Below are 111,769 nucleotides of genomic sequence, written 5' to 3'. Positions count from 1 at the left end.
CGGAGGGAGCCGGCACGTCCGGGGTGGCGCCGAGCAGGAAGGCGCACTCGGGGGTCGCCTCCAGCAGCTCGTCGAGCGCGGCACCGCCGAACTCCAGGTCGTCGACGACGACGACCGCGCCGATGTCACGGACGTGGGTGAGCAGTTCCTCCCGGCCCGGGCGGCGCAGGGGTGCGCTGTACACCGCGTGGAACAGGTCGTACAGCAGGTCGCCGGAGGTGCGCCCGAAGCCGTTGAGGCGGACGACGCCGTCGGGGGCGAGGTCGGAGCAGTCCTCGGCGACCAGGTCGAGGAGACGGGTGCGGCCGGAGCCGGCCGGGCCGGTGAGGCGGGTGGAACGGCCGCGGGCGAGCAGGCGCACCAGGCGCTCGCGTTCGTCCTGGCGGGCCAGCAGCGGCAGGGCGGGCTGCGCGGGGCCGGGCGGGACGGGCGGGCGAGCCGCGCGATCGGCCTCGGCGCGCTCGGCCGCGCCGAGCTTCACGGGCCGGGCGGGCAGCTCGGCGGGCGGGCAGGCTTCTATCTCGCTGCCGTCGACGGGGTTGACGGTCAGCAGGAAGTCGCCGGAGGCGAGCTGCACCGTGCGGGCGAGCGCCGGCGCGTGCTGCCCGAAGTCGGGTGCGAGGGATTCCCTGGGAGGGCGCTGGCGCGGCGCAGGGCCGTCACCGTCGTGGCCGTACTCCTCGGGTCCCTGGTGGTTAGGGTCCATAGGTCAAGCCCCCCAAAAGCGTGTGTGTGCTTGGAAAAGCCCCTCCCGGCCTTGCTGCACACCGCGCTGTCGCTTCTGGTCCGGTCCCGCTCGAAGGGTGTCAAGGCAGCGGGCAGCCGAACCCTAAACCTTCGCACAGTATCTACGACAGTCCGGGGTACCGCGCCGTCCGTAACGTCACGGTCTCGTGAGGATTGTGCGCGTCGCACGATGCGACGACGTGCGTCCGGGTCTCCCCGGTCGCCCGGCTCACACGCGTACGAGGCGTCACACGCGGGGAAGGGTCTCCACCCCGATGCCCCCCTCGATCGCCAGAATCCGGTGCAGGCGGGTGGCCACCAGCAGGCGCTGCATCTGCGGCGGTACTCCGCGCAGCACCAGGCGCCGGCCGCAGCGGCCGGCCCGTCGGTGGGCCCCCATGATCACGCCCAGTCCGGTGGCGTCCCAGGAGTCCAGTTCGGACAGGTCCAGCACGAGGTCTCCGACGCCGTCGTCGACGGCCGAGTGCAGGACCGTACGGGCGTCCGCCGCGCTCCGGACGTCGAGGCGGCCCCCGACGACCAGCTCGGCGTGGTCGCCCCTGATGTGCATATGCGCTCCCCGTGCGTGCGAATCGTGCTCCGCGTTCTGGATGTGGGTGATGCAACCTCTGACTGTGTGGAGGAGCCAGAGGTTGCTTCTTGTAAGCGAACCGATACCGAATTCACCCTGGGGTGTGATGGGCCCCGGGGCATGTGCGGTTTCAGTGCTTGTAGAAGCCCTGCCCGCTCTTGCGTCCGATGTCACCGGCGTCAACCATCCGGCGCATCGATTCGGGAGCCGCGAACTTCTCGTCCTGGGACTCGGTGTAGATGTTGTTCGTGGCGTGCAGCAGGATGTCGACGCCCGTCAGGTCCGCCGTCGCCAGCGGGCCCATGGCGTGACCGAAGCCCAGCTTGCAGGCCAGGTCGATGTCCTCGGCGCTCGCCACGCCCGACTCCTGAAGCTTCGCCGCCTCGACGACCAGGGCGCAGATGAGACGGGTCGTCACGAAGCCGGCGACGTCACGGTTGACGACGATGCAGGTCTTGCCGGCCGACTCGGCGAACTCGCGGGCCGTGGCGAGGGTTTCGTCGCTGGTCTTGTAGCCGCGGACCAGTTCGCACAGCTGCATCATCGGCACCGGTGAGAAGAAGTGCGTGCCGACGACCCGCTCCGGGCGCTCCGTCGCCGCCGCGATCTTGGTGATCGGGATGGCGGAGGTGTTGGAGGCGAGGATCGCCTCGTCCTTCACGATCTTGTCGAGCGCCCGGAAGATCTCGTGCTTGACCTCGAGCTTCTCGAAGACGGCCTCGACGACCACGTCCGCGTCGGCCGCGGCGTCCAGGTCGGTGGTCGCGGTGATGCGGGCCAGGGCGGCGTCGGCGTCGTGCGCCTCGAGCTTGCCCTTGGCGACGAACTTGTCGTACGACGCCTTGATGCCGTCGGTGCCCCGCGTCAGAGCCTCGTCGGTGACGTCACGCAGGACCACCTCCCAGCCCGCCTGTGCGGAGACCTGGGCGATGCCGGATCCCATGAGGCCGGCTCCGATGACGGCGAGCTTCCGTGCCACTGTGCGACTCCCCTGACGCGCTGCTTATGTCTGCCTCTCGGGCGGACACTAGCGCTCGTGAGGGGCTGTGTGACCGGTAAGTAATGCGCGTCACGTCTCACATGACGGACATCACACCGGCGTGGGTCATGCGGTGCCTCGTACGGCGTAGTTGAGCACCTTCTCGCTCAACAGCCCCTCGATGTCGTCGAGGAGCACGAGCATCTCGCGGGACACTTCGTCCGGGTTGCGCCCCTCGGCCATCTCGCGGCCGATCGCGACGAAGGCCGTGCCGTGGACCCAGCAGATCTGACCGGCGATCAGCCTGGGCAGCGGGTCGGCGTCCCCGGCATCCGTCTCCTCGCGGAGGGTCGCCTCCAGGTTGTCCTGGACCTCCTGCTGGATGCGCCACAGCCGGGAGCGCAGCGGCGGCGCCTCCTCGATGCAGCGCATGAAACGGTCGTAGCCCTCGACGAGGCCCATCCGGGGCGAGACGGCCTCGATCTCGGCGCGCAGCTCGCGCAGCACCGCCCGCGCCGCCGACTCCCCCGCGTCCCGGCCCCGCACCCAGCGCGAGAGCCGGTCGACGACCCCCTCGGAGCGGTCGAAGAAGAGGTCCTCCTTGGCCGGGAAGTAGTTGTAGACGGTGTTCACGGAGACGTCGGCCGCCTCCGCCACGTCCGCGATGGTCACCGTCACGAACCCGCGCTCCAGGAAGAGCCCGGTGGCGATGTCCGAGATGCGCTGCCTGGTCTCGCGCTTCTTCCGTTCCCTGAGCCCCTCAGCCATGTCCGAATCCTAGCTTCCTTGGGCCCGCTGAAAATTTGGGGTCATTGCAAACTTTAAGAGACTCTGTTTTCCTGGGCGCATGACCATCATCAGTACGGCCGGACTGGCCCGTACCTTCCTGACCAGGAGCGGCCCCGTGGAGGCCGTGCGCTCCATCGACCTGACCGTCCGCGAGGGCGAGATCCTCGGCTTCCTCGGCCCGAACGGGGCCGGCAAGACGACGACCCTGCGCATGCTGACGACCCTGCTGGAGCCCACCGGCGGTGCCGCCACCGTCGCCGGGTGCGACCTGGCGACCGACGCGGCCGGGGTGCGCCGGGCCTGCGGCTACGTGGCGCAGTCGGGCGGGGTCGATCCGCAGATCAGCGTGCGGGAGGAGCTGGTCACCCAGGGGCGTCTGTACCGGCTGACCAGGGCACAGGCCGCCGAGCGCGCCGGTGAACTGGCCCGCGACCTGGACCTCACCGAGCTCCTCGACCGCAAGTGCGGCGCGCTCTCCGGCGGGCAGCGGCGGCGGCTGGACATCGCGATGGCACTCACCCACCGCCCGAAGGTGCTGTTCCTGGACGAGCCGACGACCGGTCTCGACCCCGGCAGCCGTGCCGACCTGTGGGACCTGGTGCGCCGGCTGCGCGACGAGCACGGCACGACGGTGTTCCTGACCACGCACTACCTCGACGAGGCCGACGCCCTCTCCGACCGGCTGGTCGTCGTCGACCGCGGCGTGGTCGCCGCCGAGGGCACCCCGAGTGCGCTGAAGCTCCGCCACGGCGGCTCGCTCGACGCCTCGCTCCAGGACACGTTCCTCGCCATCACCGGCCGCAGCGCCGCGCCGGCCGGCCAGACCCCCGTCGCCGTCTAGGACGCAGAGGACTCCCGATGCTGTTGCACGACACCGCCCTCGTCTACGGGCGCTACCTCCGGCAATCCCTCCGCTCGCGCTTCGCGCTGCTCTTCGGCGTGCTCATGCCGCTGCTGTACCTGCTGTTCTTCGGCCCTCTGCTCACCGATCTGCCGCTCGGCGGGGGAGGCAGCTCCTGGCAGGTGCTCGTCCCCGGGCTGCTGCTCCAACTCGGCCTGTTCGGCGCGTCCTTCGCGGGGTTCTCGATCATCATCGAGAAGGGTCACGGAGTGGTCGAGCGCATGCGCGTCACCCCGGTCAGCCGGCTGGCCCTGCTGCTCGGCCGGGTGCTGCGCGACGCCACGGTGTTCGTCTTCCAGGCCGTGCTGCTGGTGCTGGCGGCGGTGGTGATGGGCCTGCGGGCACCACTCGCCGGCGTCCTGATCGGCTTCGCCTTCGTCGCGCTGCTCACGGTCTCGCTGGCCGCTCTGTCGTACGCGCTGGCGATGAGGATGGACACCCCGCAGAGCTTCGGCCCGGCGATCAACGCGCTGACCATGCCGTCCATGCTGCTGTCCGGCCTGATGCTGCCGATGACGCTCGGCCCGGCCTGGCTGGACGCCCTGTCGCACCTCATGCCGTTCCGCTATCTGGTGGACGCGGTGCGGGACGCCTACGTCGGCAGCTACGCGACACCCCACATGCTCTACGGCGCGCTGGTGGCCGCCTGCTTCACGGCGCTGTCCGTGACAGTGGGCACACGCGTGTTCCGAACGGCCTGAGCATTACTACGCTGACGACATGGTCAATCTGACGCGCATCTACACCAGGACCGGCGACCAGGGCACCACCGCCCTCGGCGACATGAGCCGGGTCGCCAAGACCGACCTGCGGATCTCCGCGTACGCCGACGCCAACGAGGCGAACGCGGCGATCGGCACGGCGATCGCGCTGGGCGGCCTGGAGGCGGAGGTCGTCACGGTCCTCACCCGCGTGCAGAACGACCTGTTCGACGTGGGTGCGGACCTGTCGACACCGGTGGTGGAGAACCCGGAGTTCCCGCCGCTGCGGGTCGAGCAGTTCTACATCGACCGGCTCGAGGCGGACTGCGACCACTTCAACGGGCAGCTGGAGAAGCTCCGCTCCTTCATCCTCCCGGGCGGCACCCCCGGCGCGGCGCTGCTCCACCAGGCCTGCACCGTCGTACGCCGGGCGGAGCGCTCGACGTGGTCCGCCCTGGAGGTTCACGCCGAGACGATGAACCCGCTGACGGCCACCTACCTCAACCGCCTCTCCGACCTCCTGTTCATCCTCGCGAGGACGGCGAACAAGGAGGCCGGAGACGTGCTGTGGGTACCGGGCGGGGAGCGTTAGTTCTTGCTGCGCGCCTCCTGCCACAGGCCGGAGGCGACCAGCACGCCGCCGACGCACATCATCACGACGCCGACCTTCGTGAGGGTGACGACGGGGACCTCCACGTCGCCGGTGAACAGCCACAGCCCGAGGCCGGTCACGAAGGTGACGATCCCCTCCACCAGATTCCCGCGGGCCTTGCTCATCGCTGCACCCCCTCCTTCTCCAGCCGCACCTCCGGCTCCCCCGCGGGAGCGCGCCGCGGCCAGATCGCATAGCTCAGCGCGATCAGGCCGTGGATCCCGGCCGTGCGCCAGGCCACCCAGCGCCAGCTCTCCAGGGAGGTGACACGGCTCGGGTCGTCGACGTACCAGATGGCGAGCTGGAGCAGCACGGTCGCGACGACGGCGGCCGTCAGCGTCCCCAGCCACACCTTGCCCTCGTGACGCGCCCGGGCCATGCCGTAGCGCGGCGGTTTCGGCGGGGGCGGGGCGCCGCCCAGCCGGTGGGCCGCGTGGCCGTCGAGCCACTTCACGGTGCGGTGGCCGTGCCCGACGGTGTAGCCGATGTACAGCGCGGCCAGGCCGTGCGTCCAGTTCGGCTCCGCGCCGTTCTTCAGGTCCAGCGCGGTGGCGACCAGCAGGACGACCTCCAGCAGCGGCTCGCACAGCAGCAGCGCCAGTCCCGTGCGCGGCATGCGCAGCAGGTAGCGGACGCACAGCCCGGCCGCCAGCAGTACCCAGAAGCCGATCTCACAGGCGGCGATCAAGGCGACGATCACGGTTCGCTCCTCTCGGTCACCCTCCCAGGCTCCCGGTCGGTGCGGACCGAATCGTCGTCGCGACTGACGAACCCGCGGTACATCGAAAGATGCAGTCCGGGACCCTACGCGCGGATCAGGCGCGGGGCCGGGCGGCCGTGTTGGATGGTGCCATGGCCGTCCGACTCCCCCGCCCCCGCCGCTTCGACGTCTGCGTCGCGGCGGGCAGTCTGCTCGGCGGGCTGCTGCTGTGGGGCCTCGGCCTGGCCACCCGTCCGCACACCGAGCCGTACGTGCTGCTGCCGGGACGCTGGCCGGTGCTGCTGCCGCTCCTCGTCATGGCGGGCTGCGAGCTGCTGCGCCGGACCGCCCCGCGCACCGCCCTGCTGATCGGCACGGCCGCGATCGTCCTGGACCTCGTCACCCAGGGGAACCTGGTCACGGTCCTGATGTACACCGACCTCATGTACGCGGCCGTCCTGTACGGTCCGCCCGCCTCCGCCCACCGCATCCCGCGGATCACCGGGCTGCTGTCGGTGGCCGGGAGCGTGGTGCCGTTCGCGGTCTGGCGGGAGCCCGAGGCGCTGCTGATCGGTGTGGTCACCGGCGTCGTGGCCTTCGCGCCCGCGGCCACCGGCCTGATCGTGCGCAACCACCGCGACGCCGCCGAGGCGGCCCGGCTGCGCGCCGAGCAGACCGCGCTGCTCGCTGAGATGGACCGCACCCAGGCCGTCACCGCCGAACGCGCCCGGATGGCCCGTGAACTGCACGACATGGTCGCCAACCATCTCTCCGCGATCGCCATCCACTCCACGGCCGCGCTCTCCCTGGACGACCCGAAGACCTCCCAGGAGGCGCTGGTGGTCATCCGTGAGAACAGCGTGGAGGGGCTCTCGGAGATGCGGCGGCTGATCGGCCTCCTGCGCGACTCCAGCGGGGACGTGGAGCCGGCCGCGGCCCCCACCCTCGACGGACTCGGCGCACTGGTCGAAGGTGCCCGCACCAACGGACTCGACGTCACGTTCGACGCCGCTCACGGCACGGTCCCCACGCCCGTCGAACTCGCCGCCTACCGCATCGTCCAGGAGTCGCTCACCAACGCCCTCAAGCACGCCGGGCCCGGCCGCGTCTCCGTGTCCCTCGCCCAGCCCGACGGCCTGCTGACCGTCGCGGTGACCAGTCCGTACGGTGACCGGGACGGGCCGAGCGCCCCTGGCTCGGGCGCCGGTCTGGTCGGCATGCGGGAACGCGCCGCGCTGCTCGACGGCACGTTCGAGGCCGGTCCCGAGGACTCGCCGGACGGCAAGATCTGGGTCGTGCGCGCGACCTTGCCCGTCACCGAAGGAGAACCCGAATGATCCGCGTCCTGGTCGCCGAGGACCAGTCCGCCGTCCGCGCCGGCCTGGTCCTCATCCTGCGCAGCGCACCCGACATCGAGGTGGTCGGCGAGGCTGCGGACGGCGAGCAGGCGGTGGCGCTGGCCCGCGAGCTGCGGCCGGACCTGGTGCTGATGGATGTTCAGATGCCGCGCTTGGACGGGGTGTCGGCGACCCGGCGGGTGGTCACGGAGGGGCTCGCCGACGTGCTCGTGCTCACCACCTTCGACCTCGACGAGTACGTGTTCGGCGCGCTGCGCGCGGGCGCGTCCGGCTTCCTGCTGAAGAACACCGAGGCGAGGGAGCTGCTGGAGGCGGTACGGACGGTCGCTCGCGGGGAGGGGCTGATCGCCCCGGCGGTGACCCGGCGGCTGATCGCGGAGTTCGCCGCGAAGCCCGCGCGGGAACCCGCGGCCGATCCGGCGGTGCTCGACCAGCTGACCCGGCGGGAGCGCGAGGTGCTGGCCTGCCTCGGCGCGGGCCTGTCCAACGCGGGCATCGCCGAGCGGCTCGACATGGCCGAGGCGACCGTGAAGACCCATGTCAGCAGGCTGCTGGGAAAGCTCGGACTGCGGAGCCGGGTGCAAGCCGCTGTGCTGGCCCAGGAGTTGGGTATCTGAGCACAGTCGGGCGAGTGGTGGTCCAGACCTATTGACCGGTGGTCCAGACCTTTCTATTCTCACCGCACCATGTGTGGCGTGAGGCTCAGTCACGCCCCCCACAACTCCATCAAGGAGGCGCAGCATGCGCTTCAGACACAGAGCCGCGGCAGGGTTCGCGACCCTGTTGCTCCCGCTGGCCGGCCTCGTCGGCCTGGCGAGCCCGGCCCAGGCCGCGACGTCCGCCACCGCCACCTACGCCAAGACCCAGGACTGGGGCTCCGGCTTCGAGGGCAAGTGGACGGTGAAGAACACCGGCACCACCGCCATCAGCTCCTGGACCGTCGAGTGGGACTTCCCCTCCGGCACCTCCGTCACCTCGTCCTGGGACGCCGACGTCACCTCCTCCGGCACCCACTGGACGGCGAAGAACAAGTCCTGGAACGGCACCCTCGCCCCCGGCGCCGCCGTCTCCTTCGGCTTCAACGGCAGCGGCTCCGGCTCCCCCGCGAACTGCAAGCTCAACGGCGGCGGTTGCGACGGCGGCACCACGGAACCCGGCGACAGCGCGCCGAGCGCCCCCGGCACCCCCACCGCCTCCGGCATCACCGACACCTCGGTGAAGCTGTCCTGGTCCGCCGCCACCGACGACAAGGGCGTCAAGAACTACGACGTCCTGCGCGACGGCACCAAGGTCGCCACCGTGACGGGCACGTCGTACACCAGCACCGGCCTCACCGCCGGCACCGACTACTCCTACTCCGTCCAGGCCCGTGACACCGCCGACCAGACCGGTCCCGTCAGCGGCGCCGTCCGGGTCCGCACCACCGGCGGCACCACCGACCCGCCCACCGGCGACAAGGTCAAGCTCGGCTACTTCACCGAGTGGGGCGTCTACGGCCGCAACTACCACGTCAAGAACCTGGTGACCTCGGGCTCGGCGTCGAAGATCACCCACATCAACTACGCCTTCGGCAACGTCAAGAACGGCCAGTGCACCGTCGACGACACCTACGCTGCCTACGACAAGGCGTACACCGCCGACCAGTCCGTCAGCGGCACCGCCGACACCTGGGACCAGCCGCTGCGCGGCAACTTCAACCAGCTGCGCCAGCTGAAGGCCAAGTACCCGCACATCAAGGTGCTGTACTCGTTCGGCGGCTGGACCTACTCCGGCGGCTTCGGCCAGGCCGCGCAGAACGCGGCCGCGTTCGCCAAGTCCTGCAAGGCCGTCGTGGAGGACCCCCGCTGGGCCGACGTCTTCGACGGCATCGACATCGACTGGGAGTACCCGAACGCCTGCGGCCTGACCTGCGACACCTCGGGTCCGGCGGCGTTCAGGAACCTCTCCCAGGCACTGCGTGCCGAGTTCGGCCCGGACTACCTGGTCACCGCGGCCATCACCGCCGACGGCTCCTCCGGCGGCAAGATCGACGCGGCCGACTACGGCGGCGCCGCCCAGTACCTCGACTGGTACAACGTGATGACGTACGACTACTTCGGCGCCTTCGACAAGGACGGCCCGACCGCCCCGCACTCCCCGCTCACCTCGTACCCGGGGATCCCGCAGGCGGGCTTCAACTCGGCCGACGCGATCGCCAAGCTGAAGGCGAAGGGCGTCCCGGCCAAGAAGCTGCTGCTCGGCATCGGCTTCTACGGCCGCGGCTGGACCGGCGTCACCCAGTCCGCCCCGGGCGGCTCGGCCACCGGCGCGGCTCCGGGCACGTACGAGGCGGGCATCGAGGACTACAAGGTCCTGAAGAACTCCTGCCCCGCCACCGGCACCGTCGCCGGCACGGCGTACGCCCACTGCGGCAGCAACTGGTGGTCCTATGACACTCCGGCCACCATCGGCTCGAAGATGGCGTGGGCGAAGAACCAGGGGCTCGGCGGCGCGTTCTTCTGGGAGTTCAGCGGTGACACCGCCAACGGAGAGCTGGCCACGGCCATCGACAGCGGCCTGAAGTAGGCCGGGTTCAAAGCGAAGTTCGAAGGGTCATAGACCCTAGGCGACATTGACGCGCTGACCGGGCGGGGCTGCCTCCAGCCACGCGAGGAAACCGGTCAGCGCGTCTTCGCTCATCGCGAGCTCGAGACGCGTGCCCCGGTGCAGACACGCCAGGATCACATGGTCGGAGAGCAGCGCCAGCTCCTCCTCGCCCTCCGGGACCCGGCGGCCGGCGACCTCGATCGCGGAACGCTCCAGGACACGGCGCGGACGCGGCGAGTACGAGAAGACGCGGTACCACTCGACGCGGTCCCCGTTGTAGCGGGCCACCCCGTACGCCCAGCCCTTACCGCTCCGGTCGCCCTCCTCCGGGGTGTCCCAGCGCAGGCTGGCGTCGAAGGTGCCGCCCGAGCGCTGGATCAGCCGGCGGCGCAGACCGAAGACGAACAGGCCCACCACCACGAGGGCCACCACGATTCCGCACACAGTCAGAGCGAGGACCATCGACACCGACCTCCTCGTCTCCTAGGTAACGGAACGTAAAAATCACCCACATCCGCCTCAGCCGCGGCTGGGTCCGGATCTCTCCGGTACCCAGCCGCGGCTGAGTGACGTCATCACACGGCGGACGGGGTCAGCGCGCCGCCGTGGCAGCCCGCAGACGGACGTCCGCGCGGCGCTGGGCCTCCGCGTCGTCCTCCGCCTTCGCGCGCTCGAGCTCCTGCTCGGCACGCTGGACATCGATCTCGTCCGACAGCTCGGCGACTTCCGCCAGCAGCGAGAGCTTGTCGTCCGCGAACGAGATGAATCCGCCGTGGACCGCGGCGACGACCGTCCCGCCCTCACGCGTACGGATGGTCACCGGGCCCGACTCCAGCACACCGAGCAGCGGCTGGTGACCGGGCATGACGCCGATGTCGCCGGACGTGGTGCGCGCGACGACCAGGGTGGCCTGGCCGGACCAGACCTCACGGTCGGCCGCGACCAGCGCGACGTGCAGCTCAGCAGCCAAGGGTGGCTCCTCGGGTCACCACCCGGCGGGAGTGCCGGGTGTTGGTTACAAGTCTAGTAGGCGTGAATGAGGGGGCGGGACGAACCCCGCCCCCTCATGACTCGAGCACTGCCCGGGTCAGGAGACGCCCAGCTCCTTCGCATTGTTCTTCAGGTCCTCGAGACCACCGCACATGAAGAACGCCTGCTCCGGGAAGTGGTCGTACTCGCCGTCGCAGATCGCGTTGAACGCGGCGATCGACTCGTCCAGCGGCACGTCCGAACCGTCCACGCCGGTGAACTGCTTGGCGGCGTGGGTGTTCTGGGACAGGAAGCGCTCCACGCGACGGGCACGGTGGACGACGAGCTTGTCCTCCTCGCCGAGCTCGTCGATACCGAGGATCGCGATGATGTCCTGCAGGTCCTTGTACTTCTGCAGGATGTTCTTCACGCGCATCGCGGCGTTGTAGTGATCCGCCGAGATGTACCGCGGGTCGAGGATCCGGGACGTCGAGTCCAGCGGGTCCACGGCCGGGTAGATGCCCTTCTCGGAGATCGGACGGGACAGAACCGTCGTCGCGTCGAGGTGGGCGAAGGTGGTGGCCGGGGCCGGGTCGGTCAGGTCGTCCGCGGGGACGTAGATCGCCTGCATCGAGGTGATCGAGTGACCACGGGTCGAGGTGATGCGCTCCTGGAGGGTGCCCATCTCGTCGGCCAGGTTCGGCTGGTAGCCCACCGCGGAGGGCATACGGCCGAGCAGGGTCGACACCTCGGAACCGGCCTGGGTGAAGCGGAAGATGTTGTCGATGAAGAACAGCACGTCCTGCTTCTGGACGTCACGGAAGTACTCCGCCATCGTCAGGCCGGCCAGGGCCACACGCAGACGGGTGCCCGGGGGCTCGTCCATCTGGCCGAAGACCAGCGCGGTCTTGTCCAGAACGCCGGACTCTTCCATCTCCGCGATGAGGTCGTTGCCCTCACGGGTGCGCTCACCGACGCCCGCGAAGACGGAGACGCCCTCGTGGAGGTTGGCGACACGCATGATCATTTCCTGGATCAGCACGGTCTTGCCGACACCGGCACCACCGAACAGGCCGATCTTGCCGCCCTTGACGTACGGGGTGAGCAGGTCGACGACCTTCAGGCCCGTCTCGAACATCTCGGTCTTCGACTCGAGCTGGTCGAACGCGGGGGCCTTGCGGTGGATGGACCAACGCTCGCCCTCGTGGACCTCGTCGCTGTTCAGCACCTCACCGAGGGTGTTGAACACCTTGCCCTTGGTGAAGTCGCCGACCGGGACGGTGATGCCCGCGCCGGTGTTGGTCACCGGGGCCTGGCGGACCAGGCCGTCGGTGGGCTGCATGGAGATCGCGCGGACCAGGCCGTCACCCAGGTGCTGGGCGACCTCCAGGGTCAGCGTCTTCTTCTCGCCCGCCAGCGCCGGGTCTGCGACCTCGACGTGCAGGGCGTTGTAGATCTCCGGCATCGCGTCGACGGGGAACTCCACGTCGACGACCGGGCCGATGACCCGCGCGACGCGGCCCGTCGCCGTGGCCGTCTCAACAGTGGTGGTCATTTATCGGTCACTCCCCGCGGTCGCGTCGGCCAGGGCACTCGCGCCACCGACGATCTCGCTGATTTCCTGGGTGATTTCGGCCTGGCGGGCCTGGTTGGCAAGCCGGGTGAGCGTCTCGATGAGCTCTCCGGCGTTGTCGGTGGCCGACTTCATCGCGCGCCGCGTGGCGGCGTGCTTGGAGGCGGCCGACTGGAGCAGCGCGTTGTAGATACGGCTCTCGACGTAGCGCGGCAGCAGGGCGTCGAGGACGTCCTCCGCCGAGGGCTCGAAGTCGAACAGCGGGAGGATCTCGCCCTTGGCGGGCTTGTCCTCCTCAGCGACCTCGTCGAGGCTGAGCGGCAGCAGCCGGGCCTCGATCGCCGTCTGCGTCATCATCGACACGAACTCGGTGTAGACGATGTGGAGCTCGTCCACGCCGCCCTCGGCCGTCTCCGTCTCGATCGCCTCGATCAGCGGGGCCGCGACCTTCTTGGCGTCCGCGTACGACGGCTCATCGGTGAAGCCCGTGAACGTCTCCGCGATCTTGCGCTCGCGGAAGTTGTAGTGGGCGACACCGCGGCGGCCGACGATGTAGCTGACGACCTCCTTGCCCTCGGCCTCGAGCTTCGCCGTGAGCTTCTCCGCCGCCTTGATGGCGTTGGAGTTGAAGGCGCCGGCCAGACCGCGGTCGCTCGTGAGGAGCAGGACCGCGGCGCGGGTCGGGTTCTCGGGCTCAGTCGTCAGCGGGTGCTTGGTGTTGGATCCGCCGGCGACCGCCGTGACCGCCCGGGTGAGCTCGGTCGCGTACGGCGTGGAGGCCGCCACCTTGCGCTGCGCCTTGACGACGCGCGAGGCGGCGATCATCTCCATCGCCTTGGTGATCTTCTTGGTCGCGGTGACGGATCGGATGCGACGCTTGTAGACCCGGAGCTGGGCTCCCATGAGTCAGGTCCCTTCCGTCGTCACTTGCCGGCAGCCGGGGTGTCCTCGCCGAGCAGCTTGCCGTCGGAGGTCTCGAACTGCTTCTTGAACTCCGCGATGGCCTCGGCGACAGCCTGAAGGGTGTCGTCGGACATCTTGCCGCCCTCACGGATGGAGGTCATCAGACCCTGCTCCTTGCGGTGCAGGTAGTCCAGCAGCTCCTTCTCGAAGCGGCGGATGTCGGCGACGGGAACGTCGTCCATCTTGCCGGTGGTGCCGGCCCAGACGGAGACGACCTGGTCCTCGGTGGCCATCGGCTGGTACTGCGCCTGCTTCAGCAGCTCGACCATGCGCTGGCCGCGCTCCAGCTGCGCCTTGGACGCGGCGTCCAGGTCGGAACCGAAGGCGGCGAACGCCTCCAGCTCACGGAACTGGGCGAGGTCCACGCGCAGACGGCCGGAAACCTGCTTCATCGCCTTGTGCTGGGCGGAACCACCGACGCGGGAGACGGAGATACCGACGTTCAGCGCGGGGCGCTGACCGGCGTTGAACAGGTCCGACTCCAGGAAGCACTGGCCGTCGGTGATGGAGATGACGTTGGTCGGGATGAACGCCGAGACGTCGTTGGCCTTCGTCTCGACGATCGGCAGACCGGTCATCGAACCGGCGCCCATCTCGTCGGAGAGCTTCGCGCAGCGCTCCAGCAGACGGGAGTGCAGGTAGAAGACGTCACCCGGGTAGGCCTCACGGCCCGGCGGGCGGCGCAGCAGCAGCGACACGGCACGGTAGGCGTCGGCCTGCTTCGACAGGTCGTCGAAGATGATCAGGACGTGCTTGCCCTGGTACATCCAGTGCTGGCCGATGGCCGAACCGGTGTACGGCGCCAGGTACTTGAAGCCGGCCGGGTCGGACGCCGGGGCGGCGACGATGGTCGTGTACTCCAGCGCGCCGGCCTCCTCCAGAGCGCCGCGCACACCGGCGATCGTGGAGCCCTTCTGGCCGATGGCGACGTAGATACAGCGGACCTGCTTGTTCGGGTCGCCGGTACGCCAGTTGTCGCGCTGGTTGATGATGGTGTCGACGGCCAGGGCGGTCTTGCCGGTCTGGCGGTCACCGATGATCAGCTGACGCTGGCCACGGCCGACCGGGGTCATCGCGTCGACGGCCTTGTAGCCCGTCTCCATCGGCTCGTGCACCGACTTACGGACCATGACGCCCGGGGCCTGCAGCTCCAGGGCGCGACGGTCTTCGGTCTCGATCTCGCCGAGGCCGTCGATCGGGTTGCCGAGGGGGTCCACCACGCGGCCGAGGTAGCCCTCGCCCACCGCTACGGACAGCACCTCACCGGTGCGCTGCACCGGCTGGCCCTCCTCGACGCCGCTGAACTCACCGAGGACGACGCAGCCGATCTCGCGCTCCTCGAGGTTGAGGGCGAGGCCGAGGCTGCCGTCCTCGAACTTCAGCAGCTCGTTGGCCATGACCGAGGGCAGACCCTCGACCTTCGCGATACCGTCGCCGGCGAAGGTGACCGTACCGACCTCCTCGCGCGAGGCCGCGTCCGGCTTGTACGCCTGGACGAAGTTCTCCAGCGCGTCCCGGATCTCCTCCGGCCGGATCGTGAGCTCCGCCATCTGGGTTCCCTGCTCTCCTTGTTGGGCCCGAAGTTTCACTTTGGGGGTCTGGGGGCGACCCCCAGGATTCTTCTGCACGGCCCAACCAGGGCCGTCGTAAGTACGTACTGCCTATTGAGTTGCTGCTCAGCCGGCGAGCCGGCGGCTCGCGTCCTCGATACGGTCCGCGAGGGAGCCGTTGATGACCTCGTCGCCGACCTGCACCCGGATTCCGCCGAGGACCTCGGGGTCCACGTCCAGGTTGAGGTGCATCTTGCGGCCGTAGAGCTTCGCGAGGGCGGCGCCCAGGCGCTGCTTCTGCGGTTCGCTCAGCGGCACCGCCGAGGTGACGATGGCCACCATGCGGTCCCGGCGGTCGGCGGCGAGCTTGGACAGGGACTCGAGTCCCGACTCCAGGCTACGTCCCCGCGGCGCGGTCACAAGGCGCGTCACCAGACGCTCAGTGGTCGACTGCGCCCGGCCGCCGAGCAGGCTGCGCAGCAGCGCGCCCTTGGCCGAGGTGGTGGCCTTGCGGTCGGTCAGCGCGGCCCGAAGCTCGGTGCTGCCGGAGACGATCCGGCCGAACCGGAACAGCTCGTCCTCGACATCGTCGAGCTTGCCGGCCTGCTGCGCGGCGGTGAGGTCGGCGGTGTCGGCCAGCACCTCCAGCGCGTCCACCAGGTCGCGCGACTGCGACCAGCGGGAGCGCACCATGCCGGCCACCAGGTCGGCGGCCGGGCCGCTGACCTGGGTGCCGAGCAGGCGCTGGGCCAGTTCGGCCTTGGCCTCCGCGGCCTGTGCCGGGTCGGTGAGGACCCGACGCAGCGACACCTCACGGTGGAGCAGCGCGGTGACGGCGGCCAGCTCGTCGGCGAGCGAGCCCGCGTTCACGGACGTCGAGTCCGTCAGCGCGTCGAGACGCTCACGTGCGGCTGCCAGGGCCTCGCGGCTCGCTCCGTTCATCGTCCGGCCTCGGCCTTCTCCTCGAGCTCGTCGAGGAACCGGTCGATCACGCGGCTCTGGCGGGCGTGGTCCTCGAGGGACTCCCCGACGAGCTTGCCGGCCAGGTCGGTGGCGAGCTTGCCGACGTCCTGGCGCAGCGCGGAGGCGGCGGCCTTGCGGTCGGCCTCGATCTGGGAGTGACCGGCGGCGACGATCTCCTCGCGCTGACGCTGGCCCTCGGCCCGCATCTCGGCGATGAGCGTGGCACCCTGCTCCTGCGCCTCCTGGCGCAGGCGCGCGGCCTCGTGCCGGGCCTCGGCGAGCTGTGCCTTGTACTGCTCAAGGACGCTCTGGGCCTCGACCTTCATGGTCTCGGCCTCTTCGATACCGCCTTCGATCGCCGCGCGGCGCTCCTCCAGAACCTTGTTGATGTTCGGAAGCAGCTTCTTCCAGAAGAAGAAGAACACGATGGCGAAGGCGATGGTGCCGATGAGCAGCTCGGGGCCCGGAGGAACGAGCGGGTTCTGCTCTTCCTCGGCCGCCAGCTGCACCAGGTTGGCGATCACATCAGTGCCTTTCGTCGATGCGTGTCAGTAAGCGGTGATTACTTACCGAACACGAACGGCATAACGATGCCGATGAGGGCGAGCGCCTCACAGAACGCGAAGCCCAGGATCTGGTTGGCACGGATCAGGCCGGCGGCCTCGGGCTGGCGGGCCAGGGCCTGGGTGCCGTTGCCGAAGATGATGCCGACGCCGATGCCGGGGCCGATGGCGGAGAGGCCGTAGCCGATGGAGCCGAGCGAACCGGAGACAGCGGCAAGGGTCTCAGTGGCAGCCATGCTGAATCTTCCTTCTCTTTCACGGACCGGCGGGGGTTGGCCACCGGACGTTCTTGGGATTTGCGGGGGCGGGAGGGGCTCAGTGGTGCTCGGCCAGAGCGCCCTGGATGTACGTGCAGGCGAGGAGTACGAAGACGTACGCCTGGACGGCCTGCACGAAAAGCTCGAAGAGGATCATGACCATGGTCATCACGAACGAGATACCGGCCGCCGGGATCATCCAGCTGTTCAGCAGGTACCAGGAGGCGACCGTGAACATGACGAGCATCAGGTGGCCGGCGAACATGTTCGCGAACAGTCGCACCGCGTGCGTGAAGGGCCGGACGAGCAGGTTCGAGAAGAACTCGATGACCATCACGAGCGGCAGCACCGGGCCGAGCGACTTGTCGTAGCCGGTGATGTTCTTGAAGAACCCGACGAAGCCGTGCCGCTTGAAGGTCAGCGAGACCCAGGTCACGTAGACGATCGCGGCGAGGACCGCCGGGAACGCGATGATCGACGACACCGGGAACTGCGCGAGCGGGATCACGGACCAGATGTTCATGATCCAGATGAAGAAGAAGAGCGAGACCATCAAGGGGACGTACTTCTCGCCCTCCTTCTTTCCGAGGGTCTCGTAGACGATGCCGCGGCGGACGAAGTCGTAACCGGCTTCACCCACCATCTGCAGTTTGCCCGGCACCACCTTGGCCTTGCCGAAGGCCGCATAGAAGAAGCCGATGACGAGGATGGTGGTGATGAGGGCAAGCAGCATCACCTTGTTGAACTCGAACCCTCCAACCGTGGCAATCGGCTTGAAGAGGAACGAGTGCAGGCCCGGTGCCGGAAAACCACACCCGTCGGACATGATCCGACAGCTCCAGTCAAAGGCGAGCTGGGTCTGGTCAGCACTCACCGCGGGCTCCTTCGGCGTGACGCATAGGTACGGCAACCTCGTTGTGTCGGCGCGGCGCGCAGCCGCGGATCGGCACCGGACTGGTGTTACGGATGTGAGGGCGGCTGGGGGGCATCGAGCCTCGCGTTCGAGCAGGCGTCAGCTCAGATGCCCGCGCCCGCGATGCCGCAGTTGGCACCGGACGATAGCAGGAGTTCTCACCGGCCTTTATCGCGCCCCTACCCGTCACGACGACGACCCGGTCTTCTCGGGCTTCTCGCTCTTCTCGGAGTCCGGGTCGATGTAGAAGATCTTGGCCTTCATATGCGCACGAGCCTGCGCGGCCATCCACACGACGGTCGCGATGACGAGCCCGAGGGCGAACGTCTTCGCGTTGAAGAGAGAGGTGTCCTTGAAGAGGGCGACGAAGATCAGGAGAAGCAGCAGCTGGGCGACATAGAGCATCAGCCCCATGGCCTGGAACAACTGCGGGAGCGTTTTTGCCGTCCACTGGAGAACGTAGAGGCCGATTCCCATGAAGAGGATGGCCAGCACCGTGCCGACGCCCGCTCCGATGGCTCCCTTGCCTCCGGCCACCACGCCACTGACGGCGACCACGACCACACCGGCAGCGGCTGTGGGCACAGCGCACTGCAAGAGGTTCCGGGCGTCATTGGACGGCATGGCGGCAACTCCGCTTTCGCAGGGGGCAGGGGTGTCGTCATGGACGAGCGTAGTCCCGGGCTGAGTGGAGTCCTCACACCAATGGACCGTCGCACTGCGGTCCTTCGGCTCTATCCGGGGGGTTCTCGTGAACCGTATCACAAACTATTTGATGCAGTCTTTACCTGAAGGTGTGCGGACTGTCACACATGAGAGTGAAGCTGCGCGTCTGAGCGTGAAGGCCGCCGACATGTCTGGTATTGGGCGCTTCGCACCCCCATAGCGGCCCCACGACTTGGTAATGCTCTAGTCAGATTCTTACCTTGTCCCCGCCTTGCGCCGGTCGGCGAGACGCGAACGGGGGCCGATGGCCGTCGCCCCGTTGACACCGGCGACCCCGGACACCACGGGGGTGCGGCTCTCGGACCCGGCGGCCGCGGGCTCGTCCTCAGCGGACGCCGGCGTCGAGGCCTCGGGCGCCAGGGCCGCGACCGAACCGCGCCGCCGGTAGCGCGGCGGCACGAAGCTCTCCATCCAACGCGGGGCACGCGGCGTGAAGCGCGGCAGCAGAAGCAGCAGGAGACCGATCGCGCTGAGGAAGACGACGCCGAGCACGATCCACATGGACGCCGAGTTGACCGAGTAGGCGAGCGCGCCGAAGGCGATCAGCGCCGACCAGAAGTACATGATCAGCACCGCGCGGCTGTGCGAGTGGCCGATCTCCAGCAGCCGGTGGTGCAGGTGGCCGCGGTCGGCGGCGAACGGCGACTGGCCGCGCCAGGTGCGCCGCACGATCGCCAGGATCAGGTCGGCCGCCGGCACCGCGATGATCGTCAGCGGCAGCAGCAGCGGGATGTAGACGGGGACCGTCTGGTGCACGGCCTCCTTCTCGGACCCCACGTACAGGTTGAGGGCGTCCGGGTCGACCTGCCCCGTGACGGAGATCGCGCCGGCGGCCAGGACCAGGCCGATCAGCATCGAACCCGAGTCGCCCATGAAGATGCGCGCCGGGTGCATGTTGTGCGGCAGGAAGCCCAGGCACATGCCCATCAGGATCGCCGAGAAGAGGGTGGCCGGGGCGGCGGCCTCGATGCCGTACGAGTACCAGATGCGGTAGGCGTACAGGAAGAACGCCGTGGCCGCGATGCAGACCATGCCCGCCGCGAGGCCGTCCAGGCCGTCGACGAAGTTGACCGCGTTGATGGTGATGACGACCAGCGCCACCGTCAGCAGGGTGCCCTGCCACTGGGTGAGCGCGACCGAGCCGACACCCGGGATCGGCAGCCACAGGATCGTCAGACCCTGCACCACCATCACGCCGGCGGCGATCATCTGGCCGCCCAGCTTGATCAGGGCGTCGATCTCGAACTTGTCGTCCAGCACGCCGATCAGCCAGATCAGGGCCGCCCCGGACAGCAGCGCCCGGGGTTCGTTCGACGTCTCGAAGACCTGGTTGAGGTTCGTCAGGTGGTCGGCGACCAGCAGGCCCGCGCACAGGCCGAAGAACATCGCGATACCGCCGAGGCGCGGAGTGGGCTCCCGGTGCACGTCACGTGCCCGGATCTCCGGCATCGCCCCGGCCACGATCGCGAACTTCCGTACCGGCCCTGTCAGCAGATACGTCACCGCGGCCGTGATGCAGAGCGTCAGGAGGTATTCACGCACGGGCTTCCCCACAGGTCTCGCTGGCCATCACAGCCCCACACCCTAGCGATGCGCGCATATGAGTGGGGACTTCCGGGTAGCGACGATGGTTGCACGAGTGGCTGTGCACCCTGGTGCGTCTACCCCGGCTCAGGCGGGATACGGCGGAAATCCACCGGCCAGCTCCCGCACATCTTCACGGGCTCTCGAGGTCTCCGTCACGCCCCCGAGCACCCCGGTGATCAGCTCGGCGATCCGGGCCATCTCCGCCTCGCCCATGCCCTGCGTGGTGACCGCGGCCGTACCGAGCCGCAGCCCCCGGACGTCCGCGTGCGGCAGGGCGCAGCAGTCCATGACCAGGCCCGCAGCGGCGAGACGGCCCCGGGCGGTACGTCCGTCGACGCCGAGCGGGGCCGGGTCGGCGGTGATCAGGTGGGTGTCCGTGCCGCCGGTGGTGACGACGAATCCCGCCGCTCCCAGCCGGGCCGCCAGAACCCGCGCATTCGCCACCACCTGATGGGCGTACGCGGCGAACGCCGGTGTTGCCGCCTCCCCGAACGCGACCGCCTTGGCGGCGATGGTGTGCATCTGCGCACCGCCCTGTGTGAAAGGGAACACCGCCCGGTCGACGCGCTCGGCCAGCTCCGCCCGGCACAGGAGCAGGCCGCCGCGCGGGCCCCGCAGCACCTTGTGGGTGGTCCCGCACACGATGTCCGCGTACGGCACCGGATTCGGGGCCGCTCCCCCGGCGACGAGCCCGAGGGGGTGCGCGGCATCCGCGATGAGGTACGCGCCCACCTCGTCGGCGACCTCGCGGAAGAACGCGTAGTCGATGTGCCGGGGGTAGGCGATCGAGCCGCACACGATCGCCTTGGGGCGGCGCGTGCGGGCCAGGGTGCGCACCTGCTCGTGGTCGATGAACCCGGACTCGGCCTCCACGCCGTAACCGACGAAGTCGAACCAGCGGCCGGAGAAGTTGGCGGGCGAGCCGTGCGTGAGATGCCCGCCGTACGGCAGGCCGAGCGCGAGGACGGTGTCGCCGGGGCGGAGCAGGGCGGCGTAGGCGGCGAGCACCGCCGAAGAGCCCGAGTGCGCCTGGACGTTGGCGTGGTCGGCGCCGAACAGTGCCCGGGCCCGCTCGACGGCGACGCGCTCGGCGACGTCGGCGATCTCGCAGCCGCCGTGGTGCCGCGCCCCCGGGTAGCCCTCGGCGTACTTGTTGGCGAGCGGTGACCCTAGAGCGGCCAGCACGGCCGGCGAGGTGAAGTTCTCGGCGGCGATCAGCTGGAGCGTCGTCGACTGCCGCTCCCGCTCCCCGAGCAGGATGTCGGCGAGCTCGGGGTCCTGGCGGCGCAGGACGTCGGCCTCGATGGCAGGGGTGACCGTCATGATGGGCTCCGGGCGTCGACGGTGACGTAGGACCAATGTAGGCCCGGGGCCTGCGGAGCGCTCGGTCGTTACGCCTTTGCGGGGACGCCCGTGAGGGCCGTCACGACCGGATCGAGTGCCTGGTGTATCTCGTCCCCGATGGACCGGAAGAACGTCAGGGGCGCGCCGTACGGGTCGTAGACCTCGTCCGCCTCGGCGGTCGGCGCCAGCAGCCACCCGCGTAGAGCGGCCGCGGCACGGACCAGCGCACGCGCGCGGACGACCACACCGTCCTCCAGGGGCGGCAGGGTCGCCGGGTCGATCGCCTTGACCAGACGGGTGAACTCCTTGAGCGTGAAGGTGCGCAGGCCCGCCGAGTGACCCATCGAGATGACCTGCGCCCGGTGGTCGCGGGTGGCGGTCAGCACCAGGTCGGCGCGGATCACGTGCTCGTCGAGGAGCTCGCGCCCGGTGAAGCCGGAGGCGTCCGCGCCGAAGTCGGCCAGGACGGTCTCCGCGTGGGACTCCATCGAGGCGCCCTCATGGCCCCAGGTGCCCGCGCTCTCCACGATGAGCCCGCCGCCGAGGATGCCGAGCCGCTCCTTGACGAAATGACGGGTCAGCCGCTCGGTGATGGGCGAGCGGCACACGTTGCCGGTGCTGACGTGGAGGATGCGGAAGCTGTCGCGCGGAAGTCCCACGAAGGTCGTCGTGATCTCCGCCGCGCTTTCCCCGTTGCCTATGCCACGCCCCGATCCAGGGGCCGTCAATTCGCCACCTCGAGGTCGGGTACGACCTTTCGCAGCTCGTCCGCCGAGAGGGCACCCGCGCGCAGCAGCAACGGCACCTCACGGGTCACGTCGACGATCGACGACGGGACGTTGCCGGGGGTCGGGCCGCCGTCGAGGTAGACGGAGACGGAGTCGCCCAGCATCTCCTGCGCGGCGTCGCAGTCCTCCGGCGCCGGGTGGCCGGTCAGGTTGGCGGAGGAGACGGCCATGGGGCCGACCTCGGTCAGCAGCTCGATGGCGACCGGGTGCAGGGGCATGCGCACGGCGACCGTGCCACGGGTGTCCCCGAGGTCCCACTGGAGGGACGGCTGATGCCGGGCGACGAGCGTCAGCGCGCCCGGCCAGAAGGCGTCGACCAGCTCCCAGGCCAGCTCGGAGAAGTCCGTGACGAGACCGTGCAGCGTGTTCGGGGAGCCGATGAGGACGGGGGTGGGCATGTTGCGGCCCCGGCCCTTGGCGTCCAGGAGGTCTGCGACCGCCTCCGAGGAGAACGCGTCGGCGCCGATGCCGTACACCGTGTCCGTCGGCAGCACCACGAGCTCGCCACGGCGGACGGCGGACGCTGCCTCGCGCAGACCGGTCACGCGGTCGGTCGCGTCGTTGGTGTCGTATCGCCGTGCCATCTTTAGCTGGCCTCCTCGTACACGTGCTGCTGGGATGAAGTCCGCGAAGTCCGCGAAGACCGCGGGGTGCCCGGTGTGCTCACGGCAGTGCCTTGCGGGCGGTGGCGAAACGCGGGCGGTTGTTCAGGTCCGGGTGGTCGGCCGCGTCGGTCCAGCCGCGGTCCTCGGCGAAGATCCACGGCACCTGGCCGCCCTGGGTGTCGGCGTGCTCGACGACGACCACGCCGCCCGGGCGCAGCAGCCGGTGCGCCGTGCGCTCCAGGCCGCGGATGAGGTCGAGGCCGTCCTCGCCGGAGAAGAGGGCCATGTCGGGGTCGTAGTCCCGCGCCTCGGGGGCGACGTACTCCCACTCGGTGAGCGGGATGTACGGCGGGTTGGTGATGACCAGGTCGACCTGGCCGTCCAGGTCCGGGAAGGCCGTGAGGGCGTTGCCCTGCCGCAGGTCGACCCTGGACCCCTCGACGTTCTTGCGGGTCCACCGCAGGGCGTCCTCGGACAGTTCCACGGCGTGCACGCGCGAGCGCGGCACCTCCTGGGCGAGGGCGAGCGCGATGGCGCCGGAGCCGGTGCACAGGTCGACGATGCACGGCTCGACGACGTCCATGGCACGTACGGCGTCTATGGCCCAGCCGACCACGGACTCCGTCTCGGGCCGCGGCACGAACACCCCGGGACCGACCTGGAGTTCCAGGTAGCGGAAGTAGGCGCGCCCGGTGATGTGCTGGAGCGGCTCGCGGGCCTCGCGGCGGGCGATGACCTCCCAGTAGCGGGCGTCGAAGTCGGAGTCCTTGACGGAGTGCAGCTCGCCGCGCTTGACGCCGTGCACGAACGCGGCGAGTTCCTCCGCGTCGGTGCGCGGCGAGGGCACGCCGGCGTCGGCGAGCCGCTGGGTGGCCTGGGCCACCTCCGCGAGCAGCAGGTTCACGCAAGTCCTCCGTATTACTCGTACGTGCTCGTACGTGCTCGTACGTGCCTTACGCGGCCGCCAGCTTCGCAGCCGAGTCCGCGTCGACGCAGGCCTGGATCACCGCGTCGAGGTCACCGTCCAGGACCTGGTCCAGGTTGTACGCCTTGAAGCCGACGCGGTGGTCGGAGAGGCGGTTCTCCGGGAAGTTGTACGTGCGGATCTTCTCGGAGCGGTCGACCGTGCGGACCTGGCTGCGGCGGGCGTCGGCGGCCTCCCTCTCCGCTTCCTCCTGCGCCGCCGCGAGCAGCCTGGAGCGCAGGATACGCAGTGCCTGCTCCTTGTTCTGCAGCTGGCTCTTCTCGTTCTGGCAGGAGGCGACGACTCCGGTCGGAACGTGTGTGATGCGCACGGCGGAGTCGGTGGTGTTGACGGACTGTCCGCCGGGCCCGGAGGAGCGGTAGACGTCGATGCGGAGGTCGTTCGGGTTGATCTCGACGTCGACCTCCTCGGCCTCGGGCGTGACGAGCACACCGGCCGCGGAGGTGTGGATCCGGCCCTGGGACTCCGTCGCGGGCACACGCTGCACGCGGTGCACACCGCCCTCGTACTTCATCCGCGCCCAGACGCCCTGGCCGGGCTCGGTGGCACCCTGGCCGCCCTTGGTCTTCACGGCGACCTGGACGTCCTTGTAGCCGCCCAGCTCGGACTCTGTGGCGTCGATGATCTCGGTCTTCCAGCCGACGCGCTCGGCGTAGCGCAGGTACATGCGCAGCAGGTCACCGGCGAAGAGCGCCGACTCGTCGCCGCCCGCGCCCGCCTTGATCTCGAGGATGACGTCCTTGTCGTCGCTGGGGTCGCGCGGGACGAGGAGGAGGCGCAGCTTCTCCGTGAGCTCCTCGCGCTGCCGTTCCAGGTCCTTGACCTCGGCCGCGAAGTCGGGGTCGTCGGCGGCCAGCTCGCGCGCGGCCCCGATGTCGTCACCCGTCTGCGTCCAGGAGCGGTACGTGGCGACGATGGGGGTGAGCTCGGCGTAACGCTTGTTCAGCTTGCGCGCGTTGGCCTGGTCGGAGTGGACCGACGGGTCGGCGAGCTTCTTCTCCAGGTCGGCGTGCTCGGCGACGAGTTCCTCGACGGCCTCGAACATCTTGGGGCTCCTGTGTACGGACGGGGGTGAAGGGCGGGCGACCAAAAACGCCGGTCCCGGAGCGCCCGGTGTGGGGGCGCCTCCGTGGACCGGCGAATTGAGGCTCGCTACTTCTTGGAGCCGGCGGCCTTGCCGAAGCGGGCCTCGAAGCGGGCCACACGGCCACCGGTGTCGAGGATCTTCTGCTTGCCCGTGTAGAACGGGTGGCACTCGGAGCACACATCGGCACGGATGGCACCGGACTCGATGGTGCTGCGGGTGGTGAACGACGCGCCACAGGTGCAGCTGACCTGCGTCTCGACGTACTCGGGGTGGATGTCGCGCTTCAAGGTGTCTCCTAGGTTCGGGAGGGCGCCGGGTCGCTGCCGCGGGGTGCGGGAGCGTGAACCGGAGCCGACGTACCAGTCTGCCAGGACTGGGGCCTACTCCCAAAACCGGGGGTTGCTGTGATCTATTCCCCCGCGGGCCGGTGGGGGTTGTTCGCGCCCACGCGGCGGGGCCGCACATCGATACAGCCCCGCGCCCCTTGGGGACGTGCCCGTCAGGGCGCGCTCACGACACCCTTGGCTTCACCTGTGGCCGATCCGGACGTCGCCGACTTGGGGATCGGCCTGTCGTTCTCCAGGGCCTTCCAGATCTGGTCGGCCTTCTTCTTCTGGAGGAGGACGCGGTTGGGGTCGGCCGGGTCGTAGGCCACCGGCATCGTGATCATGTGCATGTTGGACGGGCTGATGCCCTTGAGGCCGCTCGCGAAGGAGGCGAGCTTGTTGACCGAGCCGAGGTCGGAGTCGGCCGTCACCGTCTTGGTCGCGGTCTCCGCGAGGTCGAGCAGCTTCTTCGGGTCCGAGAAGACGCCGACGTCCTTGATCTGGTTGACCAGGGCCTTGATGAAGGCCTGCTGGAGCTGGATCCGGCCCAGGTCGGAGCCGTCGCCGACGCCGTGTCTGGTGCGGACCAGGCCGAGGGCCTGCTTGCCGTCGAGCGTGTGGGTGCCGGCCTTCAGCTTCAGATGGCTGTCGGGGTCGTCGATGCTCTCGGTCGTGGTGATCTCGACGCCGCCGAGGTCGTCGATGAGCTCTTGGAAGCCGGAGAAGTCGACCTCCAGATAGTGGTCCATACGCAGGTCGGTGATCGACTCGACGGTCTTCACGGCGCAGGCGGCCCCGCCGGTGGAGTACGCGGAGTTGAACATCACGCTGCGCGCGGCGGGGTGCTCGTCGCCCTTGGTGTCCGTGCACGAGGGACGGTCGATCAGGGTGTCGCGCGGGATGGAGACCACGCTGGCCTTCTTGTGGCCCTTGTAGACGTGCACGATCATCGCCGTGTCGGAGCGGGCGCTGCCGTCGTCGGTGCCGCCGCCGAGCTTCTTGTTGCCGCCGGCGCGGGTGTCGGAGCCGAGGACGAGGATGTTCTCCGAGCCGTTGTCGGCCTTCTTGGGGCGGTCCGCGCCGAGGGCCTGGTCGATGTCGACGCTCTTGAGGTTGCCGTTGAGCTTGAAGTACAGGTATCCGGCGCCGGCGCCGCCCAGCACGACGACGCCCGCGGCGGTCCACGCCGTGATCAGCAGGCCCTTGCGACGCTGCGGGGCCTTGCGGCGTCGGCCCTTGCCTCGGTGACGCGCTCCGTTGATGCCGGTGTCGCCCGGTATACCCGGACCCGGCGTGCTCTCGGCAGACATGTACTCCTCAGCTCTTCTACGGTCGGTTACCCCCTGCGGTCAGTGCCAGGCGTGGCCGGAGAAGACCCTTCCTCGCACCATCGTCGCCCCACCTGGTCAGACGGAGAAACTCGGGAAAGGGTTGCACAACGGACTGCGCCCACCGCGTGGAACGGTGGGCACAGTCCGTGTTCGTCACTGCCGGGGCGATCCCCGTTCACCTGCGATTTCAGCCGAAGATGTCGTACTGCTTGAAATCGGTGCCCACGGACTTCCTTGTGGCAAAGATCTCGCTGGTCCCCTTGCCGGTGCCCGCGTACAGATAGAGCGTGCCGCCGGGGGTGCGGGCCAGGAAGTCGGCCTTGCCGTCGCCGGTGACGTCGCCGGGGGCGTCGAAGGCGTTGTAGTCGGCCCAGGTGCGCACCTTGACCCGGGCCGAGAAGGCGCCCGAGCCGGCCTTGCCGGTGCCCTTGTAGAGGTAGATGGCGCTGCCGGACTTGCTGCGGGCGATCAGGTCGGTCTTGCCGTCCCCGTTGAAGTCGCCCTTGCCGCGCACGGAGTTGTACTGGTTCCAGCCGGAGCCGACCTTCACGCGGGGCGCGAAGGTGCCGTTGCCCTTGCCCGGGTAGATCCACATGACGCCCGCCGAGTCGACCGAGAGCAGGTCGGGCAGGTAGTCGCCGGTGACGTCACCCGGGGTGATGATCCGGGTGCGGGTCTTCCAGTTGTCGGCGATCTGCTTGGTGGACCAGGTGCCGCTGGAGGTGACGTAGTGCGTCCAGAAGAGGTCGCCGTCGCTGCTGCGCCGGTAGACCAGGTCCTGGTAGCCGTCGCGGTCGAGGTCGGTCTGCAGGACGACGTTCACGCCGTTCCAGTCGCCCCATGACTCGCGGGCGGCGAACGACGTGCCCTTGGAGTCCTTGGAGTAGCCGGTCTTGGTGGAGGCGTTGCGCACCCAGAGGTCGGCCTTGTGGTCGCCGCTGATGTTGGTGTCGTCGAGGCGCGGGTAGGCGGCGCCGACGTAGGAGCTGACCTTGGCGAAGACGCTGTAGGCGCCCTTGGCGACGCAGTCGGTCACGCCCCAGGAGACGACGCCGACGATCCGGTTGTTGACGACCAGGGGGCCGCCGGAGTCGCCGTTGCAGGCGGAGACGGTGCCGGTGTCGCTGCCGGTGGCGGGCTTGCCCGCGCAGACCATGTGGCCCTTGACGAAGTCCCTGCCGTACGCGCCGGAGCAGGTCGTGTCGGACTGCATGGGCAGCGTGGCGGTCTTCAGCGTCTCGGAGATGTCGTCGCTGGTGGAGCTGGTGCGGCCCCAGCCGTAGACCTTGGCACTGGTGCCGGCCTTGTACGAGGTGGTGTCGCCGGACGTCGTCATACGGATCGGGGTGGCCTTGACCGGGACCGGCAGGGTCAGCACCGCGATGTCGTTGTCGATGGTCGTCGCGTTGGACGACGGGTGGTTCCACTGCCGCCAGACGCCGGTGACGGTGCCGCCGTGCAGGTCGGTGCCGTCGGCCGAGGGCAGCTGGGAGGTGCCGGTGACGACGGCGCCGTTGGCGTTCCAGTTGTAGCCCTTGACGCAGTGCGCGGCGGTGAGGATCTTCGTCGGCGCGACGACGGCGCCGCCGCAGAAGAAGCCGATGTCGTCGCCGGTGCTCGACGTGCCCCGGTCGTCGTAGTAGTGGAGCTGCGCCATCCACGGAGCCGTGCTGATGGTCGTCTCGTTGCCGCCGATGACCTTCGGGTCGATGCGGCTCGGGGCGGTGTTCGCGCCGAGCGAGGTCTTGCTGGTCTTGCCGGCGACGTCGTCACCGGCCATGGCGCCCGCGACGCGCTTCTCCAGCTCGGCGAGCGGGGGCGAGCTGGTGGCGGGCTTGACTGCCGGCTGCGGCAGCGGGGTGGCCGCACCGGCGGACGTCGTCAGCAGCGCGCCGGCCACGGCGGCGGCGACACCGGCCGCGGCGACGGGCAGTGCGATGCGTATCCGGCGTCTGTGCCGACCGCCCCCGGACATGGGTGTACCCACGTATGTCCCCCCTCGGGATCACAAGTTCGAAGAGAGCGTGATCCTACCTGCACGCGAACACCACAAAGGGCCGCCCCCGTTCATATGAACGGGGGCGGCCCTTACGCGCCCTCAAGGGACGCGGGGAATCGCGCGATCAACCACGACAAACCCGCAGCCGACCGGCCATCCGCAGCTCAGCGGCGACTAGTCACCGTTACCCGGCGTCGGCGTCGTCTTCTGGATCTGCATCAGGAACTCGGCGTTCGACTTCGTCTGCTTCATCTTGTCGAGAAGCAGCTCCACCGCCTGCTGCTGGTCGAGAGCGTGCAGCACCCGGCGCAGCTTCCAGACGATGGCGAGCTCGTCGGGGGCGAGCAGGATCTCTTCCTTACGGGTGCCGGACGCGTCGACGTCCACCGCGGGGAAGATGCGCTTGTCGGCGAGCTTCCGGTCGAGCTTGAGCTCGGCGTTGCCCGTGCCCTTGAACTCCTCGAAGATGACCTCGTCCATGCGGGACCCGGTGTCCACCAGCGCGGTGGCGAGGATGGTCAGCGAGCCGCCGTCCTCGATGTTGCGGGCCGCACCGAAGAAGCGCTTCGGCGGGTACAGCGCCGTCGAGTCGACACCACCGGACAGGATGCGGCCGGAGGCCGGGGCGGCGAGGTTGTACGCACGGCCCAGGCGGGTGATCGAGTCGAGCAGCACGACCACGTCGTGACCCAGCTCCACCAGGCGCTTGGCGCGCTCGATGGCCAGCTCGGCGACCGTGGTGTGGTCCTCGGCCGGGCGGTCGAAGGTCGAGGAGATGACCTCGCCCTTCACCGACCGCTGCATGTCGGTGACCTCTTCCGGACGCTCGTCGACGAGGACGACCATCAGGTGGCACTCGGGGTTGTTGTGGGTGATCGCGTTGGCGATCGCCTGCATGATCATGGTCTTGCCGGTCTTCGGCGGGGCCACGATCAGACCGCGCTGGCCCTTACCGATGGGCGAGACCAGGTCGATGATGCGGGTGGTGAGGACGCCCGGGTCCGTCTCCAGGCGGAGGCGGTCCTGCGGGTACAGCGGCGTCAGCTTGTTGAACTCCGGCCGCCCGCGCCCGGATTCGGGCGCCATGCCGTTGACGGAGTCCAGACGCACCAGCGCGTTGAACTTCTCGCGCCGCTCGCCTTCCTTGGGCTGGCGCACGGCACCGGTGATGTGGTCGCCCTTGCGCAGACCGTTCTTGCGGACCTGGGCGAGGGAGACGTACACGTCGTTCGGACCGGGCAGGTAGCCGGACGTGCGGATGAAGGCGTAGTTGTCGAGGATGTCCAGGATGCCCGCGACGGGGATCAGGACGTCGTCCTCGTTGATCTGCGGCTCGGGGGCCATGTCCTCACGGCCGCGACGGCCCCGGCGGTCGCGGTAGCGCCCGCGACGGCCACGGCGGCCGCCCTCGAAGTCGTCGTCGTCCTGCTGCTGCTGCTGCTGCTGCTGCTGGCCACGATCCTGGCGGCCGCCGCCCTGGCCCTGCTGCTGGCCGCGCTGGCCGCCCTGCTGGTCGTCGCCCTTGCCCCCGCGACGGTCACGGTCGCGGTCCCGGCCGCGGTCACGGTCACGGTCACGGCGGTCGCGACGACGGCCCTCGCCGTCACCGGCGTCGGACTTGGCCTCGTTGTTCTGGGACTGCTGCTGCGACTGGGCCGGCGTCTCGGCCTTGGAGTCGTTCTTCGCCTCGGCCACGATGGTCTCCGTGGCGGCGGCCGGGGCTCCGGCCTCGGCGGTGGCCCGGCGACGGCGACGCTCGGGCGCGTCGTCTCCCCCGCGCTCGTTCTCGCTCGACCGGGAGGCGCCTCCGGCGGGCTGGCCGGGGATCTCGATCTGCTGCTGGGCCACGGCCTTGTCAGCCTTGCCGGCCTTGTCCGCGGGGGCCTGGGAGGCCTCCTTCGCGTCCGCCTTCTTGTCCGCCTTCTCGGCGTTGTCGCCCGTACGGGTCCGCGAGGTGGCGCGGCGCTTGGGCTTGGTCTCGGCGGCGGCGTCGGCCTTCGCGGCCGGAGCGGCGCCGCCGGACGCCTGCGCCTCCTTGATGACCTCGATCAGCTGGCTCTTGCGCATACGCGCGGTGCCCCTGATGCCGAGGCCGGATGCGACCTGCTGCAGCTCGGCCAGCACCATGCCGTCGAGGCCGGTACCGCGGCGCCGCCGGGAGCCGGCACCGGTGGCAGGCGCGGAGGCGTCCGTGGCGGGCGCGGCAGCGGTCTCCTCGACACGTGCGCCCATCAGATCGGTGGTGTCGCTCACGAAGGGTCCTTCCCTGGAGCGGACGTCGGCCTGTCTGGCTCGGCGACCGGTTGTGCTGTCCGGCTTCGGTCCGTGTGGTGTGAACCGTGCCGGGGCGGTGGTCCGCCTAAGCGGCGGAGGAATCTGGTGATGGCGCTTCCTTGAGCCGTGGCACCCAGTGTCAGTGTCACGCGGCGTGGTCGCACCGGTTCCGGAGCGTGCCCTGCGCCCCGCTCAGTGTCCTTGTACGGCGTACGGTCCGACGTACAAAACACAGTGCGGCTTGGGGGGCTCCCGGAAGAATGTCTGTCCCGGACGGGGACACGAGGCACCTCGCCATGGTGGGGTCGGGTGCAGACTTGAGATTAACACTACCGGATCCAACAAACATTCCCCCTCTCAAAATCCGGCAACCGCGCGCTTTCAGATGTCACCTGAGGCCGCGAGCGGCAGCACGCTCGCGCCGTGCTGATCGAGCCGCAGCCGGTTCGCGGCCCATTCCGGGCCTGCCAGGGCCTCGACCTTGTCGGCGGTCTCCGCGTCGGCCAGCGCCATGACCGTCGGTCCGGCTCCGGAGATGACCGCGGGGATGCCGTCGCCCCGCAGCCGCTCCACCAGTGCCGTGCTCTCAGGCATGGCCGGCGCGCGGTATTCCTGGTGCAGGCGGTCCTCGGTGGCGGGCAGCAGCAGTTCGGGGCGGCGGGTGAGGGCCTCGACCAGCAGGGCGGCCCGGCCGGCGTTGGTGGCCGCGTCGACGTGCGGCACGGTGCGCGGGAGCAGGCCGCGCGCGGTTTCCGTGAGGACCGGCTTTCCGGGGACGAAAACCACCGGAACGATGGAATCCGCGGGCTCCATCCTGATCGCGCGGGCCGCACCGCCCTCCATCCAGGACAGCGTGAAACCGCCCAGCAGGCACGCCGCGACATTGTCGGGGTGGCCCTCGATCTCGGTGGCGAGCTCGAGCAGCGCGGTGTCGTCGAGCTTGGCGTCGGCCCCTATGGTCACGGCGCGGGCGGCGACGATCCCGGCACAGATGGCCGCCGAGGAGGAGCCGAGGCCCCGGCCGTGCGGAATGCGGTTGGCGCAGACGATCTCCAGACCGCGCGGCTGTCCGCCGAGCAGGTCGAAGGCGGTGCGCAGGGAACGTACGAGAAGGTGCTGCTCGTCGCGCGGGAGCGTCTCGCTTCCCTCACCCGCGATGTCGATGTGCAGCCCGGAGTCGGCCACCCGGACGACCACGTCGTCGTACAAGCCCAGCGCGAGGCCGAGGGCGTCGAAGCCCGGGCCGAGGTTGGCGCTGGTGGCGGGGACGCGCACCCGGACGGCGGCGGCGCGGAACGCTGGACCGGCCATCGCTCGATGACTCTCCTTGAGCTGCGGTGATTGTCGAATGACGTTCAGTGGACATTCGATGGCGTACGAGAACCCCGGGGGCCGCTGCCGACCGCGATGGCCGGCCGCTGTCCCGGCCGCGGAGACGGCGCGGCACCGTGCTCCTTGCGGAGGCATATGCGGCGGGCGGGTTCAGTACAGCCTATCGAAGGAAGGTTCTGTGGCGACATAGGGCGCACAGGAGGCGCACGATGCGTGTCGTAAGCCCCCTGTGCACCCCCCGTAGGGAACCTTCCCGGGCAAGCGCCGTCCTACGCCGGACCGTGTCGGGCGTTGCACCGGCGCTCGGTGCATACCCGCACGTCAGGCGAGGCCGAGGCGCTCCGCCGCGGCCGCCGCGTCGACGGGTACGGTGACCGGCTGCGGCGCACCGGCGACGGCCCAGTCGGGGTCCTTCAGCCCGTTGCCGGTGACGGTGCACACGATCCGCTGCCCCGGGTCGACCTTGCCCTGCTCGGCGGCCTTCAGCAGACCGGCGACGGACGCGGCGGACGCCGGCTCGACGAAGACGCCCTCCTGCGACGCCAACAGCCGGTAGGCGCGCAGGATCTCACGGTCCGTCACCTCGTCGATGAAGCCGCCCGACTCGTCCCGCGCGGCGAGCGCGTAATTCCACGAGGCCGGGTTGCCGATGCGGATGGCCGTGGCGATGGTCGAGGGGTCCTTGACGACCTCGCCGCGCACGATCGGGGCGCTGCCGGAGGCCTGGAATCCCCACATCCGCGGGGTCCTGGTCGCCACGCCGTCGGCGGCGTACTCCGTGTAGCCCTTCCAATAGGCCGTGATGTTGCCCGCGTTGCCCACCGGCAGGACGTGGATGTCGGGCGCGTCGCCGAGCATGTCCACGATCTCGAAGGCGGCCGTCTTCTGGCCCTCGATACGCACCGGGTTGACCGAATTGACCAGCGCCACCGGGTAGTTGTCGCTCAGGCCGCGCGCGAGTGTGAGGCAGTCGTCGAAGTTGCCGTCGACCTGGAGGATCTTCGCGCCGTGCACGAGGGCCTGGCCCATCTTGCCGAGCGCGATCTTGCCCTGCGGCACGAGCACGGCGCAGACCATCCCGGCCCGCACGGCGTACGCGGCGGCGGAGGCCGACGTGTTGCCGGTGGAGGCGCAGATGACGGCCTGCGCGCCCTCCTCCTTGGCCCGGGTGATGGCCATGGTCATGCCCCGGTCCTTGAAGGACCCGGTCGGGTTCGCGCCCTCCACCTTGAGGTGGACCTCGCAGCCCGTGCGCTCGGAGAGCACCTGCGCGGGGACGAGGGGCGTGCCGCCCTCGCGGAGCGTCACGACCGGCGTGCTGTCGGAGACGGGCAACCGGTCCCGGTACTCCTCGATGATTCCGCGCCACTGGTGGGTCATTGCTGGTTACTCTCCTTCAACCCGCATGATGCTGGCGACACCACGCACGGTGTCGAGCTTGCGCAACGCCTCGACGGTCCCGGTGAGGGCGGCGTCGGACGCACGGTGCGTGACGACGACGAGGGAGGCCTCGCCGTCCTTCCCCGACTGGCGAACCGTATCGATCGAGACTCCGTGCTCGGCGAAGACGGTCGCGACCTGGGCGAGAACACCCGGTTTGTCAGCCACGTCGAGGCTGATGTGGTAGCGCGTGACGACGTCGCCCATCGGGGACACCGGCAGCGCGGCATAGGCGGAATCGCCTGGTCCGGTCGCACCGCTGAGCCGGTTGCGGCAGACGGCGACGAGGTCGCCGAGCACGGCGGAGGCCGTGGGGGAACCGCCCGCTCCGGGGCCGTAGAACATGAGCTGCCCGGCGGCGTCGGACTCGACGAACACGGCGTTGTAGGCGCCGCGGACGGAGGCCAGCGGGTGACTCAGCGGGATCATGGCCGGGTGTACGCGCGCGGTGACGGACGCCCCGTCCTCGGCCCGCTCGCAGATGGCGAGCAGCTTGATGGTGCAGCCCATCTCCTTCGCGGAGGCGAAGTCGGAGGCGGTCACCTCGGCCATGCCCTCGCGGTAGACGTCGTCGAGGCGCACGCGCGTATGGAAGGCGATGCCGGCGAGGATCGCGGCCTTGGCGGCGGCGTCGAAGCCCTCGACGTCGGCGGTCGGGTCGGCCTCCGCGTAGCCCAGGGCGGTGGCCTCGTCGAGGGCCTCCTGGTAGCCGGCGCCGGTCGAGTCCATCTTGTCGAGGATGAAGTTCGTCGTGCCGTTGACGATGCCCATCACCCGGTTGATCTTGTCGCCGGCGAGGGACTCGCGCAGCGGCCGGATCAGCGGAATGGCACCGGCGACGGCGGCCTCGTAGTAGAGGTCCTTGTCGTGCTGCTCGGCGACGGCGTGCAGGGCCGCCCCGTCCTGGGCGAGCAGCGCCTTGTTGGCGGAGACCACGGAGGCGCCGTGCTCGAAGGCGGTGGTGATGAGGCCGCGCGCGGGCTCGATACCGCCGATGACCTCGACCACGACGTCGATGTCGCCACGTTTGACGAGCGCGGTGGCGTCGGTGGTGATCAGGGCGGGGTCGATGCCCTCCCGGACGCGGTCGGGCCGCCGCACGGCCACGCCCGCGAGCTCCACCGGGGCCCCGATCCGGGCTGTGAGGTCGTCGGCGTGCGTCGTCATGATGCGCGCCACCTCTGAGCCGACCACTCCACAGCCCAGCAGCGCCACCTTCAGCGGACGCGTACGCATCATCCGACCTCGTTTCCTCTTTACCGTCTACGGTGGAACCAGTCTCACTCACCGGACGGGAGTTTCTGCCCCCGGTCCGGATCGTGAGACATGTATTTCATTTCCGCGGGGGCGGCAGACAGGAGATCTTCCGTCGCCCGCTGCGGTTCGCTTCTCGCTTCTTTCTCAGCCGATCTTTCTCAGCCGACGTCGAGACGCAGCAGGTCCTCCTCCGTCTCCCGGCGGACGATCACCCGCGCCGCACCGCCCTCGACGGCGACGACCGGCGGGCGGAGCACGTGGTTGTAGTTGCTGGCCATGGACCGGCAGTAGGCACCCGTCGCCGGTACGGCGATGAGGTCACCCGGTGCCAGGTCGGACGGCAGGAACGCGTCCTTGACCACGATGTCCCCGCTCTCGCAGTGCTTGCCGACGACGCGGGCGAGCATCGGCTCGGCGTCGGACGTGCGGGAGACCAGCGCGACGCTGTACTCGGCGTCGTACAGCGCGGTGCGGATGTTGTCCGACATGCCGCCGTCGACGGAGACGTAGGTCCGCAGCCCGTCCAGGGGCTTGATGGTGCCGACCTCGTACAGAGTGAAGGCGGTAGGGCCGACGATGGCACGCCCGGGCTCGACGGAGATGCGGGGCGTGCGCAGCTTGGCGGCCTCGCACTCCCTCGTGACGATCTCGGTGAGCGCCTTGGCGATCTCGTGCGGCTCCCGGGGGTCGTCGTCGCTGGTGTACGCGATACCGAGACCGCCGCCGAGGTCGATCTCGGGCAGTTCGACACCATGCTCGTCGCGGACGGCCTTCAGTAGCGAGACGACGCGGTGGGCGGCGACCTCGAACCCGGACATGTCGAAGATCTGCGAACCGATGTGGCTGTGGATGCCGACGAGCTCGAGCCCGTCGAGCTGCAGGGCCCGGCGCACGGCCTCGGCGGCCTGCCCGCCGGCCAGCGGGATGCCGAACTTCTGGTCCTCGTGGGCCGTGGCGATGAACTCGTGGGTGTGGGCCTCGACGCCGACGGTGATGCGGATGAGGACCTTCTGCCGCGTGCCGAGGCTCCGCGCGACGTGGGCGACGCGCACGATCTCCTGGAAGGAGTCGAGCACGATGTGCCCCACACCGGCCTCGACGGCCCTGGTGATCTCCTCGACGGACTTGTTGTTGCCGTGGAAGGCGATGCGGTCGGCGGGCATGCCGGCGGACAGGGCGGTGGCCAGCTCGCCGCCGGAGCAGACGTCGACGTTCAGCCCCTCCTCGTCGAGCCAGCGCACGACGGCGCGGGACAGGAACGCCTTGCCGGCGTAGAAGACGTCGGCGTCGGCCCCGAAGGCGGTGCGCCAGGCACGCGCGCGAGCCCGGAAGTCGGCCTCGTCCAGGACGTAGGCGGGAGTGCCGAACTCCTCGGCGAGCCGGGTGACGGGGATGCCGCCGACGGTCACGACCCCGTCCTCGTCACGCGTCACGGTCTGGGCCCACACCTTGGGGTCCAGCGCGTTGAGGTCGGCGGGCGGGGCGGAGTAGTGGCCCTCGGGGAGGACATCAGCGTGACGGGGCCCGGCGGGGTGGGCGGAACGGCTCATGATCTGTTCGTGTCTCTCAGAGATGGTCGGGTGCGTCGATGCCGAGCAGGGACAGGCCGCCGGCCAGCACCGTCCCGGCGGCTTCGGCGAGCGCGAGCCGGGCACGGTGGGCGGCCGAGGGTTTCTCCTCACCGAGGGGCAGCACGGCGGGGAGCAGGGGCATCGCGGCAGCGGCGACGGCGAGGAGGTGCCGGGCCAGGCGGTCGGGGGTGTGATGCGTGGCGGTGGCGGCGAGGACGCGGGGGTGGTCGCCGAGTACGGCGAGCAGCGCTTCCGCTTCGCTCACGGGACCGGGCTCGGGGTGGAAGCCGAGGTCGGCGGCGTTGCGCAGGAGGGCCCGGGTGCGGGCGTGGGCGTACCGGACGCGGAAGAGGGGGTTGCCCTCCCGCTGGACGAGGTGGTCGCCGGGGATTCGGGGCCGGTCGTGGGCGGCGGGGTGCAGCAGCGCCCAGCGGGCGGCGTCCCGGCCGAGGGGCAGGGGGTCGGCGGGGGCGGGGACGGGGCGGACGGTGACGTACCGGTCGGCGATGCGCGGCCCCCGGGTGGTGACGTCCACGCCGAGGACGGACGCCCACTCCGGGGCGGGCGGGCCGTCGCACTCGACACGGACGAAGTCCCCCTGGCTGCGCAGCACACGGGTCACGGCGTCGGCGACCACGACGGCACGCACCTCTGCCGGGCAGCGGAGCAGGACAGCGGTCCCGCTGAACCCGGTCGTCGCGTGCCCGTACCGCAGCCCGCGCCGCAGGATCTCCTCGACGAGGCCGGCGGCGGCGGTGCGCTCGAGGCTGAAGTTGAGGAACCCGGGCCCGGTGACGACGACGTCGTCGAAGCGCTGCTCGCCCACGAGCCGTGCCCGCAGGATCTCGGCCACGTCACGCGGCGGCCGCCCGGCCGCGCCGGCCAGTTGGAGGGCGATGTTCGTGGCGTAGTCGCCGCAGCCCCCCGGCCCCGGCGCAGTGACCACGGCCCGCTCCGGCACGGTCACGCTGAGCTCACCGTCGTCGACAGCGCGGCGCACGGCGTGCAGCACGGTGCGGGAGAGCTCGACGGGGGTCACGGGACAAGCGTATGGGAGGAAGGGGGTGGTTATGCGAGCCGGTTTCGGTACGGTCCGGGATGTGGACGCGGCGCCTGTTCAGCGGGCCTTTCCTCGACCGTGATCCGGACGTGGCCGCCCTGGCGGGGCGGCCGGGCACGAGTCACTCGCCTACGGCACGGCGGGTAGATCCACTTCCTTCACCTGTTCCTGCTCGTGCTCCTTGGCGGGGGCGTCGCTGCCGCCGCCGGCCTCGGGGCCGCTGCCGCGCTGCCGGCCCCCACCCCGGGCCCGCTCGACCAACTGGCGGACCATGCGGACCAGTTCGGCAGGCTCGAAGGGTTTGGCGAGGAAGGCGTCGACGCCGATGTCGAGTCCGGCCTCGACCTCCTGGTGACCACAGGCGCTGACGATGGCGAGGGGCACGTCCCGGGTCCGCGGGTCGGCCCGGAGGCGAGCGGCGGTCCGGAGACCGTCCAGCCGGGGCATGACGACGTCGAGGGTCACGACATCGGGCCGCACCTGATGAACGACATCAAGACACTCGGCACCATCGGCCGCGGTCACGACCTCCAGCCCCTCCAGCTCGAGATTGACCCTGATCAACTGCCGGATGACCTTGTTGTCGTCCACAACAAGCACCCTGCCCGACGCGCCTGGCACAACTCGAGAGTAGGTCGGCCCCGGCCATCGCGTCCGGGTTTTCCCCACTTCCACCCCGCACGAGCGAGCCGCAACCCCTCCCCCGGCAGCGGAAACCCGTTCATGACCACACCGAGGGAGCTGGTAGTGTTCTACCCGTCGCCGCGAGCAACGCGACGAACACGCCCCCGTAGCTCAGGGGATAGAGCAACGGCCTCCGGAGCCGTGTGCGCAGGTTCGAATCCTGCCGGGGGCACCTTGCATGAGGTGCCCAAAGACCCCGCCATCAGCGCTTTCGCTGAGACGGGGTCTTCGTGTGTGTGCAGGCGTGTGCTGCTTCCGTGATCGACCTTCACGGAGTGGTCGCCGACCCATACGGCCTCTTGTGGTGGTGCTTCGTATCGATGCTGAACACTCCGCCCCGGCCCGATCGGCAGGACTGCCGACCGTGGCGCACTAAAAGCGTCAGGTGCATGGAATCACCGCGCTCATGAACCCCACCAAACGGCTGATGCATGCGGCTCGTCGGTAGCCCCGGCCGAGACCGCACGCCGCGAAGCGCTGTGGGCTGCACCTCAAGGGGGGTAAGGAGCGTACCCTGGAATTGAAGTTGCGCGAGTGGGTGGTATCGATGTGTTTGAGGGCGCTCTTCTCTCTCGTGTTCCTCGGAGCGCTTCTGCTCCTGGCGGTTTCAGACGCTTTTGACTGGGTGGGCTATGCGGGCGGCTGGCTTGGCTGGTTGATTGGCTCCTTGGTCGGAATCATCGGCATCAAACTTGCATGGGAAAGTTGGGTTGAACATGAGCACGAGGTCTGGATGCTGAAGTTCTGGAAGGAGTTGATGGAAATTACCATAGAGGGCATTCGCGCAGGCCAGGTTGCAAGTGCGGAGCCTGTTGTGAAGGTAACCTTCCCAGCCTCCAGTGACGATGTCGGGGGGTTTTACTGGGACGACTCTATGGCGCTGTTTCACCATGCCGATGGCGCATCCAGTGCTATTGATACTTCCGGCGTACGCCTTGGGGATCGACTTGCCGTATTGTCCCACGTACACACGCCTGCACCAGATAAAGTCCTCACCGTGACGCGCAACGAGACCCAGGTTTCGGGTCCACGAAATCCGGGAGACGGAGAATAGAACCAGTTCATAAATGCATTGTTTCTCGCTGAGGACCTGGGGACCCTAACGACTCAGCGACTGGTCAGGACTGCGCGCTTGACTTCCGACCCGCGGTCTTCACCACGGCCTGCTCCTTCGGCTGGAGGTAGTAGCCCTCGCCGATCTGGATCGGGTCGATGGACTCCAGCGGCACGAACGCTTGATCTCGATCGCCTTCGCGGTGGGAAGTGGCAGGTCCCGCAGTTCGTCGTCGCTGATCGGGATGACCGCCGATCTCATCGTTGCGGACCTCGCGCTCCTCGACCTCGCAGTACTTCCGGACGCGGACCCGGCTCATGTTGAGTGGGCGGCCGGCTCCGTCAAGGTGGTACTCGTGGAAGCGGACGCTGTGGTCTTCGGCGGTCAGGCTCACTGCCGGCAGTTGGCGAACAGCCCCTGCCCCTCCGCCCGTTCGGGCGCCTCATGTCACGACTCGGTGAACTCTGCACACATATCCCCCACATGTGGCCTACGTTGTTCCGACGTTCAACCCTGGGGGGACTCATGCGCGTTCGCGCTACTGCGGCTGTGGCCGCGATGCTCCTGGCCGCTCTCACCGCATGCGGGGGTGGCGGCAGCGACAACTCGTCGGCCTCGAAGACGAAGAAGCCGACGAGCAAGAAGGAGAAGGTCGACTGCGCGAGCCAGACGCTCGACCAGGCCGAGTGGATGGAGCACTGCGCCGACGAGGCCAGCACCGACAGCGACACCGGGGTGACGTCGACGGGCCTGAAGTTCGGCGAGTCCTACACGTGGCCCGACGGACTGAAGGTGTCGGTCGTCGAGGCGAAGAAGTGGACGACGTTCACCGACGAGGATTTCGCCGAGGACGACCCGAAGGCGAACGAGTTCCGTGTGCTGCTGAAGCTGGAGAACACCGGCAAGAAGCCGGTGCAGCTGGATGAGGTGTCGACGTTCATCGAGGGCGCCACCAACGGCGGCGAAGCGGCCTTCACCGAGTTCACGACAGACTCGGAGCCGCTGGGTGGTCGACTCGCCCCGGGGGTGACGGCGACGAAGACGGACGACAACAGCCTGGAAACGAAGTACGGCAAGAAGATCGTGGTGACCGTGCAGCGGAACAGCGAGAACTTCGACCTGGACTTCCCGGAGTTCAACGGCGAGATCACCGGCTGAGCACAGCGAAGCGCCCCCACTCCACCGCCGTAGCGGATGGAGTGGGGGCGTTGTCACTCGGGCTCATCATCGGGCGGCGGTCAATCGGGTTCATGGAACGGGCGGGGTGACAGCCAGAACGGGTCGACTGGTCGTCGGTCTCGTCACGCTTCGGAAACGAGCGTCCTACGCTTACGCCGCACGGTTTCTGCGGCTGTTGAAGGCCCAGTTGCGCAGTGCTCTGCGAATCTCCTCGTCGGACGGCCGCCCGGCCCGCTCGTCGAGGAGTTCCAGCGTCACGCTGGTGAGGGATTCGTTGATGCCGTCTCTCGTATTCCCCGCTATGCCTTCGGTGCGCTCTCGAACGGGACGAACGCGTCGTCCTTTCTCATCGCGCACAGGGCCCAGATGATGATCCCGGAGATCGCGATCATCACGATCGACCAGACCGGGTAGTACGGCAGGGAGAGGAAGTGGGTGATGATGACGAGGCCCGCGATGCCCACGCCGATGACGCGGGCCCACGTCGACGCCATGAAGAGGCCGAAGCTGACGACGAAGGCCAGCACACCCAGGGTGAGGTGGATCCACCCCCAGGCGGTGAGGTCGAACGCGAAGACGTAGGTGCGCGTCGAGGCGAAGATGTTGTCATCGGCGATCTCCGCGATGCCGCGCATGATGTCGAGGATGCCGCCGATCATGAGCATGATGGCCGCGAAGACGGTCACGCCGGTGGCCCATTCCCGCAGGGATGTGCGGGCGCTTCCTGGGTGCGTGGTGGTCATGCCGGCTGCCTCGTTCCCATGTCGCCAAGGTCGTGCCGTTCTCAGCATGCGCGCGGCAGGACGCGGGGGGCATCACCCGGGAAGGGTGAGGCCCCGGGGGCGATGAAGCACTTTCGCCCCAAATGCACCATTGTTCTACCGTGGAGAGGAACGATGCTGCTCATCCCCCTCACCGATCATCGAGGTGACGGTCATGACGGAGACCACTCAGCGCAGGAACGCATCACAGGACGGCATGGGTGCTCCCGGCACCCGTGGAAGCACCGCCATCGCGGACACGGTCGTCGCGAAGATCGCTGGCATGGCGGCCCGGGAGATCCCGGAGGTGCACAACCTCGGTGGCGGGATGACCAGGGCCTTCGGGGCTGTGCGTCAGCGGGTGCCGGGCGGGGGCAGCGGGGTCACCCAGGGGGTGAAGGTCGAGGTCGGCGAGCGCCAGGCCGCCGTTGATCTCAATCTGGTCGTCGAGTACGGCGCCGCCATCGCCGACACCGCTGCGGACGTCCGGACCAACGTCATCAACGCCGTGGAGCGGATGACCGGTCTCGAGGTCGTGGAGGTCAACATCGCCGTCGACGACGTCCATCTGCCGGACGACGACTACGAGGCAGACGAGGAGTCCGAGCAGCGGGAGAGGCGGGTGGCCTGAGGGCCCGACGCCCCGGGGTCAGTAGACCTCCGCGGCCGCCCCGGGAGCGCACGGCACGCAGGCGCGTTCCCCGTGGCCGCAGTGGATGACGCGGTCGCCGAGGCCGATGCGGTCGGCCTCGGCGAGGAACACGGACAGGGGCGAGCGCATCACCGTGTAGTCCCCGTAGTGGACGGGGAGGACGAGCCTGGGGTCGAGGCGGCGGGCGAGTTCGGCGCCCTGGGTGCCGTCCATCGTGACCACGAAGCCGCCGGGGAGGCGGGTGCCGCCGAGATGGAGGACGGCCAGATCGGCGGACGGGAAGCGTTCGGTGATCTCTTGGAGGCCGTCGTACAGGAGCGTGTCACCGGAGAGGTAGAGCCGCATGCGGGGCGGTCCCCCGGCGGGGCCGAACTCCAGCATGCTTCCCATCACCGGCGGCAGCAGCCTGCGCAGCATCGCGTGGCCCGCGTGCCGGCCCGGCAGGGCGGTGACCGTGACCTGGACGCCGTCGCGTTGGAGGGTGAGCGCCTTCCAGGTGCGCAGTCCCGCCGTGCGGTGGAATCCGTGCACGGCCCGGAGGCGGCGGGCCGCGTGCGGGGTGGTCAGGATCGGCACCGTGTGGTCCAGGTGCCGGCGGGCGCGGCGGTCCCAGTGGTCGCCGTGCAGGTGCGACAGCACGATCGCGTCGAGGCGGGGCAGTTCGTGGACGTCGAGGGCCGGTTCGGTCAGGCGGCGGCTCAGCAGGCCGTGGCCGAGGTAGGCGTACTGGCCCCGGTGCAGGAAGTTCGGGTCGGTGAGCAGGGTGAGCGGGCCGTACGACAGCAGTACCGTCGCGTTGCCGATGAAGTGGACGTCGACCGCGTCACCGGTGTGACGGTGGTGATCGTGGTGGTTCATGGGCTGCGGCATGGCGCTCTCCTCCCGTGAGGGGAGTACCCGCGCGGGAGCGGGTCAGGCCGAGCGCTTGCGGGACGTCGACTTCTTCGCCGCCGTCTTTTTCGCGGTGCTCTTCGCCGCCGTCTTCTTGGTCGTCCCCTGACCCGACTTGGCCGTCGACTTCTTCGCCGCGGTGGTCTTCTTGGCCGCCGTCTTCTTCGTGGTGGACGTCGACTTCTTGCCGCCGGTCTGCTTGGGGGCCGCGCGGGCCGTCTTGCGCTGCGGGAGCGACTTGACCTCGGCGTGCTCGGCTTCCTCGCCCCGGGACTCGCGGGCCGCGCGGACGCTGCTCTCCAGGGCCGCCATCAGGTCCAGGACCTTGCCGCCGGCGGCCGGTTCCGGGGCCTGGGGCGGGGCCTCGCCCGCGGCCTTCGCGGCGATGACCTCCTCCACGGCCTCGCGGTACTCGTCGTGCAGATCCTCCAGGTCGACCTCGCCCAGGGTGTCCATCAGCGCGTCCGCCAGGTCCAGTTCCTGGTCACGGACGGTGACATGGGTGTCGGGGGCCAGGCCCTCGGGGGTGCGGACCTCGTCCGGCCACAGCAGGCCGTGCATCGCGATGGCCTCGCCGACGACCCTGAGCATGCCCAGGCGTTCCCGTCCCCGCAGGGCGAACTTGGCGATCGCCACCTTGTTGCTGCGCTTCAGTGCCTCGCGCAGCAGGGTGTACGGCTTCGCCGCCGGGGCGCCGCCGGCCTGGAGGTAGTACGCGGCGTCCATCTGGAGCGGGTCGATCCGGTCGGCCGGGACGAAGGCGACGATCTCGATCGTCTTGGCCGTCGGGAGCGGCAGGCTGGACAGGTCCTCCTCGGTGATCGGGATGATCGTGCCGTCCGCGTCCTCGTAGCCCTTGCCGATCTCCCCCTGGGTGACCTCGCGGTCCTCCAGTTCGCAGAATTTGCGGTACCGGATGCGGCCGCCGTCCTCGGTGTGGATCTGGCGGAAGGAGATCGAGTGGCTCTCGGTGGCGTTCACCAGCTTGATCGGAATGCTGACCAGGCCGAACGAGATGGCGCCGTTCCAGATGGATCTCACGTGCAGCACCCTTCCGGTCACGCTCGGGAGTGTTCGTCACGGTTTGCGTGGGATTCTTATCGTATGGCGCCTATCACAGTGGTGGAGGGGCGACGGCTCGCTCTCAGCAATCTGGAGAAGGTGCTGTATCCCGCCACCGGCTTCACCAAGGGCGAGGTGCTGCACTACTACGCGACCGTCGCCGAGGTCCTGCTGCCCCATCTGCGTGATCGGGCGGTGTCCTTCCTGCGGTATCCGGACGGGCCGGACGGGCAGGTGTTCTTCACGAAGAACGTGCCGCCGGGTACGCCCGACTGGGTCACCACCGCCGAGGTGCCGCGGGTCGAGGGGCCCTCGCGGATGGTCCTGGTGCAGGATCTGCCGAGCCTGATGTGGTCGGCGAACCTCGTGGCCGAGTTCCACACCCACCAGTGGCTCGTCGATACGCCGGACGAGGCCGACCGGATCGTCTTCGACCTCGATCCGGGGGCGCCGGCGACCATCGTGCAGTGCTGCGAGGTCGCCCTGTGGCTGCGGGAACGGCTCGCTCGGGACGGCATCGAGACCTGCGCCAAGACCTCCGGCTCGAAGGGGCTGCATCTGCTCGCCGCCGTACGGGGTGCGTCCTCCGAGCGGGTGTCCGAGTACGCCAAGGCGCTCGCCGTAGAGGCCGAGAAGGCCATGCCGCGGCTCGCGCTGCACCGGATGACCAGGAGCCTGCGCCCGGGGAAGGTCTTCGTCGACTGGAGCCAGAACGCCGCCCGCAAGACGACGGCCACCCCCTACACCCTCCGGGCCCGCCCGGAACCGACCGTCTCGGCCCCGGTGACCTGGGAGGAGGTCGAGGAGTGCGGCGCACCCGGACGGCTGGACTTCCACGCGGTCGACATCGCCCCGAGGATCCAGGACTACGGCGACCTGCTCGCTCCGCTGCTGGACACGGACGGGGCCGGGACACTGCCGTAGCCGGACAGCCGGCGGATCTCCGACGCCGGGTGCGCCCCTGACGGGCCCGGGCCGTCAGCCGGCGCGTGCTGATGCCCGTACTCATGCCCGCGCCCGTGCCTCTGCTCATGCCCGCGCCCGTGCTCGAGGGCCGGTCGGGCGGTCGGCCGACGGACCGGCCGGCCGACCCGGGTCGCACCCCTCACACCCGGGCCCACGTGTTCCGGTCCCGGGCCATCGCGTGCAGTGCCTCCACGTCCGCCGTTTTCAGGACTCCGCCCCGGTGAGCGAGCCCCTCCACCTCCGTGGCCGTCAGGACGTGGACCGCTCGTGGGGCGGTCGGGACGGACAGCGCCGCCGGGTCCACCAGGGCGAGTACCGGGCGGACCTCTGCCGTCAGGGCGTGGGAGGCACGGTCGGCGTCGGTGCGCAGGCGGCGCAGCAGGGGGTGGGGGTCGCGGCGGCCCAGCGTGATCATGGGGTCGGTGATCCGTACGCGCTGCTTGCGGGCGTGGAGGGTGTGGACGGCGTAGAGGCCGCCGGGGCCGATCAGCAGGTGGTGGATGCGGTCGCCACCGGGGAGCGGCACGGAGTGCAGGGCGTGCCAGCCCGCGCCGTCGAGGTGGTCGAGGGCGTCGCCGACCGTCTGCTCGGCCGCGAGGGCCCTGCGGCGCGGGTCGGGGCGCAGCCGGTGGGCGGGTCCGGGGTCGCGGTCGAGGGCGACGATGAGGGCCTCGCCGGGACGGTTGGGGGCCAGGTCGTCGTCGGGGTGGAGGGTGAGGCGGGCCAGTTCGGCGGAGGTCGGCACCGGGGGCGGCCCCACTGTCACGGGGCCGGTGAGGAAGGGCCCCAGGGCCCGCAGGACGTCGTCCTCGTGGTCTACGCCGAGCAGGTTCACCCGGGCCGCCTCACGGTCGTACCAGGCGATGTTCCTGCCGTCCGGGAGGCAGACGTACAGCCGCTCCCGGCCGTGCCGCCAGGTCGGTATGACGCGCAGTCCGTTCATGCACCATCACCCCGGTCCATGGGAACAGGCGGGGTGCTGCGGGGGCAAGAACCCGGCTACCTTGGAGAGGAGTTGGGCCTGCCCGCGGACCCTCGGGCGGTGATGGTGGGGAGGCGCCGTTGCGTACCCGCAGTAAACCCGACGTGCCCGCTCCGGAGAGTCCGTGGAGCGAGGTCGTGCCCGGGCTCTGGATGGGCGGTCACGAGTACACGGGGGCCATGGGCCATCCGGAGTTCGTCGTCGTGCGGGACGAGTTCGATCTGGTGCAGACGCTGCTGCGGCTGCCGGGGCACGGGCCCGATCCGGGCGTCCGGCACCATGTGTGGCCCATCCCCGACGGGCCGCTGGACGGGACGCAGCTCGCCGGGGTGATCCGGCTGGCCGAGGCCGCGTGCGAGGCGCTGGGCGAGGGCCGCAGGGTCCTCGTCCGCTGCTACCACGGGTACAACCGCTCCGGTCTCGTCGTCGCGCACGCGCTGATGCGCCAGGGCAGCTCCGCCGACGCGGCGATCCGGCTGATCCGGGCCCGCCGCTCGCGCTGGGCGCTGCACAACGACCTGTTCGTCGAGTACCTGCGGGCCGGACTGGCCACGGCCCGGCTGCTGGAGGAGCTCACCGAGTAGCACGGCATGCGTACGGCATACGTACGGCTGCGCAGGTCCGGCTGCGCACACAGACGGCCGCCCTCTCGCGCAAATGGGACTTCCCTACGAATAAGGTGTACGCGGCCGTCGGTCGCGTCCGCCTGTGCGACCGCCCGCGAACCGCCCACGAACCGCCAGGAGTGCAGTGCCCCTCAGCCGCCCCGGACAGGCCGCCCGTCGCCTCGCCGTCGTCGCCCTCGTGCTGGCCACCGCCGTGGGCTGCGGGGACACCGGCGCTCTGGAGGGCGCGGGGTCGACCCCGACGGCGCAGGAGCCGGCCCGGCTGTGGCCGGATCTGACACCGGCGTCGAGCCCGGCCTTCGAGATCGGCGAGGTGAACACCGAGGTGGTCAAGGGGGTGAAGGTCCCCGGCGGCGACATCCGCCGGGTCGATCCGGTCGAGATCGTCAGGGCCGAGATCGCCCGCAACCCCGGGGAGTACGACGGCGAGAAGGCGCCCTACCGCGACACGGAGCGCAGGATGGCCGACTGCGCGAAAGGCCCGGGGCGCGGGAAGTGCCCGGTACTCAGGCCGTACTACCGGGATCTGACCGGCGACGGGCTCGACGACCTGACGCTGGGTTTCCCGCTGCTGCCCGGCAAGACGACCGCCGTCCGCGTCTACACCGTGGAGAAGCAGCGGCTGGTGCAGGTGATGGCGTGGGAGGACGCGCTCAGCGGTGTCGAGCTGGCCGGGCGTTCGCTGGTGATCCGCTCGCCGTCGGAGGTCGCGGGCTACGAGTACCGCCTGCAGTGGACCTGGGACCGGGACCAGCGGGCCATGCTCCTCACTCACGACGAGATGCTGCGCACCGGCCCGCGCAAGCACTCCCGGCGCCCGTCGGCCTCTCCCACCGGCCCCCTCTCCCCCTCTCCCACCGGCCCCCTCTCAGCCTCTCCCTCTGTCTCCCCGCCGGCGAGCGGCGGATGAGACCCACGCTCCCCCAGTGGTCCGGGACGCTCGCCGCGAAGGCCGCCGCCTTCATCACCGTGATGTGCTGCGCGCTGGCCGCCCTGCTCGGCGTCCTGGTGCATGTGCAGGTGACGAACCAGACCGTGAGTCAGGCCCGTGACCAGGCGTTGCAGCGGCTGACGCAGGCGACGGAGCGGTACGAGGCCGGGGACACCCTGCGGCGGGGCGCCGGGGTGGATCCACCGGAGCTGCCCGGGGAGCTGCGGGACCTGGCGGTGGCCGGGGACCGCGGCACGATGGTCGCCGACCGTGCGGGACGCCCCACGATGTGGGCGGCGGGTCCCGTCGACGGCGGGCGGGCGCTGGCCGTGGCGGTCGACTACTCGCAGCAGTCCCGCACCATCGAGGGCCTGGACCGGGCGATCGTGTGGTCGTCGGGCCTGGCGATCGGGGCGACGCTGCTGGTCGGGGCATTCGCGGTGACGCGGGTGACGCGTCGGCTGCACACCACGGCGCTGGTCGCGCGGCGGATCAGCGCGGGCGACCTGGACGCGCGCGTGAACGACCCCGGCGCCGGCCCCCGCACGGAGGCCGGCCCACGGGACGAGGTGGCCGCCGTCGCCGCCGCGCTGGACTCCATGGCGGCCTCGCTCCAGGGCAAGCTGCTCGCCGAGCAGCGGTTCACGGCGGATGTCGCGCATGAGCTGCGCACGCCGCTGACCGGGCTGCACGCGGCGGCCGAACTGCTGCCGCCGGGCCGTCCGACGGAGCTGGTCCGCGACCGGGTGGCGGCGCTGCGCACGTTGACCGAGGACCTGCTGGAGATCTCCCGGCTGGACACCGGCCGGGAGCGGGTGGAGCTGGACACCGAGCAACTGGGCCCCCTGGCCGAGCGTGCGGCGCGGGCGGCGGGCCACGGCACGAAGGTCAGGGTCGTGCGGGACGTGTCCGTGGAGACGGACCGGCGGCGGCTGGAGCGGGTGCTGGGCAACCTCGTGGCGAACGCGCACAACCACGGGCGGGGGCCGGTGGTGCTGACCGTGGACGGTCCGGTGGTGACCGTTCGCGACCATGGGGACGGGTTTCCGGAGTACCTGGTCGCCCACGGGCCGCAGCGGTTCCGCACGGAGGGCGGTACGCGGGGGCACGGGCTGGGGCTGACCATCGCGCGGGGGCAGGCGGAGGTGCTGGGCGCGCGGCTGGAGTTCGCGAACGCGCCGGAGGGCGGGGCGGTGGCCACTCTGAGACTGGCGGCGGAGTGAGAGCTCGGGGCGCGTCCTCCTATGGCCCAGTGTGAGGGGCGGCACCTCCGGGGCGCTCCTAATGTGGCGATTAGTCAGCTTCAGTACTTTCGCCCCCACATGGAGGTAACCCCCATGTCCCTGCGCACCCGCCTCTCCATAGCCACCGTCGCCGGGCTCCTCGCCGCCGCGGCTTCCGTCACACCCGCCGTCGCCGCGTACGACGACTGGGACCCGACGGGCGGCAACGGTGGCAACGGCAACCACCACGGCCACCACGACGGCCACCACGACGGCCACCACGACGAGCGCCTCTACAAGGGCGTCGTCACGGCCGACAGGCTGGCGCTGCGCAGTGCCCCGAACCGCGGTTCGCAGATCATCCGGTTCGCCCACCGGGGCGAGGTCGTCAAGATCTTCTGCAAGACGGGCGGTGAGACCGTGCAGGGCAATCCGCTCTGGTACCTGCTGACGGACGGCACCTGGGCCTGGGGCGCGGCCCGGTACATCGACAACATCGGCCCCGCGCCACGCTGGTGCTGACACTCGGCCACCCAAAGACACGCAAGACGCACCGTTTGGGTAGGTTCCGGACATGAGCAAGGCCGGAATCACCGTGGCGACGGCGGACCCGCCCGCGCCCGCCGTCCGCCCCCTCCCCCGGCGCCGGGGCATCGAACTCGCCCTCATCGTGCTGGCCGTCCTGCTGTCGGTGTACGGCTACTGCGCCGTGGGCCTGGCCCGGCACGGAGCGCTTCCGCCCGGCGCCGCGGGCTACGGCGCCGGACTCGGCGTACTGGCACTGCTGGCCCATCTGGCGGTACGCCTGCGGGCCCCGTACGCCGACCCCCTGCTCCTCCCCATCGGGGTGCTGCTCAACGGGCTGGGCCTGGTGCTCATCTACCGGCTCGACCTGGAGACCCCCGGCGACCGGGCGGCACCGGCCCAGCTGGTGTGGTCGACCCTGGGGGTGACGCTGTTCATCCTGGTCGTCCTGCTGCTGCGCGACCACCGGGTGCTCCAGCGCTACACGTACGTCTGCGTGGTCTCGGCCCTGGTCCTGCTCACGCTGCCGATCCTGTTCCCGGCGGTGAACGGGGCCCGCATCTGGATCCGGATCGCCGGGTTCTCCATCCAGCCGGGCGAGTTCGCGAAGGTGCTGCTGGCGGTGTTCTTCGCCGCGTACCTTGCGGCGAACCGCAACGCCCTCGCCTACACCGGCCGCCGCGTCTGGAAGCTCCAGTTGCCCACCGGTCGCGTCCTCGGCCCGATCGTCACCGTCTGGCTGGTGAGCGTGGGCGTGCTGGTCCTGGAACGCGACCTCGGCACCTCGCTGCTCTTCTTCGGCCTGTTCGTGATCCTCCTCTACGTCGCCACCGGCCGCACCGGCTGGATCGCGGTCGGCCTGCTCCTGGCCGCGCTGGGTGCCGTCGCCGTGGGCCGGCTGGAACCGCACGTGCACAGCAGGATCGACACCTGGCTGCACCCCTTCGCCTCGATCGAGGCGGGCGAGGGTGCGAACCAGCTCGCCCAGTCGCTGTTCGCCTTCGCGGAGGGCGGCATGCTCGGCACCGGCCTCGGACTCGGCCACTCCTTCCTGATCGGCTTCGCCGTGAAGTCGGACTTCATCCTGGCCACCGCGGGTGAGGAACTCGGCCTGGCCGGCCTCTGCGCCGTCTTCCTCCTCTACGGCCTGCTGGTGGAGCGCGGCTTTCGCGCGGGTCTCGCGCAGCGCGAGCCCTTCGGCCGGCTGCTCGCGGTCGGACTCGCCTCGCTGGTGGCGCTCCAGGTGTTCGTGATCGCGGGCGGGGTGACCGGGCTGATCCCGCTGACCGGCATGGCGATGCCGTTCCTGGCGCAGGGCGGCTCGTCGGTGGTCACCAACTGGGCGATCGTGGCGCTGCTGGTCCGGGTGAGCGATTCGGCCCGGCGGAGTTACGACGGGCAGGACACCCGGTGACCCGGCACATCCGGCACGCCGGATACTTCTGCGCCCTGCTGCTGGTGGCCCTGCTGCTGAACGCCGCCCGCGTCCAGGTCGTCCAGGCACCGGCGTACGACCGCAACCCGGCCAACCGGCGCCCCGACATCACCCGCTACGAGCAGCCCCGCGGGGACATCCTGGTCGGCGGCCGGCCCGTCACCGGCTCCAAGGACACCCGCGAGCACCTGCGCTACGAACGGACCTACACCGACGGCCCGATGTACGCCCCGGTCACCGGCTTCGCCTCCCAGCTCTACGGGACGACGCTGCTGGAGAGCACGGAGGACGGCGTGCTGTCCGGCGCGGATCCGATGCTCGCGCCGTTCCCGCTGTGGAACGACTTCACGCGTGCGCGCAACGCCGGCGGAGACGTCGTCACGACACTCCACCCGGCCGCGCAGGAGGCCGCGTACAAGGGGCTCGCGGGCCGTAAGGGCGCGGTGGCGGCGCTGGAGCCGTCGACCGGCCGGATCCTGGCCCTGGTGTCCGCCCCGTCCTACGACCCCCAGCCGCTGTCCGGCAACGGCTCGGCGGCGGCCCGGGCCTGGACGCGGCTCCACGCGGACCGGGACCGGCCGATGCTCAACCGGGCGGTGCGGCAGACGTACCCGCCCGGCTCGACCTTCAAGGTGGTCACCGCGGCCGCCGCGCTGGACGCCGGTGTGGTCACGGACCTCGAAGCGCCGACCGACTCCCCCGACCCCTACCGGCTGCCCGGGACGCGGACGCGGCTGGCCAACGCGTCCAAGGGCTGCGCAGACGCCTCCGTGCGTGAGGCCTTCGCCTTCTCCTGCAACACGGTGTTCGCCAAGCTCGGCGTGGAGGTGGGCGTCACGGACATGACGGCCACGGCGCACGCCTTCGGGTTCAACAACGGGGAGCTGAGGATCCCCTTCCCGGTGGCCCGGTCCACGTTCGACACCACCCTCGACAAGGCCCAGCTGGCCCTGTCGTCGATCGGCCAGTACAACACCCGCGCCACACCGCTGCAGATGGCGATGGTCGCGGCGGCCGTGGCCAACGGCGGCCAGGTACGGGATCCCTACCTGGTGGAGCGCACGACCCGGCCGGGAGGCAGCACCCTCGCGACGGCCGGATCGCGGGCGGTCCGTCAGGCGATGTACCCGTCCACCGCCGTCCGGCTGCGGGCGATGATGCGGGACGTGGTCGAGAACGGCACCGGGCGCAGCGCCGCCATCCGCGGCGCCAAGGTCGGCGGCAAGACCGGCACCGCCCAGCACGGCCTGGGCAACTCCGGTGCGCCCTACGCCTGGTTCGTCTCCTGGGCGCAGGGCGACCGCGACGTGGCGCCGCGGGTGGCGGTCGCGGTCGTCGTGGAGGACGCGGAGGCGGACCGCGGGGACATCAGCGGGGGCGGTGACGCGGCGCCGATCGCGCGGGCGGTGATGGAGGCGGTGCTCAAGTCCCACTAGGGAGTGCCCAGTTGCTGAGACGGCTCTACCGCGCCGGGAACGCCCGACCTAACGTTCGGTACATGACTGAGCCTGCTGCCGCGTACGAACTCGCCGAGGTCAACATCGCCCGCCTGAAGGCCCCGTTGGACTCCCCGCAATTGAAGGACTTCGTCGACAGCCTGGACCCGGTGAACGCCGACGCCGACGCGGCCGACGGCTTCGTCTGGCGCCTGCAGAGCGACACCGGCAACGCCACGGACGTGTCCGTCTTCGGCGACTCCTGGCTGATCCTCAACATGTCGGTGTGGCGCGACGCCGACTCACTGACGGCGTACATGTACCAGGGCAGGCACCGGGAGATGCTCGCCCGCCGCCGCGAGTGGTTCGAGCGCGTGGAGGAGGCCATGGTCGCCCTGTGGTGGGTGCCGGCCGGTCACCGCCCGACCGTGGCCGAGGCGGAATCCCGCCTCCTCCACATCCGCACCCACGGCCCGACGCCGTACGCCTTCACCCTGCGGACGTCGTTCCCGCCCCAGGGCGCGACCCCGCTGATCGGCGAGGTGCCCGAGGGACTGGGCTGCGCGCTCTAGCCGGTCCTCACTCGGCGGCTCACCGCCCCGCGTCGATCGCCCCCCGCACCTCCGCCACCCGCTCCTGCTCCTCCGCCGCGAAGCGCTCGGCGTCGAGCTTCTCGGCGATCTCCTCGTCCTGGGACATCAGCAGGTCCAGGCTGGAGTCGCCCATCTCCAGGACGCCCATGTCGACGTAGGCCTGCTGGAGGCGTTCGCCCCACAGGCCGATGTCCTTGACGCAGGGCACGATGCGGCTGAAGAGGAGCTTGCGGAACAGGGTGAGGAACTCGGACTGCTCGCTGTACTCCTCGGCCTCCCCCTTGGGGATGCCGAAGTTCTCCAGGACTTCCACGCCCCGCAGCCGGTCGCGCATGAGGTAGCAGCCCTCGATGACGAACTCCTCGCGCTCCCTCAGCTCGGCGTCCGTGAGCTGCCGGTAGTAGTCGCGCAGGGCCATCCGCCCGAAGGCGACGTGCCGGGCCTCGTCCTGCATGACGTAGGCGAGGATCTGCTTCGGCAGCGGCTTGTCCGTCGTGTCCCTGATCATGCCGAAGGCGGCCAGCGCGAGGCCCTCGATCAGCACCTGCATGCCCAGGTACGGCATGTCCCAGCGGGAGTCGCGCAGTGTGTCGTCCAGCAGGGACTGGAGGTTGTCGTTGATCGGGTACAGCATCCCGATCTTCTCGTGCAGAAAGCGGCCGTAGATCTCGGCGTGCCGGGCCTCGTCCATGGTCTGGGTCGCGGAGTAGAACTTCGCGTCCAGGTCGGGGACCGATTCCACGATCCGCGCGGCGCAGATCATCGCGCCCTGCTCGCCGTGCAGGAACTGGCTGAACTGCCAGGAGGCGTAGTGCCGCCGCAGATCGCCCCTGTCCTTGTCCGTCAGTTTCGCCCAGTGCCTGGTCCCGTAGAGGGACATCGCCTCGTCCGGGGTGCCGAGCGGGTCGTACGGATCCACCTCCAGGTCCCAGTCGATCCGCTTCTGGCCGTCCCACTGTTTGTCCTTGCCCTTCTGGTAGAGGGCCAGGAGACGGTCGCGCCCGTCGTCGTACTCCCAGTTGAAACGGGCCGCGCCGCTCGCCGGCACCTGCCGTACGGGCTCTTCCGGTTCCTTGGTGTACAGGTCGAAGGTCGGCATGTCCGCAGGCTCACACGAGGTAGACACCGGGTCAACAAGTAGCGCGCAGGGGATTGACGAGCTTGCTGACAGGCAGTCTCATAAGAGAAACAGTGACGTGTGCACAACGAGGTGGGCAGCCATGACGACCCTGACGGAAGCCGACGCGCTCGACGGCCTGCGCGATGCTCTCGGCCTGCTGAAGGACCGGGAGCAGGTGGCCCAGCGGCTGCTCGACTCCTCCGCCAAGCACTCCTTCGATCCGGACAAGGAGCTGGACTGGGACGCGCCCTTCGAGGAGGGCAAGTGGTTCTGGCCGCCGGAGCTTGTGTCGCTCTACGACACCCCGCTCTGGAAACGGATGGGCGAGGAGCAGCGGATCCTGCTCTCCCAGCACGAGGCGGCGGCCCTGGCCTCGCTCGGCATCTGGTTCGAGATCATCCTCATGCAACTGCTGGTCCGGCACATCTACGACAAGGCGGCCACGAGCGCGCACGTCCGGTACGCGCTCACCGAGATCGAGGACGAGTGCCGGCACTCCAGGATGTTCGCCCGGCTGATAGCCCAGGGCGACACGCCCTGGTACCCGGTCAGCCGCGCGCACCAGCAGCTGGGCCGCCTGTTCAAGACCATCTCCACCACGCCGGGTTCCTTCACGGCGACCCTGCTGGGCGAGGAGGTCCTGGACTGGATGCAGCGGCTGACGTTCCCCGACGAGCGCGTCCAGACCCTGGTCCGCGGCGTCACCCGCATCCACGTCGTGGAGGAGGCCCGCCACGTCCGCTACGCCCGCGAGGAACTCCGCCGCCAGATGGTGACGGCCCCCAAGTGGTCCCAGGAGTTCACCCGCATCACCTCCGGCGAGTTCGCCCGCGTCTTCTCGGTGGCCTTCGTGAACCCCGACGTCTACACGAACGTAGGGCTCGACAAGCGCGAGGCCCTCGCCCAGGTCCGGGCGAGCGGACACCGCCGCGAGGTCATGCAGAACGGCTCCAAGCGCCTGACCGACTTCCTCGACGACATCGGGGTGCTGCGGGGGGTCGGGCGACGGCTGTGGAAGTCGTCGGGGTTGCTGGCGTAGGGGGCGGGGGAATCGACGCTCAGCCTGCCAGCCGGGCTTTCCAGATCTCCTCGCTGGGCCACTGCCGGGCCCAGTCGACGGAGACTTCTGGGTAGTCCTGGTGCGCAGGCTGGGGCGCTTGGATCTCGATCAGGTCTTCGACGACGAAGCCGCAGGACCGCAGCAGACGGAGCATCTCACCGTGCGGCAGGATGAACTCCACGCGATTCCCCCAGTCCAGCCGGGTCAGGCCGAACTGGCCGCGGGTCAGGCTGGTGGAGGCCGGTCCCTCCGAGGGGACGCACAGCGCGAACAGCGGTGAGTAGCGCGAGAACACCAGCCGGCCTCCGGGAGCGAGAAGCCGCGCTGCCTCCGGGATCCACTGGTAGGGGTCGCACCACAACGAGGCGCCGTACTCGCTGATCGCCAGATCGAACGTGCTGTCCTCGTAGGGCACCTTCTCGGCATGGCCCAGGACGAGGGGGAAGTCGATGCCGAACTCCGCCTGCATCGCGCGAGCAGTGGCGAGCTGCTTCTCCGAGATGTCGACCCCCACCGGGTGGGCCCCTGCTCTGGCCAGCCAAGCGGAAACGTAGGCGGTACCGCAGCCCAGCTCAATGGCGCGCATACCGTCGATATCGTCGGGAAGCACGGAGACCTGCGACTCAGGGGTGGCCCACAGCCCCCATGACGGTGCTGCCTGCGCCCAGTGATCACGGGCGAGCGGCCCGTGCCACGCAGCCGCCTCGTCATCCCAGAAGCGCCGGTTTTGCTCCACATGGTCCGCAGGGCCGTCATGGGTCATGAAAACAGTGGATCGAAGAGGCCGGCGCCCCCGCAACAGGATTTCAACCCCGAGGCGGCCCCGCCCACCCCCCGGCATCAGGCGAAGCACGCGCACGCACCACCGCTACGCAGCCCCCCGGCCCCCCGATTACGCTGCCAGGCATGACACCAGCCGCCCCCACCCCCGCCTACCGGCGACTCAGCGTCGAGGAACGCCGCAGTCAGCTGCTGACGTCCGCGCTGAAACTGTTCGCCCACCGCGCCCCGGAGGAGGTGTCCCTCGACGACGTGGCGGAGGCGGCCGGAGTCTCGCGGCCACTGGTGTACCGGTACTTCCCGGGCGGCAAGCAGCAGCTCTACGAGGCCGCCCTGCGCTCCGCCGCCGACGAACTCCAGCACTGCTTCGACGAACCCCGCGAAGGCCCCCTCCTCCCCCGCCTGTCCCGCGCCCTCGACCGCTACCTCACCTTCGTCGACGAGCACGACACCGGCTTCAGCGCCCTCCTCCAGGGCGGCAGCGTCGTGGAGACCTCACGCACCACCGCCATCGTCGACGGCGTCCGCCGCGTCGCCGCCGAGCACATCCTCAACCACCTGGGCGTCACCGTCCCCGGCCCCAGCCTGCGCATGACCATCCGCATGTGGATCACCGCCGTGGAGGCGTCGTCGCTCATCTGGCTCGACGAGGACAAGCAGCCCCCCGCCGAGGACCTCCGCGACTGGCTCGTCGAACAGTTCGTGGCGATGCTGACCGTGACCGCCCGTCGCGACCCGCAGACCGACACCCTGGTCCAGGCCCTTGCCGAGGATGTCTGACACTGATTCCGTGAAGAGCGAAGACACCCCGTTCGAGGGCGGCCCCATGGACGGCAGAGTCCTGCCGGTCCTCCTCGGCATCACCGGCCACCCGCCCAAGACGTACCGCATCCCCGTCCCGGACCCCGACGGCGGGCCGGACACCGTGCTCGTCTACCGCCGCGTCCCCCGGGGGCCGGGCAAGGCCGGCCTGACCAACCGCTGGAAGTACGAGTACGCCCCGGAAGGCGTCCCTCCCCGCCGGCTCAACTGGCCCTGGTCGAAACCGGACGTCCCACCCTCCGGCAAGCCAGACGCCACGCCGCCCGGCAAGCCGGACGACGCCGACGGGTGACCCCGTTGCGCCGAACCGCGCACACCCACCGCGCGCACCGCCCGCATACGCCTGATCCTCACGATGTCCGGCGGCACCACGCCGCCCCCGCAACGGAGGTGATGGCATGTCAGGAAAGCTTCTGCGTCTGGTCTGCATCGCGGCGACGGCGGCCGGAACCGTCCTGGGAGCCGCCCCGGCCACGGCCGTTCCCGAGCCGGACACGGAACAGCACCACGTGGCCGGTCTCCTGACAGATCTTCAAGCGCTGTACAGGAAGGCCGAGGAGGCCACCGAGGCCTACAACGCCACCGAGGAGAAGCTGAAGAAGCAGCGCGCCGAGACCGACCGCCTGGACCGCGCCCTCGCGCGCGCCCGGCTCTCCCTGCACGACAGCCGGGGCGCTGCCGGCCGGCTGGCCCGGCAGCAGTACCAGAGCAGCACCGGCATCTCTCCCTACGTGCGCCTGCTCCTGGCCCGCCACCCGCAGCACGCGATCGAGCAGGGCCATGTGATCGGACGGCTCGCACAGGAGCGGGCCGACACCATCGGCCGGCTCACCGGCGACGAGCGCAAGGCCCACGAGCTGGCCCGCAAGGCCCGCACGGCCCTCGACCGGCGGCTCGCCCTCACCGAGCGGCGCAAGAAGGAACGGGACGAGGTCCGCGCCCGCCTGCACGACGTCGAGGAACTGCTCGCCTCCCTCAGCCGTGACCAGCTCACCGAGCTCGCCGAGTTCGAGCAGAACGGCATCGCGAAGGCGCAGAAGAAGTTCATGGCCTCCGGCGCGCTCGGCAGCGAAGGCAGCCGCAGCAACGGCGAGAGCAACGGGAGCAACGGGAGCAACAGCAGCTTGCGCACCCCGTCGGCCGAGGGCGGCCGGGCCGTGCGCCACGCCGTGCGGCAGGTCGGCAAGCCCTACGAGTGGGGCGCGGAGGGCCCGAGGACGTACGACTGCTCGGGGCTGACCTCGCAGGCCTGGGCCGAGGCCGGGGCGCCCATCCCCCGGACCAGCCAGGAGCAGTGGAAGCGGCTGGAGCGGATCCCCCTGGACGAGCTGCGCCCGGGTGACCTGGTCGTGTACTTCCCGAAGGCCACGCACGTCGCGCTGTACCTCGGCGACGGCATGGTCGTCCAGGCACCCCGTCCGGGCGCGAAGGTGAAGGTGTCACCGATCGCGGCCAACCCGGTCCTGGGCGCCGTCCGACCGGACCCGGAGGGGGAGCCCCTGCGGCGTTACGAGCCGCCGGAGCTCCCCGAGGGCGCCACGGACGGGCCGGACGAGGGCTATGCGGGCGACGAGGGTTACGCGGCGCCCGCGCCGGACACCTCGACCAGATAGGCCTGCGTCTTCGCCGGGTCGTAGAAGAAGTTCTCGAAGTCGGCCGGGTCGTTGAAGCCGTTGGCGAACCGGTCGGCGACCGGCTGGAGCTCACCGGCGGCGCCGATCAGGTTCAGGATGTGCTCCGGCGGCGGCGCGAGCATCGCGTTGGTCCACTTGGTGACGTGCTGGGCGGTGGCCCAGTAGCGGTCGAAGGTGGCCCGCATCCACTCCTCGTCGAACGGCTTGTCGCCGTGCTCGACGATCGAGGAGAGGTACGCGGCGGCGCACTTGGACGCCGAGTTGGAGCCCTGCCCGGTGATCGGGTCGTTCGCGACGACGACGTCCGCCACGCCCAGCACGAGTCCGCCGCCGGGGAGGCGGCCGACGGGGTTGCGGACGGTGGGGGCGTAGCGCCCGGCCAGCGTGCCGCCGGCGTCGGTCAGTTCGACCTTGGTGGCCCGCGCGTACTCCCAGGGGACGTACCGCTCCATGAGTTCCAGGGTCAGGGAGAGGTGCTCCGCGGGGTCCTTGACGCCGTTGAAGACGTCGAGCGGGCCGCCGGGTATGCCCTCCCAGAACAGGATGTCGGCGCGGCCGGAGGTGGTCAGGGTGGGCATGACGAACAGTTCGCCGACGCCCGGAACGAGGTTGCAGCGGACCGCTTCGGTGCCGGGGTGCTCGGGGCGCGGGCCCAGCCCGTGGACGTACGCCACGGCCAGCGCGCGCTGCGGCTCGCTGTAGGGGGAGCGCTCCGCGTCCCGGCCGAACATCTGGACCAGTTCGCCCTTGCCGGCCGCGACGAGCACCAGGTCGTAGGTGCGGGAGAAGTAGTCGAGGTCGCCGACGGCCGCGCCGTGGATGACGAGCTGGCCGCCGCGCTGGGCGAACGTCTCCATCCAGCCGGCCATCTTCACGCGCTGGTCGACCGACTGGGCGTGTCCGTCGAGCTTGCCCAGCCAGTCGATGGCGCGGGCGGAGGGGCCCTCGGCCCAGGAGCCGGGGGCGGCGACCGAGACGCCGAGTCCTTCGATCTTCGGGGCCTGGGACTCCCAGAAGTTCAGCTGGAGATCGCGCTCGTGCTGCAGGGCCGTGTGGAACATGCACTGCGTCGACATGACCCGGCCGGTGCGGATCTCGTCCGCCGTCCGGTTGGACATCAGGGTGACCTCGTACCCCTGCGACTGGAGGCCGAGAGCGATCTGGAGCCCGGACTGACCGGCTCCGACGACGAGTATCTTCCGCATGCGGGGCTGTCCTCTACTCGGGGGTTTCGTCGAGCGCGTGGCCCACGAGGGCCAGGAGGGTCTCGATCACGGAGATCCGGCGACGCGCGTCCATGATCATGACAGGTATGTGCCGCGGGATGGTCAGGGCCTCCCGCACGTCCTCCGGCTCGAACAGCTCACTGCCGTCGAAGTGGTTGACCGCGACCACGTACGGCAGTCCGGAGCTCTCGAAATAGTCCAGAACCGGGAAGCAGTCCTTCAGACGGCGGGTGTCGGCCAGGACGACGGCGCCGATCGCGCCGCGCACGATGTCGTCCCACATGAACCAGAACCGCTGCTGGCCCGGCGTGCCGAACAGGTACAGCACCAGGTCGTCGTCGAGCGTGAGGCGCCCGAAGTCCATGGCGACGGTGGTGGTGGTCTTGCCCGGCGTGGCCGTGAGGTCGTCGGTCGCCTCGCTCGCCTCGGTCATCAGCGCCTCGGTCTGCAGGGGCGTGATCTCCGAGACGGCGGTGACCAGCGTGGTCTTGCCCACGCCGAAGCCGCCCGCCACCACGATCTTCGTGGCGATCGGGGCACGGGTGCGGTCCGTCTCCCAGGCGTGCATGCTCTCGCCGGGCTGGACGAACGGCGATGAACCAGTGACGCCGTGAGCGACGTCAGAGACGACGGAGTCCACTCAGCACCCTTTCCAGCAGAGCCCGGTCCGGGCGGCCCGTGCCATGGCCGGTGCCCGTTCCGTACACACGGATCTTTCCCTGGTCCGCGAGGTCGCTGAGGAGCACGCGGACCACGCCGAGCGGCATCTTCAGCAGCGCGGCGATCTCGGCCACCGTACGCATCCGGCGGCACAGTTCGACGATGGCCCGCAGCTCCGGCATGACGCGGGTGGAGAGGTTGCCGTTCGTCAGTTCCCTGCGCTCCTCCGGGGCGTCCAGCGCGGCCGTGCTCGCCACGAACGTCTCCACGAGGAGGACGTGGCCGAACCGGGTGCGGCCACCGGTGAGCGAGTAGGGGCGGACCCGGGCGGGTTTGCGGTCGCCGCCGCGGACCGGCAGGTGATGCTTCGGCGTACTGCTCATCGGGCACTCCCCGCCGTCTGGGAATCCTCCAGGGATTTACGGAGCTCGCTGCGGAGTTCGGGCGTCAGCACGTGGCCGGCACGGCCGACGAACAGGGCCATGTGGTACGCCACCACGCTCATGTCGCAGTCCGCGGAGCCGTGGACGCCGAGCAGCGAGCCGTCGCTGATCGACATCACGAACAGGCTGCCCTCGTCCATCGCGATCATCGTGTGCCGGACCCCGCCGAAGGCCATCAGCCTGGCGGCGCCGACGGTGAGGCTGCCGATGCCGGAGACGATCGTGGCCAGGTCGGCGGCGGAGCCGCGCGGGCCGGTGCGCCGGGTCCCGCGAGCCTGCAGGGCCTCCCTCGCCTCCTTGTTGCGGTGGTCGTCGGAGGAGAGCAGCAGCAGTCCGTCCGACGAGACGACCGCGACCGAGAGGATGCCGGGTACCTCCTCGACGAGGTTGGTCAAAAGCCAGTGCAGGTTGCGGGCCTCACTGCTCAGTCCGATCAGTCCGAAGGTACTGGGAGCGGTCAACTGCTTGCCTCCTCGACTGTGCCCCCCGTGGCTTCTTCGGATCCAGCTGGTCCTGCTGCGCCGGTGGCCGGCCGCTGGTGCGAGGCCGTCCTCTCGGCGATCTCCGCCTCCACGTCCCGGTACCCGGCCTGGGCGCCCTGGCGGAAGCCGCCGAGACGGCGACGCAGGGCGTCGGCGTCGACGGAGCCGCTGCGCTGGCGCGGGGCGGTGGTCGATGCGGTGATCTTCGGGGTGCGCTTGGGGAGGCCCTTGTCGGTGACGCGGTCCTCCTCCTCGTCGAGCGCACGCTCGTGCTCCGGGCTCTCGCCCCCGCCCGCACCGCCCGTACGGCTCGCGTCACCGGCGGCGGGCGGCCCTTGCGGGCCGTTCTCGCCGTCGCCGGCCACGGGTTCGTGCCGGTCCGAGCCCGACGCCCCCGGCTGCACCGGGATCAGCAGCTCCATCGTGGTCTCCGCCAGGGACTCCACGGGTTCCACGGACTCGACCGGGTCGGCGGGTGCCGACGGGGTGGCGGGTGCGGCCGGGTCGGCGGGTGCGGCCGGGGTGCCGGGCACGGCCACGTCGGCGGGCGTCACCGGGTCACCGGGCGTTGCGAGGGTGCCGGGCACGGCCAGGCTGCTGGGCGTCACCAGGTCAGCGGATGCCGCCGGGTCACCGGGCGTCACCGGGTCAACGGATGCCGCCGGGTCACCGGTCGCCGCCAGGTCGGCGGATGCCGCCGCAGAGGGCGTCGGCGGTTCGGCGGGCGCGGAGCGCTCGGCGCGCGCGGCCTGCCCGTCCTGCGTGGTCGGTTCGGCGGGCGCCGTCGGGGCTGCCGCCCCGGCCGGTTCCGAGTCCCCAGCCGGTTCCGGGTTCCCGGCCGGCTCCGGCCCCCCGGCCGGCTCCGGCCCCCCGGCCGGCTCCGGCCCCCCGGCCGGCTCCGGGGCCACGGCCGGATCCGGGGCCACGGCCGGTTCCGGGGCCACGGCTTCGTCCTGGCGTACCGCCTTCTCCGCCAGGGCGACCAAAGGGTCGTCTCCGGCCGCGCGGCCGTGCAGGACGTTGGAGTTGGCCTCGGCGTCGGCGCCCGGGAAGGAGAAGGAGTGGGGCGTGCCGGCGAGGGGGCCGGAGGTCGGGACGGCCACGGGCGGGGCGGCGGCGAGGAGTGTGCGCGGCAGGACGACGACGGCCGCGACGCCGCCCTGCTTCTGCTCGCGCAACTGGACGCGCACACCGTGGCGGTGGGCGAGCCGGGCCACGACGTACAGGCCGAGGCCGAGGCCGTCCTCGCCCTCCTGGTCGTACGGCGCCTCGGGATCGAAGTCGGTGAGACGGGAGTTGAGGCGCTCCAGCCGCTCCGCGGTCATGCCGATGCCTTCGTCCTGGACGGAGAGCATGACCTCGCCGCTCTCCAGCAGCCAGCCGGAGATCTCGACGGGCAGATCGGGCGGGGAGAACGAGGTGGCGTTCTCCAGGAGTTCGGCCAGCAGGTGGGAGAGGTCGTCCGCGGCGAATCCGGCGATGTGCGCGTGCGGCGGAAGCGCGGCGATCCGGACCCGCTCGTACCGCTCGATCTCGCTCACCGCGGCACGCACGACGTCCACCAGCGGCACAGGTCCGGCGGCATGCTGGACGTGCTCGGTACCGGCGAGGACCAGCAGGTTCTCGCTGTGCCGGCGCATGACCGTCGCGAAGTGGTCGAGCTTGAACAGCGTGGCGAGGCGGTCCGGGTCCTGTTCGCGCTCCTCCAGGTTCTCGATGACGGCCAGTTGCCGCTCGACCAGGCCGAGAGTGCGCAGCGCGAGGTTGACGAACGTCCCGCCGATGGCCGTACGCAGCCGCTCCAGCTGGGCGGCGGACTCGGCGAGTTCGCCGCGCAGTTCCTCGCGCGCGTCGGCCATCTTCTGACGCTGGCCGACCAGGTGCCTGCGGTCGGACTCCAGCGTGGTGATCCGCTCGGTGAGGGCGGCCGCGTGCGCGTGCAGGGCGTTGACGGACCGCACGGCCTGGGCGAACTCGTCGTTGCGGCCGGTGAACTTCACCGGCTCCTCGGCCGCCGGGTCCTCCGCTTCGGCGAGACGCTTGGAGCCCAGGCGCAGGACGGCGAGGGGGCGGGTGAGGCTGCGGGCCATGCCCGTGGCGACGCCGACGGCGAGGAGCATGAGGGCGCCGAGCACGGCGATGCGGATCTCCAGCGCGGTGACGTCGTCGTCGCGCAGCGCCTCGAGGTCCTTGGTGCGGCGGTCGTAGAGGGCCGACTCCACGCCGCGCATCAGGTCGACGCGGGCGGACAGGGCCGTGTCCAGTTTCTTGGTGCCGGTGGCGAGGTCGCTGCGGGAGAGCGTCGGCTGGTCGGTCAGGGTGGCGAGGTACTTGTCGGCGGAGTTGACATCGGTGCCGGTGACCGTGGAGTCGAAGGAGGCGCGGGCCGGCTTGGGCGCGGTGCCGCGGAAGTCGGCCAGGGCCGCGTCGGAGCGCAGCCTGGCCTGCTGGGCGGCGGCGCTGAGGGCGTCGCGCTGCCGGGTGTCCTCGTCCGAGGAGGTGGAGGTCTCGGCCGGCAGGCCGGTGACGGGGTCGATGACCGTCCCGGTGCTGCGCGGCACGCTCAGCGCGGCGAGCAGCAGCCCGCGGGCGGCGGCGGCCTGCTGGACGGCGGAGTCCAGCTCGGCCAGCGCGTAGCCGCCGGCACCCGCGCGCGGCGGCGTCTGCTGCGCCAGCTGCTCGGCGAGACCGTGGAGTTCGGTGATGGCGGTGGAGTACGCCTGGTGCGCTTCGAGGGCGCTGCTCTTGCCGGTGAGCGCCGCCCTGCGTACGGCCGCTATGGCGTCGAGGTCCGAGCGGAGCGAGGCGGGCGTGTCGGTGTCGGACCGCAGCTCCTCGACCTGCCTGTCGACCCGGGCGCTGCGCTGCTCGGAGGGCGCCCTGGACTTGGGGCGCCCGGCGGCGATGTAGGGGGTGACGTCGTCCCGCTCGTCGGCGAGGGAGTGCGCGAGGGCGAGGGCGTCCTGCGTCTGCTCCGCGAGCGTCACCAGCTTCTGGGAGTCGTGGAGTTGCCCGGAGGCGGCGAGGACGGACGGGGTGCCGGCACCGGCGATGGCAGCGGCGACCACGGCCACGGCGACGATCAGCCGGTTGCGTACGTGCGTGGGGCGTCCCTTGCCGGTGGGGGGCGTCGGCTCAGCGCCCTGAACGGGGGCCGTCTGCTTGCCTGTGCGACGAGGCCGCGTCTTCTGCACCGGTGCTCGCATTCCTGACTCGTGAACCCTTGGGCCCGGATGACGCTCCGTCAACTGGTGCGTACTCCCGGTACACTTCCCGACCCTCCCAGCGCCGGTGGGCAGCGCACGCGCATCACCTGACCCGCCACTCGAAGGAGTGAACCCCGGACGGGAGTTGAGGGGCAAGTTCCACAGGCCCTTGCAGCGGCCTTGCGCGGCACGCCGGTTGGACGGCGGCGACGGCCGGTGGCAGTATTCGCCACCACGTCTTCCCGGAACAAATCATTCCACCCCAAACCAGGCGTCTGACCTGCGCGACCGCGCCGATCCGGCAATCATTGCCAGCCTCCTGCGGACCTTGTGAAGGGCTCGTGCAGACTGGCCGGATGCGTACTGAACTCGCCTCGGAACCGGGAGACGCCGACCGCCCCAACGAGGACTTCGCCAGTGTCGGGCTTCCGGCCTCGGGACAGGGCGGTTCGGTCGTCGTTCTGGACGGCGTCACGCCACCGAAGACCGGGACGGGCTGTCTGCATTCCGTCCCCTGGTTCACCGCACACCTGGGCGGCGCACTGACCGAACTGACCGTTTCACTCCCGGATGTTCCCCTCGTCGACGCCTTGTCCCGCGCCATCGCGCGTACCTCCGAGGCGCACGCCGCAACCTGTGACCTTTCTCACCCCCGAACCCCCCAGGCCACCGTGGTCGTGACCCGCTGGAATCCGGACACCGTGGAGTACCTGGTCCTGTCCGACTCGGCTCTTCTGCTGGAGTCCCCGGACGGCGTGGTGACACCCGTCCTCGACGACCGCCTGGCCCTGCTCCCCCGCTCGGCGCTGGCCACGGACGCGCTCGTGGACTCCACCCTCCGCAACAGGGAGGGCGGCTTCTTCACGGCGGCGGCGGATCCCTCGGTGGCCCGGCGAGCGGTGACCGGCACCCTGCCCCGCAGCGAGGTCCGCGCCCTTGCCGCGCTGACGGACGGCGCCACCCGCTGGGTGGAGCGGTTCGAGGAGGGCGGCTGGACCGACTGCTTCCAGTTGGTCCGCAAGGAGGGCCCGCAGGCGCTGGTGGACCGCGTCCGGACGCTGGAGCGGTCGGACGCCGCCGCGACGTTCCTCGGCCGGAGCAAGCGGCACGACGACGCGACGGTGGTGTTCGCCGAGATCTAGGAGCTGCCCGGCTCTACTTGTCCATGCCGCGGTTGAGCTGGTTCAGCAGCCGGGCCAGTTCCGTGACCTCGCGGGAGTCCCAGTCGGCCAGGCGGCCGGCGTAGCGGGCGCGGCGGGCCTCCCGGACCCGGCGGACGCGGTCGCGGCCCTCCTGGGTGAGGGCGACGAGCCAGGCGCGTCCGTCGGCGGGGTCGGGTTCGCGCGCGACCAGCCCGAGTTCCTCCAGAGCGCGCAGCTGGCGGGACATCGTCGCCTTGCCGACTCCGATGTAGGCGGCGAGCTCGGTGGCCCGCTGCTGTCCGCACTCGTCCAGCCGTACGAGCAGGCCGTACGCGGACGACTCCAGGTCGGGGTGGACCTCGCGGGCCATCTCGCCCTGGCTGGCCCGGGCGCGCCGCAGCAGGACGGTCAGCTCGCGCTCCAGCGCCAGGAAGGCCGGCTGATCCACACCGCTTCCGGCCACACCGGCGTCGCGGTGTCCGTCGTTGCCTTCCTCGTGCACGTGAGCCCCTGCCTCGGTCGTCGCCCGGACGTGAGAGTTCCGGTACTGGGATTTTCCGTCACCTGCCGTCATCACCGCAGTTCGGCAAGTATTCCGCAGGTCACGGCGTACGCGTACACAGGGCCACCACACGGTGAAGGCCCGGGCCTCCCGCACGGGAACCCGGGCCTTCTCTCATCCGATGCACTCCGTCACGCGGCCACCGGAACCTCCGGCGTCACACCCGCGGTGGCGGGCGCGAGCGCCAGCTCCAGGACCTGGCGGACGTCGGTGACGGCGTGGACGTCGAGCTTGTCCAGCACCTCCGCCGGGACGTCGTCCAGGTCGGGCTCGTTGCGCTTGGGGATGATCACCGTGGTGACACCCGCCCGGTGCGCGGCGAGCAGCTTCTGCTTCACCCCGCCGATCGGCAGGACCCGCCCGGTCAGCGAGACCTCACCGGTCATCGCCACGTCCGTGCGGACCAGCCGGCCGGACAGCAGGGACGCGAGGGCCGTCGTCATCGTGATGCCGGCGCTCGGGCCGTCCTTGGGGACCGCGCCCGCCGGGAAGTGGATGTGCACGCCCCGGTCCTTCAGATCGGCCACCGGCAGTTCGAGCTCGGCGCCGTGGGAGCGCAGGAAGCTCAGCGCGATCTGCGCGGACTCCTTCATCACGTCGCCCAGCTGACCGGTCAGGGTCAGCCCGGCCGCGCCCGTCTCCGGGTCGGCCAGCGACGCCTCGACGAACAGCACGTCACCGCCCGCCCCGGTCACCGCGAGCCCGGTCGCCACGCCCGGCACGGACGTCCGCCGCTCGGCGGGGTCCTGGGCGGACTCGGGCACGTGGTGCGGTCGGCCGATCAGGTCGCGCAGGTCCTCGTCCCGGACGGTGAACGGCAGCTTCCGCTCGCCCAGTTCGTGCTGGGCGGCGATCTTGCGCAGCAGCCGTGCGACGGACCGCTCCAGGGTGCGGACGCCCGCCTCGCGCGTGTACTCGCCGGCGAGCTTGCGCAGCGCGCCTTCGTCGAGGGTCACCTCGTCCTTGTCGAGCCCGGCCCGCTCCAGCTGGCGCGGGAGCAGGTGGTCGCGGGCGATGACGACCTTCTCGTTCTCGGTGTAGCCGTCCAGGCGGACGATCTCCATCCGGTCGGCCAGGGCCTCCGGGATCGCCTCCAGGACGTTGGCGGTCGCGAGGAAGACGACGTCCGACAGGTCCAGCTCGACCTCCAGGTAGTGGTCCCGGAAGGTGTGGTTCTGAGCCGGGTCGAGCACCTCCAGCAGGGCGGCGGCCGGGTCGCCCCGGAAGTCCGAGCCCACCTTGTCGATCTCGTCGAGCAGCACGACCGGGTTCATCGACCCGGCCTCCTTGATGGCGCGCACGACCCGGCCCGGCAGGGCGCCCACGTAGGTACGCCGGTGGCCACGGATCTCGGCCTCGTCGCGCACGCCACCGAGGGCGACGCGGACGAACTTGCGGCCCATGGCGTGGGCGACGGACTCGCCGAGGCTGGTCTTGCCGACGCCGGGCGGCCCGACGAGTGCGAGCACGGCACCGCCGCGCCGCCCGCCGACCACGCCGAGGCCCCGCTCGTCACGGCGCTTGCGCACCGCCAGGTACTCGGTGATGCGTTCCTTCACGTCCTCCAGCCCGGAGTGCTCGGCGTCCAGGACCGCCTTGGCGCCCCGGATGTTGTAGGCGTCCTCGGTGCGCTCGTTCCACGGCATCTCCAGGACCGTGTCGAGCCAGGTACGGATCCAGGAGCCCTCCGGCGACTGGTCGGAGGACCGCTCCAGCTTGTCGACCTCCTTGAGCGCGGCCTCGCGGACCTTCTCGGGCAGGTCGGCGGCCTCCACACGGGTGCGGTAGTCGTCGGACTCCTCGCCCTCCTGCTCGCCGTTCAGCTCGCGCAGCTCCTTGCGGACGGCCTCCAGCTGGCGCCGCAGCAGGAACTCGCGCTGCTGCTTGTCGACGCCCTCCTGGACGTCCTTCGCGATGGACTCGGCCACGTCCTGCTCGGCGAGGTGGTCGCGCAGCTGCTGGGTGGCGAGCTTGAGCCGGGCCACCGGGTCGGCGGTCTCCAGCAGTTCGACCTTCTGGTCGGTGGTCAGGAACGGCGAGTAGCCGGAGTTGTCGGCGAGCGCCGAGACGTCGTCGATCGCCTGGACCCGGTCGACGACCTGCCAGGCACCGCGCTTGCGCAGCCATGCGGTGGCGAGGGCCTTGTACTCCTTGACCAGTTCGGCGACCTGTCCGGGCAGGGGGTCCGGCACCGTGTCGTCCACGCGGGTGCCCTCGACCCACAGTGCGGCGCCGGGGCCGGTCGTCCCCGCGCCGATGCGCACCCGGCTCCGGCCGCGGATCAGGGCGCCGGGGTCGCCGTCGGCGAGCCGGCCGACCTGCTCGACGGTGCCGAGGACACCGGTGTTCGCGTAGGTCCCGTCGATGCGTGGCACCAGGAGTACCCGGGGCTTTCCGGGCGTTGTCCGGGCAGCGGCCTGAGCGGCCTCCACCGCGGCACGGACCTCGGAATCGCTCAGGTCCAGCGGGACCACCATCCCGGGCAGCACGATTTCGCCGTCGAGCGGCAGCACGGGCAGGGTGAGCGGTGTAGACGTCGAAGCCATGATCTCCCCTTCGGCAGTCAAGTTGAGTTATGCCGACTCAATGCTCGGGCGGGGCCGGATGTTCCCCCACCGCTGTTCGCTGTCAGCGATCACCGGTGACGCCGCGAGCGGGAGGACACGTAAGGTCCCCCCAGGTAATAGGTGATCAGCGCTTTCGATCGTTACAGGGAGATGACGTGGACGCGACCGTGCAGGCATGGGTGAACGGCTGGGTCGTGTCGCGCGGGGCCGCTCCACCCATGGCCGAGCCGTGGGGCTGGACGATCGACATGGGGATGAAGGGGCACGTCACGCGGCACGTGTTCGGCGCGACGGGCGACGGCCTCGACGAGACGACCGTCCGCAAGGTGGCCGACACGGTGACCGGGCACGGCGTGTGGCTGAAGGCGTTCCGGGACCCGTCGGTGGTCTCCGGCTGGCTGGACGACGACTGGTGGATCGACCCCGAGCCCGGTTGTCTGATGACGGTCCCGCTGACGGCGGACGACGCTCCGGCCGCCCCCGACGGCTACCGGCTGCGCGAGTGGTCGCGCGGCGGAGTGACCCGCCTGATGGTGGCCGCGCCGGACGGGTCCCTGGCGGCACGCGGACAGATCACCCCGACGGGCGGGACCGCCGTCGCCGACCAGATCGAGACGGCCCCCGAACACCGCCGCAAAGGCCTGGGCAGTCTCGTCATGCGGACGTTGCAGAACGCCGCCGTCCGGCAGGGGGCGCGGACCGGCGTCCTGGCCGGGACGCCCGCGGGGCGAGGCCTCTACGAGGCGCTGGGCTGGGAAGTGGTGGCGCTGCTGACCAGCGCCAGGTACAGCCCGGCGGCCTCCGCCCGGACCTGAGGGGCGTCGCGGTCAGCCCCCGGCGGGGCCGAGGCGCCTCGTGTACCACCGCCGGACCACCGGCCAGGTCGCGATCCCGATGCCCAGGGCGATCAGATGCCCCCAGTTCGTCATCGGGTCGGTGAAGGCGAGCAGGTCCTGGAGGAGCATCCAGCCGAAGCCGGCCAGCAGTGGCAGGCGCAGCCACAGCGGCAGGAGGCCGGCCAGGGCGCCGATGCCGGCGGCGACGCCGAAGCTGACGCCGTAGTCGAGGCGGTGCAGGGAGCTGTCGGGAAGGTGCCCGGCCAGGACCGCGACACCCACCGGGACCTCGGTCGCGAGGGTGGCCAGCACGTGCCCGAGCAGGAAGACACCGGCCGTGCGCAGAGCCCCGATCCGCCGTTCCAGCGCGGTCAGCACCAGCACGAAGGCGATGGCGAACGGGGAGGTCACTCCGCCCGCGACCCACAGCGCGCTGCCGATCAGCACCAGTTCCGGTGTGCGCACCAGGTGGCTCACGTCCGTGCTGGAGCCCTGGAGCAGGGCGTGCACGAGGGCCGGGTCCGCGTACGCAGAGATCAGCGAGGTGACGCAGAGGAGGAGCGCGTACCCGAAGGTGAACGGCGTTCCCGCCGGGGTGGGCAACAGCCGCCAGGGGCGGAGCGTCCGCGACCGGGGCACCGCCGCCGGAGCGGGCCCCCGCACTCCCGCGCCCGCCGCTCCGTACGGACCCCGCTGCCGCGGCACCCCGTCCAGCAGCCCCGGCACATCGGAGACGGGCGCGTCCGCCGGCGTCGGTGCGGCCGTCTCGTGGGACGGCGCGGTGCGTTCCACAACGGGCCCTCCCTTCGCTCGGGTCCCAGCCTTCGCCCCGGACACCCCCCTGTCTGTGACCCGCGCCACGCGAGAGGCGATTCACAGCAACCCGAAAGCCTTCCCTGCGTCCCCCGCAGGCCCCGGCGAAATGCCGGGCGCCGCACCTCCCACCCCTGCCAGGATGCCCCCATGCCTACCCCGTACGACATTCCCGATGTACTGGACCGACGTGAGGGCCCGCACGGTGAGGTGGTGCTGCGGCGGCACGGAGACCGGCTGGAGATCATCGCCAACGGCTGTTTCCTGATGGACACCTCCGACGGCCGCTCGGAGCGTCGGCTGGTCGACGCGGCCCTGGAAGCCCTGGCCGGGCGGGACCACCCCGAGGTCCTGATCGGCGGTCTCGGCGTCGGCTTCTCCCTCGCGCACGCCGCGGCGGACCCGCGCTGGGGAGGGATCACGGTGGTGGAACGGGAGCACGCGATCGTCGAATGGCATCTCGACGGCCCGCTCGCCGCGCTCTCCGCCCGGGCCCTGGCGGACCCCCGCACCACAATCGTCGAGGCGGATCTCGTCGCACACGTCAATGAGACATCCGACACATACGACGCCCTGTGCCTCGACATCGACAACGGACCCGACTGGACCGTCACGGACGGCAACGGAAGTCTCTACGGGGAAGCCGGACTGGCAAGCTGTGCAAGGGTGTTGAGACCGGGCGGGGTTCTCGCCGTCTGGTCCGCCCAGCCATCTCCCCCATTTGAAGAAACCTTGCGGAATGCCGGGTTCCAGCAGGTGCGTACCGAAGAGATCCCGGTTGCCCGGGGCGTTCCGGACGTCGTGCACCTCGGCATCAGCCCTGGATAGCAAAGGTGTGCTGACTCCCCGTACGCTGCTCCCCTGACGCCGATCATTCAAGCGTCAATCGCAACCATGCGCAGGCATAGCCAGTCAGAAGGAATCACCCCACTGATTCCGGGAAAGCACACCCCAGGGGCGGGCGATGGAGCAGACACAGACCTCCCACAACGGTTCAGCGACGGCTACTCCGGGCGCCCAGCGCCGGGTCCTGGTGGTCGAGGACGACGCCACGATCGTGGACGCCATCGCGACCCGCCTGCGGGCCGAGGGATTCCTCGTGCAAACAGCGGGTGACGGTCCGGCCGCAGTCGACACGGCCGAGGCGTGGCAGCCCGACCTGCTGATCCTCGACATCATGCTGCCCGGCTTCGACGGCCTGGAGGTCTGCCGCCGCGTGCAGGCCGCCCGTCCCGTGCCGGTGATGATGCTCACCGCGCGCGACGACGAGACGGACATGCTGGTCGGGCTCGGCGTCGGCGCCGACGACTACATGACCAAGCCGTTCTCGATGCGGGAGCTGGCGGCGCGCGTGCACGTCCTGCTGCGCCGGGTGGAGCGGGCCGCCATCGCGGCGGCCACCCCCCGCTCCGGCATCCTGCGCCTGGGCGAGCTGGAGATCGACCACGCGCAGCGCCGGGTCCGGGTGCGCAGCGAGGACGTCCACCTCACGCCCACCGAGTTCGACCTGCTGGTGTGCCTGGCGAACACCCCGCGTGCGGTGCTCTCCCGTGAGCAGTTGCTCGCCGAGGTCTGGGACTGGGCGGACGCCTCCGGCACCCGCACGGTCGACAGTCACATCAAGGCGCTGCGCCGGAAGATCGGCGCCGAGCGGATCCGCACGGTGCACGGCGTGGGTTACGCCCTGGAGACCCCGACGCCATGAGCGGCGGGCCGGCCGCACGGAGAAACCCCGGGGAGCCGGATCCCTGGGGCGGGGTGAGCCCGTTCTCGATCAAGACCAAGCTGGGCGCGCTGGTCGTCATCTCGGTGCTGATCACCACAGGTCTGTCGGTGATCGCGGTGCACACGAAGACGGAGCTGCGCTTCATCACGGTCTTCTCGATGATCGCCACACTGCTCATTACGCAGTTCGTGGCCCATTCGCTCACCGCACCGCTGGACGAGATGACCGCGGTGGCCCGTTCCATCTCGCAGGGCGACTACACCCGCAGGACGCGGGAGAACCGCCGTGACGAGCTGGGCGACCTGGCCGTGACGATCAACGCCATGGCCGACGAGCTGGAGGCCCAGGACAGCCAGCGCAAGGAACTCGTGGCGAATGTCTCGCACGAGCTGCGCACCCCCATCGCGGGTCTGCGCGCGGTGCTGGAGAACATCGTCGACGGCGTCACGCAGGCCGACCCGGAGACGATGCGCACGGCGCTGAAGCAGACCGAGCGCCTCGGCCGGCTGGTGGAGACGCTGCTGGACCTGTCCCGCCTGGACAACGGCGTCGTACCGCTGAAGCAGCGGCGGTTCGAGGTGTGGCCGTATCTGTCCGGCGTGCTGAAGGAGGCCAACATGGTCGCCTCCGTGCGCGCGGGCATCGCGACCGGCTCGGGCAGTCACACCCGTACGGACGTGCATCTGCACCTCGACGTCCACCCGCCGGAGTTGACCGCGCACGCGGACCCCGAGCGCATCCACCAGGTCGTCGCCAATCTCATCGACAACGCGGTCAAGCACAGCCCGCCGCACGGCCGGGTGACGGTCAAGGCGCGGCGTGGCGCCCTGCCGGAGTCGCTGGAGCTGGAGGTCCTGGACGAGGGCCCCGGCATTCCGAAGTCCGAGTGGCACCGCGTCTTCGAGCGGTTCAACCGCGGCAGTGCCAAGCGGCCGCAGGGGCCGGGCAGCGACGGCGGCACGGGCCTCGGCCTGGCGATCGCCCGCTGGGCGGTGGACCTGCACGGAGGCCGGATCGGAGTGGCCGAATCCGAGCGAGGTTGCCGGATTCTTGTCACTCTCCCGGGACTTCCATCTGTGCCAAGTTGACGTAAAGTTCGAAGCGGAGCCACAAGATCCACGGGTGTCCGCGCTGACGGACACGTGTGATCAGGCACAGGCCCGCGCCATCGGCGTCCGGGGCCCTGCCCCGCTCTTCCCTCCTTAAGCGGAACTACGCTTGTTTCCCGCCATTTCAAGCCCCGAAACACGCTTTCAGATGTGACTTGCACGACGTTGAACGGGCCCGGCCTGACCTTCCCCGTCCAGGGGGCGTAGCCTTGATTCCCGCTGTCCATCATTTTGTGAAGCGGAAGAGGGCGGTTGCCGCCGTGTCGCCACAGTCCCCCAGTAACTCGAGCATCTCGACCGACACCGACCAAGCGGGGAAGAACCCTGCCGCATCGTTCGGTGCCAACGAGTGGCTCGTCGACGAGATCTATCAGCAGTACCTCCAGGACCCGAATTCGGTAGACCGAGCCTGGTGGGACTTCTTCGCCGACTACAAGCCAGGGGCGGCCGCCGCCTCGGCTCCGGCGGGTACCGCGGCCGCGGGGGCCGCGGGGACCACCACCGCTCAGGCGGCCGCTCCGGCCGCTCCCGCCCAGGCCACCGCCCCGGCGGCCGAGAAGCCCGCCGCCGCGCCGGCCCCCGCCCCGGCTCCGGCCCAGGCCAAGCCCGCCGCGCAGGCCCCGGCCCAGGCCCCCGCTCCGGCGAAGGCCGCCCCCGCCGCGAAGCCGGCCGCCGCCAAGCAGGCCGCTCCCGCGAAGAAGGCCGAGCCCGCCGGTGAGGCCCCCGCGGGCCCCGAGCAGGTCGTGCTGCGCGGCCCCGCCGCCGCGGTCGCGAAGAACATGAACGCCTCCCTGGAGGTGCCCACGGCCACGTCCGTGCGCGCGGTCCCGGTGAAGCTGCTCTTCGACAACCGCATCGTCATCAACAACCACCTGAAGCGCGCCCGGGGCGGGAAGATCTCCTTCACGCACCTGATCGGCTACGCCATGGTGCAGGCCATCAAGGCCATGCCGTCGATGAACTACTCCTTCGCGGAGAAGGACGGCAAGCCGACCCTGGTCAAGCCGGAGCACGTCAACTTCGGCCTCGCCATCGACCTGGTCAAGCCCAACGGCGACCGCCAGCTCGTGGTCGCGGGCATCAAGAAGGCCGAGACGCTGAACTTCTTCGAGTTCTGGCAGGCCTACGAGGACATCGTCCGCCGCGCCCGCGACGGCAAGCTCGGCATGGACGACTTCACCGGCGTGACGGTCTCCCTGACCAACCCCGGCGGCCTCGGCACGGTCCACTCGGTGCCGCGTCTGATGCCCGGCCAGTCGGTGATCATGGGCGTCGGCTCCATGGACTACCCGGCGGAGTTCCAGGGCACGTCCCAGGACACGCTGAACAAGCTCGGCATCTCGAAGGTCATGACGCTCACGTCGACCTACGACCACCGGGTGATCCAGGGCGCCGCCTCCGGCGAGTTCCTGCGGATCGTCGCGAACCTCCTCCTCGGTGAGAACGGCTTCTACGACGACATCTTCGAGGCGCTGCGCATCCCCTACGAGCCGGTCCGCTGGCTCAAGGACATCGACGCCAGCCACGACGACGACGTCACGAAGGCCGCCCGCGTCTTCGAGCTGATCCACTCCTACCGGGTCCGCGGCCACGTCATGGCCGACACCGACCCTCTGGAGTACCAGCAGCGCAAGCACCCCGACCTGGACATCACCGAGCACGGCCTCACGCTCTGGGACCTGGAGCGCGAGTTCGCCGTCGGCGGCTTCGCCGGCAAGTCCCTGATGAAGCTGCGCGACATCCTCGGCGTGCTGCGCGACTCGTACTGCCGCACCACCGGCGTCGAGTTCATGCACATCCAGGACCCGAAGCAGCGCAAGTGGATCCAGGACCGCATCGAGCGCTCGCACACCAAGCCGGAGCGTGAGGAGCAGCTGCGCATCCTGCGCCGGCTGAACGCCGCCGAGGCCTTCGAGACCTTCCTGCAGACGAAGTACGTCGGCCAGAAGCGCTTCTCCCTGGAGGGCGGCGAGTCCGTCATCCCGCTGCTGGACGCCGTGCTGGACTCGGCCGCCGAGTCCCGCCTGGACGAGGTCGTCGTCGGCATGGCCCACCGCGGCCGGCTGAACGTCCTCGCCAACATCGTCGGCAAGTCGTATGCGCAGATCTTCCGCGAGTTCGAGGGCAACCTCGACCCGAAGTCGATGCACGGCTCCGGTGACGTGAAGTACCACCTGGGCGCCGAGGGCACCTTCACCGGTCTCGACGGCGAGCAGATCAAGGTCTCCCTGGTCGCGAACCCCTCGCACCTGGAGGCGGTGGACCCGGTCCTGGAGGGCGTCTCGCGCGCCAAGCAGGACATCATCAACAAGGGCGGCACGGACTTCACCGTCCTGCCGGTGGCGATCCACGGCGACGCGGCCTTCGCGGGCCAGGGCGTGGTGGCCGAGACCCTGAACATGTCGCAGCTGCGCGGCTACCGCACCGGCGGCACGGTCCACATCGTCATCAACAACCAGGTCGGCTTCACCGCGGCCCCCGAGTCCTCGCGTTCCTCCATGTACGCGACGGACGTGGCCCGCATGATCGAGGCCCCGATCTTCCACGTGAACGGCGACGACCCGGAGGCCGTGGTCCGCGTCGCGCGGCTCGCCTTCGAGTTCCGCCAGGCGTTCAACAAGGACGTGGTGATCGACCTCATCTGCTACCGCCGCCGCGGTCACAACGAGTCGGACAACCCGGCCTTCACCCAGCCGCTGATGTACGACCTGATCGACAAGAAGCGCTCGGTGCGCAAGCTCTACACCGAGTCCCTCATCGGTCGCGGCGACATCACCCTGGAAGAGGCCGAGCAGGCACTGCAGGACTACCAGGGCCAGCTGGAGAAGGTCTTCACGGAGGTCCGTGAGGCCACGTCCCAGCCCGGGACGGTCGAGTCCTCGGACCCGCAGGCCGAGTTCCCGGTCGCCGTGAACACCGCGGTGACCACGGAGGTCGTCAAGCGGATCGCCGAGTCCCAGGTCAACATCCCCGACAACATCACCGTCCACCCGCGTCTGCTGCCGCAGCTGCAGCGCCGGGCGTCGATGGTCGAGGACGGCACGATCGACTGGGGCATGGGCGAGACCCTCGCGATCGGCTCCCTCCTGCTGGAGGGCGTCCCGGTTCGCCTGGCGGGCCAGGACTCGCAGCGCGGTACGTTCGGCCAGCGCCACGCGGTCATCATCGACCGCAGCACCGGCGAGGAGTACACGCCGCTGCAGTACCTCTCCGAGGACCAGGCGCGGCTGAACGTCTACAACTCCCTCCTCTCCGAGTACGCGGCGATGGGCTTCGAGTACGGCTACTCGCTGGCCCGCCCCGAGGCGCTCGTGATGTGGGAGGCGCAGTTCGGCGACTTCGTCAACGGCGCCCAGACGGTCGTGGACGAGTTCATCTCGTCGGCCGAGCAGAAGTGGGCCCAGACGTCCGGCGTCGTCCTGCTCCTGCCGCACGGCTACGAGGGCCAGGGCCCGGACCACTCCTCGGCCCGCCCGGAGCGCTTCCTCCAGATGTGCGCCCAGAACAACATGACGGTCGCCATGCCGACGTCGCCGTCGAACTACTTCCACCTCCTGCGGTGGCAGGTGCACAACCCGCACCACAAGCCGCTGGTGGTCTTCACGCCGAAGTCGATGCTGCGCCTGAAGGCGGCGGCGGCCAAGGCGGAGGAGTTCACGACCGGGCAGTTCCAGCCGGTCATCGGCGACTCCTCGGTCGACCCGGCCGCGGTCAAGAAGGTCGTCTTCTGCGCCGGCAAGGTCTACTACGACCTGGAGGCCGAGCGTCAGAAGCGCGGCGTGACGGACACGGCGATCATCCGCATCGAGCGCCTGTACCCGCTGCCGGGTACCGAGCTCCAGGCGGAGATCAAGAAGTACCCGAACGCCGAGAAGTACCTGTGGGCCCAGGAGGAGCCGGCGAACCAGGGTGCCTGGCCGTTCATCGCGCTCAACCTGATCGACCACCTGGACCTCGCGGTCGGCGCGGACGTCCCGCACGGCGAGCGGCTGCGGCGCATCTCGCGCCCGCACGGCTCGTCCCCGGCGGTGGGTTCCGCGAAGCGGCACCAGGCGGAGCAGGAGCAGCTGGTGCGTGAGGTGTTCGAGGCGTAATCGCCCTCGCGCAGTTCGTGCGTGGCCGGGCCGCATCCCCCACTCGGGGGGTGCGGCCCGGCCGTTTTTCGCGCACATATCCTTGGAGGCATGTACTTCACGGACCGTGGCATCGAGGAACTGGAGAAGCGGCGCGGCGAGGAGGAAGTCTCCTTCGAGTGGCTCGCCGAGCAGCTGCGGACGTTCGTCGATCTCAATCCCGACTTCGAGGTACCGGTGGAGCGGCTGGCGACGTGGCTGGCGAGGCTGGACGACGAGGACGACGAGTAGGAGACGCGTCGCCGTCGGGGCGTCAGTCGCGTGGGTGAGCCAGGGCGTATGCCAGGCCCCATGCGCCGTGCGCGAGGAGCAGGGCGCCGGCTGTGGCCCAGCCGCTGCCCCGCCGCCGCAGGCCCCGTACCAGGAGCGGCAGGCCCGCCGCCACCTGCGCCAGGGCCAGGGCACCGGCCCTGGGGCCGCCCGCCCAGGGCATCCACGGCCCGAGGCGGCTATGGTCGACGGTGTCGCGTTCCGCGACCGCTTCGCGCCAGCCCGGCCACTCGACGGGCAGGCTGTCCGGCCGGCGGGCGGCTGCTTGCCGGAGGCGGTCGGCGGGTTCGCCGGGGGCGAGTCCGGCGGGCAGGGAGACGCCCACGCGCGTGAGGACCGCGAGCAGGCCGCGCAGGCGGGTGCGGGCGTCGGCCGCGGAGTCGGGCTTCGTCAGCCGGTCGAGGGCCTCGACGTCCAGGACGGGGTCGAGACCCAGGCGTGCGGCGAAGGTGCGCATCGCCTCGTCCTCCCCCACCGGGACACCGCTCGCGAGCCATACGAAGCCGACCGGGCGGCGGAAGCCGGAGGCGAGCGTGAATCCCGCGTGGTCGCTGTCCCACCACAGGGCGAGGACAGGCCAGGGCGCGCCGACGGCGAGTGCCGTGGCCCAGCCGGTGACCACGCGGTCGACGGGTTCGGCGCCGTCCCGCCAGGGCCGGCCCTCGGGGACGAGGGCGCTCCAGTCGCCGCCCGCGCGCGTGAGCTGCATCGGTTCGCGCAGCAGATGGGCGACGGGAGCGACGGACGCGGGTGCCGCCCGGCACAGCAGCAGCGCCCCGGACGCGGGGCCGGTGCGGGCAGCTTCCGTCGGCATGCTCACACGCTAGGCCGAATCATCCTTATTTGAGAGCTTTTGGCCGCCCGGCCATCCCCAGAACGGGTGTCTTGACTTTCCCCGACCGCGATATATCGTGAATACGAGAAGACGCGATATGGCGCGTCGAGTCGGGGAGGTCTGCACCATGTCCGAGTGGTCCGTCACGGAACCGAGGAAGCTCACCTTCGACGAGTGCGTGAGCGATCTGCACGTACGTCTCGTCAACGGAACGGTGAACGTGGTGGGCACCGACGAAGGTTCCGCCCGCCTGGAGATCTCCGAGATCGAGGGGCCACCCCTGGTGGTGACCCAGCAGGACGGCATCCTCACGGTGGCCTACGAGGACCTGCCCTGGAAGGGCTTCCTCAAGTGGCTGGACCGCAAGGGCTGGCGTCGCAGCGCGGTGGTCTCCCTGGCCGTCCCGGCCGGCACCCGCGTGGAGGTGGGCGTGGTGGGCGCGGCGGCCGTGATCTCAGGGATCCAGGGCCCGTCGGTGGTGAAGGGCGTCACCGGCGACACCACGCTCGTGGGCCTTTCCGGCCCGGTCCGCGCCGACACGGTCTCCGGCAGCCTGGAGGCCCAGGACGTGACGGGTGACCTGCGGTTCAACTCCGTCTCCGGCGACCTCACGGTGGTCGAGGGCTCCGGCCCCTCCGTGCGGGCGGATTCGGTGAGCGGCTCGATGATCGTCGACCTCGACCCCGACGGCCCGACGGACGTCCGGCTGACCAGCGTCTCGGGCGAGATCGCGATCCGGCTGCCGTACCCGGCGGACGCGGAGGTCGAGGCGAACACGGCGAGCGGCTCCGTCTCCAACGCCTTCGACGGCCTGCGGGTACACGGCCAGTGGGGCGCCCACAAGATCACGGGCCGCCTCGGCGCGGGCACCGGCAACCTGCGGGCCACCACCGTCTCCGGCTCGATCGCCCTGCTGCGCCGCCCGGCCGGAGAGGACGGGCACGACGAGCCGTGGGACACCCCGCCCGGCAGCCCCGGCGCGGCGGCAACCCCGGCGAGCGGCCCCCAGGACGACTCGGGAGACAATTCCGTCTCCGGCCCGGGCGATGACCCCACCAGCGTCCCGGCCGACGGCACGACCGACAAGAAGGTGCTCTGACATGCCCCCCGTCTTCGCCCACGGCCGCCTCCGCCTCTACCTGCTGAAGCTGCTGGACGAGGCCCCCCGCCACGGCTACGAGGTGATCCGCCTCCTCGAGGAGCGCTTCCAGGGGCTGTACGCACCGTCGGCCGGCACGGTCTACCCGCGCCTGGCCAAGCTGGAGGCCGAAGGCCTGGTCACCCACACCACCGAGGGCGGCCGCAAGGTCTACTCGATCACCGACGCGGGCCGCGCCGAACTGGCCGACCGCAGCGGCGAGCTGGCCGACCTGGAGCTGGAGATCGGGGAGTCGGTCGCGGAACTGGCCGCGGAGATCCAGGCCGACGTGCGCGGAGCCGCCGGCGACCTGCGCCGGGAGATGCGCGCGGCGGCGAGCGAGGCCCGCCGGAACACCGGCAATGGGACCGACGGCTCGGCAGGCGCCCCCCACGGCGACTTCTCGCAGTACGGCGACAAGGAGACCTGGCGCATCGCCAAGGAGGAGATGCGCCGCGCCCGACAGGAGTGGAAGGAGCAGGCCCGGCGTGCCAAGGACGAGAGCCGCCGTGCCCGCGAGGACGCCCAGCGCGCACGCCGCCAGGCGAAGGAGGCCCAGGAACAGGCCCGCGCCCAGGCCCAGGAACAGGTGCAGCGCATCACCCGTCGCGTCCAGGAGCAGGTCCAGGACCACTTCGCCCGCGGTGACTGGCCGACGGGTCTGCGCGAGGGCCTGAGCGAACTGGCCAAGGAAGTGGGCGAGTTCGGGAAGGACTACGGCAAGGACCTCGGCTTCGACTGGACAGGCACCGGCACCGGCAAGCCGGCCACGGAACCGACGCCCGCACAGCCCGCGGAGGACTTCCCCGCCGCCTACGAACCGGCCTGGGCCCACGAGGACGCCGCGGACTCCACCGGCGACCCGGCCCGCGACCTGGACCGCCTGCTCGACCGCTTCCGGGACGACATCCGGGACGCGGCCCGCGACCACGGCGTCACCCCCGACCAGCTGAGCGACGCCCGCCGCCACCTGTCGACGGCGGCGGCCCACATAGGAGCCCTCCTGCGCACGCAGAGGAAGTAGGCGCCCCCGGGAGCGCATGGGCGCAGCCCTTCAGCTTCAGCCGGCCTTGGCCTCGCCACCACTGCCATACAGCACCCGCACCAGGGATGCGTACGTCACCCCGTGGTCGGCGAGGACCTCGGCCGGCACACCGGGGCGCAGGGTCAGGGCCAGCAGGATGTGCTCGTCCCCGATGTGCCGGTCCCGCTGTGCGAGAGCGACCCGCAAGGAGCGTTCCAGCACGTCCTTGGCACCCCGGCCGAAGGAGGTCCGGCCCGACCACCACCGCTTGTCCTTGCGGTCGCCGGCCAGGGCACCGACCCCGTGGGTCTCCTCCACCCGGGCGACGATCGCCTCCACGTCGATCCCCAGCCCGGCGAGCGCGTCGGTCTCGGCCTGCGTCAGCCCGGCCCGCCGTCGCGCCTCACGCAGCGCCTCCCGCACGGACTCCCGCCGCTCACCGAGCCCGAGAGCGGCGAGGGCGAAGGACCCACGACTGCCCTCCCGGTCGAGCAGCGCCAGCAACAGATGCTCCGGCTCCACGCACTGCCCGCTCTCACCACCCCCGTCCACATACGCGTACGCGCTCTTCACCACTTCCCGGGCGTCCTGCGTGAACCGCTCGAACATCAATGCCTCCCGTACTTCTTGTGCACGGCCTGCCTGCTCACACCGAGTTCCGCGGCGATCTCCTGCCACGACCAGCCCTGATTGCGCGCATTGCGCACCTGTACGGCTTCCAACTGCTCCAGCAGCCGACGCAGCGCGGCGACGGCCCGCAGGCCGACCCGTGGATCACGGTCACCCGCACGCTCGGCCAGATCGGTCGCTTCGGTCATGACGTCAACCTACGTTGACATCTCACTCGCGTCAACCATGGTTGACAAACGAAAACGGTCGGCCCGCCCCGGACCGACCGTCAACGCACCCTCGCGAGGACTCAGGAGTTCGTCAGCACGACCTTCCCGAACTGCTCACCCGAGGCCAGTCGCTCGAAGCCCTCACGCGCCCGGTCCATGGGCATGACCTCGTCGATGACGGGCCGGACACCGGTGGCGGCACAGAACGCGAGCAGGTCCTCCAGCTCGTCCTTGGTCCCCATCGTGGACCCGACGACCTTGAGCTCGAGGAAGAAGATCCGGGTCAGCTCCGCGTGCGAGGGCCGGTCGCCACTGGTGGCACCGGAGATGACCAGCGTGCCGCCGGGCTTCAGCGACTTCACCGAATGCGACCAGGTGGCGGCCCCGACGGTCTCGATCACGGCGTCGACCCGATGCGGCAGCCGCGCCCCGGACTCCAGCGCCTCGACGGCGCCGAGCTCCACGGCCCGCTTCCGCTTGGCCTCGTCCCGGCTGGTCGCGAAGACCCGGAGCCCGGCGGCCTTACCCAGCACGATGGCGGCCGTGGCGACACCACCGCCGGCGCCCTGCACCAGCACCGAGTCGCCGGGGCGGACACCCGCGTTGGTGAACAGCATCCGGTACGCGGTCAGCCACGCCGTGGGCAGACAGGCGGCCTCCGCGAAGGAAAGCTCCTTGGGCTTGGGCAGAAGGTTCCAGGTCGGCACGGCGACCCGCTCGGCAAAGGTGCCCTGGTAGCGCTCGGTGAGGATGGAACGGGGTTCCTTCGGGCCGACCCCGTGCCCGCTCTGTCCGATCACGGAGTGCAGGACGACCTCGTTGCCGTCCTCGTCGACACCGGCGGCATCACAGCCGAGGATCATCGGCAGCTTGTCCTCTGCGAGGCCCACGCCACGCAGGGACCAGAGGTCGTGGTGGTTGAGGGAGGCGGCCTTGACCGTGACGGTACTCCAGCCGGGACGGGCCTCGGGAGCGGGACGCTCTCCCAACTCCAGGCCGGACAGCGGCTGGTCGCGGTCGATTCGGGCGGCGTAGACAGCGAACATGGCCTCGACGATAGGTTCCGCGAGGGACCGAAGGAACCATCCGGCCCTGTGAGACACGCCCTCTTGCCAGGTGCGCGGCGGTGTTGCTGGGGCGAGCCGGACAGCCGCCCGCAGCCATGCGCATGCGGCGCGAGGCGGTACGCTCCCGCACCCGCCGGACGACGCAAGGGGCCGTGTCGGGGGGGTGTCCGCCAGCAGCTGGTTGGCGCGTCAACGAACAGTCAGTCGGCGGGAGACCCCATCGCGCCGTTCCGAGGACGGACACCCCCCGACACGGCCCCGACCCCCACCCGGCGCCACGCGTAAACACCCACCCGCACCCCACCCGAACAGCCGCGCCTCACCCGAACAGCCGCACCCCACTGCAAAAAAGTGGCCCCGCCCGATCCCGGGCGGGGCCACACAACACCGGCGTCAGCGCCGAGCCACACCCTCGGCCCGAGCCGCAGCCGCCACCGCGGCCGTGACAGCCGGAGCGACCCGCTCGTCGAACGGCGACGGAATGACGTAGTCGGCGGCGAGATCGTCCCCGACCACAGCGGCCAGCGCCTCCGCGGCGGCCAGCTTCATCCCCTCGGTGATCCGGGAGGCCCGCACCTGCAGCGCCCCCGCGAAGATCCCGGGAAACGCCAGCACGTTGTTGATCTGGTTCGGGAAGTCCGACCGCCCGGTCGCGACGACCGCCGCGTACTTGTGCGCGACCTCGGGGTGCACCTCGGGATTCGGGTTCGCCATGGCGAAGACGAACGCGCCCTTGGCCATCGTCGCCACCGCGGACTCCGGAACCGTCCCACCGGAGACCCCGATGAACACATCGGCCCCGTCCAGCGCCGACTCCAGCGACCCGGTGATGCCGGCCTTGTTCGTGAACCCGGACAGCTCCCGCTTCACCGGCGTGAGGTCGTCCCGGTCCGCCGACACGACACCCTTGCGGTCGGCCACCGCGACATCCCCGATCCCGGCCTCGACCAGCATCTTCGCGATGGCGACACCGGCCGCGCCGGCGCCGGAGATGACCGCGCGCAGCTCACCCAGCGCCCGCCCGCTCAGCCGCGCGGCGTTCCGCAGGGCGGCCAGCGTCACCACGGCCGTCCCGTGCTGGTCGTCGTGGAAGACCGGAATGTCCAGCCGCTCCTGCAGCTTCCGCTCGACCTCGAAGCACCGGGGTGCCGAGATGTCCTCCAGGTTGACCCCGCCGAACGACGGCGCGAGCCGCACCACGGTCTCGACGATCTCGTCGACGTCCGTGCAGTTCAGGGCGATCGGAACCGCGTCCACGCCACCGAACTGCTTGAACAGGATCGCCTTGCCCTCCATCACCGGGAGGGAGGCCTCGGGTCCGATGTCCCCGAGCCCCAGCACGGCCGTACCGTCCGTCACGACGGCCACGACCGATGACTTCCACGTGTAATCGTGCACGAGCTCCGGCTGCTCCGCGATCGCGCTGCACACCTTCGCGACGCCGGGCGTGTACGCCAGGGACAGGTCGTCCTTGTCACGGACCGGCACGGTGGCCTGCACAGCCATCTTGCCGCCGCGGTGCAACGCGAATGCCGGGTCGAAGGAGTCGAGGGGCTCCGCACTGCCCTCGTGGTCCGTATCGCCGGTCTTGCTTTCGCTGCGAGGATTGACGATCTCCGCTGCCACTTCGTTTTACCCCTTAAATCTTCATTGGTTTGAGGGTGGCCACTCCTGGTGAGGGGTGGGCGGGCACCGCGTAGGCCCATGCCGTGCTGTGTACGTGTATACGTACGGGCGCGTACGCGACGGGCGCGCCGCACACGCGCCCTGAGCCCCGGATGAGGGGTGTAAAGACCCTTCTTACCGGACGGACGGCATCGACGACGAGTCCATAACGCGAAGGTCACATGACGGCGCCCTGACTCTTCGTCCAAAATCGGGACAACACCTGGACAAACGAGCCACAACCACTCAACCATCGTCGAAGCCCTCGGCCCCCGTGTCGAAATCTCGGGATTTACCGAAGATCTTCCGGCCGGAAGGGTTGATTCCCATAGAAGGTCCGGCCGTGATGTACCGGAGTGGTGCGGTTCGGGGGTCGCCCGTTATCCGATTTTGACATGGCTGGCCCCCAGAATGCCGCAGTCCGAATGGCAAGATGCCGTAATCACACGAGGTCGCGACACTCGAAGAGGTGTGCTCTCGTCGACCCACGGCACTGCCGAGCCTTTCGGCGTGCCACGGCCGCTCCGAACCCATCGGCTGCGGCCCGCCCCATCGGCAACTCCACCCATCCGCCGGAGGAACCCACCATGACCGCAAGCTCCACCCGTCGTACGACCGCCGCGCACTCCCGGCTAGCAGCGGTCGGTGCGATCGCGGTCGCAGGCGCGCTGATGCTCACCGGATGCGGTGACCAGACCAAGGACACCGGCTCGAGCGACACCGCGGCCTCGGCCCCGCTCGCCGACAAGCTGCCGCAGGCCATCCGCGACAAGGGTGTCATCAAGGTCGGCTCCGACATCGCCTACGCCCCGGTCGAGTTCAAGGACAGCTCCGGCAAGGTGGTCGGCATCGACCCGGACCTCGCCGCCGCCATGGGCAAGCAGCTCGGGGTCGACTTCCAGTTCGAGAACGGCACCTTCGACACGCTGATCACGGGTCTGCGCTCCAAGCGGTACGACATCGCCATGTCCGCGATGACCGACACCAAGGACCGCCAGGAGGGCATCGACTCCGACACCGGCAAGAAGGTCGGTGAGGGCGTGGACTTCGTCGACTACTTCACCGCCGGTGTCTCGATCTACACCAAGAAGGGCGACGACCAGGGCATCAAGGCCTGGTCCGACCTGTGCGGCAAGAAGATCGTGCTGCAGCGCGGCACCGTCTCCGAGGACCTCGCCAAGGCGGAGTCGAAGAAGTGCCCGGCCGGCAAGAAGATCGCCATCGAGCCCTTCGACAACGACCAGCAGGCCCAGACCCGCCTGCGCGCGGGCGGCGCCGACGCCGGCTCGTCCGACTTCCCGGTCGCCGCCTACGCCGTGAAGACCTCCGGTGGCGGCAAGGACTTCCAGCTGGTCGGCGAGCAGGTCGAGGCCGCTCCGTACGGCATCGCGGTCGCCAAGAACCAGGCGCAGCTGCGGGACGCCCTCAAGGCCGCTCTCGACGCCGTCATCGAGAACGGCGAGTACGAGAAGATCATGAAGAAGTGGGGCGTCACGGCCGGCGCCGTGCAGGAAGCCACCATCAACGGCGGCAAGTGACCGCGCCCTAGCGGCACTGAAAGGCAACACCCGTGACTGTTGACATCGACAAGACGTCGGGGCCGTCCGACACGCCCCCGGCCGGACCGGAGGCCATCAAGGCCGTCCCGGTCCGGCACTACGGGCGGTACGTCTCCGCCGTCGTAGCCATCGCCCTGCTGGTCGGGGTCGTCTACGCGTTCTCCCAGGGCAAGATCAACTGGGATGCGATCCCGGACTACTTCTTCGACGACCGGATCCTGGACGGCGTGGGCAAAACGCTCCTGCTGACGGTGCTGTCCATGGTGATCGGCATCGTCGGCGGCGTCATGCTCGCCGTGATGCGCCTGTCGAAGAACCCCGTGACCTCGTCGATCGCGTGGTTCTACATCTGGTTCTTCCGCGGCACCCCGGTCCTGGTGCAGCTGATCGTCTGGTTCAACCTGGGCCTGGTCTTCGAGTACATCAACCTCGGGCCGTTCTACAAGGACGAGTGGTCGGACTTCATGACCCCGTTCCTGACGGCGCTGCTGGGCCTCGGCCTCAACGAGGCCGCGTACATGGCGGAGATCTGCCGTGCCGGCCTGCTCTCGGTCGACGAAGGCCAGACGGAGGCGTCGCACGCGCTGGGCATGAGCCACGCCAAGACGCTGCGCCGGATCGTCATCCCGCAGGCGATGCGCGTGATCGTGCCGCCGACGGGCAACGAGGTCATCAACATGCTGAAGACGACCTCTCTGGTCTCGGTCGTCCAGTATCCCGAGCTGCTTCGCGCCGCTCAGGACATCGGGCAGACCTCCGGCGCCCCCGCCGAGATGCTGTTCCTGGCGGCGGCCTGGTACCTGCTCATGACGTCGGTCTTCAGCATCGGCCAGTACTACCTGGAGCGGTACTACGCGCGTGGCTCCAGCCGATCGCTCCCGGACACGCCGTTCCAGAAGATCAAGGCCAACGTGCTGTCCCTGTCCAACCGCTCGGCGTCGACGGGAGGCACCGCATGAACGCCATGGTCAAGGCCGAGGGCGTCCACAAGTCCTTCGGCCCCGTGGAGGTCCTCAAGGGCATCGACCTGGAGGTGAAGTCCGGCGAGGTGTTCTGCCTCATCGGCCCCTCCGGTTCCGGCAAGTCGACCTTCCTCAGGTGCATCAACCACCTGGAGAAGATCAACGCCGGCCGCCTGTACGTCGACGGCGAGCTGGTCGGCTACCGGCAGAAGGGCGACAAGCTCTACGAGCTGAAGGACAGCGAGGTCGCGGTCAAGCGCCGGGACATCGGCATGGTCTTCCAGCGCTTCAACCTGTTCCCGCACATGACGTCCGTGGAGAACGTCATGGAGGCGCCGGTCCAGGTCAAGGGCGTGAGCAGGGCCAAGGCCCGGGAGCGCGCCCTGGAACTGCTGGACCGGGTGGGTCTGGCCGACAAGGCGGGCAACTACGCCTCCCAGCTCTCCGGCGGCCAGCAGCAGCGCGTCGCCATCGCCCGGGCCCTGGCCATGGACCCGAAGCTGATGCTGTTCGACGAGCCGACCTCGGCGCTCGACCCGGAGCTGGTGGGTGACGTCCTGGACGTCATGCGCGACCTGGCCGAGTCCGGCATGACGATGATCGTCGTCACCCACGAGATGGGCTTCGCCCGCGAGGTGGGCGACAGCCTGGTCTTCATGGACGGCGGTGTGGTGGTCGAATCCGGTCACCCGCGCGAGGTGCTGACGAACCCGCAGCACGAGCGGACGAAGTCGTTCCTGTCCAAGGTGCTCTGACGGTACGCACAGCGAGGGGGCGGTACGGGATCTCCGTGCCGCCCCCTTCGTCTGCGCTACTTCACGGCCAGCAGCAGGGTGTCCGAGGGCGAGCACCACACGGGCCTGGCCTCGCCGAATCCCTTCTCGCGCAGCACGCGCGCATGCCAGCCGACCGACGGCATGTCGCCGTCCGCGTGCTCGCCGTAGATGTCGTAGCGCCGGGCCGTGGACTCCGCGAGAACCGGGTCCTTCGCCGCGAGCTGCCACCACTCGGCCCAGTCGAGGACGCCGTCCCGCTTGGCCTGATCCATGCGGGCGTGCCGCTGCGCCCGCTCCGCGGCGTTGATCCGGGGCGTCGTCTCGTCGATCATGTGGTCCGCGTTCATGAAGACACCGCCGGTGCGGACGAGTCCCGCGACCTGGCCGTAGAGGTCCGCGAGGGGTTCCCGGTGCAGCCAGTGCAGGGCCGTCGCGGTCAGGACGGCGTCGTATGCCTCGTGCGGCAGCTTCGCCGGCCAGTCGGGGTCCTTGAGGTCGGCGGTGACGAGGGTGACCCGGTCGTCGCCCGCGAAGGTGCCCTCGGCGATGGCGAGGAGGGCGGGGTCGAGGTCGACGCCGGTGCTGGTGGCGTCGGGGAAGCGGGCGAGCAGCCGGGCGGTGATGCTGCCCGTGCCGCAGGCGAGGTCGAGCACGCGCGGGGCGGTGCCCACGACGGCCTCCACCATGTCGAGCATGATCCGGAACCGCTCCTCGCGGTCGGGCAGGTACCACTCCTGCTGCCGGTCCCAGCTCTCCTGCCAGGCCTGCCAGTCGGTGGTGGCGGTCGTGGTGGTGTCCGCGTCCGTCATCAAGCCCCTCCCTCGTAATACCCTGGAAGCACCATCAGCTGTTACAAGTGCGCGCTCACGACATTAAAGCCCCTCCGTAAGGACTACAAGTGGAACTGGCCTATTACTCGGACTATGCCGTGCGCCTCGTCAACACCGAGGAACCGGCCCGGGGCAAGGACGCCCTGACGTCGGTCGAGGTCGTCCGCGATCTGTTCGGGCCCAGCCAGTCGGCGGCCCGCCGCGCCACCGACGCGGACGTGACCCGCTTCCGCTCGGTCCGGGCCCGGCTGCGCGCGGTCTTCGAGGCGGCCGACTCCGGCGACGAGAGGCTCGCCGTCGACCTGCTGAACTCGCTGCTGCTGGAGTTCCCGGTCAGCCCGCAGATCTCCGGGCACGACTTCCGTGACGACGACGGCCGCCCCCTGTGGCACATGCACCTGGCGGACCACCCGTCGAACGCCACCGCGGGCTACGCGGCGATCGCGGCGATGGGCCTGGCGTTCCACCTGACGGAGTACGGCGTGGACCGGCTCGGCCTGTGCGAGGCGCCGCCCTGCCGCAACGCCTTTCTCGACACCTCCACCAACCGCTCCCGGCGCTACTGCTCCGACCGCTGCGCGACCCGCGCCAACGTGGCGGCCTACCGCGCCCGCAAACGCCTGGAGGCCGACCGGTCGGAGAAGACCGGCCTGGCGGCCGACAGCACCCAGCCCAGCACCGCCCAGGGCGACCGCCGGCCGGGCCTGAGCGGCCGGTAGCGGAACCGGACCCGCCCCAGCACCAGGTCGTCGGGCACGACGCCGTAGTCGGTGCTGTCGCCGCCGGCGTACGCGTTGTCCCCGAGCACCCACCAGCCGCTCTCGCGCCGCTGGGCGACCCGCTTGACGACCAGCAGGTCCTGCTGGAAGGGGTGCCGCAGCACGACGACGTCCCCGGGCCTGACCCGGGCCCCGTAGTGCACCAGGAGCCGGTCCCCGTGGTACAGCGTGGGCACCATGGACGGCCCGGTCACCTCCGCCACCCCGAAGGGCGGGGCGGGCCTGCCCCGCTCGGACTCCTGCGACAGCTCCGGCATCACCCGGCACCTCCCCGGTTCTTCGTCCACCAGTCTCAGTCTCACCCCGGACTTTTGTCCTAAGCCCATGGGGGCACCCGCCAAAAGCCGTCCCTCACGGAGTAATGTCCCCTGTGAGAAGACGATCACGAGGAAGGAATGCTCCATGCTTTCCCGCCTGTTTGCCCCCAAGGTCAAGGTCAGTGCACACTGCGACCTTCCCTGCGGTGTGTACGACCCCGCCCAGGCCCGCATCGAGGCGGAGTCGGTGAAGGCCGTGCAGGAGAAGATGGCCGCCAACGACGACCCGCACTTCCAGGCGCGCGCCACCGTCATCAAGGAGCAGCGCGCCGAGCTCGCCAAGCACCACGTCTCGGTGCTCTGGAGCGACTACTTCAAGCCCCCGCACTTCGAGAAGTACCCGGAGCTGCACCAGCTGGTCAACGACACCCTGAAGGCCCTCTCGGCCGCCAAGGGCTCGACCGACCCGGCCACGGGTCAGAAGGCGCTGGACTACATCGCCCAGATCGACAAGATCTTCTGGGAGACCAAGAAGGCCTGAGCGCCTTCGTACGGCGAAGGGGTCCGACCGCGAACCGGCCGGGCCCCTTCGTCGTGGGCTCAGTGAAACTGAGGGACGATCAGGTAGATCCCGTACGCCACCACGGCCGCGCAGGCGAGGAAACACAGGGTGGCCTGGGTGAGGCCGAGGGCGAAGGTGCCGCCCTGCTGTGCGCGGGCACCCTCCAGCCGGGCAAGGCCGAGGACGCCGAGGGCGAAGACGACGACCACGGCGACGGTGGCGCCGACGCTCACCGCGGCGACCTGGCCGAGTGCGGTCCAGTCCAGATGCATGTCGGGCTCCCCGTCGCTCAGGCGGCCGTGCCGACCGTGGCCGGCGGCTCGATGCGGATGGTGACTTCGTGTGCGTCGTTGACGTTGTGCGCGTGCACCGGGTTGCGGCGCGAGATGACCACCATGCCCGCCGCGAGGGCCGCGCCGACCAGCGCGACGACCGCCGTACCGGCGTCCCCGCCGTTCTGCACGACCGCTGCGGCCAGGCCCCCGACCAGTGCGGCGGCGGGCAGGGTGATCATCCAGGCGACCGCCATCCGGCCCGCGAGGCCCCAGCGGACCTCCGCGAGCCGGCGGCCGAGACCCGCACCGAGGATGCTGCCCGAGGCCACCTGGGTGGTGGACAGGGCGAATCCGAGGTGGGCGGAGGTCAGGATGACGGTCGTGGAGGCGGTCTCTGCGGCGAAGCCCTGCGGCGACTGGATCTCGGTGAGGCCCTTGCCCATGGTGCGGATGATCCGCCAGCCGCCGAGGTAGGTGCCGAGGCCGATGGCGAGGCCCGCGGAGGCGATGACCCACAGGGGCGGGCCGGCGTCGTGGCCGAGCGCGCCCGCCGAGATCAGGGTGAGGGTGATGACGCCCATGGTCTTCTGCGCGTCGTTCGTGCCGTGGGCGAGGGAGACCAGCGAGGCGGTGGCGATCTGGCCGATGCGGAAGCCCTTGGTGACGGAGTCCTTGCGGGCCCGGTCGGTGAGCCGGTAGGCGAGGTAGGTGGCGAGCAGCGCGGCGACACCGGCCACGACCGGCGAGGCCACCGCCGGCACCAGCACCTTCTCGACGACCTTGTCGAAGTTGACGCCGTGGCTGCCCGCCCCGACCCACACGGCCCCGATCAGCCCGCCGAACAGGGCGTGCGAGGAACTCGAAGGGAGACCGACCAGCCAGGTCAGCAGATTCCACAGGATCGCGCCGACCAGCCCCGCGAAGATCATGCCCGGTGAGACGAGGGTGTCGTCCACGATGCCGCCCGAGACGGTCTTGGCGACCTCCGTGGACAGGAAGGCACCGACGACGTTGAGGACACCGCTGATCAGGACCGCCGTACGGGGAGCGAGCGCGCCGGTGGCGATGGACGTGGCCATCGCGTTCGCCGTGTCGTGGAATCCGTTGGTGAAGTCGAAGGCGAGTGCCGTGACGATGACGACCGCCACGAGGAACGTGATGTGGTCCATTCCTGAATGCAAACAAGCGCAGGCCAATGGACGGGGAACGGTGCGGCAAAGGCTGGTCAAGGTTCACGCGGGTGGCGGCGACGCGGGCCCTCTACGATCGCGCCCATGAGGATCAGCTGGACATACGCCTTCATCGACCGCCCGCGTGAGGCCTTCGCTGCCGCGTGCGACTTCTGGACGGCGGTCACGGACACCCGCCTGTCCGAACTGCGCGGGGAACAGGACGAGTTCGTCACCCTGCTCCCCGACGGCGCCGACGCGTGCCTGAAGCTGCAGGCGGCCGGTCCGGGCCCGGGTGGTGCGCACATCGACTTCTGTGTGGACGACGTACCGGAGTTCGCCGCGGCCGCGGTACGGCTCGGCGCGAGTGTGGCGGCCGACCTCGGATCACTCGTCGTGCTGCGCTCGCCCGGCGGGCAGCTGTTCTGCGCGGACCCCTGGCGCGGGCAGTCGTCACGGCCGGGCGTGGTGCGGGGCAGCCGGCTCGACCAGGTGTGCCTGGACGTCCCCGCCTCGGCCTACGGCACGGAAGTCGCCTTCTGGAGTGCGCTGCTCGACGGCTGGGAGTCGCTGCCGGGCTCCCTCCCGGAGTTCCACGTGGTCAAGCCGCCGCCCGGCCTGCCGGTCCGTCTGCTCCTGCAACGCCTCGGCGAGGAACGCCCGGCCGCCGCCCACCTCGACCTCGCCTGCGCGGACGTCACGGCGACCCGGGCCCGGCACGAGGAACTGGGGGCCGTCTTCGTGGCCGGCTTCTCCGGCTGGACGGTGATGCGCGACCCGGCGGGCGGCACGTACTGCCTGACGACCCGGGACCCGGAGACGGGCGGGCTGCGCGGCTAGGGCTCTTCAGGCGGATCGCTCTCGGTGTGCCGGGCGTCGCGACGCCGCGGGGAGCCATCAGAAGGGCGCTGGAGGGCTACGCCGCGGAGGGCCCGTCAGGAGCGCCTGGTCCAGGTACCGAACGCGCAGGCGGCGGCCCCGGCTTCCTCAGGTGGCGTCGGGCAGGGCGGCAGGTCCGGGGTCTCGTCGGGCTTCGTCTGCTCCCAGACGTACGGCCCCCGGGGCTCTGCCGCGTCCTGCGTCCACAGCGTCAGCCCGCCCGCGACGGCCACGACCACCGCCCACGCGATCACCACCCGGCGCCACACGGTGCGACGCCGCTCCCCCGCTGTCCCCATGTCTCACACGCTAGTCGCTCAACCGCGCCGCCCGAGCCCGGAGATAGCGCTGCTCGGGCAGGCTGAGGGTCTGCGCGGCCGCCGACTCGTAGGCGGCCCGGGCGGCTTCGGGCTCGCCCGCGCGCTCCAGGAGGTGACCTCGGACGGCGTTCAGGCGGTGGCCCTTCAACTCGTCGGCCAGGGCGTCCACTTCGGTGAGGCCTGCGCGCGGGCCGTGGACCATGGCGACGGCGACGGCGCGGTTGAGGCGTTCGACCGGGCCGGGGACCAGGCCGACGAGGACGTCGTACAGGCCCAGGATCTCGGCCCAGTCGGTCGACTCCGGGGAGGATGCCTCGTCGTGCACGGCGGCGATCGCGGCCCGCAGCTGGAACGGCCCCGGGCGGCCCATGGACAGGGCCCGGGTGACCAGCGCGACGCCCTCCTCGATCGCGGCCCGGTCCCAGCGGCCGCGGTCCTGCTCGTCGAGGGGGATCAGCTCGCCGTGCGGACCGCTGCGCGCGTCACGCCGGGCGTCGGTGAGCAGCATCAGCGCGAGCAGACCGGCCACCTCACAGTCACCGGGCAGCAGCCGGTGGACGGTACGGGCCAGCCGCACGGCCTCGCCCGCGAGGTCGCGGCGCTGCAGCACGGCGCCCGAGGTGGCCGTGTACCCCTCGTTGAAGATCAGGTAGAGGGTCTGCAGGACGGACGGCAGCCGCTGCTCCCAGCGGTCCGGGCGGCCGAAGCGCACGCCCCGCACCTTCTGCTTGGCCCGGCTGACGCGCTGCGCCATCGTCGCCTCCGGAACCAGATAGGCCCGGGCGATCTCCGCCGTGGTCAGTCCGCCCACGGCACGCAGCGTGAGCGCGATCTGCGCGGGCGGCGACAGGTCCGGATGACAGCACAGGAACAGCAGCGAGAGCGTGTCGTCCTCGCGGGGCGCCCGCTCACCGGGCGGCGGCGCCGTGAAGGCGTCCCGGGGTGTGAGCGCGGCCGCCCGCTCCTCGCGCTGCCGCCGGGCCTGATCACTGCGCAGGGCGTCGGTGAGCCGCCGCGAGGCGACCTTGATCAGCCAGCCACGCGGATTGCCGGGCACGCCCGCGGAGGGCCACTGCCCGGCAGCCGCGAGCAGCGCCTCCTGTACGGCGTCCTCGGCGGCGTCGAAGTGCCCGTACCGTCTGACCAGCGCACCGAGGACCTGCGGCGCGTTGCCGCGCAGCAGGTCCTCGATCTCGGGTGTGTTCCTCACCGGCACGTCCGTCGGCGTCGGGCCCTCAGATGTCCCCGGAACCGTCCATGATCGGACGGATCACCACCGGGTAGTCGGGTGCGCCGGCCGGCTGGGGGCAGCGGGCGACACGGTCGGCGATCTCCGTGACCCGCTCCAGGCTCTTGCACTCCAGGACCCAGTAGCCGGCCAGCAGCTCCTTGGTCTCGCCGTACGGCCCGTCGGTGATCACGGCCTTGCCGTCGTCACCGACGGTGACGTGCCGGGTCTGCGCCGGCTCGGCCAGGCCCTGTCCGTCGACGAGCTCGCCCGTCTCGGCCAGGTCGTTGTTGATGGCACCCATGTAGGCGAACATGGCCTGCAGCTCCTCATCGCTCCAGGCCGGGGAGTTCGCCGACGCCTTGCCGCGCATGGCTTCGTAGTCCGCCTGTGTTCCCTGCACCATGACCAGGTACTTCATGAGTCCGCTCCTTCGGCTCTCACCACCCCGGTGGGCGGCTCTTCACAGGGGACGTCGGAGCCGGGCCGCGCATCTCGACAGGTGCTCAGGAGTTTTTCGCGGCGCTTTCTCCGAGAGCCGGGTCCGGCGGGGGCGTCGCGGGCGGGGCGGTTTCACCGGGGGCCGCGGAGGCCTGCCCGGGGCGAGTGCCCTCGACGGTGTGGCCGCTGTCGGCGTCTTCCGCGTCGCGGGCCCCGCACTCGGGGTTGCGGCACGGGCCCGCCACCCATCGCGGGACCCAGGCGCCCAGCGTCTTGTGACGCCGGACGACCGTTTCCACTGGCTGTCCGCAGCTGGGACAGACGCGTTCTTCGCTGCCCATGTCCTCAGGGTAGGCCCGTGGGGGGCTCAGCGCTTCCTGCTGTACGTGCTCACCAGAGCGCCGTTTCCGAACGTGCGCGCCGACTCCAGGGTGAACTCCGAGAGCGCGAACCCGGCGGCGAACATCGGCATGCCCGAGCCGTACACCAGGGGGTAGGTCTTGATGACGAGCTCGTCGATCTCGTCGAGCAGCTCGCCGGCGACCTTCGAGCCGCCGCACAGGTAGATGCCGAACTCGCCCTCTTCCGCCTTCAGCTCGCGGACCTTGCCGACCAGGTCGTCCGCGATGATCTCCACGTTCGGGTCGGGCGACTCCGTCAGGGTGGTGGAGGCGACGTACTCGCGCAGATGGGCGTAGGGGCTGGTGATGCCTTCCTTCAGAGCCAGGTCGTAGCTGCCCCGCCCCTGGATGACGGTGTCGAACCGCCTGTTCGGCAGGTCGTCCATGCCGAGGGCCCGGCGGCCTTGGGTGGGCACGGTCTCCGGGAATTCCGCCTTGAGGAAGGCGAGGAACTCCTCGTCGACGAAACGGATCATCGCCGATCCGTCGCCGCCCGGGTCGCCGATGAAGCCGTCGAGGGAACAGGCGATGTAGTACGTGAGCTTTCGCAAGCCGGTCTCTTTCCGTGGGCTGCCGCTGTAACGACTTCAGTTGTAGTACTTCCCCTGTAGTGGTTGCAAGGGTTTTACGGCGCCCGTCGGAAGTGAGAGAAGGGGCTCCGCATGGTGGCGTACCCCGGGCGCTCCGTGTGGGCGGGCAGGCCGGAGTACCCGTGGGCATCGCCTCCGTCCACATCACTGGGCGCGCCGCGCACGGCCCGTCTCCTCGCCCTGTGCGCCCTGAGCTTCCCGGGGGTGACGAGTCCGTCGCCGTGCTGTATCCGGCCACGCTCGGGCTGCCCCTGGAGCATCTGACCCAGCCGGGCGTGCCGGCGGGCGTCCTGTCCGGTTGGGCGTGCCGGACGGGTTGGTGGAGCGGATCGTGGCGACGGTGCTGCCGGAGGAGGGCCGGGCCGACGGGGCCCTCGAGGCCCTTCCCGCTACAGGGCCCGGGCGGGCCGCTGTGGCCTGGGCTCGCGCCACATGGGCCACATCGACGGGCCGTCCGGCAGGTTGAGGACCGGGCCGGCGGGCTCGAAGCCGAGGCGCTCGTACAGTTTGCGGCTACGGGCGTTGCTGGCCTCCAGGTAGGCGGGCAGCCCCTCACGGTCGCAGCGGTCGAGGACGGTCTCGATGAGCGCGGTGCCGAGGCCCTCGCCCTGGCGGCCGGAGGCCACACCGATCATCCACAGGTACTCGTGGGCCCGCCCGGTGGGATGGATGGCGGCCGTCAGCCGGCCGATCCTCTCGATGCGCTCGTTGTCCGGGTCGACCGCCTCCCGCACCTGGGCCGGTCCTTCGTCCTCGGCGTCATGGTCGCCGTGCCCCTCGTCGGCGGGCATGGAGAGCCACAGCGCACAGGCCGAGCCGTCCCCGGTGACGTCGATGCGGCCGGCCGCGAGCACGATGTCGGTGAAGGCGGCCATGAGCCCGGGGTGCTTGGCACGGCGGTCCTCCGCGTCGGGGAAGACCCAGCCGCTCACGGGGTCGTCCTGAAACGCCTCGTCCAGAAGCCGGACGATCAGCTCCCGGTCCCCTTCGCCCGCCGTCCGGATGACCACACCCATGCCTCGCCCCTTCGCTCGTCCCGACGGGCGTTGATCGTAGGGAGGTTGGCCTTCACGGAGGGATGCGGGCAAGATCTTGGCGAGATTCGATCGAACATTTGCCCAAACTCGACCGACGTGCGGAGGGGGGCGGGCCCCGCACACCGTGGGGCAGTGCGGGACCCGCCGACCGGAGGCCGGTGGCCGTGCGGAGTCAGGAGCCGCACGGCCCCGGCGCTCCGGGGTCCGGCCCTTCGGTCGCCCGAAGGGACGTCGCTGGTGCAGCCGATCACCGGCCCGCCGGCATCGACTCCTGACGGCCGTCAGCCGCCGTCGACCATCGGCACCGACGTCCGTCAGTTGCGTCGGTCGTCGTCCACCGGCGGGCGACGACTGCTCGCGGTGGGCCACCACTGCCGCCGTTGACTGCTGTCGGCCGACAACTGCTGCGGGCCGCCGACCGATGCGCACCGCCTGCCGCTGAAAGCCGTCCACCGGCGCGAGCCGTCAACTGCTGCGCCGTGTCACGAACTCGGCGAGGGCCAGCAGGCCGCCCGCCGCCTCCGGGTCCGGCACCGCTCGGGCCAGCTGCTGCATCGCCCGGGCCATGCGGTCGGCAGCCTGGCCCTGGGCCCAGTCACGGCCGCCCGCGCGCTCCACGGTCAGGGCTATGTAATCCAGGTCCTCCTTCTCGCCGGTGCGTACGTACAGTTCGGCGAGTTCGGCCGCCGCCGGTGTGCCGGAGGCGAAGGCCGCCACCACCGGAAGCGACTTCTTCCGGGCGGCCAGGTCGGCACCGGCGGGCTTGCCGGTGCGGCGCGGGTCGCCCCATATGCCGATGACGTCGTCGATGAGCTGGAAGGCGAGCCCGGCCTCCCGGCCGAACGCGTCCAGCGCCGCCACTTCCTCGTCCGAGGCGCCCGCGTACAGTCCGCCGATCGCGCAGGCGCTTCCGAGCAGAGCGCCCGTCTTGGCCTCCGCCATGGCGAGCACCTCGTCGAGCGTGACCTCACCGGGGGCGCACCTCTCCATGGCCGTGTCCGCGTGCTGCCCCGCGCACAGTTCGACCACGCAGTCCGCGAGCCGGGCGGCGGCGGCCGAGGACGCCGGATGCGGGTCCTGGGCGAGCAGCCCCAGGGCCAAGGCCTGCAGGGCGTCCCCGGCGAGGATCGCGTCGGCGTCGCCGAACACGGACCACACGGTGGGCCGATGACGACGGGTGGCGTCCCGGTCCATCACGTCGTCGTGCAGCAGTGTGAAGTTGTGGACCAGCTCCACCGCGGCGGCCGCCCGGGCCGCCCCCGCTCGCGCCTCGGGCCCGCCGAGGGCGGCCGCCGCAGCGAGGACCAGCGCGGGCCGGATCGCCTTGCCGGAGCCCCCCTCCGCCGGGGTGCCGTCGGCCTGTTCCCAGCCGAAGTGGTAATGCGCGATCCGGCGCATCGGCCCGGGCAGCGAGCCGAGCGCGGCCCGCAGCACCGGGTCCACCTCTGCCCGGGCCCGCTCCAGCAGCATGACCGCCTCGTGCCCTTCGGCCGGTGCCGGCCCGCCGTCCCGCTGCGCCCCGACGGGCCCCCGCCTTTCCGCAGCCCCGGCCGCCTGCCGGGGCCCTGCGCCGCGCTGCCCGCCGGAGGCGAGCAGCGCGGCCTTCGTCCTGGACTCGGTGAGGGACTCACCCATGGGACCGCCTCGGAGAATGAGCGGACGGTGCCGCTGCCGCTGGGCGCGTGTCCCGAGGATGTACCCGCCCTGAGGGGCGGGGACACGGCCGGCGTACCGGGAGCGTCACCGCCAGCGGCCGATCTCGACGTTCTCCAGGACGCCGAGCGCGTCCGGTACCAGCACCGCGGCCGAGTAGTAGGCCGTGACCAGGTACTTGATGATGGCCTGTTCGTTGATGCCCATGAAGCGCACCGACAGGCTCGGCTCGATCTCGTCGGGGATGCCGGAGGCACGCAGGCCGATGACGCCCTGGTCGGCCTCGCCGGTACGCAGGGCGATGATGGACGTCGTACGGGCGTCCGAGACCGGGATCTTGTTGCACGGGAAGATCGGCACACCGCGCCAGGTCGGGATGCGGTTGCCGGCCATGTCGATGGTCTCGGGAACCAGCCCGCGCTTGTTGAGCTCGCGGCCGAACGCGGAGATGGCGCGCGGGTGGGCGAGGAGCATCTTGGTGCCGCGGCGCCTGCTGAGCAGCTCGTCCATGTCGTCCGGGCTGGGGACGCCGTCGTGCGGCTGGATCCGCTGCTCGTACTCGCAGTTGTGCAGGAGCCCGAAGTCCCGGTTGTTGATGAGCTCGTGCTCCTGGCGCTCCTTCAGCGCCTCGACCGTCAGCCGGATCTGCTGCTCGGTCTGGTTCATGGGCTGGTTGTACAGGTCGGCCACCCGCGAGTGGATGCGCAGCACGGTCTGGGCGACGCTCAGTTCGTATTCGCGGGGCCTGGCCTCGTAGTCGACGAAGGTGTGCGGGATGTCCGGCTCGCCGGAGTGGCCGGAGGAGAGGTCGATCTCCTTCTCGCCGTATTTGTTCGAGCGCTGCGAGGGGATCGAGCGGCGCTGGTGGAGGTGTTCGCGCAGGGTGTCCGAGCGTTCCGCGATCTGCGCGAACTCCTGGCGGGGCAGCACGAGCACGGTGCACGCGGTGAGGGCGCGGGCCGTGTACTCCCAGATCGCGTCCTCGTTCAGCAGCGCGTCGTCGCCGAAGTAGGCGCCGTCGGCGAGGACTCCGAGGGACTCGTCGTCCCCGTACGGTCCTGTGCCGACCTTCTCCACCCTGCCGTGCGCCAGGAGGTACACCTCCTCGGACGGGCTGCCGAACGAGGCAATCACATCGCCCGCCGGGACCTCCCGCTGCTCGCAGCGGCGGGCGATCTCGAAGAGCACCTCCTCGTCCTCGTACGACCGCAGCGCCGGCAGCTCGCCCAGCTCCGCGGGGATGATCTCGACACGGTCGCCGGTCTTGACGAACGTCAGCCGGCCGTCGCCCACCGCGAACGTCAGCCGCCGGTTCACCCGGTACGTACCACCCTGGATGTCGACCCACGGCAGCATCCGCAGCAGCCAGCGGGAGCTGATCTCCTGCATCTGTGGCACGGACTTGGTCGTGGTGGCCAGGTTCCGCGCGGCCGCCGTGCCGAGACTCTGCTGCGGCTTGGTCTGCTCCGTGCGGACCTCTTCGCCTACCGACATAGAGAACTGCCCTCCCGGTTGTGACCGACGCCCATATGCCTCGGGCATCGATGTGCACGAGCAAGCCTTCCCCACTCAACGTCGCAGTGCTATTACACGAAAGAGCGGGAATGGATCTTTGCGCTTTTGGGCAGAGGGGGGCCGTTACACGTCGAAACGGCCCGCGTCCTGGGCCCGGAGAGCCCGCGATCGGAGTCGAAACCGGGTGCACGGCCGCAGATCATCGCGTCAGCCCCGAGCCCCCTTCCTCCACTCCCGGGTGACAATGACCCGGTGACCAGCCCCGACACCCCCGGACTCGCCGCGCTGCACCCCCGGCTCCCCTCGCCGGTGCAGGAGGTCGTGGACGGCCGGTTCGAGCGCCGGGGCGTGCGGCTGCTGCTGAAGCGGGACGATCTGATCCACCCGGAGCTGATCGGCAACAAGTGGCGCAAGCTTGCGCCGAACCTGACCACCGCGGCCGGCCGTACCGTCGTCACCTTCGGCGGAGCATGGTCCAACCATCTGCGCGCGACGGCCGCGGCCGGCCGGCTGCTCGGCATTCCCACGGTCGGTGTCGTACGCGGCGACGAGCTGGCCGGCCGGCCCCTCAACCCGTCGCTGGCCCGCTGCGCGGCCGACGGCATGCGGCTGCACTTCGTCGACCGGGCGACGTACCGCCGCAAGTCCGAGCCGGGGGCCCTGGCCGGCATCCTGCGCGCGGCGGACGCCGAGGAGGCGTACGTCGTCCCCGAGGGCGGCAGCAACGCCGACGCCGTACGCGGCTGCCGGGCGCTCGGCGTCGAACTGCGCGGCCACGCCGAGTCCGTCGCCGTGGCCTGCGGCACCGGCGGCACGCTCGCGGGGCTGGCCGCCGGTCTCGCCCCCGGCCAGCGCGCCCTGGGCGTGCCGGTGCTCAAGGGCGGCTTCCTGACCGCCGGGACGGAAGCCCTGCAGCGTGCGGCCTTCGGAGGCCCGCGCGGCACCTGGAGCATGGACGACCGCTTCCACTTCGGCGGCTACGCGCGCGTGCCCGCCGAGCTCGACGCCTTCGCGGCCAACTTCGAGCACCGGCACGGCCTGCCCGTCGAACGTCTGTATGTCGCCAAGCTGCTGTACGGACTCGTCATCCTGGCCGGTGAAGGCGCCTTCCCGCGCGGGACGTCGGTGGCGGCCGTGATCACCGGCCGCCCCTTCCCCTGAGGCGCCGCTTCCGTCGCCTGAGGCGCCGCTTCCGTCGTCACGCCACCTCCCGGAAGGCCGCCGCCTCCTCCAGGTCCAGTTTGCGCAGCAGGGTCCGCAGCATCTCGTCGTCGATGTAGCGGCCGTCCCGGAGCTTGACGAACACCTCGCGCTCGGTGCCGATCATCTCCCGCGACAGTCGCCGGTAGGTGTCGTCGACGGACTCCCCGGTGATCGGGTTGGCCTGCCCGAGCCGCTCCCAGACGGCGTTGCGGCGGCGCTCCAGGACGATGCGCAGCCGGTCGGCGAGCGGGGCGGGCAGGGCGTTGCGCTCGTCGGTGAGGAGCTCGTCCAGGCGCCGCTCGGCGGCCCGGGAGGCCTGCGCCTGGGCGTTGGCCTCGGCGAGCGTCTCGGTGTGCGCGTCCCGCCCGGGGAACTTCAGCAGCCGGATCAGCGGGGGCAGGGTCAGGCCCTGCACGACCAGGGTCCCGATGACCGTCGTGAAGGTCAGGAAGAGGATCAGGTTGCGCTGCGGGAAGGGCTCCTCGCCGTCGTGCATGGTGAGCGGGATCGAGAAGGCGATGGCCAGTGAGACCACGCCCCTCATTCCGGCCCACGCGACGACGAACGGTCCCTTCCAGGTGAGGCTCTCCTCCCGGCCCCGGATCCGGGCCGACAGCAGCCGCGGCAGGAAGGCCGCCGGGTACACCCAGACGAACCGGGTGGCGACGACCACCAGGAAGACGGCGACCGCGTACCAGGCCGCGTCGACGCCCTCGTACTCCCCGAGGCCCTTCAGAACCACCGGCAGCTGCAGTCCGATCAGCGCGAACACCGCCGACTCCAGGACGAAGGCGACCATCTTCCATACCGCCTCCTCCTGCAGTCGCGTGGCGAAATCGACCTCCCACGCGCGGTGCCCCAGGTAGAGCGCGACGACCACGACGGCGAGGACGCCGGAGGCGTGCACCTGCTCGGCGACGGCGTAGGCGACGAAGGGGATCAGCAAGGACAGCGTGTTCTGCAGCAGCGCCTCCTTCACATGCGTGCGCAGCCAGTGGATCGGCGCCATCAGCAGCAGACCCACCACGACCCCGCCGACCGCCGCGAGCAGGAACTCGCCGACCCCCCCGGCCCAGGTCGCGCCCTCGCCGACAGCGGCCGCCAGGGCCACCCGGTAGGCGGTGATCGCGGTCGCGTCGTTCAGCAGGGACTCGCCCTGGAGGATCGTGGTGATCCGCGAGGGCAGCCCCACCCGTCGGGCCACCGCCGTCGCCGCGACCGCGTCCGGGGGCGCCACCACCGCCCCGAAGACCAGGGCCGCGGTCAGCGGCATGTCCGGCACGATCACGTAGAGGGCCCAGCCGACGACGAAGGTCGCGAACAGCACGTACCCGACGGACAGCATCGCGACCGGCCGCAGCTGCGCCCGCAGGTCCAGGTAGGAACTCTCGGTGGCCGCCGTGTGCAGTAGCGGGGGCAGGATGAGCGGCAGGACGATGTGCGGGTCGAGCGTGTACTCGGGCACTCCGGGGACGTAGCTGACCGCCAGCCCCACGGCCACCAGCAGCAGCGGCGCCGGCACCGGGGTGCGCCGCGCGGCCGCGGCGATCGTGGCACTGCCCGCCACGAGCAGCAGCAGTGGCATCACGTCCATCGTTCTCGCCCGCCCTCATTTTTCGACGCGGTCTTCCGCCCGACCGTCGTAACCTGGCAATCATGAAACAGTGCACGCACGCCGACGCGCTGCCGCACCCCGAACCCGGCCCGCTCAGCGGGACGTGTCCGGAGTGCTTGGCGGAGGGCCTGGACCCGGTGCAACTACGGTTGTGTCTCAGCTGTGGTCATGTCGGCTGCTGCGACTCCTCGCCGGGACGGCACGCGGCGGAGCATCATAGGGAGTCCGGTCACCCCGTGATGCGGACCCACGAGCCCGGGGAGACCTGGCGTTGGTGCTTCGTCGACCATGTCCTGGTGTGACGTGACAGCGCCCCGGCGCCGGACGGTTCGACCGTCTGACGTCTGGGTACGTCAATCCGGCGCGCGCTCTTCCCATTTGGGCCCGCCCAACCCCTAGACACGGAGCGTATCCACAGGTTTACTGTGAGTGACGACAAGGGGTTGGGGTCCCGGGGACAGGACCGTCAAGAGCGCGATAGCGTCACCGCTGAACCACGTATCGCGTTACCCCCGGGGGGCGACCCTCGGCCCTGAAACGCTTGTACCACCTTGGAGGTGAGGGTGTCCCAGATCGCAGGCGAGCCCGCGACCCAGGACTTCGTGGAAGTCCGGCTGCCGGCCGCGGGTGCCTACCTGTCGGTGCTGCGTACGGCCACGGCCGGTCTCGCGGCCCGTTTGGACTTCACCCTCGACGAGATCGAGGACCTGCGCATCGCGGTGGACGAGGCCTGCGCGATCCTGCTTCAGCAGGCCGTGCCCGGCTCGGTGCTCAGCTGTGTATTCCGCCTCGTCGACGACTCACTCGAGGTCACCGTCTCGGCACCGACCACGGATGGTCATGCCCCTTCGCGGGACACCTTCGCCTGGACCGTCCTGTCCGCTCTCGCGGGCAAGGTCTCCTCTGCCGTCGACAAGGACAAAACCGTTTCGATCAGCCTCTACAAACAGCGCGGCGCGGGACCCGGGCCGGCGTGAGGAGCGAGGACGGGCCGGTGCGGGACGAAGAGCGCGGCACACGAGAGCTGCCGGCCGAGGACACGGGCACGAGCGGCCCGAGCGGTGCCCGGCGCATGGCGGACGGCATCGACGGCATCCCCGAGCAGGCCCGCCCGCATCCCGAGGACGACTCCACGGAGGCCGTCCTCCCGGGCGGCGGGCGGCTGGACCTGGACGGTGTCGTGCGGAGTGCGCCCGCGGGCGGGGAGATCGCCGCACCCCCGGCCCCGGGGGGTCCCCCCACTCGCGAGCAGTCGAGAGTGGCGGAGGAGGCGAGGGCTCGGGGAAGGGCGACGGGCGGGACGATGAGCGAGCACGAGCGACACTCCGAGGATCAGGCACCGCGCGCACACCACACTCAAGGTGCACATCGCGGCTCACCGGACCGCAGCGGGGCGCGCGAGATGTTCCTCAAACTGCGCACCCTGAGCAGTGGCAGCCCCGAGTACGCGGAGCTGCGCAACCAGCTGGTCCGGATGCATCTGCCGCTCGTGGAGCATCTCGCGCGCCGCTTCCGCAACCGCGGCGAGCCCCTGGACGACCTCACCCAGGTCGCCACGATCGGCCTCATCAAGTCGGTCGACCGTTTCGACCCTGACCGCGGTGTGGAGTTCTCGACGTACGCGACCCCGACGGTCGTCGGCGAGATCAAGCGGCACTTCCGCGACAAGGGCTGGGCGGTGCGCGTCCCGCGCCGGCTGCAGGAGCTGCGCCTGGCGCTGACCACGGCCACGGCCGAGCTCTCGCAGCTGCACGGCCGCTCTCCCACGGTCCACGAGCTCGCCGAGAAGCTGGCCATCTCGGAAGAGGAGGTCCTGGAGGGCCTGGAGTCCGCCAACGCGTACTCCACGCTGTCCCTGGACGTCCCCGACACCGACGACGAGTCCCCGGCGGTCGCGGACACCCTCGGCGCGGAGGACGAGGCGCTGGAGGGCGTGGAGTACCGGGAGTCCCTCAAGCCGCTGCTGGAGGATCTCCCGCCGCGTGAGAAGCGGATCCTGCTGCTGCGGTTCTTCGGCAACATGACCCAGTCGCAGATCGCGCAGGAGGTCGGCATCTCGCAGATGCACGTCTCCCGGCTGCTGGCGCGCACCCTGGCGCAGCTTCGGGAGAAGCTCCTCGTCGAGGAGTGACGGCTACTTCTCCAGGTCGCCGGCGTTGCCGGGCCCGCGGATCCCGAGGGCCCGGGTCGTCTCGGGGTTCACCAGCAGCACGAGCGAGGCGACCGCCACGACCGCGAGGGCGATCCCGGCCGGAATGGCCATGCTGTCGGCCTGCAGCAGGTTGTAGGCCACCGGCAGTGCCAAGAGCTGGGTAATGACGGCCGGGCCGCGGCTCCAGCTGCGCCGGCCGAGCAGCCCGCGCGCGGCGAGCAGCGGCAGCAGCGCGAGCACGATCAGCGTGATCCCTCCGGTGACGGCCTGCTGCCTGTCGTCCGGATGACCCGTGAGGCCGAGGACGAGGATCCAGACGCCGCCGACGACCAGCCCGAGCCCCTCCAGCGCGGCCAGCAGCGCGGCGTAGGTCAGACGCCGGGGGCGGGGGCCGGTGGTTTCCTCGGTGGTGGGGATCTGCTCACTGCTCACCCCTGAAGGGTAGCCCCCGTCGTACACGCCCCCCGTGGCACGGTTCACCCCCGCTCTCTTACCTGATCCCTACCTCGGTATGGGCCCGGTACCCCCCAGTAGGTACGCTGCCAGTCATGCGTGCACTTCTCGTGGTCAATCCGGCGGCAACCACTACAAGTGCGCGCACACGCGACGTACTGATCCATGCACTCGCCAGCGAGATGAAGCTGGAGGCGGTCACCACCGAGTACCGCGGCCATGCGCGTGACCTGGGCCGGCACGCCGCGGACAGCGACGACATCGACCTGGTGGTCGCCCTCGGCGGCGACGGCACGGTCAACGAGGTGGTCAACGGCCTGCTGCACGCCGGCCCCGCTCCGGGGCATCTGCCCGGCCTCGCCGTGGTCCCGGGCGGCTCCACCAATGTCTTCGCCCGGGCCCTGGGCCTGCCCAACGACGCCGTGGAGGCCACCGGCGCCCTGCTGGACGCCCTGCGCGACGGCAGCGAACGAACCGTCGGCCTGGGGCTGACCTCGGGCACGCCGGGCACGGAGGACGAGGCGGTGCCGTCCCGCTGGTTCACCTTCAACGCGGGACTCGGCTTCGACGCCGGTGTGGTGGGTCGTGTGGAGCAGCATCGCGAACGCGGCCGGAAATCCACACACGCTCTTTACGTGCGCCAGGTCGTGCGTCAGCTCCTCGGCGAACCGAACCGCCGGAGCGGGACGATCACGCTGGAGCGGGCCGGCGAGGATCCGGTCACCGATCTGGTGCTGTCCATAGTCTCGAACACGTCACCCTGGACATTTCTGGGGAATCGCCCGATCTACGCGGCACCTAAGGCCTCGTTCGATACCGGCCTCGATCTCTTCGGCCTCAGCCGCCTGTCCACCGCGGCGGTTGCCCGGTATGGCACCCAGTTGCTCACTTCGTCCCCCGAGCGCGGACCCCGCGGTAAGCACGCCACCTCTCTGCATGACTTGACAGAGTTCACCTTGCATTCGAAGGTCCCGCTCCCCCTCCAGATGGACGGTGACCACCTGGGGCTGCGAACAAGCGTGACGTTCACAGGCGTACGCCGTGCACTGCGTGTGATTGTGTGAGCAGAACTGGCTAAAGTCCTTTCACTCGAACGTTTAGGCCAGGATCCACCCCATGGAAGTACGGCTGTGACCTAGTCGACACCGAAGAATCAAAAAAAACTTTCCAGAAGGGGTTGTATCCGCCGCTGAGGTTTGCGAGTCTCTACGTGGCGATCGAGACGGCCCGCAACACCGGCCTCCACTGATCACCAGAACCCCTCTTCAATTCACAGGACCTTCGCCGGGGAACCTGGCAGTCGGCCCTTCACTTGTTGAGGGATTCGTGAAAGCGTTCACATTCACAAGCAAGCCCTGCACGTAATACCAAGGAGAGGTAGCAGCCATGGACTGGCGTCACAACGCCGTTTGCCGCGAGGAAGACCCCGAGCTCTTCTTCCCCATCGGCAACACCGGTCCTGCGCTGCTGCAGATCGAGGAAGCCAAGGCCGTCTGCCGTCGCTGCCCTGTGATGGAGCAGTGTCTGCAGTGGGCGCTCGAGTCCGGCCAGGACTCCGGCGTCTGGGGTGGTCTCAGCGAGGACGAGCGCCGTGCCATGAAGCGCCGCGCCGCCCGCAACCGGGCCCGTCAGGCCTCCGCCTGACAACCCACCCCTGCTGACAGCCTGAGCTTGGCGGCGCGTGTGCCTGTCGGCATTACTTCGTTGACAGCGACTACGCATCTCCCGCCCCCGAGTCGCAGCGCGCAGTTCCCCCGATGCGCTTAGTTAAGCAGCAACGAGCTTTAGCCCCGGGCCACTTGGTGGCCCGGGGCTCATTGCTGTCCGGGCCCTTGTCCCCAGGCTCCGGATTCCGTCACTTCTGCGACCGCACCGGGATGTCCAGGATCACGCGGGTGCCGCGCTCCGGGGCCGGGACCATGTCAAAGGTTCCGCTCAACTCGCCCTCCACCAGGGTCCGCACGATCTGCAGCCCGAGATTGCCGGCGGTGTGCGGATCGAACCCCTCCGGCAGACCGGCCCCGCTGTCCTGGACCGTGACCAGCAGTCGGGCCTCCTTGGTCGTGCCACCGCGGACCGCGGAGACCTCTACCGTGCCGGTGTCGCCTTCACGGAAGCCGTGCTCCAGTGCGTTCTGCAGCACTTCGGTCAGCACCATCGACAGCGGCGTGGCGACCTCGGCATCGAGGATGCCGAAGCGGCCGGTGCGCCGGCACGCGACCTTGCCCGGGGAGATCTCCGCGACCATGGCCAGCACGCGGTCGGCGATGTCGTCGAACTCCACCCGCTCGTCCAGGTTCTGGGAGAGCGTCTCGTGCACGATCGCAATCGATCCGACGCGCCGCACCGCCTCTTCGAGGGCCTCGCGCCCGCGGTCGGACTCGATGCGCCGGGCCTGCAGGCGGAGCAGTGCGGCCACCGTCTGGAGGTTGTTCTTGACGCGGTGGTGGATCTCCCGGATCGTCGCGTCCTTGGTGATCAACTCGCGCTCTCGCCGACGCAGTTCGGTGACGTCGCGGAGCAGGACGAGGGACCCGATGCGGGTGCCCTTCGGCTTGAGCGGGATCGCGCGGAACTGGATGACCCCGTCCGTGGCCTCGATCTCGAACTCGCGCGGCGCCCAGCCGCTGGCGACCTTGGCGAGCGCCTCGTCCACCGGGCCCCGGGTCGGGGCGAGTTCCGCGGTGGTCCTGCCCAGATGCTGGCCGACGAGGTCGGAGGCGAGGCCGAGCCGGTGGTAGGCGGACAGGGCGTTCGGGGAGGCGTACTGGACGATGGCGTCGGCATCGAGCCGGATCAGACCGTCGCCCACGCGGGGCGAGGCGTCCATGTCGAGCTGCTGATTCGCGAACGGGAATGACCCGGCCGCGATCATCTGCGCGAGGTCGGAGGCGCTCTGCAGATAGGTGAGTTCCAGACGGCTCGGGGTACGCACGGTGAGGAGGTTGGTGTTGCGCGCGATGACGCCGAGGACGCGTCCCTCCCGCCGTACGGGGATCGACTCGACCCGGACGGGAACCTCCTCGCGCCACTCGGGGTCTCCCTCGCGCACGATGCGGCCCTCGTCGAGGGCGGCGTCCAGCATCGGGCGGCGTCCGCGCGGCACGAGGTGGCCCACCATGTCGTCCTGGTAGGACGTCGGGCCGGTGTTGGGCCGCATCTGGGCGACCGAGACATACCGGGTGCCGTCGCTGGTGGGGACCCACAGGACCAGGTCGGCGAAGGAGAGGTCGGAGAGCAGCTGCCACTCCGAGACCAGCAGGTGCAGCCACTCGAGATCGGTGTCGTCGAGGGCGGTGTGCTGGCGTACGAGTTCGTTCATGGAGGGCACGTGTGCGAGCGTACCCGGGGGTTCGTACGGCCCTGAAACACCCGCGGGCCGCGGCGCCTGAGAGGGACCCTCAACCCTCCCGGCACCGCAGCCCGGAGCAGCATCGGCCGTGGGGTGTGCGGTCCCGGTCGGCCGAAGGATGAGGAGCCGGGGCAGTCAGGGCAGAGAGCCTCGGTTCCTCGGTCCGCCTTCCTGTGCGGGGAAGACGGAGGCTGATGCGCGTTGCACACGCGCTCTCGTGACGCATTGTGGACTAGACCACTTACGGTGTCCATGCGTTGGAGGCTGTTCGTTGTTGTCAGTTCTGCGACGCGTGGCAGCACTGTCGTCCAGCAGGAAGCCTAACCCGTGTGGGTTCCTGTGCGGGGCCAGATGGACAGGGCAATTTCCGCGACCGCCTCCAGTTCCTCCCGGCTCGCCCCGTCGCGTGCCTGTTGTGACATGCCCTGGATCATCGCTCCGGTGTGACGGGCCAGGGCGGCGGCGTCGGTGGCCGGCGGCAGCACGCCGGCGGCGACGTCGGCCCTTATACGGCTCTCGAACGCGGCGATGTTGGCGTTGCGGCGGTCCCGCAACGACTGCTCCACCTCGGGGTTCGAGCAGTTCGCGGCCGCGTGGACGACGAGGCAGCCGTGCGGGTGGCCGGGTTCGGTGTACGCACCGGCGGCTTCACGCAGGGTGCGCTCGGCGGCGGCCCGCGCGGTGGGCTCCTCGGCGAGGGCGCGGTCGGTGAAGGATCCGTATCCCGTGCCGTACACACGGACGACCTCTTCGAAGAGGGACTGCTTGTCACCGAAGGCCGCGTAGAGGCTGGGGGCTCCGATGTCCATGACGCGGGTGAGGTCGGAGACGGACGTGGCCTCGTAACCGTGCTCCCAGAAGGCCAGGAGGGCCTTCTCCAGCGCGGTCTCGCGATCGAAGGAGCGAGGACGGCCGCGGGGCCTGGTCCTGGCCTTGCCGTCCCCGGCGGCTCTCGCACTCGCGGCGTCAGACCCCTTCCGGGCCCTCGCGGTTCCGTCGTCGTTCACCATGGGGTGCATTTTATAGCGGGCACTAGAGAAATGTCGGCGGGCTGCTGTACGGTCATTTGTGTAGCGACCGCTAGAAAAATGAGAAGGGGGCGCCGCCATGGGCGTGCTCACGGGCAGGACGGCACTCGTCACGGGGGCGAGCAGGGGTATCGGGCGAGGAATCGCCGAGCGGCTGGGGCGCGACGGTGCGCGGGTCGCCGTGCACTACGGCAGGAACGAGACGGCGGCGAAGGAGACGGTCGCGTCGATCGAGAGGGCCGGGGGCTCGGCGTTCGCGGTGGGCGTGGAGCTGGGGGCACCGGGGGATGCCGAGGCGTTGTGGGAGGAGTTCGACCGGCACGCGGACGGGCTGGACATCCTGGTGAACAACGCGGGGATCGGCAACACGCGGCCGATCGGGCAGTTGGACGAGGGAGAGTTCGACAAGGTCTTCGCGGTGAACGTCAAGGCACCGTTCTTCATCCTCAAGCACGGCATGACGCGCCTGCGGGACGGTGGCCGGGTCGTCAACATCTCGTCAGGGCTGGCCAGGACAGCGGTGATGCCGGACAACATGGCGTACGCGATGACGAAGGGTGCGCTGGACGTCTTCTCACGGGACCTGTCCAAGGTACTGGGGAGCCGGGGCATCACGGTGAACTCGGTGGCACCGGGGATCATCGACACCGACAACACGGCGGCACTGCTGCGCGGCAGCCCCGACGGCTGGGCCAAGGCCGCGGCAATATCGGCACTGGGCGGGGTCGGCGAGCCTGCCGAGGTCGCCGACGTGGTGGCGTTCCTGGTGTCGGACGGGGGGCGTTGGGTGACGGGGAGCTGGATGGATGTGACGGGTGGTTCGCTCACGTAGCCGTGGCGGCCTCGGCTGCGACTGAGACGCGGCTGCGGCTTGCGGCTTGCGGCTTGCGGCTTGCGGCTTGCGGCTTGCGGTCATAGTGACGCCTCGAAAGCGCCCCCGCCCTCAGCGGGTCTCCGTCACCTTCGCCAACGCCCGGGGCGCGTCCGGGTCCTGGCCCCGGGCGATGGTGACCTCGTAGGCGAGGAGCTGGAGGGGGATGATCTCCAGCACGGGCTGAACCTCCTCGGCCACGTCGTCCGTGGGCAGGACGAAACCGGCCGATGCCTGCTCGACCTGGTGCCTGGGACCGATGACGACGAGGTCGGCCCCGCGGCCGCGCAGCCGGTCCAGGACCGGCTGGAGCACTTCGCCGCCCTTGCCGTCGGTGACCACGGCGATGACCGGGGAGACGTTGTCGACCATGGCGAGCGGTCCGTGCAGCAGGTCCGCGCCGGAGTAGGAGAGCGCCGGGATGTAGCTGGTCTCCATCAGCTTGAGGGCGGCCTCCTTGGCCGTGGGGTAGCCGTAGCCGCGGGAGGTGATCACCATGCGCTCGGCGAAGCGGTAGCGGGCGGCGAGGGCGCGCACCTCGTCCTGCCGGGCGAGCAGCTGCTCGGCGAGTTCATGTCGATGTGGTACTCGGAGACGCCGGCGAGAGGTGAGTCCGGGTTGTTGGTGACGGCGAGCGTGATCGCGCCGGCCTCGCGGGCGGCCCGGGTCGAGACGACCAGGTCCGGGGAGCCGCCCGACTGGCTGACGGTGACGACGAGGACGTCGGTGAGGTCGGGCCGGGCTCCGTAGGCCGTGGTGGTGGACATCGAGGTGAGTCCGCAGGGCAGGCCGAGCCGGATCTCCAGGAGGTACTTGGCGTACAGGGCGGCGTTGTCGGAGGTGCCACGAGCGGTCAGCAGGACGAAACGGGGCGTGCGGGCGGCGATCTGCCGGGCGACGTCCTGGATGGCCGGGGCGCCCCCGGAGAGGATCCGGCGCAGGACGGTGGGCTGCTCCGCCATTTCACGGGCCATGGTCCGGCCGGGGAGCTCGCTGAGGGGGTGCGGTGTGTCGGGGGCTGTCATGGCGGGTCCTTCCTGGGCGGGGCGGCTGCAGACCCCATTTCACTCCCCGGGGCCGGACAGCGCCCGCCCGGAAGGCCCTCGCTTTCCACTCCCGAACCCTGTGCGGAGCGGCATTGTTCACCCCCTGGTGACCTGGTCGGCACGGCGGCGCTGTTCGCGTGGGAGCGGCGGCGCTCACCCTGGGAGGGACAGGCCCGCTCTGTTAGATTGGTCTAAACCACACGACCCCTCCCGGGTCCCGTCCCAGTTGAGTACTCCTCTCAGATCGGCAGGCCCAGCGTGGAAGTTGTCATCGTTCCGGACGCCAATGCGGGCGGCGAGCTCATCGCCGAGGCCATGGCCAAGCTGCTCCGCCGCAAGCCCGGCGCTGTGCTCGGCGTGGCCACCGGCTCGACGCCGCTGCCGGTGTACGAGGCGCTGGCGGCGAAGGTGCGCTCCGGTGCCGTGGACGTCGGGCGGGCGCGGATCGCGCAGCTCGACGAGTATGTGGGGCTGCCCGCCGACCATCCGGAGTCCTACCGCTCGGTGCTGCGGCGCGAGGTGCTGGAGCCGCTCGGGATCGGGATGGAGCAGTTCACGGGCCCGGACGGCACGGCTGAGGACGTGCAGGGGGCGTGCGAGGCGTACGACAAGGCCCTGTCGGACGCCGGGGGTGTGGACCTTCAGCTGCTCGGGATCGGGACCGACGGGCACATAGGGTTCAACGAGCCGTGCTCGTCGCTGGCGTCGCGGACGCGGATCAAGACGCTGACCGAGCAGACCCGCATCGACAACGCGCGCTTCTTCGACGGCGACATAGACCAGGTGCCGCACCACGTGATCACGCAGGGTATCGGCACCATCCTGGAGGCCCGGCATCTGGTGCTGCTCGCCACCGGCGAGGGCAAGGCGGACGCGGTCGCGGCGACGGTGGAAGGGCCGATCGCCGCGGTATGCCCCGCGTCCGCGCTCCAGCTCCACCCGCATGCGACCGTCGTCGTCGACGAGGCCGCCGCGTCGAAGCTGAAGCTGGCGGACTACTTCCGGCACACCTACGCCAACAAGCCGGAGTGGCAGGGGATCTGAGGCCTCCGGCCGGCACCGGACGGCTTCCGCGCTCCCCTGCGGCCCGACCTGGACAACAGGCCCTAGCTGTATTGACCCGCAGCGTTGTTGACGCGGGTGATGGGTGGCTGGCCTGCGAGTGCGGTGTGGCAGCGGTGGTGGTTGTAGGTGTGGAGGAAGTCTGCCA

The 111,769-nt window shown here is 70.4% G+C and carries 111 protein-coding genes, 1 tRNA gene and 2 pseudogenes (1 of these 114 cut by a window edge); 45 read left to right on the top strand and 69 right to left on the bottom strand.

The genetic code is table 11. The features are described 5' to 3' along the window. From IO24_RS0129210 to IO24_RS0129195, 4 genes are all read right to left on the bottom strand, one after another. Positions 1-706, bottom strand: the 5' end (the start) of a protein-coding gene (locus IO24_RS0129210; RefSeq protein WP_031140728.1) for an ATP-binding protein. 1,805 nt of this gene lie to the left of the window's left edge; the window shows 706 of its 2,511 coding nt (coding positions 1-706); the start codon lies at positions 704-706; its stop codon lies beyond the left edge, outside the window. 267 nt (positions 707-973) lie between these two features. Then, on the bottom strand, positions 974-1,297 hold the full coding sequence (locus tag IO24_RS0129205) for an STAS domain-containing protein (protein WP_003993003.1): 324 nt from the start codon (positions 1,295-1,297) through the stop codon (positions 974-976). 151 nt (positions 1,298-1,448) lie between these two features. Next, a complete protein-coding gene (locus IO24_RS0129200) occupies positions 1,449-2,297 on the bottom strand; it encodes a 3-hydroxyacyl-CoA dehydrogenase family protein (RefSeq protein ID WP_031140726.1) in 849 nt (282 codons plus the stop codon). Between the two features lie 126 nt (positions 2,298-2,423). Beyond that, complete coding sequence (locus IO24_RS0129195; protein WP_031140724.1) at positions 2,424-3,065, bottom strand: TetR/AcrR family transcriptional regulator; 642 nt, start codon at positions 3,063-3,065, stop codon at positions 2,424-2,426. A 79-nt stretch (positions 3,066-3,144) separates the two neighbouring features. Here IO24_RS0129195 and IO24_RS0129190 point away from each other — a divergent pair, with 79 nt between their 5' ends. Genes IO24_RS0129190 through IO24_RS0129180 form a run of 3 tightly spaced genes read left to right on the top strand, consistent with a single transcriptional unit; the run spans position 3,145 to position 5,280 of the window. Beyond that, the gene (locus IO24_RS0129190; protein WP_031140722.1) at positions 3,145-3,927 is read left to right on the top strand and encodes an ABC transporter ATP-binding protein; all 783 of its coding nucleotides are present in this window, start codon (positions 3,145-3,147) and stop codon (positions 3,925-3,927) included. A 17-nt stretch (positions 3,928-3,944) separates the two neighbouring features. After that, positions 3,945-4,688: an ABC transporter permease gene (locus tag IO24_RS0129185; RefSeq protein WP_031140720.1), complete on the top strand. Its 744-nt coding sequence runs from the start codon at positions 3,945-3,947 to the stop codon at positions 4,686-4,688. Between the two features lie 19 nt (positions 4,689-4,707). Further along, a complete protein-coding gene (locus IO24_RS0129180) occupies positions 4,708-5,280 on the top strand; it encodes a cob(I)yrinic acid a,c-diamide adenosyltransferase (protein WP_031140718.1) in 573 nt (190 codons plus the stop codon). Here IO24_RS0129180 and IO24_RS0129175 read toward each other — a convergent pair. Both IO24_RS0129175 and IO24_RS0129170 read right to left on the bottom strand, forming a co-directional pair. Beyond that, a complete protein-coding gene (locus tag IO24_RS0129175) occupies positions 5,277-5,465 on the bottom strand; it encodes a DUF5708 family protein (RefSeq protein WP_031140716.1) in 189 nt (62 codons plus the stop codon). The genes IO24_RS0129180 and IO24_RS0129175 overlap by 4 nt on opposite strands. After that, complete coding sequence (locus IO24_RS0129170; RefSeq protein ID WP_031140714.1) at positions 5,462-6,040, bottom strand: hypothetical protein; 579 nt, start codon at positions 6,038-6,040, stop codon at positions 5,462-5,464. Before IO24_RS0129170 ends, IO24_RS0129175 begins: the two co-directional genes overlap by 4 nt. 152 nt (positions 6,041-6,192) lie before the next feature. On the opposite strand from IO24_RS0129170, the gene IO24_RS0129165 reads away from it, so the two are divergent. From IO24_RS0129165 to IO24_RS0129155, 3 genes are all read left to right on the top strand, one after another. Beyond that, positions 6,193-7,377 (top strand): sensor histidine kinase, encoded by a 1,185-nt coding sequence (locus IO24_RS0129165; protein WP_031140712.1) that lies wholly within the window; start codon positions 6,193-6,195, stop codon positions 7,375-7,377. Continuing rightward, positions 7,374-8,015, top strand: coding sequence for a response regulator (locus IO24_RS0129160; protein WP_031140710.1), 642 nt, complete (start codon positions 7,374-7,376; stop codon positions 8,013-8,015). The genes IO24_RS0129165 and IO24_RS0129160 overlap by 4 nt, the downstream gene beginning before the upstream one ends. A 124-nt stretch (positions 8,016-8,139) precedes the next feature. After that, entirely contained in the window at positions 8,140-9,963 is a 1,824-nt protein-coding gene (locus IO24_RS0129155) for a glycoside hydrolase family 18 chitinase (RefSeq protein WP_031140708.1), read from the top strand. Between the two features lie 36 nt (positions 9,964-9,999). Here IO24_RS0129155 and IO24_RS0129150 read toward each other — a convergent pair whose 3' ends face one another. The 26 genes from IO24_RS0129150 to IO24_RS41075 form a co-directional block, all read right to left on the bottom strand. Further along, positions 10,000-10,446 carry a DUF2550 domain-containing protein gene (locus IO24_RS0129150; RefSeq protein WP_031140706.1) on the bottom strand — a complete coding sequence of 149 codons (447 nt, stop codon included), beginning with the start codon at positions 10,444-10,446 and terminating at the stop codon, positions 10,000-10,002. A gap of 130 nt (positions 10,447-10,576) precedes the next feature. Then, positions 10,577-10,954 carry a F0F1 ATP synthase subunit epsilon gene (locus IO24_RS0129145; RefSeq protein ID WP_031140703.1) on the bottom strand — a complete coding sequence of 126 codons (378 nt, stop codon included), beginning with the start codon at positions 10,952-10,954 and terminating at the stop codon, positions 10,577-10,579. Between the two features lie 117 nt (positions 10,955-11,071). Then, a complete protein-coding gene (gene atpD, locus IO24_RS0129140; RefSeq protein WP_031140700.1) occupies positions 11,072-12,508 on the bottom strand; it encodes a F0F1 ATP synthase subunit beta in 1,437 nt (478 codons plus the stop codon). Continuing rightward, the gene (locus IO24_RS0129135) at positions 12,509-13,429 is read right to left on the bottom strand and encodes a F0F1 ATP synthase subunit gamma (RefSeq protein ID WP_031140698.1); all 921 of its coding nucleotides are present in this window, start codon (positions 13,427-13,429) and stop codon (positions 12,509-12,511) included. It lies immediately after the preceding gene. Between the two features lie 20 nt (positions 13,430-13,449). Continuing rightward, positions 13,450-15,039 (bottom strand): F0F1 ATP synthase subunit alpha, encoded by a 1,590-nt coding sequence (gene atpA / locus IO24_RS0129130; RefSeq protein ID WP_031140695.1) that lies wholly within the window; start codon positions 15,037-15,039, stop codon positions 13,450-13,452. A 126-nt stretch (positions 15,040-15,165) separates the two neighbouring features. Further along, complete coding sequence (locus IO24_RS0129125) at positions 15,166-15,981, bottom strand: F0F1 ATP synthase subunit delta (protein ID WP_031140692.1); 816 nt, start codon at positions 15,979-15,981, stop codon at positions 15,166-15,168. After that, positions 15,978-16,526, bottom strand: coding sequence for a F0F1 ATP synthase subunit B (locus tag IO24_RS0129120; RefSeq protein WP_031140689.1), 549 nt, complete (start codon positions 16,524-16,526; stop codon positions 15,978-15,980). Before IO24_RS0129120 ends, IO24_RS0129125 begins: the two co-directional genes overlap by 4 nt. 38 nt (positions 16,527-16,564) lie before the next feature. Continuing rightward, on the bottom strand, positions 16,565-16,801 hold the full coding sequence (locus IO24_RS0129115) for an ATP synthase subunit c family protein (protein WP_031104199.1): 237 nt from the start codon (positions 16,799-16,801) through the stop codon (positions 16,565-16,567). Between the two features lie 79 nt (positions 16,802-16,880). Continuing rightward, positions 16,881-17,696, bottom strand: a complete 816-nt coding sequence (atpB, locus tag IO24_RS0129110; RefSeq protein ID WP_483027177.1) for a F0F1 ATP synthase subunit A — start codon at positions 17,694-17,696, stop codon at positions 16,881-16,883. A gap of 225 nt (positions 17,697-17,921) precedes the next feature. Further along, positions 17,922-18,359 (bottom strand): Cg1360 family ATP-synthase-associated protein, encoded by a 438-nt coding sequence (locus tag IO24_RS0129105; protein ID WP_031140684.1) that lies wholly within the window; start codon positions 18,357-18,359, stop codon positions 17,922-17,924. A gap of 297 nt (positions 18,360-18,656) precedes the next feature. Next, positions 18,657-20,003: an MraY family glycosyltransferase gene (locus IO24_RS0129100; RefSeq protein WP_031140682.1), complete on the bottom strand. Its 1,347-nt coding sequence runs from the start codon at positions 20,001-20,003 to the stop codon at positions 18,657-18,659. Positions 20,004-20,132: 129 nt separating this feature from the next. Then, positions 20,133-21,371 carry a serine hydroxymethyltransferase gene (locus IO24_RS0129095; protein ID WP_031140680.1) on the bottom strand — a complete coding sequence of 413 codons (1,239 nt, stop codon included), beginning with the start codon at positions 21,369-21,371 and terminating at the stop codon, positions 20,133-20,135. A gap of 68 nt (positions 21,372-21,439) precedes the next feature. Continuing rightward, the gene (locus tag IO24_RS0129090; RefSeq protein ID WP_031140678.1) at positions 21,440-22,120 is read right to left on the bottom strand and encodes an arsenate reductase/protein-tyrosine-phosphatase family protein; all 681 of its coding nucleotides are present in this window, start codon (positions 22,118-22,120) and stop codon (positions 21,440-21,442) included. After that, a complete protein-coding gene (locus tag IO24_RS0129085; RefSeq protein WP_031140676.1) occupies positions 22,117-22,764 on the bottom strand; it encodes an L-threonylcarbamoyladenylate synthase in 648 nt (215 codons plus the stop codon). The genes IO24_RS0129090 and IO24_RS0129085 overlap by 4 nt, the downstream gene beginning before the upstream one ends. Positions 22,765-22,843: 79 nt before the next feature. Continuing rightward, positions 22,844-23,689: a peptide chain release factor N(5)-glutamine methyltransferase gene (prmC, locus tag IO24_RS0129080; RefSeq protein WP_031140674.1), complete on the bottom strand. Its 846-nt coding sequence runs from the start codon at positions 23,687-23,689 to the stop codon at positions 22,844-22,846. A 49-nt stretch (positions 23,690-23,738) separates the two neighbouring features. After that, complete coding sequence (gene prfA / locus IO24_RS0129075; RefSeq protein ID WP_031140672.1) at positions 23,739-24,815, bottom strand: peptide chain release factor 1; 1,077 nt, start codon at positions 24,813-24,815, stop codon at positions 23,739-23,741. Between the two features lie 107 nt (positions 24,816-24,922). Further along, positions 24,923-25,144 (bottom strand): 50S ribosomal protein L31, encoded by a 222-nt coding sequence (gene rpmE / locus IO24_RS0129070; protein WP_031140670.1) that lies wholly within the window; start codon positions 25,142-25,144, stop codon positions 24,923-24,925. A gap of 212 nt (positions 25,145-25,356) precedes the next feature. After that, the gene (locus IO24_RS0129065) at positions 25,357-26,493 is read right to left on the bottom strand and encodes an LCP family protein (RefSeq protein ID WP_031140668.1); all 1,137 of its coding nucleotides are present in this window, start codon (positions 26,491-26,493) and stop codon (positions 25,357-25,359) included. Between the two features lie 208 nt (positions 26,494-26,701). Continuing rightward, on the bottom strand, positions 26,702-28,489 hold the full coding sequence (locus IO24_RS0129060) for a trypsin-like serine protease (RefSeq protein WP_031140666.1): 1,788 nt from the start codon (positions 28,487-28,489) through the stop codon (positions 26,702-26,704). Positions 28,490-28,687: 198 nt separating this feature from the next. Then, a complete protein-coding gene (gene rho, locus IO24_RS0129055) occupies positions 28,688-30,766 on the bottom strand; it encodes a transcription termination factor Rho (RefSeq protein ID WP_031140664.1) in 2,079 nt (692 codons plus the stop codon). Between the two features lie 402 nt (positions 30,767-31,168). Further along, on the bottom strand, positions 31,169-32,098 hold the full coding sequence (thrB, locus tag IO24_RS0129050) for a homoserine kinase (RefSeq protein ID WP_031140662.1): 930 nt from the start codon (positions 32,096-32,098) through the stop codon (positions 31,169-31,171). A 342-nt stretch (positions 32,099-32,440) separates the two neighbouring features. Then, a complete protein-coding gene (gene thrC, locus IO24_RS0129045; RefSeq protein WP_031140660.1) occupies positions 32,441-33,499 on the bottom strand; it encodes a threonine synthase in 1,059 nt (352 codons plus the stop codon). Between the two features lie 6 nt (positions 33,500-33,505). Then, positions 33,506-34,798 (bottom strand): homoserine dehydrogenase, encoded by a 1,293-nt coding sequence (locus tag IO24_RS0129040; protein WP_031140658.1) that lies wholly within the window; start codon positions 34,796-34,798, stop codon positions 33,506-33,508. 176 nt (positions 34,799-34,974) lie between these two features. After that, complete coding sequence (gene lysA / locus IO24_RS0129035; RefSeq protein ID WP_031140656.1) at positions 34,975-36,366, bottom strand: diaminopimelate decarboxylase; 1,392 nt, start codon at positions 36,364-36,366, stop codon at positions 34,975-34,977. Between the two features lie 16 nt (positions 36,367-36,382). Further along, a complete protein-coding gene (nrtL, locus tag IO24_RS0129030) occupies positions 36,383-37,426 on the bottom strand; it encodes an ArgS-related anticodon-binding protein NrtL (RefSeq protein WP_031140654.1) in 1,044 nt (347 codons plus the stop codon). A gap of 150 nt (positions 37,427-37,576) precedes the next feature. Then, positions 37,577-38,116 carry a response regulator gene (locus IO24_RS41075; protein ID WP_078899418.1) on the bottom strand — a complete coding sequence of 180 codons (540 nt, stop codon included), beginning with the start codon at positions 38,114-38,116 and terminating at the stop codon, positions 37,577-37,579. Between the two features lie 115 nt (positions 38,117-38,231). Here IO24_RS41075 and IO24_RS0129020 point away from each other — a divergent pair. Further along, positions 38,232-38,303: transfer RNA gene (locus tag IO24_RS0129020), tRNA-Arg, on the top strand. A gap of 348 nt (positions 38,304-38,651) precedes the next feature. Further along, entirely contained in the window at positions 38,652-39,185 is a 534-nt protein-coding gene (locus IO24_RS45295) for a hypothetical protein (protein WP_157851293.1), read from the top strand. A 64-nt stretch (positions 39,186-39,249) separates the two neighbouring features. On the opposite strand, the gene IO24_RS0129015 is transcribed toward IO24_RS45295, so the two are convergent. Further along, entirely contained in the window at positions 39,250-39,579 is a 330-nt protein-coding gene (locus IO24_RS0129015; protein ID WP_031140650.1) for a Ku family protein, read from the bottom strand. A 131-nt stretch (positions 39,580-39,710) separates the two neighbouring features. Between IO24_RS0129015 and IO24_RS0129010 the strand changes: the two genes are divergently transcribed. Next, the gene (locus tag IO24_RS0129010; protein WP_158872501.1) at positions 39,711-40,343 is read left to right on the top strand and encodes a hypothetical protein; all 633 of its coding nucleotides are present in this window, start codon (positions 39,711-39,713) and stop codon (positions 40,341-40,343) included. A 320-nt stretch (positions 40,344-40,663) separates the two neighbouring features. Here the strand turns inward: IO24_RS0129010 and IO24_RS0129000 are convergent, their stop codons facing one another. Next, complete coding sequence (locus tag IO24_RS0129000) at positions 40,664-41,107, bottom strand: DUF7144 family membrane protein (protein ID WP_031140646.1); 444 nt, start codon at positions 41,105-41,107, stop codon at positions 40,664-40,666. Positions 41,108-41,300: 193 nt separating this feature from the next. Here IO24_RS0129000 and IO24_RS0128995 point away from each other — a divergent pair, with 193 nt between their 5' ends. Next, positions 41,301-41,756 (top strand): Asp23/Gls24 family envelope stress response protein, encoded by a 456-nt coding sequence (locus IO24_RS0128995; protein ID WP_031140644.1) that lies wholly within the window; start codon positions 41,301-41,303, stop codon positions 41,754-41,756. 18 nt (positions 41,757-41,774) lie between these two features. Here IO24_RS0128995 and IO24_RS0128990 read toward each other — a convergent pair whose 3' ends face one another. Continuing rightward, on the bottom strand, positions 41,775-42,647 hold the full coding sequence (locus tag IO24_RS0128990) for an MBL fold metallo-hydrolase (RefSeq protein WP_234335291.1): 873 nt from the start codon (positions 42,645-42,647) through the stop codon (positions 41,775-41,777). Between the two features lie 42 nt (positions 42,648-42,689). After that, positions 42,690-43,709 carry a non-homologous end joining protein Ku gene (gene ku / locus IO24_RS0128985; protein WP_471979951.1) on the bottom strand — a complete coding sequence of 340 codons (1,020 nt, stop codon included), beginning with the start codon at positions 43,707-43,709 and terminating at the stop codon, positions 42,690-42,692. 63 nt (positions 43,710-43,772) lie between these two features. On the opposite strand from ku, the gene ligD reads away from it, so the two are divergent. Beyond that, a complete protein-coding gene (gene ligD / locus IO24_RS0128980) occupies positions 43,773-44,654 on the top strand; it encodes a non-homologous end-joining DNA ligase (RefSeq protein WP_031140639.1) in 882 nt (293 codons plus the stop codon). Between the two features lie 181 nt (positions 44,655-44,835). On the opposite strand, the gene IO24_RS0128975 is transcribed toward ligD, so the two are convergent. Continuing rightward, positions 44,836-45,639 carry a nuclease-related domain-containing protein gene (locus tag IO24_RS0128975; RefSeq protein ID WP_031140638.1) on the bottom strand — a complete coding sequence of 268 codons (804 nt, stop codon included), beginning with the start codon at positions 45,637-45,639 and terminating at the stop codon, positions 44,836-44,838. A 119-nt stretch (positions 45,640-45,758) separates the two neighbouring features. On the opposite strand from IO24_RS0128975, the gene IO24_RS0128970 reads away from it, so the two are divergent. The 7 genes from IO24_RS0128970 (at position 45,759) to IO24_RS0128940 (ending at position 52,426) form a co-directional block, all read left to right on the top strand. After that, positions 45,759-46,262: a protein-tyrosine phosphatase family protein gene (locus tag IO24_RS0128970; RefSeq protein ID WP_031140637.1), complete on the top strand. Its 504-nt coding sequence runs from the start codon at positions 45,759-45,761 to the stop codon at positions 46,260-46,262. A 166-nt stretch (positions 46,263-46,428) separates the two neighbouring features. Next, positions 46,429-47,214, top strand: coding sequence for a hypothetical protein (locus IO24_RS0128965; RefSeq protein WP_031140636.1), 786 nt, complete (start codon positions 46,429-46,431; stop codon positions 47,212-47,214). Then, on the top strand, positions 47,211-48,458 hold the full coding sequence (locus IO24_RS0128960; protein WP_031140635.1) for an ATP-binding protein: 1,248 nt from the start codon (positions 47,211-47,213) through the stop codon (positions 48,456-48,458). The genes IO24_RS0128965 and IO24_RS0128960 overlap by 4 nt, the downstream gene beginning before the upstream one ends. A gap of 114 nt (positions 48,459-48,572) precedes the next feature. Then, on the top strand, positions 48,573-48,980 hold the full coding sequence (locus tag IO24_RS0128955) for an SH3 domain-containing protein (protein ID WP_078899411.1): 408 nt from the start codon (positions 48,573-48,575) through the stop codon (positions 48,978-48,980). 52 nt (positions 48,981-49,032) lie between these two features. After that, a complete protein-coding gene (locus tag IO24_RS0128950) occupies positions 49,033-50,397 on the top strand; it encodes an FtsW/RodA/SpoVE family cell cycle protein (RefSeq protein WP_031140633.1) in 1,365 nt (454 codons plus the stop codon). Beyond that, positions 50,394-51,854: a penicillin-binding transpeptidase domain-containing protein gene (locus tag IO24_RS0128945; protein WP_031140632.1), complete on the top strand. Its 1,461-nt coding sequence runs from the start codon at positions 50,394-50,396 to the stop codon at positions 51,852-51,854. The genes IO24_RS0128950 and IO24_RS0128945 overlap by 4 nt, the downstream gene beginning before the upstream one ends. A gap of 62 nt (positions 51,855-51,916) precedes the next feature. After that, positions 51,917-52,426 carry a DUF3291 domain-containing protein gene (locus IO24_RS0128940; RefSeq protein ID WP_031140631.1) on the top strand — a complete coding sequence of 170 codons (510 nt, stop codon included), beginning with the start codon at positions 51,917-51,919 and terminating at the stop codon, positions 52,424-52,426. Between the two features lie 19 nt (positions 52,427-52,445). Here the strand turns inward: IO24_RS0128940 and IO24_RS0128935 are convergent, their stop codons facing one another. Continuing rightward, entirely contained in the window at positions 52,446-53,546 is a 1,101-nt protein-coding gene (locus tag IO24_RS0128935) for a ferritin-like domain-containing protein (protein ID WP_031140628.1), read from the bottom strand. 121 nt (positions 53,547-53,667) lie between these two features. Here IO24_RS0128935 and IO24_RS0128930 point away from each other — a divergent pair, with 121 nt between their 5' ends. Next, complete coding sequence (locus IO24_RS0128930; RefSeq protein WP_031140626.1) at positions 53,668-54,606, top strand: AurF N-oxygenase family protein; 939 nt, start codon at positions 53,668-53,670, stop codon at positions 54,604-54,606. A gap of 19 nt (positions 54,607-54,625) precedes the next feature. On the opposite strand, the gene IO24_RS0128925 is transcribed toward IO24_RS0128930, so the two are convergent. Next, entirely contained in the window at positions 54,626-55,390 is a 765-nt protein-coding gene (locus tag IO24_RS0128925; RefSeq protein WP_031140624.1) for a class I SAM-dependent methyltransferase, read from the bottom strand. 143 nt (positions 55,391-55,533) lie between these two features. Here IO24_RS0128925 and IO24_RS0128920 point away from each other — a divergent pair, with 143 nt between their 5' ends. The 3 genes from IO24_RS0128920 (at position 55,534) to IO24_RS0128910 (ending at position 57,842) form a co-directional block, all read left to right on the top strand. Continuing rightward, positions 55,534-56,187 (top strand): TetR/AcrR family transcriptional regulator, encoded by a 654-nt coding sequence (locus tag IO24_RS0128920; RefSeq protein WP_031140622.1) that lies wholly within the window; start codon positions 55,534-55,536, stop codon positions 56,185-56,187. 10 nt (positions 56,188-56,197) lie between these two features. Beyond that, the gene (locus IO24_RS0128915; RefSeq protein WP_031140620.1) at positions 56,198-56,521 is read left to right on the top strand and encodes a hypothetical protein; all 324 of its coding nucleotides are present in this window, start codon (positions 56,198-56,200) and stop codon (positions 56,519-56,521) included. A gap of 106 nt (positions 56,522-56,627) precedes the next feature. Continuing rightward, complete coding sequence (locus IO24_RS0128910; protein ID WP_031140618.1) at positions 56,628-57,842, top strand: C40 family peptidase; 1,215 nt, start codon at positions 56,628-56,630, stop codon at positions 57,840-57,842. Here the strand turns inward: IO24_RS0128910 and IO24_RS0128905 are convergent. Genes IO24_RS0128905 through IO24_RS0128885 form a run of 5 tightly spaced genes read right to left on the bottom strand, consistent with a single transcriptional unit; the run spans position 57,806 to position 63,880 of the window. Then, positions 57,806-59,068, bottom strand: coding sequence for a styrene monooxygenase/indole monooxygenase family protein (locus tag IO24_RS0128905; RefSeq protein WP_031140616.1), 1,263 nt, complete (start codon positions 59,066-59,068; stop codon positions 57,806-57,808). The two genes, IO24_RS0128910 and IO24_RS0128905, sit on opposite strands and share 37 nt — an antisense overlap. Before the next feature lie 13 nt (positions 59,069-59,081). After that, positions 59,082-59,729, bottom strand: a complete 648-nt coding sequence (locus IO24_RS0128900; protein WP_031140614.1) for a GTP-binding protein — start codon at positions 59,727-59,729, stop codon at positions 59,082-59,084. Next, positions 59,710-60,132: a DUF742 domain-containing protein gene (locus IO24_RS0128895; RefSeq protein WP_031140611.1), complete on the bottom strand. Its 423-nt coding sequence runs from the start codon at positions 60,130-60,132 to the stop codon at positions 59,710-59,712. Before IO24_RS0128895 ends, IO24_RS0128900 begins: the two co-directional genes overlap by 20 nt. Further along, complete coding sequence (locus IO24_RS0128890) at positions 60,129-60,653, bottom strand: roadblock/LC7 domain-containing protein (protein ID WP_031140609.1); 525 nt, start codon at positions 60,651-60,653, stop codon at positions 60,129-60,131. The genes IO24_RS0128895 and IO24_RS0128890 overlap by 4 nt, the downstream gene beginning before the upstream one ends. After that, positions 60,650-63,880, bottom strand: coding sequence for a sensor histidine kinase (locus tag IO24_RS0128885; protein WP_275935643.1), 3,231 nt, complete (start codon positions 63,878-63,880; stop codon positions 60,650-60,652). The genes IO24_RS0128890 and IO24_RS0128885 overlap by 4 nt, the downstream gene beginning before the upstream one ends. Before the next feature lie 356 nt (positions 63,881-64,236). Between IO24_RS0128885 and IO24_RS0128880 the strand changes: the two genes are divergently transcribed. After that, positions 64,237-65,022, top strand: coding sequence for a protein phosphatase 2C domain-containing protein (locus tag IO24_RS0128880; protein WP_031140605.1), 786 nt, complete (start codon positions 64,237-64,239; stop codon positions 65,020-65,022). A 13-nt stretch (positions 65,023-65,035) separates the two neighbouring features. On the opposite strand, the gene IO24_RS0128875 is transcribed toward IO24_RS0128880, so the two are convergent. Both IO24_RS0128875 and lon read right to left on the bottom strand, forming a co-directional pair. After that, positions 65,036-65,524, bottom strand: a complete 489-nt coding sequence (locus tag IO24_RS0128875) for a MarR family winged helix-turn-helix transcriptional regulator (RefSeq protein WP_031140603.1) — start codon at positions 65,522-65,524, stop codon at positions 65,036-65,038. 191 nt (positions 65,525-65,715) lie between these two features. Continuing rightward, complete coding sequence (lon, locus tag IO24_RS0128870; RefSeq protein ID WP_031140601.1) at positions 65,716-68,130, bottom strand: endopeptidase La; 2,415 nt, start codon at positions 68,128-68,130, stop codon at positions 65,716-65,718. A 176-nt stretch (positions 68,131-68,306) separates the two neighbouring features. On the opposite strand from lon, the gene IO24_RS0128865 reads away from it, so the two are divergent. Beyond that, complete coding sequence (locus IO24_RS0128865; RefSeq protein ID WP_031140599.1) at positions 68,307-68,966, top strand: GNAT family N-acetyltransferase; 660 nt, start codon at positions 68,307-68,309, stop codon at positions 68,964-68,966. A 12-nt stretch (positions 68,967-68,978) separates the two neighbouring features. Here IO24_RS0128865 and IO24_RS0128860 read toward each other — a convergent pair whose 3' ends face one another. Next, complete coding sequence (locus tag IO24_RS0128860; RefSeq protein ID WP_031140597.1) at positions 68,979-69,779, bottom strand: rhomboid-like protein; 801 nt, start codon at positions 69,777-69,779, stop codon at positions 68,979-68,981. Positions 69,780-69,950: 171 nt separating this feature from the next. On the opposite strand from IO24_RS0128860, the gene IO24_RS0128855 reads away from it, so the two are divergent. The 5 genes from IO24_RS0128855 (at position 69,951) to IO24_RS0128835 (ending at position 76,999) form a co-directional block, all read left to right on the top strand. Further along, positions 69,951-70,628, top strand: a complete 678-nt coding sequence (locus tag IO24_RS0128855) for a spermidine synthase family protein (RefSeq protein ID WP_031140595.1) — start codon at positions 69,951-69,953, stop codon at positions 70,626-70,628. A gap of 136 nt (positions 70,629-70,764) precedes the next feature. After that, entirely contained in the window at positions 70,765-71,505 is a 741-nt protein-coding gene (locus tag IO24_RS0128850) for a response regulator transcription factor (RefSeq protein WP_030851757.1), read from the top strand. Beyond that, positions 71,502-72,614 (top strand): sensor histidine kinase, encoded by a 1,113-nt coding sequence (locus tag IO24_RS0128845; protein WP_031140593.1) that lies wholly within the window; start codon positions 71,502-71,504, stop codon positions 72,612-72,614. Before IO24_RS0128850 ends, IO24_RS0128845 begins: the two co-directional genes overlap by 4 nt. A 281-nt stretch (positions 72,615-72,895) precedes the next feature. Next, positions 72,896-76,729, top strand: coding sequence for a multifunctional oxoglutarate decarboxylase/oxoglutarate dehydrogenase thiamine pyrophosphate-binding subunit/dihydrolipoyllysine-residue succinyltransferase subunit (locus IO24_RS0128840; RefSeq protein WP_031140591.1), 3,834 nt, complete (start codon positions 72,896-72,898; stop codon positions 76,727-76,729). Between the two features lie 90 nt (positions 76,730-76,819). After that, positions 76,820-76,999, top strand: coding sequence for a DUF6104 family protein (locus IO24_RS0128835; RefSeq protein ID WP_018544467.1), 180 nt, complete (start codon positions 76,820-76,822; stop codon positions 76,997-76,999). A 22-nt stretch (positions 77,000-77,021) separates the two neighbouring features. Here the strand turns inward: IO24_RS0128835 and IO24_RS0128830 are convergent, their stop codons facing one another. Continuing rightward, positions 77,022-77,852, bottom strand: a complete 831-nt coding sequence (locus IO24_RS0128830; protein ID WP_031140588.1) for a hypothetical protein — start codon at positions 77,850-77,852, stop codon at positions 77,022-77,024. A 148-nt stretch (positions 77,853-78,000) separates the two neighbouring features. Between IO24_RS0128830 and IO24_RS0128825 the strand changes: the two genes are divergently transcribed. Both IO24_RS0128825 and IO24_RS0128820 read left to right on the top strand, forming a co-directional pair. After that, entirely contained in the window at positions 78,001-78,972 is a 972-nt protein-coding gene (locus IO24_RS0128825) for a DUF4097 family beta strand repeat-containing protein (RefSeq protein ID WP_107063046.1), read from the top strand. 1 nt (position 78,973) lies between these two features. Next, positions 78,974-80,035 carry a PadR family transcriptional regulator gene (locus tag IO24_RS0128820; RefSeq protein WP_031140584.1) on the top strand — a complete coding sequence of 354 codons (1,062 nt, stop codon included), beginning with the start codon at positions 78,974-78,976 and terminating at the stop codon, positions 80,033-80,035. 36 nt (positions 80,036-80,071) lie between these two features. Here IO24_RS0128820 and IO24_RS0128815 read toward each other — a convergent pair whose 3' ends face one another. The 4 genes from IO24_RS0128815 to IO24_RS0128800 form a co-directional block, all read right to left on the bottom strand. Next, positions 80,072-80,644: a Clp protease N-terminal domain-containing protein gene (locus IO24_RS0128815; protein WP_031140582.1), complete on the bottom strand. Its 573-nt coding sequence runs from the start codon at positions 80,642-80,644 to the stop codon at positions 80,072-80,074. Further along, on the bottom strand, positions 80,644-80,853 hold the full coding sequence (locus IO24_RS0128810) for an HTH domain-containing protein (protein ID WP_004925761.1): 210 nt from the start codon (positions 80,851-80,853) through the stop codon (positions 80,644-80,646). Before IO24_RS0128810 ends, IO24_RS0128815 begins: the two co-directional genes overlap by 1 nt. A gap of 101 nt (positions 80,854-80,954) precedes the next feature. After that, entirely contained in the window at positions 80,955-81,920 is a 966-nt protein-coding gene (locus IO24_RS0128805; RefSeq protein ID WP_031140579.1) for a zinc-binding dehydrogenase, read from the bottom strand. A 414-nt stretch (positions 81,921-82,334) separates the two neighbouring features. Beyond that, positions 82,335-83,567 (bottom strand): NAD(P)-dependent malic enzyme, encoded by a 1,233-nt coding sequence (locus IO24_RS0128800; protein WP_031140577.1) that lies wholly within the window; start codon positions 83,565-83,567, stop codon positions 82,335-82,337. A 626-nt stretch (positions 83,568-84,193) separates the two neighbouring features. Between IO24_RS0128800 and IO24_RS0128795 the strand changes: the two genes are divergently transcribed. From IO24_RS0128795 to IO24_RS0128785, 3 genes are read left to right on the top strand one after another with little or no spacing between them, the layout of a single operon-like run. Further along, the gene (locus IO24_RS0128795; RefSeq protein ID WP_031140575.1) at positions 84,194-85,144 is read left to right on the top strand and encodes an ABC transporter substrate-binding protein; all 951 of its coding nucleotides are present in this window, start codon (positions 84,194-84,196) and stop codon (positions 85,142-85,144) included. A gap of 32 nt (positions 85,145-85,176) precedes the next feature. Further along, positions 85,177-86,124, top strand: coding sequence for an amino acid ABC transporter permease (locus tag IO24_RS0128790; protein WP_031140573.1), 948 nt, complete (start codon positions 85,177-85,179; stop codon positions 86,122-86,124). Then, positions 86,121-86,882 (top strand): amino acid ABC transporter ATP-binding protein, encoded by a 762-nt coding sequence (locus tag IO24_RS0128785; protein ID WP_031140571.1) that lies wholly within the window; start codon positions 86,121-86,123, stop codon positions 86,880-86,882. The genes IO24_RS0128790 and IO24_RS0128785 overlap by 4 nt, the downstream gene beginning before the upstream one ends. A 56-nt stretch (positions 86,883-86,938) precedes the next feature. On the opposite strand, the gene IO24_RS0128780 is transcribed toward IO24_RS0128785, so the two are convergent. After that, entirely contained in the window at positions 86,939-87,712 is a 774-nt protein-coding gene (locus IO24_RS0128780; protein ID WP_031140569.1) for a class I SAM-dependent methyltransferase, read from the bottom strand. Positions 87,713-87,801: 89 nt separating this feature from the next. On the opposite strand from IO24_RS0128780, the gene IO24_RS0128775 reads away from it, so the two are divergent. Further along, the gene (locus IO24_RS0128775) at positions 87,802-88,452 is read left to right on the top strand and encodes a CGNR zinc finger domain-containing protein (protein ID WP_031140567.1); all 651 of its coding nucleotides are present in this window, start codon (positions 87,802-87,804) and stop codon (positions 88,450-88,452) included. On the opposite strand, the gene sodX is transcribed toward IO24_RS0128775, so the two are convergent. After that, positions 88,335-88,769 carry a nickel-type superoxide dismutase maturation protease gene (sodX, locus tag IO24_RS45290; RefSeq protein ID WP_031140565.1) on the bottom strand — a complete coding sequence of 145 codons (435 nt, stop codon included), beginning with the start codon at positions 88,767-88,769 and terminating at the stop codon, positions 88,335-88,337. The genes IO24_RS0128775 and sodX overlap by 118 nt on opposite strands. Before the next feature lie 145 nt (positions 88,770-88,914). On the opposite strand from sodX, the gene sodN reads away from it, so the two are divergent. Next, the gene (gene sodN / locus IO24_RS0128765; protein ID WP_031140564.1) at positions 88,915-89,310 is read left to right on the top strand and encodes a superoxide dismutase, Ni; all 396 of its coding nucleotides are present in this window, start codon (positions 88,915-88,917) and stop codon (positions 89,308-89,310) included. Between the two features lie 59 nt (positions 89,311-89,369). Here the strand turns inward: sodN and IO24_RS0128760 are convergent, their stop codons facing one another. Together IO24_RS0128760 and IO24_RS0128755 are read right to left on the bottom strand one after the other, a co-directional pair. Further along, complete coding sequence (locus IO24_RS0128760) at positions 89,370-89,603, bottom strand: hypothetical protein (RefSeq protein ID WP_031140562.1); 234 nt, start codon at positions 89,601-89,603, stop codon at positions 89,370-89,372. A gap of 17 nt (positions 89,604-89,620) precedes the next feature. Further along, the gene (locus IO24_RS0128755; protein ID WP_031140560.1) at positions 89,621-90,775 is read right to left on the bottom strand and encodes an inorganic phosphate transporter; all 1,155 of its coding nucleotides are present in this window, start codon (positions 90,773-90,775) and stop codon (positions 89,621-89,623) included. A gap of 105 nt (positions 90,776-90,880) precedes the next feature. Here IO24_RS0128755 and IO24_RS0128750 point away from each other — a divergent pair, with 105 nt between their 5' ends. Further along, complete coding sequence (locus IO24_RS0128750) at positions 90,881-91,615, top strand: VOC family protein (RefSeq protein ID WP_031140558.1); 735 nt, start codon at positions 90,881-90,883, stop codon at positions 91,613-91,615. 95 nt (positions 91,616-91,710) lie between these two features. Here IO24_RS0128750 and IO24_RS0128745 read toward each other — a convergent pair whose 3' ends face one another. The 7 genes from IO24_RS0128745 to IO24_RS0128710 form a co-directional block, all read right to left on the bottom strand. Further along, positions 91,711-91,953: a hypothetical protein gene (locus IO24_RS0128745; protein ID WP_031140556.1), complete on the bottom strand. Its 243-nt coding sequence runs from the start codon at positions 91,951-91,953 to the stop codon at positions 91,711-91,713. A gap of 10 nt (positions 91,954-91,963) precedes the next feature. Beyond that, a complete protein-coding gene (locus tag IO24_RS0128740) occupies positions 91,964-93,184 on the bottom strand; it encodes an RNA polymerase sigma factor (protein ID WP_031140553.1) in 1,221 nt (406 codons plus the stop codon). A gap of 25 nt (positions 93,185-93,209) precedes the next feature. Further along, positions 93,210-93,623, bottom strand: a complete 414-nt coding sequence (locus tag IO24_RS0128735; RefSeq protein ID WP_031140550.1) for a YciI family protein — start codon at positions 93,621-93,623, stop codon at positions 93,210-93,212. 387 nt (positions 93,624-94,010) lie between these two features. Further along, on the bottom strand, positions 94,011-94,595 hold the full coding sequence (locus tag IO24_RS0128730; RefSeq protein ID WP_031140547.1) for a dihydrofolate reductase family protein: 585 nt from the start codon (positions 94,593-94,595) through the stop codon (positions 94,011-94,013). A 428-nt stretch (positions 94,596-95,023) separates the two neighbouring features. Beyond that, positions 95,024-95,650, bottom strand: coding sequence for a GNAT family N-acetyltransferase (locus tag IO24_RS0128720; protein WP_031140541.1), 627 nt, complete (start codon positions 95,648-95,650; stop codon positions 95,024-95,026). A gap of 486 nt (positions 95,651-96,136) precedes the next feature. Continuing rightward, complete coding sequence (locus tag IO24_RS0128715; RefSeq protein ID WP_031140539.1) at positions 96,137-97,306, bottom strand: family 2 encapsulin nanocompartment cargo protein polyprenyl transferase; 1,170 nt, start codon at positions 97,304-97,306, stop codon at positions 96,137-96,139. Between the two features lie 105 nt (positions 97,307-97,411). Beyond that, on the bottom strand, positions 97,412-98,818 hold the full coding sequence (locus IO24_RS0128710; protein ID WP_031140536.1) for a family 2B encapsulin nanocompartment shell protein: 1,407 nt from the start codon (positions 98,816-98,818) through the stop codon (positions 97,412-97,414). 273 nt (positions 98,819-99,091) lie between these two features. On the opposite strand from IO24_RS0128710, the gene IO24_RS0128705 reads away from it, so the two are divergent. Beyond that, a complete protein-coding gene (locus tag IO24_RS0128705) occupies positions 99,092-100,000 on the top strand; it encodes a 1-aminocyclopropane-1-carboxylate deaminase/D-cysteine desulfhydrase (protein WP_031140534.1) in 909 nt (302 codons plus the stop codon). A gap of 37 nt (positions 100,001-100,037) precedes the next feature. On the opposite strand, the gene IO24_RS0128700 is transcribed toward IO24_RS0128705, so the two are convergent. Continuing rightward, a complete protein-coding gene (locus IO24_RS0128700) occupies positions 100,038-101,636 on the bottom strand; it encodes a Na+/H+ antiporter (RefSeq protein WP_031140532.1) in 1,599 nt (532 codons plus the stop codon). Positions 101,637-101,698: 62 nt separating this feature from the next. On the opposite strand from IO24_RS0128700, the gene IO24_RS43480 reads away from it, so the two are divergent. The 3 genes from IO24_RS43480 (at position 101,699) to IO24_RS41070 (ending at position 103,788) form a co-directional block, all read left to right on the top strand. Continuing rightward, positions 101,699-101,959, top strand: coding sequence for a UBP-type zinc finger domain-containing protein (locus IO24_RS43480; protein ID WP_078899408.1), 261 nt, complete (start codon positions 101,699-101,701; stop codon positions 101,957-101,959). A gap of 261 nt (positions 101,960-102,220) precedes the next feature. Further along, positions 102,221-102,634: an ATP-binding protein gene (locus tag IO24_RS0128695; protein ID WP_003992877.1), complete on the top strand. Its 414-nt coding sequence runs from the start codon at positions 102,221-102,223 to the stop codon at positions 102,632-102,634. 17 nt (positions 102,635-102,651) lie between these two features. Continuing rightward, entirely contained in the window at positions 102,652-103,788 is a 1,137-nt protein-coding gene (locus tag IO24_RS41070; RefSeq protein ID WP_078899407.1) for an RNA polymerase sigma factor SigF, read from the top strand. Positions 103,789-103,791: 3 nt separating this feature from the next. Here the strand turns inward: IO24_RS41070 and IO24_RS0128685 are convergent, their stop codons facing one another. Beyond that, entirely contained in the window at positions 103,792-104,241 is a 450-nt protein-coding gene (locus IO24_RS0128685) for a hypothetical protein (RefSeq protein WP_031140527.1), read from the bottom strand. 116 nt (positions 104,242-104,357) lie between these two features. Here IO24_RS0128685 and IO24_RS0128680 point away from each other — a divergent pair, with 116 nt between their 5' ends. After that, entirely contained in the window at positions 104,358-105,326 is a 969-nt protein-coding gene (locus IO24_RS0128680) for a diacylglycerol/lipid kinase family protein (RefSeq protein WP_031140525.1), read from the top strand. A gap of 322 nt (positions 105,327-105,648) precedes the next feature. After that, entirely contained in the window at positions 105,649-105,906 is a 258-nt protein-coding gene (locus IO24_RS0128675) for a WhiB family transcriptional regulator (protein WP_016639615.1), read from the top strand. A 211-nt stretch (positions 105,907-106,117) separates the two neighbouring features. Here the strand turns inward: IO24_RS0128675 and IO24_RS0128670 are convergent, their stop codons facing one another. Further along, entirely contained in the window at positions 106,118-107,584 is a 1,467-nt protein-coding gene (locus tag IO24_RS0128670; RefSeq protein WP_031140524.1) for a sensor histidine kinase, read from the bottom strand. A gap of 350 nt (positions 107,585-107,934) precedes the next feature. Beyond that, complete coding sequence (locus IO24_RS0128665) at positions 107,935-108,624, bottom strand: TetR/AcrR family transcriptional regulator (protein WP_031140522.1); 690 nt, start codon at positions 108,622-108,624, stop codon at positions 107,935-107,937. A 97-nt stretch (positions 108,625-108,721) separates the two neighbouring features. Here IO24_RS0128665 and IO24_RS0128660 point away from each other — a divergent pair, with 97 nt between their 5' ends. Then, entirely contained in the window at positions 108,722-109,474 is a 753-nt protein-coding gene (locus IO24_RS0128660; RefSeq protein WP_031140520.1) for an SDR family oxidoreductase, read from the top strand. A 111-nt stretch (positions 109,475-109,585) separates the two neighbouring features. Here the strand turns inward: IO24_RS0128660 and IO24_RS41065 are convergent. Next, positions 109,586-110,538: pseudogene (locus tag IO24_RS41065) on the bottom strand (SIS domain-containing protein). A 279-nt stretch (positions 110,539-110,817) separates the two neighbouring features. Between IO24_RS41065 and nagB the strand changes: the two are divergent. Then, positions 110,818-111,603: a glucosamine-6-phosphate deaminase gene (nagB, locus tag IO24_RS0128650; RefSeq protein ID WP_031140519.1), complete on the top strand. Its 786-nt coding sequence runs from the start codon at positions 110,818-110,820 to the stop codon at positions 111,601-111,603. Between the two features lie 62 nt (positions 111,604-111,665). Here nagB and IO24_RS44635 read toward each other — a convergent pair. Then, positions 111,666-111,769, bottom strand: a pseudogene (locus IO24_RS44635) (IS481 family transposase); the annotation flags it as partial.

This window comes from Streptomyces flavovariabilis (assembly GCF_000725785.1).
Taxonomy (GTDB): Bacteria; Actinomycetota; Actinomycetes; order Streptomycetales; family Streptomycetaceae; genus Streptomyces; species Streptomyces hawaiiensis.
This window is presented reverse-complemented; position numbering and strand designations above follow the sequence as displayed.

What these genes read in the sequence shown, in the direction of transcription:
- IO24_RS0128830 (WP_031140588.1), bottom strand. Translation starts at nt 77,852, where the DNA reads ATGCCGACGGAAGCTGCCCGCACCGGCCCCGCGTCCGGGGCGCTGCTG.
- IO24_RS0129105 (WP_031140684.1), bottom strand. Translation starts at nt 18,359, where the DNA reads ATGCCGTCCAATGACGCCCGGAACCTCTTGCAGTGCGCTGTGCCCACA.
- IO24_RS0129195 (WP_031140724.1), bottom strand. Translation starts at nt 3,065, where the DNA reads ATGGCTGAGGGGCTCAGGGAACGGAAGAAGCGCGAGACCAGGCAGCGC.
- IO24_RS0128990 (WP_234335291.1), bottom strand. Translation starts at nt 42,647, where the DNA reads ATGCCGCAGCCCATGAACCACCACGATCACCACCGTCACACCGGTGAC.
- IO24_RS0129135 (WP_031140698.1), bottom strand. Translation starts at nt 13,429, where the DNA reads ATGGGAGCCCAGCTCCGGGTCTACAAGCGTCGCATCCGATCCGTCACC.
- IO24_RS0128665 (WP_031140522.1), bottom strand. Translation starts at nt 108,624, where the DNA reads ATGGTGAACGACGACGGAACCGCGAGGGCCCGGAAGGGGTCTGACGCC.
- IO24_RS0129060 (WP_031140666.1), bottom strand. Translation starts at nt 28,489, where the DNA reads ATGTCCGGGGGCGGTCGGCACAGACGCCGGATACGCATCGCACTGCCC.
- IO24_RS43480 (WP_078899408.1), top strand. Translation starts at nt 101,699, where the DNA reads ATGAAACAGTGCACGCACGCCGACGCGCTGCCGCACCCCGAACCCGGC.
- IO24_RS0128755 (WP_031140560.1), bottom strand. Translation starts at nt 90,775, where the DNA reads ATGGACCACATCACGTTCCTCGTGGCGGTCGTCATCGTCACGGCACTC.
- IO24_RS0129010 (WP_158872501.1), top strand. Translation starts at nt 39,711, where the DNA reads ATGCGCGTTCGCGCTACTGCGGCTGTGGCCGCGATGCTCCTGGCCGCT.
- IO24_RS0129185 (WP_031140720.1), top strand. Translation starts at nt 3,945, where the DNA reads ATGCTGTTGCACGACACCGCCCTCGTCTACGGGCGCTACCTCCGGCAA.
- IO24_RS0128805 (WP_031140579.1), bottom strand. Translation starts at nt 81,920, where the DNA reads ATGTTCGCTGTCTACGCCGCCCGAATCGACCGCGACCAGCCGCTGTCC.
- IO24_RS0128715 (WP_031140539.1), bottom strand. Translation starts at nt 97,306, where the DNA reads ATGGGTGAGTCCCTCACCGAGTCCAGGACGAAGGCCGCGCTGCTCGCC.
- thrC (WP_031140660.1), bottom strand. Translation starts at nt 33,499, where the DNA reads ATGACCCACCAGTGGCGCGGAATCATCGAGGAGTACCGGGACCGGTTG.
- IO24_RS0128855 (WP_031140595.1), top strand. Translation starts at nt 69,951, where the DNA reads ATGCCTACCCCGTACGACATTCCCGATGTACTGGACCGACGTGAGGGC.
- IO24_RS0128810 (WP_004925761.1), bottom strand. Translation starts at nt 80,853, where the DNA reads ATGACCGAAGCGACCGATCTGGCCGAGCGTGCGGGTGACCGTGATCCA.
- IO24_RS0128750 (WP_031140558.1), top strand. Translation starts at nt 90,881, where the DNA reads ATGAGGATCAGCTGGACATACGCCTTCATCGACCGCCCGCGTGAGGCC.
- IO24_RS0129150 (WP_031140706.1), bottom strand. Translation starts at nt 10,446, where the DNA reads ATGGTCCTCGCTCTGACTGTGTGCGGAATCGTGGTGGCCCTCGTGGTG.
- IO24_RS0128735 (WP_031140550.1), bottom strand. Translation starts at nt 93,623, where the DNA reads ATGAAGTACCTGGTCATGGTGCAGGGAACACAGGCGGACTACGAAGCC.
- IO24_RS0128835 (WP_018544467.1), top strand. Translation starts at nt 76,820, where the DNA reads ATGTACTTCACGGACCGTGGCATCGAGGAACTGGAGAAGCGGCGCGGC.
- IO24_RS0128850 (WP_030851757.1), top strand. Translation starts at nt 70,765, where the DNA reads ATGGAGCAGACACAGACCTCCCACAACGGTTCAGCGACGGCTACTCCG.
- IO24_RS0128745 (WP_031140556.1), bottom strand. Translation starts at nt 91,953, where the DNA reads ATGGGGACAGCGGGGGAGCGGCGTCGCACCGTGTGGCGCCGGGTGGTG.
- IO24_RS0128940 (WP_031140631.1), top strand. Translation starts at nt 51,917, where the DNA reads ATGACTGAGCCTGCTGCCGCGTACGAACTCGCCGAGGTCAACATCGCC.
- IO24_RS0129115 (WP_031104199.1), bottom strand. Translation starts at nt 16,801, where the DNA reads ATGGCTGCCACTGAGACCCTTGCCGCTGTCTCCGGTTCGCTCGGCTCC.
- IO24_RS0128710 (WP_031140536.1), bottom strand. Translation starts at nt 98,818, where the DNA reads ATGTCGGTAGGCGAAGAGGTCCGCACGGAGCAGACCAAGCCGCAGCAG.
- IO24_RS0128785 (WP_031140571.1), top strand. Translation starts at nt 86,121, where the DNA reads ATGAACGCCATGGTCAAGGCCGAGGGCGTCCACAAGTCCTTCGGCCCC.
- IO24_RS0128720 (WP_031140541.1), bottom strand. Translation starts at nt 95,650, where the DNA reads ATGGGTGTGGTCATCCGGACGGCGGGCGAAGGGGACCGGGAGCTGATC.
- sodN (WP_031140564.1), top strand. Translation starts at nt 88,915, where the DNA reads ATGCTTTCCCGCCTGTTTGCCCCCAAGGTCAAGGTCAGTGCACACTGC.
- IO24_RS0128795 (WP_031140575.1), top strand. Translation starts at nt 84,194, where the DNA reads ATGACCGCAAGCTCCACCCGTCGTACGACCGCCGCGCACTCCCGGCTA.
- lysA (WP_031140656.1), bottom strand. Translation starts at nt 36,366, where the DNA reads ATGAGCCGTTCCGCCCACCCCGCCGGGCCCCGTCACGCTGATGTCCTC.
- IO24_RS0129190 (WP_031140722.1), top strand. Translation starts at nt 3,145, where the DNA reads ATGACCATCATCAGTACGGCCGGACTGGCCCGTACCTTCCTGACCAGG.
- IO24_RS0129160 (WP_031140710.1), top strand. Translation starts at nt 7,374, where the DNA reads ATGATCCGCGTCCTGGTCGCCGAGGACCAGTCCGCCGTCCGCGCCGGC.
- IO24_RS0128815 (WP_031140582.1), bottom strand. Translation starts at nt 80,644, where the DNA reads ATGTTCGAGCGGTTCACGCAGGACGCCCGGGAAGTGGTGAAGAGCGCG.
- IO24_RS0129180 (WP_031140718.1), top strand. Translation starts at nt 4,708, where the DNA reads ATGGTCAATCTGACGCGCATCTACACCAGGACCGGCGACCAGGGCACC.
- IO24_RS0128880 (WP_031140605.1), top strand. Translation starts at nt 64,237, where the DNA reads ATGCGTACTGAACTCGCCTCGGAACCGGGAGACGCCGACCGCCCCAAC.
- IO24_RS0129065 (WP_031140668.1), bottom strand. Translation starts at nt 26,493, where the DNA reads ATGTCTGCCGAGAGCACGCCGGGTCCGGGTATACCGGGCGACACCGGC.
- IO24_RS0128905 (WP_031140616.1), bottom strand. Translation starts at nt 59,068, where the DNA reads ATGCGGAAGATACTCGTCGTCGGAGCCGGTCAGTCCGGGCTCCAGATC.
- prfA (WP_031140672.1), bottom strand. Translation starts at nt 24,815, where the DNA reads ATGTTCGAGGCCGTCGAGGAACTCGTCGCCGAGCACGCCGACCTGGAG.
- IO24_RS0128995 (WP_031140644.1), top strand. Translation starts at nt 41,301, where the DNA reads ATGACGGAGACCACTCAGCGCAGGAACGCATCACAGGACGGCATGGGT.
- IO24_RS0128825 (WP_107063046.1), top strand. Translation starts at nt 78,001, where the DNA reads ATGTCCGAGTGGTCCGTCACGGAACCGAGGAAGCTCACCTTCGACGAG.
- IO24_RS0128930 (WP_031140626.1), top strand. Translation starts at nt 53,668, where the DNA reads ATGACGACCCTGACGGAAGCCGACGCGCTCGACGGCCTGCGCGATGCT.
- IO24_RS0128885 (WP_275935643.1), bottom strand. Translation starts at nt 63,880, where the DNA reads ATGCGAGCACCGGTGCAGAAGACGCGGCCTCGTCGCACAGGCAAGCAG.
- ligD (WP_031140639.1), top strand. Translation starts at nt 43,773, where the DNA reads ATGGCGCCTATCACAGTGGTGGAGGGGCGACGGCTCGCTCTCAGCAAT.
- IO24_RS0128780 (WP_031140569.1), bottom strand. Translation starts at nt 87,712, where the DNA reads ATGACGGACGCGGACACCACCACGACCGCCACCACCGACTGGCAGGCC.
- IO24_RS0128975 (WP_031140638.1), bottom strand. Translation starts at nt 45,639, where the DNA reads ATGAACGGACTGCGCGTCATACCGACCTGGCGGCACGGCCGGGAGCGG.
- IO24_RS0129040 (WP_031140658.1), bottom strand. Translation starts at nt 34,798, where the DNA reads ATGATGCGTACGCGTCCGCTGAAGGTGGCGCTGCTGGGCTGTGGAGTG.
- IO24_RS0129205 (WP_003993003.1), bottom strand. Translation starts at nt 1,297, where the DNA reads ATGCACATCAGGGGCGACCACGCCGAGCTGGTCGTCGGGGGCCGCCTC.
- IO24_RS0128660 (WP_031140520.1), top strand. Translation starts at nt 108,722, where the DNA reads ATGGGCGTGCTCACGGGCAGGACGGCACTCGTCACGGGGGCGAGCAGG.
- atpD (WP_031140700.1), bottom strand. Translation starts at nt 12,508, where the DNA reads ATGACCACCACTGTTGAGACGGCCACGGCGACGGGCCGCGTCGCGCGG.
- IO24_RS0128820 (WP_031140584.1), top strand. Translation starts at nt 78,974, where the DNA reads ATGCCCCCCGTCTTCGCCCACGGCCGCCTCCGCCTCTACCTGCTGAAG.
- atpA (WP_031140695.1), bottom strand. Translation starts at nt 15,039, where the DNA reads ATGGCGGAGCTCACGATCCGGCCGGAGGAGATCCGGGACGCGCTGGAG.
- IO24_RS0129165 (WP_031140712.1), top strand. Translation starts at nt 6,193, where the DNA reads ATGGCCGTCCGACTCCCCCGCCCCCGCCGCTTCGACGTCTGCGTCGCG.
- IO24_RS0128760 (WP_031140562.1), bottom strand. Translation starts at nt 89,603, where the DNA reads ATGCATCTGGACTGGACCGCACTCGGCCAGGTCGCCGCGGTGAGCGTC.
- IO24_RS0128895 (WP_031140611.1), bottom strand. Translation starts at nt 60,132, where the DNA reads ATGAGCAGTACGCCGAAGCATCACCTGCCGGTCCGCGGCGGCGACCGC.
- IO24_RS0129175 (WP_031140716.1), bottom strand. Translation starts at nt 5,465, where the DNA reads ATGAGCAAGGCCCGCGGGAATCTGGTGGAGGGGATCGTCACCTTCGTG.
- IO24_RS0129000 (WP_031140646.1), bottom strand. Translation starts at nt 41,107, where the DNA reads ATGACCACCACGCACCCAGGAAGCGCCCGCACATCCCTGCGGGAATGG.
- IO24_RS0128845 (WP_031140593.1), top strand. Translation starts at nt 71,502, where the DNA reads ATGAGCGGCGGGCCGGCCGCACGGAGAAACCCCGGGGAGCCGGATCCC.
- IO24_RS0128960 (WP_031140635.1), top strand. Translation starts at nt 47,211, where the DNA reads ATGAGACCCACGCTCCCCCAGTGGTCCGGGACGCTCGCCGCGAAGGCC.
- IO24_RS0128955 (WP_078899411.1), top strand. Translation starts at nt 48,573, where the DNA reads ATGTCCCTGCGCACCCGCCTCTCCATAGCCACCGTCGCCGGGCTCCTC.
- IO24_RS0128675 (WP_016639615.1), top strand. Translation starts at nt 105,649, where the DNA reads ATGGACTGGCGTCACAACGCCGTTTGCCGCGAGGAAGACCCCGAGCTC.
- sodX (WP_031140565.1), bottom strand. Translation starts at nt 88,769, where the DNA reads ATGCCGGAGCTGTCGCAGGAGTCCGAGCGGGGCAGGCCCGCCCCGCCC.
- lon (WP_031140601.1), bottom strand. Translation starts at nt 68,130, where the DNA reads ATGGCTTCGACGTCTACACCGCTCACCCTGCCCGTGCTGCCGCTCGAC.
- IO24_RS0128920 (WP_031140622.1), top strand. Translation starts at nt 55,534, where the DNA reads ATGACACCAGCCGCCCCCACCCCCGCCTACCGGCGACTCAGCGTCGAG.
- IO24_RS0129095 (WP_031140680.1), bottom strand. Translation starts at nt 21,371, where the DNA reads ATGACGGTCACCCCTGCCATCGAGGCCGACGTCCTGCGCCGCCAGGAC.
- IO24_RS0128950 (WP_031140633.1), top strand. Translation starts at nt 49,033, where the DNA reads ATGAGCAAGGCCGGAATCACCGTGGCGACGGCGGACCCGCCCGCGCCC.
- IO24_RS0129155 (WP_031140708.1), top strand. Translation starts at nt 8,140, where the DNA reads ATGCGCTTCAGACACAGAGCCGCGGCAGGGTTCGCGACCCTGTTGCTC.
- IO24_RS0128700 (WP_031140532.1), bottom strand. Translation starts at nt 101,636, where the DNA reads ATGGACGTGATGCCACTGCTGCTGCTCGTGGCGGGCAGTGCCACGATC.
- IO24_RS0128925 (WP_031140624.1), bottom strand. Translation starts at nt 55,390, where the DNA reads ATGACCCATGACGGCCCTGCGGACCATGTGGAGCAAAACCGGCGCTTC.
- IO24_RS0128910 (WP_031140618.1), top strand. Translation starts at nt 56,628, where the DNA reads ATGTCAGGAAAGCTTCTGCGTCTGGTCTGCATCGCGGCGACGGCGGCC.
- IO24_RS0128935 (WP_031140628.1), bottom strand. Translation starts at nt 53,546, where the DNA reads ATGCCGACCTTCGACCTGTACACCAAGGAACCGGAAGAGCCCGTACGG.
- IO24_RS0129125 (WP_031140692.1), bottom strand. Translation starts at nt 15,981, where the DNA reads ATGAACGGAGCGAGCCGCGAGGCCCTGGCAGCCGCACGTGAGCGTCTC.
- IO24_RS0129085 (WP_031140676.1), bottom strand. Translation starts at nt 22,764, where the DNA reads ATGGCACGGCGATACGACACCAACGACGCGACCGACCGCGTGACCGGT.
- IO24_RS0128680 (WP_031140525.1), top strand. Translation starts at nt 104,358, where the DNA reads ATGCGTGCACTTCTCGTGGTCAATCCGGCGGCAACCACTACAAGTGCG.
- IO24_RS0128670 (WP_031140524.1), bottom strand. Translation starts at nt 107,584, where the DNA reads ATGAACGAACTCGTACGCCAGCACACCGCCCTCGACGACACCGATCTC.
- thrB (WP_031140662.1), bottom strand. Translation starts at nt 32,098, where the DNA reads ATGGCCGGTCCAGCGTTCCGCGCCGCCGCCGTCCGGGTGCGCGTCCCC.